At 39.4% G+C, this 115,343-nt stretch carries 104 protein-coding genes and 6 tRNA genes (2 of these 110 cut by a window edge); 43 read left to right on the top strand and 67 right to left on the bottom strand.

All coding sequences use genetic code 11. The features are described 5' to 3' along the window. From I6J03_RS16235 to I6J03_RS16225, 3 genes are all read right to left on the bottom strand, one after another. On the bottom strand, nucleotides 1-3,060 hold the 5' portion of the coding sequence (locus tag I6J03_RS16235; protein ID WP_201693815.1) for an ABC transporter permease/M1 family aminopeptidase. It extends 576 nt beyond the left edge of the window; the window shows 3,060 of its 3,636 coding nt (coding positions 1-3,060); its start codon is at nucleotides 3,058-3,060; its stop codon lies off the left edge, out of view. Next, on the bottom strand, nucleotides 3,053-3,937 hold the full coding sequence (locus I6J03_RS16230; protein WP_003004194.1) for an ABC transporter ATP-binding protein: 885 nt from the start codon (nucleotides 3,935-3,937) through the stop codon (nucleotides 3,053-3,055). Before I6J03_RS16230 ends, I6J03_RS16235 begins: the two co-directional genes overlap by 8 nt. 329 nt (nucleotides 3,938-4,266) lie before the next feature. After that, nucleotides 4,267-5,502, bottom strand: a complete 1,236-nt coding sequence (locus tag I6J03_RS16225; RefSeq protein WP_003004196.1) for an MFS transporter — start codon at nucleotides 5,500-5,502, stop codon at nucleotides 4,267-4,269. A 107-nt stretch (nucleotides 5,503-5,609) separates the two neighbouring features. On the opposite strand from I6J03_RS16225, the gene I6J03_RS16220 reads away from it, so the two are divergent. From I6J03_RS16220 to I6J03_RS16205, 4 genes are read left to right on the top strand one after another with little or no spacing between them, the layout of a single operon-like run. After that, nucleotides 5,610-6,143, top strand: coding sequence for a DUF4442 domain-containing protein (locus tag I6J03_RS16220; protein ID WP_050767767.1), 534 nt, complete (start codon nucleotides 5,610-5,612; stop codon nucleotides 6,141-6,143). A gap of 11 nt (nucleotides 6,144-6,154) precedes the next feature. Beyond that, entirely contained in the window at nucleotides 6,155-6,586 is a 432-nt protein-coding gene (locus I6J03_RS16215; RefSeq protein ID WP_232279629.1) for a transposase, read from the top strand. 6 nt (nucleotides 6,587-6,592) lie between these two features. Beyond that, complete coding sequence (locus I6J03_RS16210) at nucleotides 6,593-7,228, top strand: SCO family protein (RefSeq protein WP_003004203.1); 636 nt, start codon at nucleotides 6,593-6,595, stop codon at nucleotides 7,226-7,228. 1 nt (nucleotide 7,229) lies between these two features. Further along, on the top strand, nucleotides 7,230-7,655 hold the full coding sequence (locus I6J03_RS16205) for a c-type cytochrome (protein ID WP_003004204.1): 426 nt from the start codon (nucleotides 7,230-7,232) through the stop codon (nucleotides 7,653-7,655). An 84-nt stretch (nucleotides 7,656-7,739) separates the two neighbouring features. On the opposite strand, the gene I6J03_RS16200 is transcribed toward I6J03_RS16205, so the two are convergent. Further along, complete coding sequence (locus I6J03_RS16200; protein WP_003004206.1) at nucleotides 7,740-8,528, bottom strand: hypothetical protein; 789 nt, start codon at nucleotides 8,526-8,528, stop codon at nucleotides 7,740-7,742. 553 nt (nucleotides 8,529-9,081) lie between these two features. Between I6J03_RS16200 and I6J03_RS16195 the strand changes: the two genes are divergently transcribed. Genes I6J03_RS16195 through I6J03_RS16180 form a run of 4 tightly spaced genes read left to right on the top strand, consistent with a single transcriptional unit; the run spans nucleotide 9,082 to nucleotide 15,359 of the window. Continuing rightward, nucleotides 9,082-9,690 (top strand): TetR/AcrR family transcriptional regulator, encoded by a 609-nt coding sequence (locus I6J03_RS16195; RefSeq protein WP_003004208.1) that lies wholly within the window; start codon nucleotides 9,082-9,084, stop codon nucleotides 9,688-9,690. Then, the gene (locus I6J03_RS16190; protein ID WP_232279630.1) at nucleotides 9,677-10,990 is read left to right on the top strand and encodes a TolC family protein; all 1,314 of its coding nucleotides are present in this window, start codon (nucleotides 9,677-9,679) and stop codon (nucleotides 10,988-10,990) included. Before I6J03_RS16195 ends, I6J03_RS16190 begins: the two co-directional genes overlap by 14 nt. Nucleotides 10,991-11,013: 23 nt before the next feature. Continuing rightward, entirely contained in the window at nucleotides 11,014-12,162 is a 1,149-nt protein-coding gene (locus tag I6J03_RS16185; protein ID WP_003004213.1) for an efflux RND transporter periplasmic adaptor subunit, read from the top strand. Nucleotides 12,163-12,188: 26 nt separating this feature from the next. Further along, on the top strand, nucleotides 12,189-15,359 hold the full coding sequence (locus I6J03_RS16180) for an efflux RND transporter permease subunit (RefSeq protein ID WP_003004215.1): 3,171 nt from the start codon (nucleotides 12,189-12,191) through the stop codon (nucleotides 15,357-15,359). A gap of 295 nt (nucleotides 15,360-15,654) precedes the next feature. Here I6J03_RS16180 and I6J03_RS16175 read toward each other — a convergent pair whose 3' ends face one another. The 5 genes from I6J03_RS16175 to I6J03_RS16155 form a co-directional block, all read right to left on the bottom strand. Next, the gene (locus tag I6J03_RS16175) at nucleotides 15,655-16,137 is read right to left on the bottom strand and encodes an ecotin (RefSeq protein ID WP_003004217.1); all 483 of its coding nucleotides are present in this window, start codon (nucleotides 16,135-16,137) and stop codon (nucleotides 15,655-15,657) included. A gap of 82 nt (nucleotides 16,138-16,219) precedes the next feature. Then, the gene (locus I6J03_RS16170; protein ID WP_003004218.1) at nucleotides 16,220-17,038 is read right to left on the bottom strand and encodes a M48 family metallopeptidase; all 819 of its coding nucleotides are present in this window, start codon (nucleotides 17,036-17,038) and stop codon (nucleotides 16,220-16,222) included. A gap of 45 nt (nucleotides 17,039-17,083) precedes the next feature. Beyond that, nucleotides 17,084-17,734: a glycerol-3-phosphate 1-O-acyltransferase PlsY gene (plsY, locus tag I6J03_RS16165; protein WP_003004220.1), complete on the bottom strand. Its 651-nt coding sequence runs from the start codon at nucleotides 17,732-17,734 to the stop codon at nucleotides 17,084-17,086. Between the two features lie 31 nt (nucleotides 17,735-17,765). Continuing rightward, entirely contained in the window at nucleotides 17,766-18,623 is an 858-nt protein-coding gene (nadC, locus tag I6J03_RS16160; RefSeq protein WP_003004221.1) for a carboxylating nicotinate-nucleotide diphosphorylase, read from the bottom strand. Between the two features lie 71 nt (nucleotides 18,624-18,694). Continuing rightward, the gene (locus I6J03_RS16155; protein WP_003004223.1) at nucleotides 18,695-19,099 is read right to left on the bottom strand and encodes a DUF4783 domain-containing protein; all 405 of its coding nucleotides are present in this window, start codon (nucleotides 19,097-19,099) and stop codon (nucleotides 18,695-18,697) included. Between the two features lie 147 nt (nucleotides 19,100-19,246). On the opposite strand from I6J03_RS16155, the gene gpmI reads away from it, so the two are divergent. From gpmI to I6J03_RS16135, 4 genes are all read left to right on the top strand, one after another. Continuing rightward, a complete protein-coding gene (gene gpmI / locus I6J03_RS16150) occupies nucleotides 19,247-20,821 on the top strand; it encodes a 2,3-bisphosphoglycerate-independent phosphoglycerate mutase (protein WP_003004225.1) in 1,575 nt (524 codons plus the stop codon). A 15-nt stretch (nucleotides 20,822-20,836) separates the two neighbouring features. Beyond that, on the top strand, nucleotides 20,837-21,385 hold the full coding sequence (locus I6J03_RS16145; protein WP_003004227.1) for a hypothetical protein: 549 nt from the start codon (nucleotides 20,837-20,839) through the stop codon (nucleotides 21,383-21,385). Nucleotides 21,386-21,584: 199 nt separating this feature from the next. Then, nucleotides 21,585-22,775, top strand: a complete 1,191-nt coding sequence (locus I6J03_RS16140) for an MFS transporter (RefSeq protein WP_003004229.1) — start codon at nucleotides 21,585-21,587, stop codon at nucleotides 22,773-22,775. Nucleotides 22,776-22,778: 3 nt separating this feature from the next. Next, complete coding sequence (locus I6J03_RS16135) at nucleotides 22,779-23,657, top strand: DUF72 domain-containing protein (RefSeq protein WP_003004232.1); 879 nt, start codon at nucleotides 22,779-22,781, stop codon at nucleotides 23,655-23,657. 85 nt (nucleotides 23,658-23,742) lie between these two features. Here the strand turns inward: I6J03_RS16135 and I6J03_RS16130 are convergent, their stop codons facing one another. The 3 genes from I6J03_RS16130 to I6J03_RS16120 all read right to left on the bottom strand — a co-directional run bounded on the left by I6J03_RS16130 (nucleotide 23,743) and on the right by I6J03_RS16120 (nucleotide 26,371). Then, nucleotides 23,743-24,822, bottom strand: a complete 1,080-nt coding sequence (locus tag I6J03_RS16130; protein ID WP_003004235.1) for a tetratricopeptide repeat protein — start codon at nucleotides 24,820-24,822, stop codon at nucleotides 23,743-23,745. A 36-nt stretch (nucleotides 24,823-24,858) separates the two neighbouring features. Further along, on the bottom strand, nucleotides 24,859-25,485 hold the full coding sequence (locus tag I6J03_RS16125) for a hypothetical protein (protein WP_003004237.1): 627 nt from the start codon (nucleotides 25,483-25,485) through the stop codon (nucleotides 24,859-24,861). 112 nt (nucleotides 25,486-25,597) lie between these two features. Continuing rightward, nucleotides 25,598-26,371: a C40 family peptidase gene (locus I6J03_RS16120; RefSeq protein ID WP_003004241.1), complete on the bottom strand. Its 774-nt coding sequence runs from the start codon at nucleotides 26,369-26,371 to the stop codon at nucleotides 25,598-25,600. A gap of 159 nt (nucleotides 26,372-26,530) precedes the next feature. Between I6J03_RS16120 and I6J03_RS16115 the strand changes: the two genes are divergently transcribed. Then, nucleotides 26,531-27,004: a universal stress protein gene (locus I6J03_RS16115; protein ID WP_003001483.1), complete on the top strand. Its 474-nt coding sequence runs from the start codon at nucleotides 26,531-26,533 to the stop codon at nucleotides 27,002-27,004. A gap of 1 nt (nucleotide 27,005) precedes the next feature. Here I6J03_RS16115 and I6J03_RS16110 read toward each other — a convergent pair whose 3' ends face one another. From I6J03_RS16110 to I6J03_RS16075, 8 genes are all read right to left on the bottom strand, one after another. After that, complete coding sequence (locus tag I6J03_RS16110) at nucleotides 27,006-28,178, bottom strand: RsmB/NOP family class I SAM-dependent RNA methyltransferase (protein WP_003004244.1); 1,173 nt, start codon at nucleotides 28,176-28,178, stop codon at nucleotides 27,006-27,008. A gap of 24 nt (nucleotides 28,179-28,202) precedes the next feature. Further along, nucleotides 28,203-29,489 (bottom strand): ABC transporter substrate-binding protein, encoded by a 1,287-nt coding sequence (locus I6J03_RS16105; RefSeq protein ID WP_232279631.1) that lies wholly within the window; start codon nucleotides 29,487-29,489, stop codon nucleotides 28,203-28,205. Next, on the bottom strand, nucleotides 29,446-30,996 hold the full coding sequence (gene guaA, locus I6J03_RS16100; protein WP_003001489.1) for a glutamine-hydrolyzing GMP synthase: 1,551 nt from the start codon (nucleotides 30,994-30,996) through the stop codon (nucleotides 29,446-29,448). Before guaA ends, I6J03_RS16105 begins: the two co-directional genes overlap by 44 nt. Nucleotides 30,997-31,147: 151 nt before the next feature. Beyond that, entirely contained in the window at nucleotides 31,148-31,495 is a 348-nt protein-coding gene (locus I6J03_RS16095) for a hypothetical protein (protein WP_003004254.1), read from the bottom strand. Between the two features lie 194 nt (nucleotides 31,496-31,689). After that, on the bottom strand, nucleotides 31,690-32,097 hold the full coding sequence (locus tag I6J03_RS16090; RefSeq protein ID WP_003004257.1) for a hypothetical protein: 408 nt from the start codon (nucleotides 32,095-32,097) through the stop codon (nucleotides 31,690-31,692). Nucleotides 32,098-32,620: 523 nt separating this feature from the next. Continuing rightward, nucleotides 32,621-33,454 carry an orotidine-5'-phosphate decarboxylase gene (pyrF, locus tag I6J03_RS16085; RefSeq protein ID WP_003004260.1) on the bottom strand — a complete coding sequence of 278 codons (834 nt, stop codon included), beginning with the start codon at nucleotides 33,452-33,454 and terminating at the stop codon, nucleotides 32,621-32,623. A 42-nt stretch (nucleotides 33,455-33,496) separates the two neighbouring features. After that, nucleotides 33,497-34,096 carry a TlpA family protein disulfide reductase gene (locus tag I6J03_RS16080; protein WP_003004262.1) on the bottom strand — a complete coding sequence of 200 codons (600 nt, stop codon included), beginning with the start codon at nucleotides 34,094-34,096 and terminating at the stop codon, nucleotides 33,497-33,499. A 15-nt stretch (nucleotides 34,097-34,111) separates the two neighbouring features. Next, complete coding sequence (locus tag I6J03_RS16075; protein WP_003004265.1) at nucleotides 34,112-34,855, bottom strand: RluA family pseudouridine synthase; 744 nt, start codon at nucleotides 34,853-34,855, stop codon at nucleotides 34,112-34,114. 135 nt (nucleotides 34,856-34,990) lie between these two features. Here I6J03_RS16075 and panB point away from each other — a divergent pair, with 135 nt between their 5' ends. Next, complete coding sequence (gene panB, locus I6J03_RS16070; RefSeq protein ID WP_003001495.1) at nucleotides 34,991-35,806, top strand: 3-methyl-2-oxobutanoate hydroxymethyltransferase; 816 nt, start codon at nucleotides 34,991-34,993, stop codon at nucleotides 35,804-35,806. 19 nt (nucleotides 35,807-35,825) lie between these two features. Next, entirely contained in the window at nucleotides 35,826-36,428 is a 603-nt protein-coding gene (locus I6J03_RS16065) for a hypothetical protein (RefSeq protein WP_201693813.1), read from the top strand. An 83-nt stretch (nucleotides 36,429-36,511) separates the two neighbouring features. On the opposite strand, the gene obgE is transcribed toward I6J03_RS16065, so the two are convergent. From obgE to I6J03_RS16045, 4 genes are all read right to left on the bottom strand, one after another. Then, the gene (gene obgE, locus I6J03_RS16060) at nucleotides 36,512-37,510 is read right to left on the bottom strand and encodes a GTPase ObgE (protein WP_115169291.1); all 999 of its coding nucleotides are present in this window, start codon (nucleotides 37,508-37,510) and stop codon (nucleotides 36,512-36,514) included. Between the two features lie 47 nt (nucleotides 37,511-37,557). Continuing rightward, nucleotides 37,558-38,127 carry an adenylate kinase gene (locus I6J03_RS16055; RefSeq protein WP_201693811.1) on the bottom strand — a complete coding sequence of 190 codons (570 nt, stop codon included), beginning with the start codon at nucleotides 38,125-38,127 and terminating at the stop codon, nucleotides 37,558-37,560. Nucleotides 38,128-38,191: 64 nt separating this feature from the next. Further along, a tRNA-Arg gene (locus I6J03_RS16050) sits at nucleotides 38,192-38,265 on the bottom strand. 199 nt (nucleotides 38,266-38,464) lie between these two features. Continuing rightward, nucleotides 38,465-38,538 (bottom strand) — tRNA-Arg (locus I6J03_RS16045). A 183-nt stretch (nucleotides 38,539-38,721) separates the two neighbouring features. Here I6J03_RS16045 and I6J03_RS16040 point away from each other — a divergent pair. Beyond that, nucleotides 38,722-39,558 (top strand): alpha/beta fold hydrolase, encoded by an 837-nt coding sequence (locus tag I6J03_RS16040; RefSeq protein ID WP_003004284.1) that lies wholly within the window; start codon nucleotides 38,722-38,724, stop codon nucleotides 39,556-39,558. Here the strand turns inward: I6J03_RS16040 and I6J03_RS16035 are convergent. Continuing rightward, a complete protein-coding gene (locus I6J03_RS16035; protein ID WP_232279632.1) occupies nucleotides 39,544-40,338 on the bottom strand; it encodes a patatin-like phospholipase family protein in 795 nt (264 codons plus the stop codon). The genes I6J03_RS16040 and I6J03_RS16035 overlap by 15 nt on opposite strands. 124 nt (nucleotides 40,339-40,462) lie before the next feature. Here I6J03_RS16035 and I6J03_RS16030 point away from each other — a divergent pair, with 124 nt between their 5' ends. Then, complete coding sequence (locus tag I6J03_RS16030) at nucleotides 40,463-41,062, top strand: TetR/AcrR family transcriptional regulator (RefSeq protein ID WP_003004289.1); 600 nt, start codon at nucleotides 40,463-40,465, stop codon at nucleotides 41,060-41,062. Nucleotides 41,063-41,070: 8 nt separating this feature from the next. Further along, nucleotides 41,071-41,703 (top strand): nitroreductase family protein, encoded by a 633-nt coding sequence (locus tag I6J03_RS16025; protein ID WP_003004292.1) that lies wholly within the window; start codon nucleotides 41,071-41,073, stop codon nucleotides 41,701-41,703. Between the two features lie 97 nt (nucleotides 41,704-41,800). Here I6J03_RS16025 and I6J03_RS16020 read toward each other — a convergent pair whose 3' ends face one another. Continuing rightward, complete coding sequence (locus I6J03_RS16020) at nucleotides 41,801-43,231, bottom strand: Gfo/Idh/MocA family oxidoreductase (RefSeq protein ID WP_003004295.1); 1,431 nt, start codon at nucleotides 43,229-43,231, stop codon at nucleotides 41,801-41,803. 175 nt (nucleotides 43,232-43,406) lie between these two features. Here I6J03_RS16020 and I6J03_RS16015 point away from each other — a divergent pair, with 175 nt between their 5' ends. Continuing rightward, complete coding sequence (locus tag I6J03_RS16015) at nucleotides 43,407-44,795, top strand: 3-keto-disaccharide hydrolase (protein ID WP_003004298.1); 1,389 nt, start codon at nucleotides 43,407-43,409, stop codon at nucleotides 44,793-44,795. 54 nt (nucleotides 44,796-44,849) lie between these two features. Here the strand turns inward: I6J03_RS16015 and I6J03_RS16010 are convergent, their stop codons facing one another. The 4 genes from I6J03_RS16010 to I6J03_RS15995 all read right to left on the bottom strand — a co-directional run bounded on the left by I6J03_RS16010 (nucleotide 44,850) and on the right by I6J03_RS15995 (nucleotide 48,547). Beyond that, complete coding sequence (locus tag I6J03_RS16010; RefSeq protein ID WP_039989759.1) at nucleotides 44,850-45,773, bottom strand: PKD domain-containing protein; 924 nt, start codon at nucleotides 45,771-45,773, stop codon at nucleotides 44,850-44,852. Nucleotides 45,774-45,908: 135 nt separating this feature from the next. After that, nucleotides 45,909-46,580, bottom strand: a complete 672-nt coding sequence (locus I6J03_RS16005) for a head GIN domain-containing protein (RefSeq protein ID WP_039989761.1) — start codon at nucleotides 46,578-46,580, stop codon at nucleotides 45,909-45,911. Nucleotides 46,581-46,770: 190 nt separating this feature from the next. Then, complete coding sequence (locus I6J03_RS16000; RefSeq protein WP_003004306.1) at nucleotides 46,771-47,268, bottom strand: hypothetical protein; 498 nt, start codon at nucleotides 47,266-47,268, stop codon at nucleotides 46,771-46,773. Between the two features lie 145 nt (nucleotides 47,269-47,413). After that, the gene (locus I6J03_RS15995; protein ID WP_003004310.1) at nucleotides 47,414-48,547 is read right to left on the bottom strand and encodes a serine hydrolase domain-containing protein; all 1,134 of its coding nucleotides are present in this window, start codon (nucleotides 48,545-48,547) and stop codon (nucleotides 47,414-47,416) included. 79 nt (nucleotides 48,548-48,626) lie between these two features. On the opposite strand from I6J03_RS15995, the gene I6J03_RS15990 reads away from it, so the two are divergent. Further along, entirely contained in the window at nucleotides 48,627-49,205 is a 579-nt protein-coding gene (locus tag I6J03_RS15990; protein WP_003004313.1) for an O-methyltransferase, read from the top strand. Nucleotides 49,206-49,252: 47 nt separating this feature from the next. Here I6J03_RS15990 and I6J03_RS15985 read toward each other — a convergent pair whose 3' ends face one another. The 3 genes from I6J03_RS15985 to I6J03_RS15975 all read right to left on the bottom strand — a co-directional run bounded on the left by I6J03_RS15985 (nucleotide 49,253) and on the right by I6J03_RS15975 (nucleotide 51,540). Continuing rightward, entirely contained in the window at nucleotides 49,253-49,927 is a 675-nt protein-coding gene (locus I6J03_RS15985; protein WP_232279633.1) for a sterol desaturase family protein, read from the bottom strand. A gap of 279 nt (nucleotides 49,928-50,206) precedes the next feature. Continuing rightward, nucleotides 50,207-50,935, bottom strand: coding sequence for a DUF3307 domain-containing protein (locus tag I6J03_RS15980; protein ID WP_003004319.1), 729 nt, complete (start codon nucleotides 50,933-50,935; stop codon nucleotides 50,207-50,209). Then, entirely contained in the window at nucleotides 50,917-51,540 is a 624-nt protein-coding gene (locus tag I6J03_RS15975; protein ID WP_039989594.1) for a hypothetical protein, read from the bottom strand. The genes I6J03_RS15980 and I6J03_RS15975 overlap by 19 nt, the downstream gene beginning before the upstream one ends. Before the next feature lie 166 nt (nucleotides 51,541-51,706). On the opposite strand from I6J03_RS15975, the gene I6J03_RS15970 reads away from it, so the two are divergent. Together I6J03_RS15970 and I6J03_RS15965 are read left to right on the top strand one after the other, a co-directional pair. Beyond that, nucleotides 51,707-52,297, top strand: coding sequence for a YceI family protein (locus I6J03_RS15970; RefSeq protein ID WP_003004325.1), 591 nt, complete (start codon nucleotides 51,707-51,709; stop codon nucleotides 52,295-52,297). A 162-nt stretch (nucleotides 52,298-52,459) separates the two neighbouring features. Beyond that, nucleotides 52,460-53,344, top strand: coding sequence for a PPK2 family polyphosphate kinase (locus tag I6J03_RS15965; protein WP_236586194.1), 885 nt, complete (start codon nucleotides 52,460-52,462; stop codon nucleotides 53,342-53,344). Between the two features lie 33 nt (nucleotides 53,345-53,377). Here I6J03_RS15965 and I6J03_RS15960 read toward each other — a convergent pair whose 3' ends face one another. The 4 genes from I6J03_RS15960 to I6J03_RS15945 form a co-directional block, all read right to left on the bottom strand. After that, entirely contained in the window at nucleotides 53,378-54,166 is a 789-nt protein-coding gene (locus I6J03_RS15960; RefSeq protein ID WP_003004335.1) for an SDR family oxidoreductase, read from the bottom strand. Nucleotides 54,167-54,185: 19 nt separating this feature from the next. Next, a complete protein-coding gene (locus I6J03_RS15955) occupies nucleotides 54,186-56,060 on the bottom strand; it encodes an Nramp family divalent metal transporter (RefSeq protein ID WP_003004338.1) in 1,875 nt (624 codons plus the stop codon). 122 nt (nucleotides 56,061-56,182) lie between these two features. Continuing rightward, complete coding sequence (locus I6J03_RS15950) at nucleotides 56,183-56,569, bottom strand: hypothetical protein (protein ID WP_003004341.1); 387 nt, start codon at nucleotides 56,567-56,569, stop codon at nucleotides 56,183-56,185. 59 nt (nucleotides 56,570-56,628) lie between these two features. Continuing rightward, nucleotides 56,629-59,151, bottom strand: coding sequence for a phosphocholine-specific phospholipase C (locus I6J03_RS15945; RefSeq protein WP_003004343.1), 2,523 nt, complete (start codon nucleotides 59,149-59,151; stop codon nucleotides 56,629-56,631). Nucleotides 59,152-59,296: 145 nt separating this feature from the next. On the opposite strand from I6J03_RS15945, the gene I6J03_RS15940 reads away from it, so the two are divergent. From I6J03_RS15940 to I6J03_RS15930, 3 genes are read left to right on the top strand one after another with little or no spacing between them, the layout of a single operon-like run. Beyond that, nucleotides 59,297-59,956, top strand: a complete 660-nt coding sequence (locus I6J03_RS15940) for an HAD family hydrolase (RefSeq protein WP_003004346.1) — start codon at nucleotides 59,297-59,299, stop codon at nucleotides 59,954-59,956. A gap of 1 nt (nucleotide 59,957) precedes the next feature. Then, nucleotides 59,958-60,716, top strand: coding sequence for a sulfite exporter TauE/SafE family protein (locus I6J03_RS15935; protein WP_003004350.1), 759 nt, complete (start codon nucleotides 59,958-59,960; stop codon nucleotides 60,714-60,716). 41 nt (nucleotides 60,717-60,757) lie between these two features. After that, nucleotides 60,758-60,961 (top strand): YqaE/Pmp3 family membrane protein, encoded by a 204-nt coding sequence (locus I6J03_RS15930; protein ID WP_003004355.1) that lies wholly within the window; start codon nucleotides 60,758-60,760, stop codon nucleotides 60,959-60,961. A 143-nt stretch (nucleotides 60,962-61,104) separates the two neighbouring features. Here the strand turns inward: I6J03_RS15930 and I6J03_RS15925 are convergent, their stop codons facing one another. The 7 genes from I6J03_RS15925 to I6J03_RS15895 form a co-directional block, all read right to left on the bottom strand. Then, on the bottom strand, nucleotides 61,105-63,294 hold the full coding sequence (locus tag I6J03_RS15925) for a DUF4954 family protein (RefSeq protein ID WP_003004357.1): 2,190 nt from the start codon (nucleotides 63,292-63,294) through the stop codon (nucleotides 61,105-61,107). Between the two features lie 84 nt (nucleotides 63,295-63,378). After that, nucleotides 63,379-65,217, bottom strand: a complete 1,839-nt coding sequence (glmS, locus tag I6J03_RS15920; RefSeq protein ID WP_039989598.1) for a glutamine--fructose-6-phosphate transaminase (isomerizing) — start codon at nucleotides 65,215-65,217, stop codon at nucleotides 63,379-63,381. A gap of 240 nt (nucleotides 65,218-65,457) precedes the next feature. After that, nucleotides 65,458-68,655: an efflux RND transporter permease subunit gene (locus I6J03_RS15915; RefSeq protein WP_003004361.1), complete on the bottom strand. Its 3,198-nt coding sequence runs from the start codon at nucleotides 68,653-68,655 to the stop codon at nucleotides 65,458-65,460. Between the two features lie 23 nt (nucleotides 68,656-68,678). After that, entirely contained in the window at nucleotides 68,679-69,737 is a 1,059-nt protein-coding gene (locus I6J03_RS15910; RefSeq protein ID WP_003004364.1) for an efflux RND transporter periplasmic adaptor subunit, read from the bottom strand. Nucleotides 69,738-69,747: 10 nt separating this feature from the next. Further along, nucleotides 69,748-71,085 carry a TolC family protein gene (locus I6J03_RS15905; protein WP_039989600.1) on the bottom strand — a complete coding sequence of 446 codons (1,338 nt, stop codon included), beginning with the start codon at nucleotides 71,083-71,085 and terminating at the stop codon, nucleotides 69,748-69,750. A 35-nt stretch (nucleotides 71,086-71,120) separates the two neighbouring features. Beyond that, nucleotides 71,121-71,738: a TetR/AcrR family transcriptional regulator gene (locus tag I6J03_RS15900; RefSeq protein ID WP_003004370.1), complete on the bottom strand. Its 618-nt coding sequence runs from the start codon at nucleotides 71,736-71,738 to the stop codon at nucleotides 71,121-71,123. 138 nt (nucleotides 71,739-71,876) lie between these two features. Then, nucleotides 71,877-72,542 carry an NUDIX hydrolase gene (locus I6J03_RS15895; protein ID WP_003004373.1) on the bottom strand — a complete coding sequence of 222 codons (666 nt, stop codon included), beginning with the start codon at nucleotides 72,540-72,542 and terminating at the stop codon, nucleotides 71,877-71,879. A 175-nt stretch (nucleotides 72,543-72,717) separates the two neighbouring features. Between I6J03_RS15895 and pfkA the strand changes: the two genes are divergently transcribed. Genes pfkA through gap form a run of 3 tightly spaced genes read left to right on the top strand, consistent with a single transcriptional unit; the run spans nucleotide 72,718 to nucleotide 75,582 of the window. Continuing rightward, a complete protein-coding gene (pfkA, locus tag I6J03_RS15890) occupies nucleotides 72,718-73,701 on the top strand; it encodes a 6-phosphofructokinase (protein WP_003004375.1) in 984 nt (327 codons plus the stop codon). Between the two features lie 20 nt (nucleotides 73,702-73,721). Continuing rightward, nucleotides 73,722-74,579: a hypothetical protein gene (locus I6J03_RS15885; protein ID WP_003004377.1), complete on the top strand. Its 858-nt coding sequence runs from the start codon at nucleotides 73,722-73,724 to the stop codon at nucleotides 74,577-74,579. Between the two features lie 4 nt (nucleotides 74,580-74,583). Beyond that, nucleotides 74,584-75,582 carry a type I glyceraldehyde-3-phosphate dehydrogenase gene (gene gap, locus I6J03_RS15880; protein ID WP_003004380.1) on the top strand — a complete coding sequence of 333 codons (999 nt, stop codon included), beginning with the start codon at nucleotides 74,584-74,586 and terminating at the stop codon, nucleotides 75,580-75,582. Between the two features lie 452 nt (nucleotides 75,583-76,034). Here gap and mnmA read toward each other — a convergent pair whose 3' ends face one another. Continuing rightward, complete coding sequence (mnmA, locus tag I6J03_RS15875; protein ID WP_003004385.1) at nucleotides 76,035-77,126, bottom strand: tRNA 2-thiouridine(34) synthase MnmA; 1,092 nt, start codon at nucleotides 77,124-77,126, stop codon at nucleotides 76,035-76,037. A 186-nt stretch (nucleotides 77,127-77,312) separates the two neighbouring features. Between mnmA and I6J03_RS15870 the strand changes: the two genes are divergently transcribed. The 4 genes from I6J03_RS15870 (at nucleotide 77,313) to I6J03_RS15855 (ending at nucleotide 78,053) form a co-directional block, all read left to right on the top strand. Next, nucleotides 77,313-77,385: transfer RNA gene (locus I6J03_RS15870), tRNA-Phe, on the top strand. Nucleotides 77,386-77,430: 45 nt separating this feature from the next. Further along, nucleotides 77,431-77,503 (top strand) — tRNA-Phe (locus I6J03_RS15865). Nucleotides 77,504-77,553: 50 nt separating this feature from the next. Continuing rightward, nucleotides 77,554-77,628 (top strand) — tRNA-Val (locus I6J03_RS15860). 26 nt (nucleotides 77,629-77,654) lie between these two features. After that, the gene (locus I6J03_RS15855; protein ID WP_201693808.1) at nucleotides 77,655-78,053 is read left to right on the top strand and encodes an NUDIX hydrolase; all 399 of its coding nucleotides are present in this window, start codon (nucleotides 77,655-77,657) and stop codon (nucleotides 78,051-78,053) included. A 7-nt stretch (nucleotides 78,054-78,060) separates the two neighbouring features. Here the strand turns inward: I6J03_RS15855 and I6J03_RS15850 are convergent, their stop codons facing one another. The 7 genes from I6J03_RS15850 to I6J03_RS15820 form a co-directional block, all read right to left on the bottom strand. Continuing rightward, entirely contained in the window at nucleotides 78,061-79,008 is a 948-nt protein-coding gene (locus I6J03_RS15850) for an MBL fold metallo-hydrolase (protein WP_201693806.1), read from the bottom strand. Between the two features lie 9 nt (nucleotides 79,009-79,017). Beyond that, nucleotides 79,018-79,605 carry a dephospho-CoA kinase gene (coaE, locus tag I6J03_RS15845; RefSeq protein ID WP_003004391.1) on the bottom strand — a complete coding sequence of 196 codons (588 nt, stop codon included), beginning with the start codon at nucleotides 79,603-79,605 and terminating at the stop codon, nucleotides 79,018-79,020. Between the two features lie 51 nt (nucleotides 79,606-79,656). Continuing rightward, nucleotides 79,657-80,484, bottom strand: coding sequence for a YbbR-like domain-containing protein (locus tag I6J03_RS15840; protein ID WP_232279634.1), 828 nt, complete (start codon nucleotides 80,482-80,484; stop codon nucleotides 79,657-79,659). A 237-nt stretch (nucleotides 80,485-80,721) separates the two neighbouring features. Continuing rightward, the gene (gene yajC / locus I6J03_RS15835) at nucleotides 80,722-81,045 is read right to left on the bottom strand and encodes a preprotein translocase subunit YajC (protein WP_002998750.1); all 324 of its coding nucleotides are present in this window, start codon (nucleotides 81,043-81,045) and stop codon (nucleotides 80,722-80,724) included. 37 nt (nucleotides 81,046-81,082) lie between these two features. Next, nucleotides 81,083-81,550 carry a DUF1573 domain-containing protein gene (locus I6J03_RS15830; protein WP_003004394.1) on the bottom strand — a complete coding sequence of 156 codons (468 nt, stop codon included), beginning with the start codon at nucleotides 81,548-81,550 and terminating at the stop codon, nucleotides 81,083-81,085. A gap of 5 nt (nucleotides 81,551-81,555) precedes the next feature. Further along, nucleotides 81,556-82,503 carry a transcription antitermination factor NusB gene (gene nusB / locus I6J03_RS15825; RefSeq protein WP_201693804.1) on the bottom strand — a complete coding sequence of 316 codons (948 nt, stop codon included), beginning with the start codon at nucleotides 82,501-82,503 and terminating at the stop codon, nucleotides 81,556-81,558. Nucleotides 82,504-82,557: 54 nt separating this feature from the next. Then, nucleotides 82,558-83,631, bottom strand: coding sequence for a Glu/Leu/Phe/Val family dehydrogenase (locus I6J03_RS15820; RefSeq protein ID WP_115169363.1), 1,074 nt, complete (start codon nucleotides 83,629-83,631; stop codon nucleotides 82,558-82,560). A gap of 168 nt (nucleotides 83,632-83,799) precedes the next feature. On the opposite strand from I6J03_RS15820, the gene I6J03_RS15815 reads away from it, so the two are divergent. Further along, nucleotides 83,800-85,575 carry an ABC transporter ATP-binding protein gene (locus I6J03_RS15815; protein ID WP_003004405.1) on the top strand — a complete coding sequence of 592 codons (1,776 nt, stop codon included), beginning with the start codon at nucleotides 83,800-83,802 and terminating at the stop codon, nucleotides 85,573-85,575. 344 nt (nucleotides 85,576-85,919) lie between these two features. On the opposite strand, the gene rpmA is transcribed toward I6J03_RS15815, so the two are convergent. The 3 genes from rpmA to I6J03_RS15800 form a co-directional block, all read right to left on the bottom strand. Further along, nucleotides 85,920-86,186 carry a 50S ribosomal protein L27 gene (gene rpmA / locus I6J03_RS15810; protein WP_003004408.1) on the bottom strand — a complete coding sequence of 89 codons (267 nt, stop codon included), beginning with the start codon at nucleotides 86,184-86,186 and terminating at the stop codon, nucleotides 85,920-85,922. A 43-nt stretch (nucleotides 86,187-86,229) separates the two neighbouring features. Beyond that, nucleotides 86,230-86,541, bottom strand: coding sequence for a 50S ribosomal protein L21 (rplU, locus tag I6J03_RS15805; RefSeq protein WP_003004411.1), 312 nt, complete (start codon nucleotides 86,539-86,541; stop codon nucleotides 86,230-86,232). Nucleotides 86,542-86,629: 88 nt separating this feature from the next. Further along, a complete protein-coding gene (locus I6J03_RS15800; protein WP_003004413.1) occupies nucleotides 86,630-88,675 on the bottom strand; it encodes a M13 family metallopeptidase in 2,046 nt (681 codons plus the stop codon). 140 nt (nucleotides 88,676-88,815) lie between these two features. Here I6J03_RS15800 and I6J03_RS15795 point away from each other — a divergent pair. The 7 genes from I6J03_RS15795 (at nucleotide 88,816) to I6J03_RS15765 (ending at nucleotide 95,131) form a co-directional block, all read left to right on the top strand. Next, nucleotides 88,816-88,900: transfer RNA gene (locus tag I6J03_RS15795), tRNA-Ser, on the top strand. 274 nt (nucleotides 88,901-89,174) lie between these two features. Beyond that, on the top strand, nucleotides 89,175-89,960 hold the full coding sequence (locus tag I6J03_RS15790; protein ID WP_157600388.1) for a CPBP family intramembrane glutamic endopeptidase: 786 nt from the start codon (nucleotides 89,175-89,177) through the stop codon (nucleotides 89,958-89,960). 412 nt (nucleotides 89,961-90,372) lie between these two features. After that, entirely contained in the window at nucleotides 90,373-90,750 is a 378-nt protein-coding gene (locus I6J03_RS15785) for a hypothetical protein (protein WP_157600389.1), read from the top strand. After that, a complete protein-coding gene (locus I6J03_RS15780) occupies nucleotides 90,747-91,277 on the top strand; it encodes a hypothetical protein (protein ID WP_003004423.1) in 531 nt (176 codons plus the stop codon). Before I6J03_RS15785 ends, I6J03_RS15780 begins: the two co-directional genes overlap by 4 nt. Nucleotides 91,278-91,575: 298 nt before the next feature. Beyond that, complete coding sequence (locus I6J03_RS15775; RefSeq protein ID WP_003004426.1) at nucleotides 91,576-92,217, top strand: WG repeat-containing protein; 642 nt, start codon at nucleotides 91,576-91,578, stop codon at nucleotides 92,215-92,217. A gap of 241 nt (nucleotides 92,218-92,458) precedes the next feature. Further along, on the top strand, nucleotides 92,459-93,631 hold the full coding sequence (locus tag I6J03_RS15770) for a thiol-activated cytolysin family protein (protein WP_003004428.1): 1,173 nt from the start codon (nucleotides 92,459-92,461) through the stop codon (nucleotides 93,629-93,631). 273 nt (nucleotides 93,632-93,904) lie between these two features. Then, the gene (locus I6J03_RS15765) at nucleotides 93,905-95,131 is read left to right on the top strand and encodes a WG repeat-containing protein (RefSeq protein WP_157600390.1); all 1,227 of its coding nucleotides are present in this window, start codon (nucleotides 93,905-93,907) and stop codon (nucleotides 95,129-95,131) included. A gap of 201 nt (nucleotides 95,132-95,332) precedes the next feature. Here I6J03_RS15765 and I6J03_RS15760 read toward each other — a convergent pair whose 3' ends face one another. Both I6J03_RS15760 and I6J03_RS15755 read right to left on the bottom strand, forming a co-directional pair. Beyond that, on the bottom strand, nucleotides 95,333-95,605 hold the full coding sequence (locus I6J03_RS15760; protein WP_003004433.1) for a hypothetical protein: 273 nt from the start codon (nucleotides 95,603-95,605) through the stop codon (nucleotides 95,333-95,335). A 192-nt stretch (nucleotides 95,606-95,797) separates the two neighbouring features. Next, nucleotides 95,798-97,381: a beta-N-acetylhexosaminidase gene (locus tag I6J03_RS15755; protein WP_003004436.1), complete on the bottom strand. Its 1,584-nt coding sequence runs from the start codon at nucleotides 97,379-97,381 to the stop codon at nucleotides 95,798-95,800. A gap of 184 nt (nucleotides 97,382-97,565) precedes the next feature. Between I6J03_RS15755 and I6J03_RS15750 the strand changes: the two genes are divergently transcribed. Beyond that, nucleotides 97,566-98,138: an RNA polymerase sigma-70 factor gene (locus I6J03_RS15750; RefSeq protein WP_003004439.1), complete on the top strand. Its 573-nt coding sequence runs from the start codon at nucleotides 97,566-97,568 to the stop codon at nucleotides 98,136-98,138. Between the two features lie 133 nt (nucleotides 98,139-98,271). On the opposite strand, the gene I6J03_RS15745 is transcribed toward I6J03_RS15750, so the two are convergent. The 3 genes from I6J03_RS15745 to I6J03_RS15735 all read right to left on the bottom strand — a co-directional run bounded on the left by I6J03_RS15745 (nucleotide 98,272) and on the right by I6J03_RS15735 (nucleotide 102,406). Beyond that, the gene (locus I6J03_RS15745) at nucleotides 98,272-98,667 is read right to left on the bottom strand and encodes a LytTR family DNA-binding domain-containing protein (RefSeq protein WP_003004442.1); all 396 of its coding nucleotides are present in this window, start codon (nucleotides 98,665-98,667) and stop codon (nucleotides 98,272-98,274) included. 160 nt (nucleotides 98,668-98,827) lie between these two features. Next, nucleotides 98,828-100,903 carry a hypothetical protein gene (locus tag I6J03_RS15740; protein WP_039989609.1) on the bottom strand — a complete coding sequence of 692 codons (2,076 nt, stop codon included), beginning with the start codon at nucleotides 100,901-100,903 and terminating at the stop codon, nucleotides 98,828-98,830. 333 nt (nucleotides 100,904-101,236) lie between these two features. Continuing rightward, a complete protein-coding gene (locus I6J03_RS15735; RefSeq protein WP_003004447.1) occupies nucleotides 101,237-102,406 on the bottom strand; it encodes a FecR family protein in 1,170 nt (389 codons plus the stop codon). A gap of 515 nt (nucleotides 102,407-102,921) precedes the next feature. Between I6J03_RS15735 and I6J03_RS15730 the strand changes: the two genes are divergently transcribed. Both I6J03_RS15730 and I6J03_RS15725 read left to right on the top strand, forming a co-directional pair. Beyond that, nucleotides 102,922-103,527: an RNA polymerase sigma-70 factor gene (locus I6J03_RS15730; protein WP_003004451.1), complete on the top strand. Its 606-nt coding sequence runs from the start codon at nucleotides 102,922-102,924 to the stop codon at nucleotides 103,525-103,527. A gap of 586 nt (nucleotides 103,528-104,113) precedes the next feature. Beyond that, nucleotides 104,114-104,764 carry a response regulator transcription factor gene (locus tag I6J03_RS15725; protein WP_003004454.1) on the top strand — a complete coding sequence of 217 codons (651 nt, stop codon included), beginning with the start codon at nucleotides 104,114-104,116 and terminating at the stop codon, nucleotides 104,762-104,764. Nucleotides 104,765-104,886: 122 nt separating this feature from the next. Here the strand turns inward: I6J03_RS15725 and I6J03_RS15720 are convergent, their stop codons facing one another. The 7 genes from I6J03_RS15720 to I6J03_RS15690 form a co-directional block, all read right to left on the bottom strand. Then, entirely contained in the window at nucleotides 104,887-105,261 is a 375-nt protein-coding gene (locus I6J03_RS15720; RefSeq protein WP_003004458.1) for a hypothetical protein, read from the bottom strand. Between the two features lie 67 nt (nucleotides 105,262-105,328). Further along, nucleotides 105,329-106,459: a helix-turn-helix domain-containing protein gene (locus I6J03_RS15715; RefSeq protein WP_003004461.1), complete on the bottom strand. Its 1,131-nt coding sequence runs from the start codon at nucleotides 106,457-106,459 to the stop codon at nucleotides 105,329-105,331. Between the two features lie 777 nt (nucleotides 106,460-107,236). Next, on the bottom strand, nucleotides 107,237-108,397 hold the full coding sequence (locus tag I6J03_RS15710) for a TIGR03364 family FAD-dependent oxidoreductase (protein WP_003004463.1): 1,161 nt from the start codon (nucleotides 108,395-108,397) through the stop codon (nucleotides 107,237-107,239). Between the two features lie 14 nt (nucleotides 108,398-108,411). Beyond that, entirely contained in the window at nucleotides 108,412-109,761 is a 1,350-nt protein-coding gene (locus tag I6J03_RS15705) for a DUF5690 family protein (RefSeq protein ID WP_003004467.1), read from the bottom strand. A gap of 5 nt (nucleotides 109,762-109,766) precedes the next feature. Continuing rightward, nucleotides 109,767-110,444 (bottom strand): HAD hydrolase-like protein, encoded by a 678-nt coding sequence (locus I6J03_RS15700; RefSeq protein WP_003004470.1) that lies wholly within the window; start codon nucleotides 110,442-110,444, stop codon nucleotides 109,767-109,769. A gap of 385 nt (nucleotides 110,445-110,829) precedes the next feature. Beyond that, nucleotides 110,830-112,644, bottom strand: a complete 1,815-nt coding sequence (locus tag I6J03_RS15695) for a RagB/SusD family nutrient uptake outer membrane protein (protein ID WP_039989768.1) — start codon at nucleotides 112,642-112,644, stop codon at nucleotides 110,830-110,832. A gap of 13 nt (nucleotides 112,645-112,657) precedes the next feature. After that, a protein-coding gene (locus tag I6J03_RS15690; RefSeq protein WP_232279636.1) for a SusC/RagA family TonB-linked outer membrane protein crosses the window boundary here: on the bottom strand, nucleotides 112,658-115,343 show its 3' portion. It continues 677 nt past the right edge of the window; only the last 2,686 of its 3,363 coding nucleotides appear in the window; the start codon falls outside the window, past its right edge; its stop codon occupies nucleotides 112,658-112,660.

Raw genomic sequence — 115,343 nt, 5'->3', positions numbered from 1 at the left:
TGAACCTTTCTGATAATGAATATACTGTTGATTCTCATTATACATCAAAGGGTTTTCACCAAGCCGTTCGGCACTGCGGCCTTTGAGATAATTATCCAGTGCATCTTTCAGAAATTTGCGCATCTGTCCTTTACCGTATCGTTGTTCCAGTACTTTCAGGGAAGAATATTCCGACATACTTTCGGACATCAGAGTAGCTCCCTGTACATTAGCACCTACAACCTGATGTGCCCACCACTGGTGCGCTATCTCATGTGCAGTGACCGCATAAGGATAATCTACAGCATCATGATTCTTTTCATCTACATCAGCAATAAAACCAATAGCCTCTGAAAAAGGTATGGTATTGGCAAATGACTGCGCAAACGTACCTCCGGTATGTGGAAATTCAATAATGCGCAATTGCCTGTGCTGATACGGACTATATTCGCGGGTGTAATAATCTAATGAAGCCTTACTGGAAGCTAACATCCGGTCCAGATTGTATTCATGCCCCTGATGGTAATAAATCTCAAGATTGACATCTTTCCATTTGTCCTTTTTTACCGCATACCGAGCTGAGTTAAATGCATAAAAATTCAGCATTTCACTGTCCATTTTATACTGGTAATATTTACGGCCATCTTTCGTCCATTCTTTCACCAGATATCCCGGAGCAATAGCTAACTGATTCTCATCTGTACCTATAGTTGCTTCAAACCGGATCCAGTCTGCATCATTAGAGATATAATTTTTCTGTCTGGCACGTTGATCAGTAGGTTTTGCCATCCTTTCTTTAGCCGGCAATCCGTATTTGATACGGATATCATTATCCACCAGTTCGGATTGATCCGAATAACCTATCCTTGGAAACATCATATTATTAATAAAAGTTCCATTTCCTTTTACAGGTGAATTTTCATGGATCCAGGTATTAGGCTTGTTCATTGTTTCGAAAGTCAGCACAATAGAATCGCCCGGTAACAAAGGTTGCTGAAGTCTGTAGATATTGAAATTATACACATCATCTTCTGAAATCAGTTTGACAGGTACATTCCAGTTGAAGGTATATTCGTAATCATTATAATTTACAAATATCGTATCTATTGCCTGGGCTGTCTTATTTTTGAGAACATATGAAGCCTTTGCCTTAAATGATCTGGATGAAGGGAAAAGATCCAGATTAAACTTTACGTCCACGACACGAGGCTGAGCACGATACTGATATTTTTTATATTTCTTTTCCCACTGTACAGCTTGTTTTTCAATATCGAGCGCTTTATAATACGGATTCTTTACATTATCCTCGTAATAGATCGCAGATCCTATACTTAAAAATCCAAGCAGACATACAGCGAGTATAATACCTTTACTCATATCCAGACCGGATTTCAGCATATTCCATCTTTCCCTTGCTCCGGAAAATATTCCCCTTCTCCAAAGTAGCAATCCCAGAATCAACAATACAATAGCAAACAGGAACCAATAAAACTTGTAGGTCAGGAATGGCAGAATAAACCCAAAGCCGTCCATATCCGAATATTGCAGATTGGGACCTTGATTAAACTTAAAGATATCCTGTTCGATTCCTGCAAAGGAAAGGAATGGTAAGCCTATATAAAGAATCAGGAGTACAAAAAAACCACTCAGATAACTTTTAAATAAGGTATGGATAAATACAGCCAGAAAAAGCCAGATGATATTGCTTAACATACCAAATACCATCAAGGTCATAATATATTGTCCGATCTCAAATTTATAGTACTGGTAATAGGCCTGATAAGCCATACAGGTCAGGATCACAAGAAGCATCAGAAACAGCTGCATCTTGATAATAGCAATGACTTTGGACAAGAGCAATGTCCAGTTAGGAACAGGAGTAGAATCGATCAGACTTCCCATTCTGGAGATCTCTCCGCGGTGAAGCAACAGTCCTGAAAACAGGAAAGTCAGAATCATCATGAAAAATTTGAATGTAGAGCCTGGTATCATGACCATTTTCCAGGTCACAGGATAGGTGGATGTTCCGAATATTTCTCCGAAAGTAGAGGCCATCAGAAGCACAAATAAAATTCCGATCAGAGAAATAATCAGAAATACCGGATTTTTGACGATATACCTGAAATCATAATTAGAAAGGGACCATGTCGTTTTCAGGTAGTGCCCCATGGAAAAACGATAGTTTACTTTTGGCAGATCAACTTTGAATATACTCCCGAAATTATTCTTGGTAACCCGTTCAGACTTCTTACTCTTTACCAGAGAAAGTCTGCTCTGTGAAAAAGAAAATAGAGTATAAAAACCTCCTATAAACAATGCCGAAACCCCAAGCCAGATCAATCTGTTGTAGATAACAACTCCTTCAAAAGGAAGATTATTCACATTCTTCTCTTCGGGTGACCAATACTGCGTGTAATAAGTGATAGCAGACTCTCCGAAAGGATCAAGGAGCGCGCCCCAGTAACGATTATCTACATTGCTGCTCAGGTTGTGAATCACTCCCTGCAGCACCATCAGAATCAGAACGGCCACAAAACCCACATACACATTTCGGGTGAGCGTGACCAGTACAAGGATAATAGAACTTATAAAAATCAGATTTGGAATAATCAGTACGAGATAAGTCTGAAAATAGGCAAAAATATGATTAGGCCCCAGCAATTCCTGATTGATCCCCGGCACATACTGCGCTAAAATAATTCCTAATGTAGAAGACAGAACAACAATCAGAACCACTAGCAAGGATCCGAAAAACTTCCCCAGAAGGTAATCTGTCTTTGTAAAGGGGTAACTGAACAGTATGGTATGAACATTATACTGAAAGTCACGGTATATAGAAGCTCCTACGATAGTCGGGATCAGAAAATAAATCAGGGCAGACATGCCGTTGATCATATCACTGATCGCCAGCGGAGAGTTCATATAGGTATTGGATGAAGTCGTAGCTGTGATTCCGTCAAATATTCCCAGTGACATCAGCATAATCAGCAACGCCAGTCCAAAAAATAAGGCCATGTAAACATATATAGCAGCATTTTTGAACCATCGTTTAAATTCGAAATTAAAGATAGTACTAAACATGACGCTGATCTTTTTTAAGGGCAACAAAATAGACATCCTCTAATTGAACCTGAGCTTTTACAAAGGTTTCGTCAGGTACACTGTCACTATAGACACGAATATTAAGAGTGTTATCCTGATTGTAATTGGTCGAAATAACATTAAACTTACCAATATATTCGTCCAGCTGCTCACGGCCGATAATACGCACCCAGATCTTATCATCAAGTTGGCTTATAGTATCCTTTGGTGTGCCCTGAAGCAAAATCTTACCGCCGTTAAGGATGGCCAGTTCGTGACATAATTCACGGACATCATCCACTATATGAGTGGAGAAAATTACGGTATGATTCGTTCCGATTTCACGGAGTACATTCAGAAAACGATGACGTTCAGCCGGATCCAGACCTGCTGTCGGTTCGTCTACAATAATTAGTTTCGGATCATTGAGCAATAACTGAGCAATGCCGAAGCGCTGTTTCATACCTCCTGAATACCCGCTTACACTCTTATTACGCACATCCCACAAATTAGTAACTTCTAGCACCCGCTTGATAATTTTTTCACGGTCAGCACCTGAAGAAATTCCCTTAAGACGGGCAAAATATTGTAAGAGTTCCTGAGCTGACAGATTAGGATAAACGCCGAATTCCTGAGGAAGATATCCTAATACCTTGCGCAGTTCCATTTGATTCTCCAGCACATTAATATGATCAAACTGAATACTTCCCGAATCCGGTTTTTGTAAAGTAGCAATAGTACGCATCAGGGAGGATTTACCCGCACCATTCGGACCAAGCAGTCCAAACATTCCGGGAGTAATCTCCAGATTGACATGATCCAGCGCTTTTACGCCGTTAGAATAAGTTTTACTAAGATCTTGGATTAATAAATTCATAAAGCAGTTAACTGTTAATATTCAATTGGTATCGTAATTATACATTTTGTTACAACATACATAAAAAAAATCAGACAATACCGCCTAACTCGCTGAATTGTCATATTTTAAAATATTATTTATAACAAATCTAAACAATATTTATCTTTGCAGCATGATTGATCGAGAAAATCAAATAATGCTTGATTTATGTGCCCCGGAATTACAGATGGAGGATCTTCATAAAAGATTAAATCCGACAGCAGGATTTTCCTGCTGTGTATTCAAAAAGTGCTGCAAAAAATATAAAAGAGGCAGCAGGTGCAAGAAATGTCCCAAAAGATAATGGGTTATTCCTCAATATAATCCAGATCTCTGGAAAAGCTTTCTTTTAATTGCGTCAGTGCAAATATGGCAATTCCTGAAAGGAGAAATACCATGATCAGAGCTGCTGTAACGATGCCCCATATATCAACAAAATATCCATAGAGCAAGGTAGACGGAATAAGAGCGCCCCTGACAAAGTTCGGTGCTGTCGTGGCTACTGTAGCTCTCAGATTAGTTCCAAACTGTTCAGCCGCTATCGTAACAAAAGTTGCCCAGTAGCCTACACCTAATCCCATCAGAAAGGCTAACGCGAGAAAAGCAGGTTCAGTCAGCCCCTCACTATTCAGATACCAGCACGAACTTATAATGATAAGAATCTGACATATGAAAACCACCTTTTTACGGGATTTAAGCCACTGAGCCAATAAGCCTGCAATAAAATCGCCAAGTGATATTCCCAGATACGTAAACATAACCCCCTTTCCTGCACTCAATACGACCGGAGCACCCAGTGCCTTGCCGATTTCGGGAGACTGTGTAACCAGTACGCCTACAACAAACCAGATCGGAAGCCCGATACACATACAATACAAATACCGCTTGAAACGTGCAGCATTGTTGAACAACATCCGAAGCTGTCCTTTCTGTACATTCGCATTACTCATATTATGAAACAACCCTGATTCAAATACGCCAACACGCAACAGCAGTAATAGTAATCCCATTCCTCCCCCTACAAAATAAGCGGTACGCCAATCAAATAATTCTGCTACAAAGTAAGCCAATATAGCCCCCAGCACTCCTACTCCCGCCACGATCATGGTCCCGTATCCTCTTTTCTCTTTACTCATACTCTCACTTACCAGAGTAATACCTGCTCCCAGCTCTCCGGCTAAACCAATGCCGGCAATAAAACGAATAATTCCGTATGTCGTCACATCATGAACAAATCCATTGGTAATATTGGCAACAGAATAGAGTAAAATAGAACCGAAAAGTACTTTCAGGCGTCCGTACTTATCACCAATCACACCCCAGATCACTCCTCCGATCAACAGTCCTCCCATTTGCATGTTCAACACAAATTCGCCTTTACTTCGCATATCAGCCTCTGCAACTCCAATATCTCCAAAAGACTGTATCCGAACTATAGAAAAAATAATCAGATCATAGATATCGACAAAATACCCTAAGGCAGCAACGAAAACAATAATCCAGACACGTTTATTGGGGAGCACACTTTGCTGTAGTTCAGACATGGTTTGGTTAATTTAGAAAAGCGAATTTAATATAGTTTTCATTTTAATGCAAGATATTCCCCATAAGTTCGCCTTCCTCTCATTTTTGTGCTATTTTTGTAAATACTATGCTGACATTGCGTCCCAATATGCTCAAATGGATACTCCGTAGCTATCCGCCTTTTCTATTCCAGCGGATCTGGATACAAAAGATCCTTCCGGACTATAGCGGAGCAGATGTCAAGATATTCAGAAGCCTATTTAATATTAACGGTAACAGAACAATATTCGGAGGCACCATATTTTCAGCTACAGATCCATTACACCCCCTTCTCATCGATCAGATATTCAAGGCAAAAGGATATAAAAAGACAGTAGTATGGGTTAAATCTGCACGTATAGAATATAAAAAACCGGGAGACGGTAATCTGTATATATCCATACGTATCTCTCAGGACGATATCAGTGACGCTCTTCGTTCTATTCAGAATGAAGGTAAGATTGTCAAAATATTCACCATAGAAATCTATGACAAACACCGTAATCTATGCGCCGTTTCCAATAATGAGATATACATTCGCAATCTCCTTCATGAATCCCCGCATACTCCTTCAACGGAAGAAATAAACACTTCAGAAATAAATATTAATTCCATAAACTAAAAATAATGTATATGAAAAATTTGGCCTATTTATTATTAGCAGGATCAGCTTTTGCTATCTCATGTCAGAATTCAGGAGATCAAAAGAAAGGTGGTGACATCGAAACAATAAAAAAAGAAGCTATCGCTATACATGATGAGATCATGCCGCAGATTTCCACTTTTGATAAAAATACTGTCCGTATAGATTCTATACTGACCAATATTGCAGCATTAAAAGCTAAAAATACTGCACTTGATACCGCTGCAGCACGAACTGAATTATCGGCGCTCAAGTCAAAATTGGAACAGGCAACCGGCTCTATGGAAGACTGGATGATGGGCTATGCAGTTGATAGCGCAAGCGTGGAGTATCAGCAAAAAGAGCTGGACAAAGTAAATACAATGAAAAAACTATTTACCGATGTATCTGCAGAAAGCAAAACCATATTAGGCAAATACTAAACAACTATGAGATTACTATATATATTGACACTCGCTGCCGGTATTTTTCTTTCCTCTTGTTCAGGTAATGATACAAGGCTTCCGATCTACGGAGACAGAGAAGCTGTGGAAAAAAACGTAGATGGTAAAGTCGTTATTGATACAGCATATCATACTATTCCTGCATTCAGTTTTCTCAATCAGGACAGTGTGCTGATAACAGATAAGAATTTTGACAATAAAATATATATTGCCAACTTTTTCTTTACACATTGCCCGAGCATCTGCCCTACTATGCAGCGTAACTTATTGAAAGTATATGAAAAATATAAAGGAGATGAACGTATAGCATTTCTTTCCCACAGTATTGATTTCAAATATGATCATCCGTACATATTAAAAGCATATGCTAATAAACTGGGAGTCACAAATGATCAGTGGCAATTCGTTAACGGGTCTAAAGCAGACATATATGGGATTGCTAATGATTACCTTGTGTTTGCCAAAGAAGACAGCAATGTACCGGGAGGATATGACCATCAGGGATATCTGGTGATCGTGGATAAGGATAAACGTATCCGTGGTGCTTATGACGGTACAGATTCAGAACAGGTAGACAAATTATTAAAAGATCTGGAGATCTTATTCAAAGAATACAAGTAACATGAAATTTTTGACCATATTGAGCTGTTTAGCGGCAGTCTATCTTATCAGTCTGTTGAATGCCTGTCAACCTAATGTCAGCATTCAGACAGCTCAATATGCCGTCAATGGTCAAAAACTATATACAACGCACTGTCAGAATTGTCACGGGGCAAAAGGAGAAGGACTTGGAAAGCTGTATCCACCCCTTACAGACGCCAAATATTTCAAAGACAACCGCAACATACTGCCCTGTATTATAAAAAACGGTATCTCCGGACCAATACAGATTAACGGAGAAACATTTAATGAAAAAATGCCGGGAGTACCTGAACTCACAGAGGTTGATATAGCCTATATTCTGACCTATATCACGACAACATTTGTTCAGGAGACCGAAAAATACAGTCAGGAAGAGGTTCGGACGAACCTTCAAAACTGTAAATAGTAATATGACATGTAATGCGCTGTAATGCACAATGCAAACACCAGCATCCGCATTGATCCTATTATGAAAACTGACACAAAGTGCTTATAACAAATTGTTTATTTGTGCTAATTTATCTCCCACATAATTGGTTGTATAAATAGTTTCATTTCCACTATCACGCACGAAATCACTATATGTATAAACCTCGGCTTGTTGTTTAGTAGATTCCTTTTTGTCCAGGTAATCCTTATAAAACTTAAAGTAACTTCCTGCAGGTGATTCCTTCATTAATTCCTTATTCGAATTAGCAATGACAAAAAGCAAACAGGTGCTATGCAGTCTATTGGAAAAATCCGGACTATGCTGATCCTCCATTACCCCAAAGAAGAATATACGCTTATCTGCTTCCCAGACACGACAGCTTATTTTTTGGTCCTTGTAATAAAAATCAGTTTTACCAAAGTGTGCTGCCATAAACTCTTCCAGCGCTTTAGTTTCCTCGGTTGTATGAATATTGACCTGATATGCGCCTATATTTTTTTGAACAGGATCTTCGAAAAACTCTACATAATTGGCAAAAAAAAGGTCTTTATTGTATCTACTGATATTTCCGGATAATTTTATATTACCAAAAATTAAAACCGAATCTTTTTCAGAACTGAATTTTCTGATCTCCCCGTCCAGATGCGTATTATAATCCTTAGTCTCGACTCCCATACTATTCAGCAGCTCTTTTTTAACCGGAAAGGACACACTCAGCAAATCAAATTTATCCTCTTGTTTACAACTTACAAACAATGCTAGTAGTACTACAAGTAATAAAGCAGAACACCTGTTTTTCCCTTTCACCTTTAGCTCAGTTACATCTTTAAATAGAATCTCTCGTTTCAATTTCAGATCAGATTAAATAATACGTTTATAATAACCCTCCAAATATACCTTATAGATGAATACCATATATACATTTAATTTAATATATCCTAAAGCAATCCCCCTCTGCTTCTTAACTCAAAGCTAAATACAAAACATATAGTACCGGAATGCTGATGAAGAATAAAAAACGAAGAATAAGATGGTATGAAACGGGGGGCTAATCTCAGTCATTAAGAATAGGTTTTGGGTAAATTAAGGGCATAAAAAAAGGTTTCCAAACGGGGAGAGTGGAAACCTTTACTAACCAATTATAAACCTAAATTATGATACTGCAAAGGTACAGCTTATTTCAATTCACTCCAAATCTTTTTTTGAAATATTTTTGAGTCCCCGGTTGCTTTATGTCAAAAAGTGACAATTAACACTTACCACTATTTCAAAAACAGCCAAAACGTTACAATTGGCCTACAAATAAAGAAATTGTTAAGAAATCTTAAATTCTCTTAAAGATGTTCTTTATAACATTATTTTGACACTTTTTGAACTTAATTTTATCTACATTTGCAACCGAATGAACGTTCGGTTTAGAGATATAAATGAAAAAAAGGCTGCTATCTTCAATACGACTATAGCACTTATTGGTGAGCATGGATTCCATGGCACCTCTATGAGTATGATTGCAAAATCGGCACAGGTTGCTACAGGTACCATCTATCATTACTTTCCATCTAAGGACTGTCTGATAGAAGAGCTTCATCTGGAATGTAAAAAGTTTTTGAATGCACGCATCTTTGAAAATATTAGCGAGATTAAAGATTACAAAGAAAAATTTTTTACCATTTGGAAGCGGTTTATCCATTACGGGTTAATGCAACCAGATATGTTTGGCTTTCTTGAGCAGTTCTATTCCTCCCCTTACATGGAGAATATTAAAGAAAAATTCCGACATAGTGCTATTAGTGAAAACAATATACATGATTTCCTTGTTGAAGGAATTAAACTGAAACAGCTTAAGGATTTAGATATCAACATATTATTAACCTCATACATTGGAGTCGCTACATCTACTATCAGAATCATACTATACGCAAAAGTAAATTACACAGAGACACATTACGACCAACTGATCCAGATTGTTTGGGATGGTGTTTCAAATGAAAATAAATATGAAGTCCAATAAAATTATATTATCCATCCTAGCCACCACTGCCCTTTTCAACTGGGCGTTTGCACAGCAAGTACCTCAAAAGGCTACGCTGCAACAGCTTATAGATTATGCTTTGCAGAACAAAATTTCTATCAAACAAGCCGAAATAGATGAAGCCATCGGCGAGAAAGATATTGACATCTCTCTTTCCGGATGGTATCCTCAGTTGGCATTGACAGGTAATTATAATCATAATCTTAAGATACCTACCAATGCTTTTGGCGGGCAAACTGTTGTCATGGGACAGAAAAACTCAAGCAACCTGACACTTCAGGCTGATCAGCAATTACTGAATCCTGCCCTTATGCAAGCGTCTAAAGCAGCTGAACTGACCAGACTCTCTAATAAACAGAATACAGAGAATGTACGGATCAATACTGTAGTCGACGTCAGTAAAGCTTATTATGATATTCTGACAAGTGAAGAACAAATCAACATTGTCAGGGAAAATATCATCAGACTGGACAAACAATTGAAGGATGCACAAGTGAGATACGAAGTAGGGCTGGTGGATAAGACGGACTTCAAACGTGCACAGATTGCGTTGAGTAATGCAAGAGCGGATGAAAAAAGAACAGTGGAACTGCGTAAATATAAGTATGACTACCTGAAGCAACTTCTGGCTTTGGATATAAAAGATCCGTTGACGCTGTCATTTGACAATGCGAATATGGAAACTGAAATACTTTTAGATACAACAGGCGGACTGGATAACAGTAAGCGGATAGAATTCCAACAATTAGAAACTGCGAAAAAACTGCAACAGCTAAATACGCAATACTACAAATGGACATATCTGCCTAGTCTTAGTGCATTTATTAATTACGGACTTGATTACCGTAATGATAAATTCGGAGACCTTTACAATGACAGCTTCCCGAGATCTACTGTAGGTCTTAATCTGACTTTCCCTATTTTTCAGGGATTTAAGAGAAAAAATCAGATCAATAAATCCCAACTTCAGGAAGCAAGAATAGACTGGGATATTCAGAATCTGAACAATCAGATCAGCACTGAATATTCACTTGCTCAGGCTTCTTATAATGCAAATCTGAGTGATTGGAAAACATCAAAAGACAATGTGGATCTGTCCAAAGAAGTCTATAACACTATCAAACTTCAATATGATGAAGGGATCAAGACTTATCTGGATCTGATGACAGCAGAGACTGATTTAAAAACAAGTCAGCTAAACTATCTGAATGCCTTGTATGCATTATTGTCCAGCAAACTGGATGTTCAAAAAGCATTGGGAAATATACAAACGAATTAATCACTTAAGAAATCGACAATATCATGAATAAGAGACATTTATTAACGGCATTTTTTATTGGTTCTGCACTTGTGTGGCAATCATGTGGGAATAAGGATGCTAAACAGCAAGGCGCTGCGCAGGCACCTGCTGAACGGGTAGTTCCGGTTACTACAGCTGTTGTTAACGAAGAAATTGTAACAGGTAATATTACTTATCCGGCTTCTGTCGTCGCATTGAATGAAACAGAACTACGTGCGGAAGTTAATGGTTATATCACTAATATATATGTTGCTGATGGAGCTGTTGTTTCAAAAGGACAGAAATTATATGAAATTGACGGTATACGCTATACTGCCGCAGTAGATCAGGCAAAAGCGAATCTGAATATTGCGCAGGCCAATTATGACCGTGTACAGACTGATTTGAAGCGCTACGAAAAACTTGCTCAGCAGGATGCGATCGCTAAACAGACATTAGACTATGCAAAGACAGACCTGGCTAATCAACAAGCGCAGGTGGCTTCTGCAAAAGCTGCGTTGACAACAGCTAATACAAACCTGGCAAGATCAGTGATCAGAGCTCCTTTTGCAGGAACAGTAGGCATCTCACAGGTACGTGCAGGAGCATTGGTTTCAGCAGGAACTACATTAATGAATACAATCTCATCTAATGATCCTATCGCAGTAGAAATTCAGGTAAATGAAAAAGATATCAGCAAATTCACAGCACTCAGAAACAGCCACAAATCATCCGCTATTTCATTAACCTTGCCAGATGGAACTGAATATCCTGAACATGGAACCATTCACACAGTTGACCGTGCTATCGATCCGAATACAGGAACATTAAAAGTACGTGCTGCATTTAACAATGTCAACAGAAGCCTGGTAGCCGGTATGAACCTGACACTGAGCATCAAACAGGAATCTGCCAGCAACGAGCTTGTTGTCCCTTACAAAGCAGTAATGGAACAACTGGGAGTCTTCAATGTATACGTAGTAGGTGACAGCAGTAAAGCTGAGATTCGTCATGTCGAACTGGGAACCAAGATCGGTGACCGAATTGTAATCAAAAAAGGAATTACTCCGGGTGATAAAGTAATTGTTGAAGGAGTGATGAATCTCCAGCCCGGTGTTAAAGTAACTGAAAGTAAAGGAACAGAGAATGGTGCAGCTCCTAAAAAAGGGTAATACGATCCTCATTTAACGATTAATATATGATTTCAGAAGTTTTTATAAAAAGACCCATAACGGCAATCGTAATATCAATATTGATTACGATTCTGGGAACGATATCCGTTGCCACACTGCCGATAAGTCAATACCCTTCCATTGCTCCTCCGACAGTATCTGTTACGGCTAACTATACAGGTGCCGATGCACAGACTGTAGAACAAACGGTGACTACTCCTATTGAGAGTCAGATCAACGGTACCCCGGGGATGATCTATATGTCCTCAAACAGTACTTCCAATGGTCAGTCTCAGATCACTGTAACCTTTGAAGTAGGTACAGATATTGATATTGCTACGCTTGACGTTCAAAACCGTGTAGGTATTGCTGAACCGTCATTACCGGAAGCGGTAAGACGTCTGGGTGTGACTACACGTAAAGCAAATACAGATATCCTCATGCTCGTTTCCTTAGTTTCTCCTAAAGGAACAAGAGATGATAAGTTTCTATCCAACTATATCAACCTCTATATCAAAGATGCGATTATGCGTGTCAAAGGTGTCGGTGATGCGACAGTATTCGGACAGCCATTCTCTATGCGGGTATGGTTAGATGCAAACAAACTGTCAAACCTTGGACTTACACCTGCAGATGTATCAAATGCTATTCAGGAACAGAATATACGGATGCCGGGAGGTAGTGTGGGTGGACGTCCGCAGGAATCTTCTACTGTATTCGAATACCCTATCCTGACAGATGGAGACCTTTCCAATGTAGAAGATTTTGAAGATATTATTGTAAAAGCCAATACTGACGGATCTATCGTATTGTTGAAAGACGTGGCCCGTGTAGAGCTGGGACAATTCTCTTACAGCACTTCTACCAAGACTGACGGCATGGTATCTACAGGTATGATGATCAATCAGACTCCTGGAGGTAATGCGGTAGAAACAGCCGATGGTATCTACAAAGCACTGGAACAATTGAAAAAATCATTTCCGGATGATGTAGATTATGTTGTTGGTTATGAAACCATTTCGGTTGTAAATGCATCTATAGAATCGGTTATCCATACCCTTTTAGAAGCCTTATTACTGGTAACGGTAGTGGTGTTCTTCTTCCTGCAGAGCTGGAGAGCAACATTAATCCCTGTACTGGCTATCCCGGTTTCTATTGTAGGAACATTTATATTCTTCTTACTGTTTGGATTCTCTATCAATAACCTGACGATGCTTGCATTCGTACTCGCAATTGGTATCGTAGTGGATGATGCCATCGTCGTCGTGGAAGCTGTCCAGCATTATATAGATCATTATAAGCTTGATGCTAAAGAAGCTACCCGCCGGGCGATGAAAGACATTACAGCCCCAGTTATTGCAATTGCGCTGATTCTTTCTGCAGTATTCGTTCCTGTAGGATTTATCCCAGGCATGGTGGGTAAACTTTACCAACAGTTTGCCATTACAATTGCCGTATCTGTAATGTTATCGGCTTTTATAGCACTTACCCTTACTCCTGCCCTTTGTTCACTGATGCTGAGACCAACATCCGTTAATAAAGAAGCCAGAGGACTGAATAAGTTTTTCTTCAAATTTAACGTATGGTTTGAAAAAGTCACAAACAGATATTCCAAAGGTGTACAGCAATGTATCCGTAAGGCTCCTCTGGTACTGATTATTCTGTTATGTATTTTTGTCGGCACAGGATGGATGTTCAATGCCAAACCTACAGGATTTATTCCTTCCGAGGACGGAGGTATGTTCTTTGCCGGAGTTACATTGCCTGAAGGAGCTTCTTCTGCCCGTACAAATGAGGTCCTCGACGAACTGGAAGCGGACTTAAAGAAAGATTTCCCTGAAATCAATCACGTAACGACTATTTCGGGTATCAATATCCTTAATCGTGCATTTAAACCAAATGGAGCAACGCTCTTCGTTTCATTGAAACACTGGAATGACCGTAAGCGTACAGCAGCAGAGATTACAGGTGCTATTATGCAAAAATATATGGCTTATCAAAAAGCCCGTATTCTGGCAGTAACGCCTCCTGCTATTCCGGGTCTTGGTACATCCGGAGGTTTCTCTATGATGTTGTTAGATCAGCAGACGGTAGATATCAAAGAATTTGAAGGTGTAGTAGGTAAATTCTTGGCCGCTGCTAATCAGCGTCCTGAGATCGGTATGGCCTATACCCTGTTCAGTTCGAACTCCCCTAACTATAAACTGCACGTAAATCGTGAACAGGCAAAAAGAATGGGAGTTCCTGTTTCCAATATCTATTCGACTATAGCTGCTTATCTTGGTAGTAGTTATGTCAACGATTTTACGAAATATGGCCGTAACTTCCGTGTCGTTACACAGGCGGATACAGCATATCGTATGGGAATAGAAGATATCAACAAACTGTATGTTCGAAATGCAGCCGGATCTTCTGTACCGATGGCTACATTAGTCAGTTATGAACTGACAACCAGTCCATCGATCGTCAATCACTACAATATCTTCAGAAGTATCGAGGTATCGGGTAGTGCTGCTCCGGGCTATAGCTCGGGTGATGCGTTAAAAGCATTGGAGGAAGTAGCTGCACAGACATTGCCTAACGGTTATGACTATCAGTTCTCGGGTCTTAGTTTGCAGGAAAAACAATCGGGATCACAGACGATTATGATCTTTGCACTCTGTATACTCTTTGTATTCTTGCTTCTGGCATCCTTATACGAAAGCTGGTCAGTACCATTCTCCATCCTTCTTTCTGTACCTCTGGGGGTATTCGGAGCGATCCTGACATTGATTCTGATCCCGAGACTGGATAACAATATCTTTGCTCAGATTGGTCTCGTCACGATTATCGGTCTTGCTGCGAAAAATGCGATTCTGATCGTGGAGTTTGCCAAAGAGCGTGTAGATATCGGTATGAATCTGATCGAAGCGACATTAGATGCAGTCAAACTGCGTTTACGCCCTATCATCATGACATCACTTGCATTTATTCTGGGTATTATCCCGTTGATGCTTTCCACTGGTGCCGGTGCTGTATCACGTCAGACGATTGGATGGACAGTATTCGGAGGTATGGCTGCAGCTACATTCTTAGCTATATTTATCGTTCCTGTGTTATTTGTGGTCATCACTCGTATGGCATATGGCAAGAAAAAATTAGCCGAACTTGAAGCTAATTTTGATGAAGAAAAGGCTAAAAATCTAAGTGCCCATTAAACAATTAATAGTTCTTATAGTTTGCAGAAGCCTGGTCGTTGACGATCAGGCTTCTGTCGTTTATAGATACAAGGTTCTTTGCAAAACTTCTATCTTCAACCTCTCTTCCCTCCGGGCATCTCTCCTTCGAAAGGAGAGAATAGTTAGAACGGCATTCCTGCAGAACTAATTACCTCTCCGTTGATGGAGAACCTGTTCCGACTCGTCGGAAGGGTTAGAGTGAGGTTCTTCAAAAAAATGGGCTGTATCAAAGATTTGATACAGCCCATTAATTCTTTACCTGAAAAAGAATAGCTTATTTCACTGTTTTTCCGACAAATGTCTCATCATTTGTTGTATAAATCTTATATCTGATCTCGTATCCTTCCGGAGCATAGATTACGATTGGCAATCTTCCGTTGTAGCGTGCAAGTTTACCTTCAGAATAAACAAACTGCTGAATTTTCTTAGCATCCGGACAAGCCATCATAGTGCTGCGAACACTTCCGTTTGTAGTGAATACATAATAGTTGTAGCCCCAGCCCTGTAAATCCTTTTCTTCAAACTGACCAGCTAAACCGTAGCTGTTACATCCGTCAGTTTCCATAATTTTTCCAGCAAAAAATTCTATTTTCTTTAAATTATCCTTATCAGAATGGGGTACATCAATGATATATTGTACCTGTCCTTTCTCAGCTTTCGGAAACATACTTACAGAAGAGTTTACAGATTGCTGTGCATATACACTTGCAGTTCCTAATGAAATCAATATCATTAACACTTTAAAAAATTTTATCATAACATTTATTATTTATTATACTCTTAAAACGGTTTTCGGATAGAAAAAGCTACAAAAAAAGCCGTCAGTTGACGGCTTTTTTTTATAATTTAAGTACTCTTTGTTTCTTATAATATTTGTTTGCCTCAGGCAGCAGTTTTTGTATATCTGAAATACGTCTGGCATCGCTGGGGTGTGTACTCATAAACTCAGGAGTACCCGGTCCCTTTCCATTTGACATTCTTTCCCAAAATCCGACTGCAGTCTGCGGATCATATCCGGCCATCGCCATAAATATCAATCCCAAACGATCAGCTTCAGATTCATTACTTCTGGAATACTTCAGCATCCCCAACTGTCCGCCTACACCATACAATGTACCTACAACATTCTGTACAATCGCACTCTTACCTGAAGTAGCTGCTCCTACAACCTGTCCGCCAGTCTGCAGCAGTATCTGATTACTCATCTGTTCGCTGGAGTGTTTAGCAATTGCATGGGCAATTTCGTGTCCCATTACAGTAGCCAATCCGGCTTCATTGACAGTGATAGGCAGGATACCTGTATAAACAGCCACTTTACCACCAGGCATACACCAGGCATTGACCTCATCACTTTGAATAAGATTAAATTCCCAGTTGAAATTATACTGATTTGCTATTCCCTGAGAGGTCAGGTAGGTATTTACAGCTGCAGCAATATTGTTTCCAACTTTTTTAACCAATGCTGCATTAGCTGTTCCGGTAATTACTTTTGTAGAAGCTGAGCCTAAAAATTCTTTATAGGAAGCAGCAGCCTGCTGTTCCACCTGACTATCGCTGACAAGACTTAATTGTCTGCGTCCGGTCAAAGGTACAGTAGAGCACCCTGCAAGTGTAGCACCGACCAGCAGCATGCTTGTATATTTGTATAGATTATTCATGGCGTGTTTGTTTACAGAAATACTTCTCAATTCTTGTGCCTAAAATCAAGTCTTGTTTTTTTTCTTGAACAAATAGATTTTGGATTCATGCCCCTTGAGAAGCCGTTCAATATTTTTCTGATGGGTAATCAGAATAAGTGCGCATATGGCTATTCCATACAATAAAACAGAAGGCACTGACGTATGAAAAATAAAGGCAATACTAAAAGGAAATGTAAAGCCGGCAAGTATAGAACTCAACGATACATAGTGTGTGATCAGTAAGGTTAGAATAAATACACTCACACAACATAAAGCGGCAGGCAAATGAATAGCCAACACCATTCCGAATAAGGTGGCAACACCTTTACCGCCTCTGAAACCTGCAAAAATGGGAAATAAATGACCTAATACAGCAATTACACCTAAAGCCAGTTGAAAGTTGACAAATTGAGGTGCTTCCGGCATGCCTACAATAGTAGGATCTAATAAATGGGGCAGATTAGTCGCCGTCCAGCCTTTAAGAATATCGATAAACATAACAGCGCTACCTGCTTTCGGTCCCAATACTCGAAAGGTATTGGTCGCTCCGGCATTTCCACTCCCGTATTCCCTCACATCCACACCATAAAATGCCTGTCCCAACCACACAGCTGTAGGTATGGACCCAAACAAGTATGCCAATATTACGATACCTAACAGGTAAATTGAAATCATTACTTTCTTTTAATAGATAGTCCTAATATAATTAAATAAGTTTAGCTTTAAGACTGAGGTCAAGACTTTTCACAGAATGGGTCAAAGCTCCTACAGAAATATAATCAACTCCTGCTTCAGCATATGCACGTATGGTATCTATAGTAATTCCACCTGACGCTTCTGTAACCAGTCTTCCTTCAATAATATCTACGGCTTCTTTTACTTGCTGTGGTGTAAAATTATCTAACATTACACGATCAACAGATCCGAATGCCAATACCTCATCCAGTTCCTTAAGATTGCGTACTTCGATTTCTATTTGTATTTTTTTTCCTAATTGCTGACGATAATTTTCAGCAGAGGTAAGCGCTTTGGTAATACCTCCTGCATAGTCGACATGATTATCCTTGATCAGAATCATATCGTACAATCCGAAGCGATGATTTACACCACCTCCGATCTTCACCGCCTCTTTTTCAAGAAAACGCAGCAAAGGAGTCGTTTTACGGGTGTCCAGAACTTTCGTTTTCGTCCCTTCCAGTACCGAGACATATTCATGCGTACGGGTAGCGATACCACTCATACGCTGCATGACATTCAGCACCAGACGCTCAATTTTAAGAATACTATGTATGTCTCCTTCCAGATAGAACGCGATATCTCCTACCTTTACAGCAGTGCCGTCCGTTAATAATGTTTTGATTTTTAATGCAGGGTCTGCTATCTCAAGGAGTTTGCGGGCAACTTCCACACCGGCCAGAATTCCATCTTCCTTAACCAGTAATTTAGCTTCTCCCTGCTGTCCCGCAGGTATAGTTGATAAAGTAGTATGATCTCCATCGCCAACATCCTCCTGTAAGGATTCCCTAACAAAAACAGCTAATTTTTCGACAAATTCTTTATCCATATTATAATAACGCACGATAAGGTAGCACGAAGATGAGGAAATAAATTAAATTCTAAAAGAAATAAACAAATCTATTTTACAAGAACAGGCTCAAACCTGATCTCTGATATGTACAGAACATCGTTATTTTCGATTAATTTGGTGAAGACACGGTATTGTTCCCGTTGTGTCTTTAACGAAAATACGTAGTATGCATTTGAGGAATTGGAGTTCATTTTTTGCATGATGCGTGCAGAAGATGGTTTATTTTGTCTGAAGAACTCATTTAATATTAACTCTGCCTGAAATTTGGAATATACACCATCTTCCTGTTTCACGGCAACGCTTACTGTACTGGCAAAATTCTTGGCCAGATCCTTGGAATTACCGGCCCGGAGACTACTTAAAATGTTCTCCGCAATATCCTGCCCCCATCCTCTGGCAAAACTGCTCAGGAATGAAAGAACGACCGTCGCCATTATAATCCATTTCTTCATTACACGCTTATATTTAACAGAAAAATATTAATAATTAAGTAATTAAATATCAATTTAACCCAAAGACACTTTTCTCAGTTTGTTTTGCACCAAAAGTATGCCATTAATTTTAAGATCGCCAATATTAACATTTCAAATTCAAAAAACATGAATTACATTAAAAAAAAGACATATAATAAGTTATATTTGTATGTGAGTACAAAAAAAGTAGCGCTATTAATCCTGGACGGACTGGGATATGGCAAACAAGATGATTCAAATGCGGTAATTGCCGCTAACACCCCATATTTAGATTATTTATTAAAGACTTATCCTAATGCCAAATTAGAAGCTTCAGGAGAGGCTGTAGGACTACCGGAAGGACAGATGGGTAATTCTGAAGTAGGACACATGAACCTGGGTGCAGGACGTGTGGTTTATCAGGAACTAGGCCGTATACATAAGGCTGTTCGTGAAGGTGTGTTTAATACCCATGCTGTAATACAGGATGCATTTAAATATGCTAAAGAGAATGGTAAAAATGTACATTTTATAGGTCTATTATCTGACGGAGGAGTACATGCACACACCAAACATCTGAAAGGGTTATGTGATGCAGCTCAACACGCAGGATTGACCAGTGACCAGGTTTTTATACATGCCTTTTTAGACGGACGTGATACAGATCCTAATTCAGGAATAGGTTATGTAAAAGATCTTCAGGATTATTTAACTCATTCTGCAGGTACTCTGGCATCTGCTATAGGTCGTTATTATGCAATGGACAGAGATAACAGATGGGAACGTGTCAAAGAAACGTATGATCTGCTGGTCAACGGTACAGGTACAGCTACCCATAATATTATTGAAGCTATTCAGCAGTCCTATGACAATCAGGTAACAGATGAGTTTGTAAAACCTATCGTCATCACCAATGCTGACGGAACTCCAAAAGCTGTGATCAAGCCAGGTGATGTCGTAATCTGCTATAATTTCAGAACAGACCGTGGTCGCGAAATCACTATTGCCCTTACGCAAAAGGACTTTCCGGAATATAACATGCATGCGCTGGATCTTTACTATGTAACGATGACTTCGTATGATGATACATTCAAAAATGTTAAAGTAGTTTTCCAGAAGGATAATCTTACGGCAACATTGGGAGAGGTACTGGAGAAAAATAACAAAACACAAACACGTATTGCCGAAACAGAAAAATACCCGCACGTTACTTTCTTTTTCTCGGGAGGTCGTGAGACAGAATTTAACGGTGAACACCGCCTGTTGATTCCTTCTCCAAAGGTAGCCACCTATGATTTACAACCTGAAATGAGTGCTCAGGGAATTGCAGACGCTATTGTAAATGATATGGAAACGCAGCATCCTGATTTCATCTGTCTCAACTTTGCTAATCCGGATATGGTCGGTCACACCGGAGTATTCGAGGCTGTCGTAAAAGCCGTGGAGACTGTTGATTCCTGTACCAGACAAGTGGTGGAAAAAGGACTTACACTGGGCTATTCCTTTATTATAATAGCAGATCATGGTAATTCGGAATTTATGATCAATGAGGATGGATCTGTCAATACAGCACATACCACCAATCTGGTTCCTTGTATCCTGATTGATCAGGATTACAAACATGTAAAGGATGGCAAACTTGGAGACATCGCTCCTACGATATTGAAAATATTAGGTGTAGAGATTCCTGTAGAAATGTCAGGTGATATACTGGTTAGTTAATCGTACAGCGCAGAAATGAGTAATCTTGTCTATAAAGTACTGATGGTGATGGGATGTGGTGCTTTATGCTTAACAAGCTGCAGTCAACCTACTTCTAAAACAAATAGCGGAAGTGAACAGTACTACTTTTCATTGGATAGTTTTTTTCGCTCAGAGACCGCAAGGTTACAAAAAGAGAATCCGCTTATATCCAAAACGGTTGCTAAAGATGGTGAAGAGGAAAGTAAATCCGTAAAAATCAAGAATTGGGAAAATGAACTTTCAGCATTTACTTCTTCAGATATCAATAAGAGAGCGAATGTAGGGTTATATAAAGTCGAAAACAGAGATTGTGATATTATCTATACGGCTTTACAACCAGGTGTCTCCGTTCAGAAGATTATTATCAGAGAAAATCATCAGGGTGAAGTAAGAGCCATTCAGATCGAAAAGATAACAAACAATATCTTGTACAGCACGGAAGAAAATCTGACTTATACGGTGGATTCGGCATATGTAATCTCAAAAAAGCAACACATCAAGCTGATGGGAGAGAATACTTACCATGTATCAGGTAAATTCTAATTCCTCATCTTTCGCTTAGAAAATATATGAGAGCCTTCCTGTGTCAGGAAGGCTCTCTTTTTTATTCTTAAAACTTCAGCTATTCTTATCCTAACTTTACTTTAAATGGACATTTTAAATAGTAATTTTATGCGCTCAACCGTCAGCATCTGCTGACTTGCTATCCGGCAATAGAAAAACAGATTTGAAAAAGAAAAACATGAGTATAAATACAAAACCCCAACTTACTCCTTCCCTACTCTGGTTAATGGCTATTGGAAGTGGTCTCGTAGTTGCGAATAATTATTACAATCAACCTTTACTTGCACTAATGGCCAAAGATTTTGATGTATCGGAAGCCCGCATCAGCAATATTGCGATGCTGACGCAGATTGGTTATGCCTGCGGATTGCTATTTATTGTCCCCTTAGGTGATATGTTCAGACGTCGTAAACTTATCCTGATTGATTTTATATTTATTATCGCCTCTCTCATCGGAATGGCCACGACCCGGTCTGTTGACTGGTTGTTCCCGTTGAGTTTTATGGTAGGTTTTACGTCGGTAGTGCCCCAGATTTTTGTACCTATGGCAGCAGAAATGGCCAGCCCTGATAAAAGAAGTTCGGCTATAGGTATGGTCATGAGCGGTCTGCTGATCGGAATCTTACTATCCAGGGTGGTCAGCGGAATTATTGGCGATTATTTCGGATGGAGAGAAATGTATTGGGCTGCTGCAGGATGCATGGTCGTATTAGGCATACTGATAGCAGTTAAACTTCCGGAAAACAGTCCATCTTTTACCGGATCTTATAAAGACCTGATGAAGTCATTAGTCCGGTTGACACGTACGCAACCTGTGTTGAGATTAGCTGCATTCAGAGGAGCAATGGGATTTGCGGGGTTCAGCGCCTTCTGGACTACACTTGTTTTCCATATGGAAGGTGCTCCTTTCCACGACGGTCCGGCTGTGGTAGGTTCATTTGGCCTCGTCGGAGCCGCCGGAGCTTTGGGCGCAGCCTTTGTCGGGAGGTTTACAGGCAGGTTTACTTCTTTCCAGATTATTCTTTATGCGATCCTCATGATGGTGGTAAGCTGGATTGTGTTTTACTTTGGCGGTTATACATATATTGGATTGATCATTGGAATTATTTTGGTAGATTTAGGTCTGCAATCTATGCATATAATGAATCAGTCCAGTTACTTTGCACTCAATCTCGGAGCAAATAACAGACTGAATACAGTATACATGGTCACCTATTTTATAGGCGGATCTACAGGTACTTATCTGGCGGCACAGGCCTGGAAATATCAACAATGGACTGGTGTAGTGGCCGTTGGGATTTTCTTCACAGCATTAGCATTGGCAGCGCATCTGATATTTGATAAAAAGATTAATAACAAAACAGTATAGCATATGAAATTTGGTCAGGTTAATAATCCTCAGGATATAGATTTTTCGCTTCCTCCTACACCTCCTGAAACATTGGAAGTACTGACTAAGGGAGACAGCAGCAAACCGTTTGAAGTATATGTAGGCTGTGCAAAATGGAATAAAACAGATCTCAAAGGCTTCTACCCACGGGGTACAAAAGATGAATTGGCTTATTATTCTACTCAATTCAACAGTATTGAGCTTAATGCTACTTTTTACAATTCTCCCTCCAAAGAACAGGTGGAGACATGGAAAGAAAAAACTCCTGCAGATTTTAAATTTTTCCCGAAAATTCCACAATCCATCAGCCATTACAGCAGATTGCTAAATACCGGAGAGAAAGTAACAGCCTTTACGGATGCTGTTGCGCTCTTTGAAGAGAAACTGGGTATGGTCTTTCTGCAGATGATTGATAATTTCAAACCGAAAGACTTTCAACGTCTGGAGGATTTTGTTCGTGAATTTCCGAAGGGTATTCCTCTTGCTGTTGAGGTACGTAATGCAGAATGGTTTTCGGATCCGGAAGTACGGGAGAAGCTATATAAGACCTTACAGCAATATCATGTATCCAATGTATTAGTCGATACTGCCGGCAGAAGAGATATGCTGCATATGCGTATGACGACTCCTACCGCTTTTATCCGGTATGTAGGCGCTAATCACAGCAGTGATTACAGCAGACTGGATGAGTGGATAGAGGTTATCAAAAAGTGGCGTGAAGCCGGATTAGAGAAATTGTATTTCTTTATCCATCAGAATATTGAAGTGGAGTCTCCTCTGCTGGCAAATCATTTCATCAAAAAATTGAATGATACTTTTGGTCTGGATATCCGCAGCCCGCGAAAGAATGAATTATTTTAATATGTACTGTAATATCCATAGTCATATTGCAAAAAAAATCCTGCTTGAGAATACAAGCAGGATTTTTTTTATACTGGCAGTCCGGTTAACCTTCTTGTTCTAATTCTTCAAATTTCCTGAGGTCTATACGGGCTCCTTCTTCATCCCCCAGTTTTTCTTTCACTGATGCCCGGTACTGATAAAGATCAGAGTAGTATGGGTTGAGACGTATAGCATGATCATAATCCTGCAAGGCTCCTACCCAATCTTCCATTTTCTCTTGTAGTTCAGCCCGTAGTGTATAGGGATAAAAATCCTCTTCGGTAAGGCTGATCCAACGGTCATAATCCAGTTTAGCCAATTGAAGATTTCCAGTCTTTTCGTACAGTGTTGCACGTTCTTCAAATACAACAGCATTATTTTGCTGAAGATTTTCTGCAGACCTGAAATCTTCCAGAGCCAGTTCGCTCATTCCGATTGCAACAAATAATTTAGCCCGATATATATAGGCCTGAAAATTATCCGGTGCTAATAAAATTGCCTTGTCAAAATCAAATAAAGCATCGTCATAGCGCAAAAGCCGGGTCTGTAATGCTCCGCGGTATACATATAATTCGGCCAGCTCGGGTTGTAATGAAATAGCAAGTGTATAGTCGTCCAAAGCGCCCCAGTAAGAGAAAGAATACACTTTCTCCAGTGCTCTGTTGATCAAATGATTAACTTTTGAAGGTTCCTTTTTGACCAGTAAATTCAGCTCTGCCAGCTGATCATTATTATCGAGATGTTCGTGTTCAAATTCACGCTGTTCCAACCATTCAAAAAAGGAATAATAATTGAAATCAAGTTTTTTAGCGACCTGATAATCGTAAAAGGCGCCCTCATCATCTCCCATCAACGAATTCAATAAACTTCTGCAGGCATGAAAAAAGGGTTGCTCTCCAAACTCCTCAATCCCTTTAGTATAAGAGCCATGCGCTCCTTCCAGATCATCTTTCGTATAACAGTTGATCGCTGATACGGCCAGAGAGATCGCCGGAGAATCAATCATGCTGATGCTGTACTCTCTTTTATTTTCAGGTAGCGGAAACAGATATAAGCCCGTCAGGAGAAATGATATATTCTGATCCAGACCTAAATGTTTGAATTGTTTTTTCAATCTTAAAATTTGATCATCCAGATTATCCATACTTCAAAAATACTCAAAACTTTTGTAAGAAAGTCCTTAATTCATATAAAACGAAACACGTATTGCTGCACCTTTTTGCCCTTTATCATATAGATAAAAGCCTTCTCTGATCATATTGTCAGGCTCTGCAGATGGTTCTGTGATGTCGTAATACTGCACGGTATCCTTATTGTCATCTATTTCGGTTCTGCTCAGTTGATATTGCTTTTTATCCACTATCCGCTGATAATCTTCTCCATAACCTTTTCCAAAAAATGAAGAGGTAATCCAGACCATCTTTTGAAGCAATTCGGATGTATTTTCAAATGGAATATCCGTTTCCAGATAGGCATCATAAATAAAATGATTGCAGCCTCCAATCATCAGTTGCAGACGGTCGCCATTACGCAAATTGACTGTAAGCTGGTGAGTAGTGGTATCCCAGACTCCTTTGAGAGCAGGATCAAATTCCGACACTGCATCTTTTGTCAGTCTTTCCATGTCATTGTCAAAGATACAGTCATCCACCCCAACTGTGATGGTATCTTTTCTAGCAATAGAGTCTGCTTTTAAGGCAATAGCAGTATCCGATTGACTTATATTTTTGATATTGCTGTTCGATTGGCATCCTGCTGATAAGCAAATACCTGTAAGAAGAAAAGGCACTATAATTTTAAAATTCATTCCAGTCAAATGATATAGTTTTAGTATAACTCCCGATTATTTATTTTTTTTAATACATTATCATCAAAATCAGTGATAATTATAATTATCACTGATTTTGATGATAAAAATATCAAATATATCGTTTTACAATACGTAACCGATGTGTATATTTATTCCAGTCTTTATTAAAAATTCCTTCCGAATCCATCCTGTCTATTCTGATCTTTGCAGAGGCATGGATAATACGTTCACTATCCAACATAATACCTACATGGGTAATTCGCCCTTCTGCATTATCAAAATAAGCGAGATCTCCGGCTTTTATTTCCGGAAGAAAATCTACAGTAGTTCCCAGTTCCGCCTGTTGATACGCATCTCTGGGCAACTTTAGGTTAAAATGTCTGTAAATCAATTGAGAGAATCCTGAACAATCTATACCGGCCCGTGAACGTCCTCCCCAGAGATACGGAACAGCTTCGTAGGCACGGGATACAACAGCTATTTCTGTTTCAAATGAACCGGTGTCCGGTGCAAACACATCGCCCTCAATGTTATAGGCAACCTTGCCGACTTTCATCGTATTATCCTGGCCGGGATACACATATGTACCATGTACTAATTGTATGCGTACAAAGCCTGAAACAGCATAAGCCCCTGATGGACCTACCAACAGACGTTTTGATGAATGACAGGAGTTGTACTCCTCCGCTGTGACATATGTAAACTGCCCCAACTGCAACCATCCCTCATAATTATCGCTTTCAGTTTTAATATATGCCCAGTCTGCGGATTCTTCCAGAACCTCAAAGCATTCTCCGAACAATAATTGTGATACCATTTCACTGCGATGTGCAGCTTCTGCCCTCAAGGGTACAATAGAAAGATTACAGATTCCAAAAGCCATAATATGAATATTCTGTAGAACAGTTCTAAAAATACGGTTATCGTACTACCATATATCAATGCCTGTTCATTGCTAAAAAACAAATTATATAGATATGAAACAAAATGCTTATTTCATATGTTTTATTCCTACGAAGATAATCCTTTAAAGTGAAATATTATGACTACAGTACATCCAAAATTCCAACGTGTTCTTGTAGCGATCGACGATAGTCCTTGCTCATTAAAAGCTATTGAGTATGCTAAAGAAGTAACGAAATTATTAAAAACTTCTATTGCCTTAGTTACAGTAGTACCGCCCACGACCCCTGCAAGCTATGGTGCAGACCCGCTTCTGGGACAACAACCCATTATTGTACCTGAAGTTACAGAGATACAGGAAAAATCAGCGCAGGAATTTCTGGAAAGAATAAGCCGTGAATTTGAAGAAGCGAATGAAGTTTTTGTGTTCAACAAGGTGGGTTCTGTGAAACAGGAAATTCTTTCAGTAGCACAGGAATGGGCTGCTGACCTGATAATTATGGGCTCAAATGGTCGTACAGGATTTGATCATTTTATCTCAGGTAGTGTTTCTGAAGGCGTTATCCGCAAATCGTTATGTCCGGTAATGGTAATCCCGGGAAAAGCAGAATAGCTTATTTTTTACGTAACCGGGCCGCAAACATGGTGTCGGCCTGCTGCTCGTACCCCTTCAATGTGACCATTTCCTCGAGCTCACAGCCCAGATGTTCACTGATAAAGTTTACGACGTCCTCATTCTCTTCTTTAAAAACAGAACAGGTAATATATAGAAGCGTTTTACCTGGTTTAAGGTGACGTAATACATTCTTGGCAATCTGACGCTGCAGTACTGAGAAATTTTCGATAGCGGATTCCTTAAACTGCGATATCATCTCCGGCGTTCTTCCCCATGTACCGGAACCAGAACAGGGCGCATCCAGAATTATACCATCAAACAATTCCTTATCCAGTATTGTTAACGGATCACGTGTCAGATCAATAACTTTCTTACGGTAATTTTTGATTCCGGCGAAATCAAAACGCTCATCCAGATTACGGAGTATACTCATACGGATATCAGACACCAGTAATTTTACTGACGGATATTTATCCAGAAACAGAAGAGCCTTCCCTCCCGATGCAGCACAGGCATCCCACCAGCTTTCACCATCTTTTGCTTCTATCAGATCAATCGTCTTTTGGGAAGACAGATCCTGTACTTCATAAAGTCCGGATAATCCTTTCAACTGCTGCAGATTTGTTCCATTACGTAAGGCTAATGTATGTGGACGAATATTCTCAAATGTAACTTCTGCTTCTGTAAGGATATGTTTTACTTTAGCTTCTGATCCTCTTTTCAATCGGATAAACAGATCCGGTTGCACCAGTTGACTTTGTAGGAATAACTCTGTATCAATAGGAGCTGATAAATGTTGTTGTAATGGGAAGAGGTCTGAGCGGTTTATCAAATCCAGACCGACCAAAAAATCGATCTTATCGGAAACAGGATCCCCTAATCGTGAAGTCCAGTCAGGTTTGTAATAAGAGACGACTGTACTCTCTGTCTCACACAGAAATTCAGCAAGCACAACCCGATCAGTAACCGAAAGTTGGGTTGCAGCTGTACCTAACCTGAAAAAGTTATAGCAAAGCCTGGAAGTCATCCGTCTGTCGGATGACCCCATCTGCTTGTTATCTTTAAAAAACTGTGTTAAAAACCTTGAGAACGGTTCTTTATTCGGATATGAAGACAGCGCACGTTCAAAATTGCGAATTTGCTGCCCTATACGTCTTTCGTTGACCTCCATTAGCTTACCCAATAGTTAGGGTTATTATTTTGATTGAAATGCACCATTACGGTACACTAAGAAACCAACAGCATTATTGACATACCCCCATGCAGCATTATACTGAAATTTAAAGGAGTTAGACAACCCGTCAAATTCTTCACTTTCTACATGTGCGGCGTAATCTTTACCATATTTGGCAATCAGTCTTCCAAAGTATTGAGCTGCATCATATCCTTTAAATGAATATTCTGATGGCTCTACTCCATAAGTATCCTTATATGTGGTCTTAAATTTACGCACGGCGGATGAATACGACGAAAGTACAAATGAAGAACTGATCGTAATCGAATAGTCATCTACATTACTGAATGCCTTAAAATCAAATTTATCCCATGTCGGATGTCCGAACAGGGCAAATCTATATGGTGATTCCAGGCTTTTAGCATCCAGATTACTTAATAATGCTCTAAGCTGCACTGCACTTGTGGTACCTGTGACAATAATGTTTTTGCCTGTCTGCGTCAGCGATTGATTCAGTTGGTCTATGCTTGTCACCGAACGTACATCCAGCTTTTTCTTTGCTCCTGCTATTTCTGTATCAAATCCTGTAAGAAACTGTTTGTGATCTGCATCTCCGGTATTGTAGACAATGACAACATCTCCGGTATTGTACTCCCTGATAATCTCTTTTGCCATCTCCCGCATATGTACGCGTATCGGCGGAGTAAGTGACACAAGATTAGGATTGTTAAATTCTGTAGGCATAGTAGCTGCCAGCGGCGATACCTGCAGAATTTTCCTGTTTACAGAATTTGCACCGAAAGTTTTGATCTCTTTCGGATAAATAGGACCTACAATTAATGATGCGTACTGCACATCATCGGATTTGGCAATCGCTGTAGTACGTACCACATCATCCCGGGAATCCAGCACATTTAAGGTGAAATTAGTTCCTTGCTTTGCCAGATCATCTAATCCGGTCTGAAATCCCTGATAAAAGTCCAGTGCCAATGCTGCACGCTTGACATCATTTTCAGATAAAAGACTGGTATTGACAGAAGTCAGCTGGAAAGGAAGAATCAGGGCTATCTGATTGACCATAGCCCTTTTTGCTGCCGCCTTTTGCTCTGCCGGTGACAATTCTTTTACTGTAGTCTTATCTTTATCCTTTTTCTCTGTTGCAGCACCTGTATTTCCACCTTTATAATCAGGTGAACGCAGCACGCCGGTAGTCTTAGGAGAACATGATGTAACAGCCAGTAAAAGTGCTGCTAACAACAGTAAATTATTCCCACTCAATCGTTGCCGGCGGTTTGGAACTGATATCATATACAACTCTGTTGATTCCTTTAACATGATTAATGATTTCGTTAGAAATTTTTGCCAGAAGATCATATGGCAAGTGAATCCAGTCTGCAGTCATACCGTCCAGTGAACCTACAGCACGCAAACTTACCACATGCTCATATGTACGCTCGTCTCCCATTACACCTACAGATTTCACCGGAAGGAATATTGTTCCTGCCTGCCATACTTTATCGTACCATCCGGATTCTTTCAGATTGCGGATGTAGATATCGTCTGCCTCCTGTAAGATACGTACACGATCCGGAGTAATATCTCCCAGAATGCGTATTGCCAGTCCCGGTCCCGGAAAAGGATGCCTTCCCAGAATAGCCGGATCTACATTTAATGTTTTTCCTACTTTACGTACCTCATCCTTGAAAAGTGTTTTCAATGGTTCTACAACCTTTAACTTCATAAAGTCAGGAAGACCACCCACATTATGATGTGATTTGATCGTCGCTGAAGGGCCTTTTACCGATATAGATTCAATGATATCCGGATAGATTGTACCTTGTCCCAACCATTTAGCCTCTACGCCTTCAGGCAATTCTTTTTGAATCTCTTTTGCCGCTTCATCAAAAACATCTATAAATGAAGCACCAATGATCTTTCTCTTTTGTTCAGGTTCTGAAATACCAGCCAATCTGCCATAGAACAAGTCTTTAGCATTGATTCCCTTGATATTCAGCCCCATATTTTTATACGAATCCAACACCTGCTCGTATTCGTCTTTACGCAACAAGCCGTGATCTACAAATATACAATGAAGATTTTTACCGATTGCCTGATGCAATAACACACCTGCTACGGTAGAATCTACACCTCCTGAAAGTGCCAGGATCACATGGTCATTACCCAATTGTTTTTTAAGATCTGCAACTGTAGTTTCTACAAAAGCATCTGCAGTCCAGTCCTGTTCGCATCCGCAAATGTCAACAACAAAGTTTTTCAGCAATACCTGACCATCAGTGCTGTGCGTTACTTCGGGGTGAAACTGTATCCCGAAAGTCTGTGTACCTTCTACCTGATAGGCTGCTACTCTTACTTTATCCGTACTGGCAATAATTTTAAAGTTTGCCGGAACATCTTTGATCGTATCTCCATGTGACATCCAGACCTGGGACTGGGTCGGTACTCCTACCAATAATGGATTAGCGTCATCTACAAATTGTAAATTAGCACGTCCGTACTCTCTGATTTCCGAAGGCAACACCTCTCCTCCGGATTGCTGTGCGATATATTGTGCTCCGTAACACACTCCTAATAACGGGAAACGGTCCTGAATAGATTTGAAATCTATTTGTGGTGCATCTTCCTGGCGTACCGAGTACGGACTTCCGGAGAAAATAACACCTTTTACTGTTTCATCAAATTCTGGAAGATGATTAAAAGGATGGATTTCGCAATACACACTTAGTTCACGCACACGTCTGGCAATCAACTGTGTATACTGTGAACCAAAATCAAGAATAATAATTTTTTCTGGCATGGGCCAAAGTTACGGATTTGTACTGAAATATGATTCTATAAAAACAATATAACGGTAAAAGTAGTTTGAAATTATCTGTTTACCGCTGAGATGTTTATCAGCAGCATATTCAGAAAGCAGAATCGGTTTATTTTTCCAGGTATTAAGGTGTCTAAACTGTATCATTAGTATAATACCAAAAGTCTTCTGCAGAAAAACTCATCTTGTTGAATCCGAACTCAAAATCAATCAGATGAAACTCCTCCTCTACTTTGAAAATATTTTGGTTTAAATCCGAAGCAGAAATTAATATCAAATTATTTTGATCAGTGATTACATCTTTTACCATTGTAATAAATTTTTCATCTACAAATATCAATGGATATTTATGCCAAATGTATGCAATGACATTACTTTCATTAGAGAGAGTCATCCAATTCTCTTCGTCCTTCCAATAAGAAACAGAAAGTTGGCTTTTATTAAACAATTCAACACATTCAAAAAAAATCGGAATGACCATTCGCTGTTAATTTTTATCGCATGCTTCAAGTTATCTGTAATATCTATCTTAAAGTTATCCATATTTAATCCTCCGAACTTTTAAAGCTTCTTACTTTAGTAAAATTTATCCTCAATCGTAGCTATTGCTTCTAAACTTAATATTTTCAAATAGAGTTCAAATACTTTGACAAACTAATATTGAAAAATATAACATTAATCTTCTAACATGAATATAACTTCCTTTTTATCTATTACAGAATTATCTAAAAAATCCATTAAAACTTTAATTGAGTAAGCCAGTTGACCAATTTCTGACGTTCTATAATTTAATATGTATACCTTCTCACAAAAAGTAATCTTTTCGTACCGGGTGGGATATTTTTGTAAATGCATCTGATTAGGCTCTTCATATCCGGCTTCTAATAATTGATCCAATAATTTTTTTAATCCTGTAATCAAAGATGATGTTTGCGAAGAGTTAAAAAAAATTTCATTTCTTTTATTTGGCATCATTCGGTTTTCGAGTAAAAACAAGTTAAAATATGAAAATGAAAACATCTTTATTTGTTCACTAAAAACATATATATCCCTTCCGACTTTAATACCTTTTATTTTTTTCATTTTAGTTTAATATATCCAATTATATTCTCAAATATGGAAAGATAAAATTCAAAAAATCTATCAAAAATAAGTGAAACTTGCTACGATTTATATTACTTCCTTTTATGGGTGCATCCTCGGATATAATCCCTCGGCTTGATCTCTACATCGAGTCATAACAATCCAAAAAAATGTCATGTTTATTTCTATTCTGACAATCAAATAAATTTTCCAGTAGAACAGCGAGAATATTTAAATTATCTCTGTTTATTTTTAATCCTTTACATTATTCAGAACCAGAGCTTTTTACAAAATTTTGCTCCAACAACTCCTTAAAGGTAGTTTAGGTTTAACCAATTAGAGAGATAATTATAATTCGAATAATTCTATTTTGTAATTTTCAAACTTAAATATAAAAAAATAACCAGACTCAAAGCCAGCACTATCTAACGGCATTATACAATATTAGTTAAAGTGTAAATTATAATAACAAAAAAAAGCTGCTTTAGATTTTAAAGCAGCTTCCTGTATTCTCTTTTATAACTTAAATAATGCCATGTAGTACTAATTGCTGCTCCATCTCTTTCTGAAGAATCAATGCCTCTTCTCTGGCTCGTTCGGCAAAGTCTTTTCCATTTGAAGCATAGATGATACCACGGGTACTGTTAACCAGCAATCCACAGTCTTTATTCATACCGTATTTACAGACATCTTCCAGACTACCTCCCTGTGCACCTACACCCGGCACAAGCAGAAAATGATCAGGAGCATGTTCACGTATCTTGATAAATCCTTCGCCACGGGTTGCTCCTACCACGTACATAATCTGTTCGTCCGATCCCCAGGTATTTACCTTATCCAGTACTTCTTCAAACAACTGTTTGCCGGAGGAATTGGTAAAATTCTGAAAATCCAGACTTCCCGGATTAGAGGTAAGCGCCAGTACTATAGCCCACTTACCTTCAAAATCTAAAAATGGTGTGACCGAATCTTTACCCATATAAGGAGCAATAGTAATCGAGTCAAAGCTCATACCCGAGTTTTGCTGATCAAAAAATGCACTGGCATACATTTTAGAGGTATTACCTATATCACCGCGCTTGGCATCCGCTATACTAAAACAATCCTGAGGCAAAGCTTCCCAGGTCTTACGAAGAGATTCCCAGCCCTTTACACCATAGCTTTCGTAGAAAGCGATATTAGGTTTATAGGCCACACAAAGATCCTCTGTCGCTTCTATAATGGCTTTATTAAACGTAAAGATAGGATCTTCATTATCCAGTAAATGTTCAGGGATCTTAGTGAGATCTGTATCCAGACCTACACAGAGAAATGAACGCTTTGTTTTGATTTGTTGAATGAGCGCTGCTCTGGTCATATTAAAAATTCAAAAGTAAAAATTGAAAAGTAAGGAAGGATCTTATTTATTAATCAGTTCCTCTATAAAATCCACAACCTCTTTACGGCTGTAATCCGCCATTCCTTCATGTCTGGTGACTATTGCTCCTGTTTTATCCAGTATCAATGTTGTTGGAATAGATCCTCCTAACCAGGTTTTCGGAATCTCCCCTGCAGGAAAATGTACAGGCATTGTAAGTTTTTCTCCCTGCATAAACTGCAGTGCTTTTTCTGTATCGTTTTCTATTTCTACAATCAGGAAAGCTACTTTATCGTTGTTTTTAAACTTGTCATACAGCTTCTGAATAGACGGCATTTCTGCTTTACACGGAGGACACCATGTTGCCCAAAAATTAACAAACACCACTTTTCCTTTGAGATCATGCGTCTGAATAGTTTTACCGGAAGCATCTGCAAAAGCAACGTTAGGCTCTCCTGATTGAACAGCATTAGCTCCTTCAGGTATAGCATCTGGTGTCTTCGGCACTTCAAGTTTAGGCTTGAACAGACCTATCTTCATAAGTCCCTGCTGAAAATAGGCACGACTCGTTGGCCATACCATCAATGCGATCAGCACAACGAAAACTACATTAATTACAATTTTTTTAGTTTTTGGATTCATCACAAAATAAATGGGTTAAGCATCAAATTTTTCTAACTGTTTGAGTAAGATAGCGAAATCCTTCGGATATTCAGCCTCAAATTCATAAGACTTATCAGCAACTTTAAATCTTACCTTTTTGGAATGTAATGCAAAGCGTTTCATGATCGGTTGCTCTTCTTCATCCTTTGATAATGTAAAACCCCGCTTTTTGATCTGCGAAAGATATACCGGCTTTCCTCTGTACATACTGTCACCTACGATGGCTGCATGTTGTGTCGCCAAATGAATACGTATCTGGTGCATACGTCCCGTAATCGGCTTGCACTCTACTAATGTAAAGTGCTTAAAATATTGTATAGAATTAAAGATAGTCTCGGCAGGTTTACCGTTATAACGGTCTATGGTCACATTCTTATTCCCCTGATTAAGTATCGGCAGATCTATTTTGAGATCCTGAAAAATATGAGTTCCTTCTATAATAGCATGATAGGTTTTATCTACCCGTCTCTTTTCAAATTCTATGGAGATCAAACGGTAGGTTTCCGGATTTTTAGCGATAAGAAGTATGCCTGAAGTTTCTTTATCCAGTCGGTGACAGATCTGTGCATCGGCGTAGTATTTCTTAGCCAGACGCAGTATATTGACCTCTCCGCCTTCACGCTCGTCAAGCGAGGCGATAAAAGGGGGTTTGTTGATTACAATTATATTTTCATCTTCGTGAATGATCAGATCAGTGAACTTCGGAAATTTAAAGAGTTTAGCTTCGCTTTGCTTCATCCTGCAAATTTACAAAATACCTTTGAGATAGCTGCGATTTACCTTTACGGATAAGGCCAACAAGCATTTATTAGGGTTTTAAAACATAGTTTTGCTTAAAATTTCTATACTTTTGTTTCTTCAACAAACGAAGACATGTCTGTAAACAAAGAAATTACACGAATCACGACTTCTACCATTCAGGAATTGAAGAATCGTAAAGAAAAAATTGCGATGCTGACCGGCTATGATTATTCTATAGCACGCGCACTGGATGAGGGAGGAGTTGAAATCATTTTAGTCGGCGACTCTGCCGCTAATGTATTTGCCGGTTACGAAACGACCTTGCCGATGACACTGGACAACATGATTTATCATGCTTCAGCGGTAGTAAGAGGTACCAAACGTGCGATGGTGGTCGTAGATCTTCCTTTCGGAGCTTATCAGGGCGATATCAACGATGCTTATAAAGCTGCTGTTCGCGTCATGAAAGAATCCGGAGCACATGCACTCAAACTGGAAGGTGGTGTAGAGATCATCGAAAACATCCGTAAGATAGTTGAGACAGGAATCCCGGTTTGCGGGCACCTGGGGCTTACGCCACAGTCCATTTACAAATTCGGAAACTTTGGTGTAAGAGCTAAAGAGGAAGCGGAAGCGGAAAAATTAAAAACAGATGCATTAGCCCTTCAGGAAGCAGGTTGTTTTGCTGTGGTACTTGAGAAAATTCCGGCTAAACTGGCAGCTGAAGTATCTGCTTCTTTGCATATCCCTACTATAGGAATCGGAGCAGGAAACGGATGTGACGGTCAGGTATTGGTCGTAAATGATATGTTGGGGTTGACGAAAGGTTTTAAACCTAAGTTTTTGCGTCAGTATCTTAATCTGTACGAGGAAATGACCAAAGCATTTGGCCAGTATGTAGCTGATGTCAAAGCTGTAAATTACCCGAATGAAAACGAACAATATTAATTATACTACTTAAGCAAAGATGTTCAAATTTCTGATTATACTCGGATTGATAGGACTGGTGATCTACTTTGTATCACGTAAGCTATCGGGTCTTACAGGTTCTCCTTCCGGAGCAATCAGAAAGGGACAGTTTCTGCTTATGCATACACCTACTGCTTTGATTACAAAGGTTTCAAAGAAAACATTTGTCAATGTAGGTATCGGCATCATTCTGTTACTTATAGTGGTATTACTTGCTGTGAAGATCAAGATCCTGCTGTTTCTGCTGCCTATCAGTTTTTATATGATCGGACAGCTTTTTGTGTTGACCAACCATGTGAAAGCTACCCGAAATCAACAAATCTGGTTTGATCCGCAACAAGAAGAAGTTATTGTTGAAAGTCTGAATAAACAGACTATACGATTCAAGCTGCAGACAGATGTAAAAGCAGTGCAGCAAATAGAAGCGGTACAGCATACCAACGGAGTTGTATTTGGGTATTACCGGATGAAAACGACAGCAGGTATTGTAGAAATCCCATATCTGGTTATGAAAAACGATGCGGTTTATCAATGCTTTACTAATGCAGTACATAAACACTTCTCTCCTTCTCTGCAGAAAAGATTATTCCCGATTATATAAACGTTACTGGAAGAAGGCAAAAAAATAAGGATTCATTTTTAATTAAAAATGAATCCTTATTTTTTTATGCAGATGAATGGCAATCAGGAATTGATTGCCTTCCAGATCATATCTTTTAATTGAAGAATATTTTTACCGGATATGGAAGAGATAAAAATATAAGGAATATCATCAGGCACCTGAGCCTTCATTTCATTTTCCAGTTCTTCATCCAGCATATCAGATTTAGTAATCGCCAGTAATTTGGGCTTATCCATCAATTCTGGATTATAAGCCGTCAATTCTTTCAAAAGAATATGATATTCTTCCGCGATTGTACGATCTGTGTCTGCCGGAACCATAAAGAGTAAAACTGAGTTTCGTTCAATATGACGCAAAAACCGGTATCCTAATCCTTTACCTTCAGAAGCTCCTTCGATAATACCCGGAATATCGGCCATTACAAAAGATTTATTATCTCTGTAGCTTACAATCCCCAGATTGGGTACCAATGTAGTAAAAGGGTAATTTGCGATTTCAGGTTTTGCAGCTGACACTACTGACAGCAGTGTTGATTTACCTGCATTCGGGAATCCTACCAGTCCAACATCGGCTAGTACTTTGAGTTCCAGAATTACCCATTGCTCTATTCCGGGTCTTCCCGGTTGAGAAAATCGTGGAGTCTGCTGCGTTGCAGACTTAAAGTGCCAGTTACCCAGTCCGCCGATACCACCTGCTGTCAAAATTTTTGTTTCGCCATCTTCTGTAATATCAAACAGGACTTCTCCCGTCTCGGCATCACGTGCGATAGTACCCAGCGGTACTTCCAGTATTTCATCTTTACCGTTAGCTCCGGAGCGCAACGCACTACCTCCCGGATCTCCGTTGGATGCAATGATATGTTTTCTGTATTTCAGGTGGAGCAGTGTCCACAACTGACTTGTTCCTTTGAGTATAATATGTCCTCCCCGGCCGCCATCACCTCCATCAGGACCACCTTTGGCAGTATGCTTATCCCGATGCAAATGCGCTGAACCAGCACCACCATGACCTGATCGGCAACACACTTTCACATAATCTACAAAATTTGATCCCTGAGCCATTTATTATACTTCGTTAAGCTAAAAAAGAAAAAAATACTAATAAACTATTAGTATTGGTCAATAATCTGGGTCAGTTCCCCAAAAATAGAGTCAATATCTCCGATTCCGTTTACCTTAGAAAGCTTATCCTGAGCTTCATAATATGGTAATACAAGAATAGTTTTTTCGAAATACTCTTCTATGCGTTTCGTCAGTTTATCCGCTGCATCATCTGCGCGGCCTGAAATCTCTTGTCTCTTAGCGATACGAGCTTTCAATTCGTCTTCGTTGACATCCAGCGCAATTACTCCTGTGATAGAAGAATTGTTAGACTCAAGGAAGTGATCCAAAGCCTCAGCCTGAGCTACAGTGCGCGGGAATCCATCAAAAATAAATCCTTTTGCATTTGGATTTTTTTTAATTTCTTCCTCCAGCATTGCTATCGTTACGGAGTCAGGCACCAGGTTGCCATCCGCAATGATCTGACTAACCTGTTGGCCTAATGTTGTCTGGTCTTTGATGTGAGCACGGAAAAGATCACCTGTTGAGATATGCACCAATTGGTATTTATCAATAAGCTTTTGTGATTGAGTGCCTTTGCCCGCACCTGGAGGACCGAATAAAACAAGGTTTAGCATAGTTGTAATTCCGTAAAAAATAAAAGCCTAATCTTGTTTTTGATTAGGCTTGGAGTTTAACAAGTGCGCTCAAAGGGAGTCGAACCCCTAACCTCCTGATCCGTAGTCAGGTGCTCTATCCAATTAAGCTATGAGCGCGGCAACCAACACTTCCCGACTTTATGCCTGTTCTGTTTTGGTGATGCAAATATAGGGAAATTCCATCTTCACACAAATTTTTTTTCATTTTAAAGCAGAACACTGCATCAATCGATAAGAATTACCCGAATAATCCAATTGTTACATATCTGACAAAAAGTGAAGGAATGAATGTGTGTGTAATGAGAGAGAAAATGTGTGCGCTCAAAGGGAGTCGAACCCCTAACCTCCTGATCCGTAGTCAGGTGCTCTATCCAATTAAGCTATGAGCGCAGTTCCTGTGTGTCCCGGAGATAACCCCGTTTTGTTTTGGTGATGCAAATATCGTTACTTTTATCTTATTTCCAAATAAAAATATTCATTTTTAGTATCTGCAGGAATATAATTCTAATTATCTTATTGATTTTATTATATTTATGTTGAAATATTTTTTTTCATAATATACATTCCCCATACATGACAGAGCGTAACTTTAAGAGCAGCAAGATCCGAATTGGTGATATCAGTATCTCATACTATATCAAACCAGCACTTACTTCCGAACCAACCGAAACTATCATTTTTATCCATGGATTTCCTTTTAATAAGAAAACCTGGAAGCCACAGCTTGAGAGTTTGGCAGACAATGTGACCGGAATCGCAATAGATGTTCGCGGGCATGGCAATACAACTGCAGGGCATGGTTTTTTCAGTGTGGATGTTTTTGCCAAAGACCTTGTTGTATTTATCAAGAAGTTAGATCTCGAACAGGTTACCTTATGTGGTATATCCATGGGAGGATATATTGCACTTAGAGCATATCAGTTGATTCCAAACCGCATAAAAGGTCTGATCCTGTGTGATACCCATGCAAGAGCTGATGATAACAAAGGCAAACAAAAAAGATTTGATTCTATTCAGGCCATTTTACAATATGGAAGAAGACCGTTTGCCATAGGTTTTGTTGAAAACGTCTTTCATAAGGATACAATCAGCAACAATCCTGAAGCTGTAGAATTAATCAAAAGCAGTATCCGTCGCAACAGCATAAGCAGTATCTGTGCTACACAACTTGCATTAGCCAGTCGTACCGACACGCGCGATATGCTGGGAGCTATCCCTGTTCCCACACTGCTCATCAGAGGTGCAAATGATGCCATTACGCCCAAAGAGCTTATGGAAGAACTTGAAGCAGCTATTCCGCAGGCTTCCTATATAGAAATTGAAAATGCCGGACATCTTCCAAATCTGGAACAGCCTGAACGATTCAACAGTCTGCTCCATGAGTTTTTGAGAAACTTACAGATCAGATAAGGCATTTTCGGTCAGCAAAGCTCCTTTTTCTATCAGGTATTCTGAGCGGTCGTAGTCCCATAATCCAGAAATATTATGCGGAATCGTGACTACACAATCGGGCTTATACAAGGCTATGCTTTGTGCAGCCAGCTGACGTCTCATCGCATAATAAGCATGCGTCAATACACCTATTGAATTTACTTTTACAGGTTTATTCTTTGTCTGTACCAGTTCCGGATCAGGCAGACCGTCCAGGTTGACTGCGACTACAAGATTATGCTTATGCTGCACATGATTGATGGGTAAAGGATTGAGTACACCTCCATCAACCAGAAACTGCTCATCAATACTAACGGCTGTAAATACGGCCGGTATTGCTATGGAAGCACGTATAGCATCATACATACTACCTGTACGAAACACGACATCCTGTTCTTTTTTCAGATCAGTAGCCACAGCTGTATACCGTATCGGCAAATCTTCAATATTTATATCCGGCACGATTTGTTTGATCACCTCAAAGATGCGTATACCTTTCATGACGCCCGATCCAAAATAGGTAAAATCCATAAGCCTGAAAATTTCACGTTTGCTCAGTGTCTTCAGCCAATCCTGAAAATCCGAAAGTTTCTGCTGTGCATATACCCCTCCTACTAAGGAGCCTATAGAACAACCAACTATCTCATCTATTGTATATCCTTTGGATTCCAGAGCACGAATTACTCCTATCTCTGCAATCCCTCTGGCACCTCCGCTTCCCAGAACCAATGAAACATGTTTTTTCCTTGCTGCATTCATAACGCTAAAATTACAATATTTAAGGAGAAAGAGATTGTCATTAAAAAGTCTAAAAAACATAAAGTGTTTAAACATTTAAAAATCATTGTTACTTTTGCTAACACTGTTAACTAAATGTTTAGACATGGGAATATCGGAACGAAGATTTCGGGAGCAAGAGCAATTAAAACAACTTATCGTAGCGCAGTCATGGAGTATTGTGGCGGAGGAAGGATGGGCTGCACTCTCTCTGCGTAAGATTGCGGATGCGATTGAATACAGCGTACCGGTGATCTATAAGCACTTTAGCAGCAAAGATGACCTGATCGAATATTTTACGAAAGAGGGATTTCGTTTACTGGCCGAACAACTTGCCTATGCTATCAGTCAGGATGACTCTGCTGAAGTAAAAATCCTTCATATCGCTGAAGCTTACTGGTCCTTTGCCTTCACCCATCAGAAGCATTATGAGATCATGTTTGGTCTGGGCATACCGACCTGCGAAGCGATACAGACTGTACAGGAGAAAAGAAAGACTTCAGAAATTTTACTGACAGTCATTGAAGAGGCTATTTTGCAAAGCAACCGGACAGACACTGATAAGTACTTAAAAATGAAAACTTTTTGGTCTATCATGCACGGTCTTGTTGCTATTGAATTATTATCTGTTAATCAAAAATCAATCGAACCATCCGCTATACTTAAAGATGCCGTGGATGGGTATATCAAATCACTAATTAATTAAATAAAAAGATGAGTTTATTAGAACATTTAAACTGGAGATACGCTACAAAAAAAATGAACGGACAACAGGTAGCACAGGAGAAAGTAGATTACATTATCGAAGCAGCTCGCCTCGCTCCTACTTCTTCGGGCTTGCAACCGTACAAAATCATTGCAATCTCTGATCCGGAGCTGAAAGCAAAGATCCAGCCCATTGCCTATAATCAATCTCAGATTGTAGATGCTTCACATTTATTGATATTCGCTGCTTATGATGAGTATACAAAGCAACGTGTCGATGAGGTATTCACACAACAGGAAGTAGAGCGCGGATTACCTGCAGGATTTGCAGATGACTATAAAAATCAATTGTTCAGTTCACTTTCAGCACGTGAACAACAGCAACAATTTGAGCATGCTGCACGTCAGGCTTATATCGGATTTGGTCTTGCCATTGCCGCTGCAGCTGAACAAAAGGTAGATGCGACTCCGATGGAAGGATTTGTCAATGAGCAACTGGATGATTTATTAGAACTGAAAAAATATGGTCTTAAATCCGTTACGATCTTAGCATTGGGATACCGTGATACTGAAAATGACTGGTTGGTAAATATGAAAAAAGTAAGAAAAGAAGTTAAGGACTTTGTAATCAATCTGGACTAATACTTACTTAAAATGACAGCATAAAGCCGTTCTTTGTTAAAAGAACGGCTTTACTATTATATAAATTTCAGGAACTAAAATAGTTTGGCCTGATCTTTTAGATTTTATAATATTGCTCCCAGCCTTTTCTCGGAGGAGGTCCCGCTAGTAAGCTGTTAGCAAACTTATTATTTGTGATTTTTTTGCTTTTACGGTCAAATTCAAGTTTTGTCCCTAATTTCTGGGCCAATACCCCTAAACAGAAGACCTGACTTAAAGGACCTGCAATGTCGAAGGAAGATCTTGTCTTTTCTTCTCCTTTACAACTGCGAATAAAATTAAGGAAATGATTGGACGGACTCTGCGGTACTTCCGGAAGTTTTCCGGCCATGGCCAAAGCCTGTTCTTCCGGTATAATGGACAGTGTACTACCATGTGATCCACCTTTGAAAGTCAGATTCTTACTGTAGATAATCTTACCCGGATTAAGTTTTGCAGGTTCGATCTTACCGGTTGTCGGAGGCGGAATATTCGGATCTAATCCGGATACGCCATATCCTTCCGGTATTGGTGGCAGATTGTTGATACCATCGTACCAGGTAATATCCAGAGCCGGCATATCTCCCCGCTTAGGAAAGCGGAATGCCAGCGTAGTAGACATCGGAAAGAAAAAGTCATTATGACCGTCCAGATTAACAGGATTCACCTCATAAGGTAATCCCAGATCCAGAAACTCATGTGCCGTATCCAATATATGTGCACCCCAGTCTCCCAAAGCGCCCATTCCAAAATCAAACCAGCATCTCCATTGCCCGTTGACAAAATCTTTATTAAAGTCATGCCCCTGAGTAGCCATCTGCCACAATTCCCAATCTAATGTCGAAGGTGTTGGCTCTTTAGGCGGAAATGACTTGATATTCGTATCCCAGGTATGCCAGCGTCTGGGAGCATTCATATGTGCGGTAATTGCCGTTACATCTTTAATAATTCCGGCTTCCTTCCAGGCTTTAAATTGAAAGTAATTCGCTTCCGAGTGTCCCTGATTACCCATTTGTGTCACCACTTTATTGAACTTAGCAGCCTTTTTCATCATTAATTCTACTTCCTGAAAAGTTCTGGCCATTGGCTTCTCTACATACACATGCTTTCCAAGATCTATGGCCATCATGGTTATCGGAAAATGAGAAAAATCCGGAACTCCTATAGAGACTGCATCGATCTGATTACTCATCTTATCAAACAATTGCCTGAAATCCTGAAACCGGGGTACATCCGGAAATTGCTGAAGGATCGGAAGCGTATGAGGTGCGCCCATATCAACATCACACAGTGCCACAATATTGACCAGTCCTGTCTTGTAAAGATCCTGAATAATATCTGCACCTCTGTTTCCGATGCCAATACAGGCCAAATTAATCCGTTCATTAGGTCGTGCTAATTTTACCGGTGCTGAAGCAGCTAAGAAAGACGGTAAAGCGATAGTAGCACCCGACAGCAACAGACTATTGCGCAAAAATGTCCGTCTCGAAAAAGAGGTTGTATTTTTCATGATTTGAGATTACAAGTTTATAATTAAGAGTTTGTCCGGGATTACAGAGACAAAAATTAAATTTACCCCTCTAATTTAATTATTTTTTATTAATTCTATATAAAAATCCAAATAAAATTAACAATTTTATAACTCCAAAATAAACTTTTAAAAGGCTTTACAACCCTAAACTATTATGACACACACAAAATTAAGTTCTATTTCAAAAATTCTGCTCGCTACCGGATGCCTGCTTGCATCCACCACATTTACAACACAGGCTCAGCAAACTAAAGCTACTATTTTTGACGGCAAAACACTGGCTGGCTGGAAAACCGTAGGCGGTAAAGCTCCATATGTTGTAGAGAATGGAGTTATAGTAGGTACTATGACGAAGAAAACACCTAATTCATTTTTAGTTACTGAAAAAGAGTATGGTGATTTCATACTGGAGCTTGAAGTCAAACTTGAAGGCGACAATACCAATTCGGGTATACAGATCAGAAGCCATATTGACCCGCAGGCTAATGATGGCCGCGGCCGGATGTATGGCAAACAGGTGGAAGTGGATCCGACAGCAAGAGCCTGGACCGGAGGTATCTATGATGAAGCACGAAGAGGCTGGCTATATCCCTTAGATCTCAATCAAAATGCTAAAAAAGCATTCCGTAAGAATGAGTATAATGCTATTCGTATTGAAGCTATTGGTGATGAAGTGAGAACTTGGGTCAACGGAATTCCTACAGCAGCTGTCATCGACACTATAGATCAGACTGGTTATATCGGTCTGCAGGTACATAATATCGCAGATGCGGATGACGGTAAGAAAGTATATTTTAAAAATGTCCGCATTCAAACGGAAAATCTTAAAGCTAAGGCATTTCCAAAAGATATTTATATCACAAACCTGCACCTCAACCAGCTTTCAAAGGCAGAACAGCAAAACGGGTATAAGTTATTATTTGACGGGAAGAGTACAGCCGGATGGCATAGTGCAAGGGGTAAAGAATTTCCTTCAAAAGGCTGGGAGATCAAAAATGGTACTATCTCCGTACTGCCATCTACTGGTGGGGAGTCTACAAATGGAGGTGACATTGTTACTGATGCACAATATAAAGCCTTTGATCTGACTTTTCAGTTTAAGCTTTCTCCTGGAGCCAACAGCGGAGTTAAATATTTTGTCACTCTTAACGAACAGACTTCGGGCTCGGCTATAGGCTTGGAATATCAGGTTTTGGATGATAAAGAACATCCGGATGCGAAACTGGGAAAAGACGGAAACCGTACACTTGCCTCACTTTACGATCTGATCACTTCCAAAAAGAATGCAAGAGCAGTAAAACCAATCGGAGAATGGAATACGGGACGCATCGTCGTTTATCCTGACAACCGGGTTGAACATTACCTCAACGGTGAACTTATGCTATCTTATGTGAGGGGCTCTAAAGAGTATCTGGATCTGGTGGCTGGCAGTAAATACAAAGACTGGAAAAACTTTGGTCAGGCACCGCAGGGACATATCCTTTTGCAGGACCATGGTGACAATGTCTCTTTCCGCTCTATCAAAATCAAAGAGCTGAAGTAAAATATACATGCATTCAATCCCCCTTGAGGTTAAGTTCAGGGGGATTGAATATTCTTATTTATGTTGTGTCACAATAAGTGACTGATAGCAGCTGGAATTGGGCACTCTCATCAGAAGTATGTTATCGATCTTCACTCCGCCCCCAAAGGTGAGTCCTATACAATAACTGTATATATCCTGTTGTTTGATTGCTCCACCACTTTTGATCGTTACACCTGTACGTTCATTTTTACAAAAAAACTTATTTAAAATGTAGCTGTATCTCACATTGAAATCTCCGCCGTCTGCAATAGCCTGTAGCTGCGCTTTCAGATCATCTATTGCAACCTTCTGTACCTGATTTTCAGCGGCCAGACTATCCAGACTGTCTGTTTTTGCTCCGTCTATCACAAGTGTGTGGTAGGTATAAGACAGGGTTTTATCGGATTTAACTTTCACACGGTACCTTCCGGGTTTGGAATAGGTATACAAAGCGACTTTGCCGATAACATCTACCTTACCGCTTTCTCCAAACTGCCACTGATAGATCTCTCCGGGACCGTCGACCTCCATTCTGACCTCTTTGAGAATAGTTCCGGCTGAAGGGCCCGATATCTGCAGCGTGCTGTCTACGACTTTGGCGACAGAATCTTTTACTGTTACAAAAAACTGTTCATGGAGATTGTCATTGACGACCAGCCTTACGACATACGTTCCGGCTGACTTATATCTGTATTTACCATCCTGCTGGGTAGACACATCTCCATTTCCAAAGTCCCAGTGCCATTTTTGTGCACCCGCCGTATTATCGATATAGATCAGATCCTGATTGAGTGTCATATCCTGATTGAAGACCTTGGCTCTGATTTTTTTCTCAGGTTCCATAAAAATCTTCATTACAAATATCGTAAGCGACACCAATAGCACAGCGCCTACTGCGCTAATGATCAGGTAGCTCTTAATATTAAATTTGTCATCAGAAGATTCTTCTCTTGTCACTATCTTGCCTCCATCAAAGGTTATAATAAGCAATTATACAGCTTATCTGCGAATATTACAGGATCAAATCCGGGATTGCTGATTTTAGCTTTATATTTAAATTAAATGAATAGCTATCCGGACTGAATCCCGGCATTACTTGTATTCTATGGTTCCTCCCGCCAGTTTTTTCTCATTACGCTGAGCCGGATTACCGTATACGTGGATAATACCTCCGGCTCTGACTTGTGAATCAATAGTTTGCTTGACGTTTACTTCACATCTTCCTCCTCCATTGACAGTAACTTTTGCATTTTCTGACACCAGGGATCGGCCGTCATAATTGCCTCCGAATGTCAGCTGAACTTCCTGACGAGGTGTCTTTCCGCTCGCCTGTACTGTACCACCTTTACTTGCACTCACTTTGATTTCCTGACCTGACACTTTCAGACTTAATAAACCTCCTTCTGAAGCAGACAGATTAAGAATATTGCTGCTTAAGATCTCCTCCTCATTTGCCTTCACAATTGCGCCCTTCTTTGCGGTCAATTCACTGATATTATTTCCATATACTTTGATATGTATTCCCTCTCCGTTCATCATATTCAGCGTGTTCATTTTGAGACGTAATGTCCCGTTCTTCTGGATGACATCTACTTCATTAGACGGATTTCCTGAAATAACGACCTTATATGTACTGCTGTTGATCAGCTCAACATTGATTTTATCTGTAACTTCTACTTTGGCAAAAGGACCCACTTCTCTGGTTTGCGCCATACCAACTTTGGCCAACATAAACAAAAAGCCGATTGCGATTATTTTTTTCATCTGTCTGTAATTTAATTTTTGTAGAATAATGATATAAGTGAATACTATTTTGATATTATCCCCATACTTTACCGTACAGATAATACCTGCATATAATTTCATCTAATACGTCTGAATATATCAAATAGCACTCCAAAAAGCTTGTTTTGAGACAATTTTACGATAGGTAAACAGAAAAACAGGATTACTATTATCTCCCCAGAAGAGCCAGCTCTTCATTAGTATACATATTGGCTCCTTTTAAATAATTAAAGATCAACAACTTTACATCGTTATCTTTCATTTTATAGAGATTATTCATGACAAAATCTTTGTCTGTCTCTATATTATCATGATAGTTGAGAAACTTAGGGATATAAAACTGAATACATAGACGAATAAAACGTAGTTCTATATTCTGCGGATTTTTCTTGATTACATCTTCCAACACCTTTCTTCCTCCTTTGAAATAGCTCATTTTTTTGAAAGGATTGCCGGTATGATTGGCCATAAACATATGATATGCGGCATAGTAACCCAACTCTTCAGGAGATTTCGCATTTTTCTTCAATACCTCCAGGTGGTTCTTACAGAGTTCTTCATTTTTAACGCCTTTATTAAAATCTTTTCTCACCTGATCCAAATCCATTTTTTGGGCATATGCCGACTTTGCAACGATCAATAAAGCTATTAAAATGAGTTTGTGCATAATAGTTAGAGTTTACGTTATTAAATATGATATCATTTTCTGTGTAACGAATAATTTCATCAATATTAAGATATAGATATTTTCTAAAAGTTACGCCAGTGTAAATGTTAAATTCAAATTTCGCGCCAATCAGGCTATAAAATCTTTATTTAATATAATCCTGATATAAGAGATTCACAATTTCCTGTAACATCAGATTATATCCGGAGGTTTCGGACAGCCTGCATCCATTTGTAATAACGACAAAACCATATTTATGTTTCGGATCAAAAAACATAGTACTGTATAATCCGTATGCAGAACCTGTATGTCCCGTAAGATTTACATGAGGAATAAGTTTATCTGTACTCCAAAGCGCCAGACCGTAATTTTCATTATCACTTCGTTTGGTCTGCATCGCTATCGCACTTTTTTTGCTAATTATTTTTTTGCCGTTACCCCGACCGTAATTCATATGCATGATCATATACCGGGCAAGATCTCCTGCTGAAATTTTCATGCCACCTGTCGGTGAAAATACAGGAGCAGAATGTCCTAATGTATAGTTACGTATTTCTTCACTACGCGGATTATAGGCCGCAGGCTGTGCCACAAAACTGCCATTCTCGTAAGCGTATAAGGTGGCAAATCTGGAACGATCCAAAGAATCCACACAATAGCCACCATACAGCTGCAGCGGACGTAAAACATGCTCTTCCACATACTGATCAAAGCGCTGACCTGTGACTCTTTCTATAATAGCGCCGATCATGTTAAAATTAAGATTGCAGTATTGGTAACCTTTCCCCGGCGCATAGTCGTTGTAACTATCTGACCAGTTTTTATTCTTTTGCGGATTGATTACATCCAGATCAAAATAACCGTTTTTATCATTGATACCTGATGTGTGTGACAGTAACATTTCCAATGTTATGACCTGCTCAGGAAATTTTGGATTACGAACGGGGAAACCGATCAATTGACTGCAATCATCTTTCAGTGATAACCGGCCGGTTTCAATCAGTTGCATAACGGAAGTAGCGGAGAACGATTTTGAGATAGAAGCGATTCTAAACAATGTGGAGTCATTGAGTAACTTCCGCGTGTCCTGATCCTGATAACCGTAATTGCTGGTAAATACAATCTTACTGTCTTTCACCACGACTGCAGCTACCCCTACTGCCTGATATTTTTCAGCAATCTGCTGAATGGACTTTGCCGTTCCGGAATGCTGGGCGTAAATACCTGTTGAAGAAAAGATAAAAAGCAGGGAAAATATAATTTTTTGGATATCGGACATGGTGTTAGGATTATAATCTCATCTAATTTACATATTTTTATATATCTGATCCATTTTATGCTAACCATAGGCTGAAAATATGTTAAACTCTGATACCTACTCCTATCCGGATAAATTCACGGATATCCTTCTTAAAACACGTAATTCCGGCTTTAACATGGCCAGTGATATCCATACAGGCTCCTTACTGAAAACGCTTGCTGCCTCCAAGCCGCATGCCCGTTTTTTAGAATTGGGTACGGGTACAGGTCTTTCGACTTCCTGGCTGTTGTCGGGCATGGATGATAGCTCTACATTACTGTCTGTGGATCATGATCCGGCTTTTCTGACTATTGCGAAGGAATATCTGTCTTCAGATCCTCGTCTTACACTGGTGCAGCAGGACGCAGGAGAATGGCTGCTTGAGAATAAGGAGTTAAAATTTGATTTTATTTTTGCAGACACCTGGCATGGTAAGTTTCTGGAACTGGAAACATGTCTGGATATGCTCGACAGAGGGGGTATATATTTTATAGATGATCTTTTACCGCAGCCCAACTGGCCGGAAGGACACGATCAAAAGGTACGTCATCTTATTCGTGATCTGGACGGCCGGAATGATCTCTGCCTTACGCGCCTGCACTGGTCTACAGGTGTGATCGTTGCTGTCAAAAGATAAAAAAGAACGGTAATGTTTTTTGCATTACCGTTCCTGTTTTTTTGATTTTACGAAAGTTGTTCTTTTTCTGTTTGCTGCTTTTCGGTTTCCTTCTCTTTTTTCTCTTCAAAACCAGAGTCAAACACGACATCCCATACAGCTGAACTTACTCCGAATCCTTTTTCAGGATCCTGATAATGGTGCAACATATGATGTTGTTTGATACGCTTCATTATACCACTTTTAAAATTGGCATGGTGCATAGCATAATGAGATTCGTCATAGATAAGGTAACCAATCATAAAACCTGCAAAAAATGCAGCCAGTATAAATTCGTTACTAAAAAACAGACTGAACATAAAATATACCAGTGTAGCCAGTGGAATACTCGCTGACAGCGGCATTACCAGACGAAGACGATCCTTAGGATAATCGTGGTGAATACCATGAAAAATCCAGTGGACACGCTTTAAAAGCTTTCCTTTCGGATGATAATGAAAGACCCAGCGATGCAGGGCATACTCAAAAATAGTCCAGAAAGCCAGACCGAAAACAAAATACCCGATATACATCCATACACTCATTTCACCCGGACCCATAGCCTTCCATGAAAAATATATGATTACCGGAAGATAAAATATAATCGGTACAGAATAGTGAACCTTAGTCAATGATTCTAAAAAATCATTTTTAAACATTCGTGTGGATTCCGTAGAATTTGATACGTAATTTCTCTTTGCCATTTCCTTTTGATAAGAATCTAACCACTAAAACTTGAACAACAAAGCTACAATTCTGACTTTATAATGAAAATCATCAAAAAGTCAGATTGTCTACTTAATCTGCAAATATAAAGATTTATTTAAAACAAATCGGTGAAGTATCCCTTATTTCGCAATTATATAATAGAAAAGTGAAATTAAATAACTTCCCAAAAGTGCAAGTCTGATAAGCTAAGGAATACGGTACTGATGGCATGTAATCAGGTTTTAAACGGGCTGTCTATGGAACGAATCATCAAGCTACGATATCTGCAGCAGCCATTTGATCAGGAAACCAATTGCTATTGCCATCACAAAACTGGCCAATGTACCAACAAGTACATACTCGGTAAATTTTTTATCTTTTGCATTGGCTAAATCCCCAAATCTAAAAATAGACTTGGCGGCTAATAAGAACCCTATTCCTTCTAAAAAATTGATATTTACAAAAAACACGATCAGAAGACGTTCCAACACTCCAATGATCCAGCCTGCATCAATCAATGAATCCTGTCGCTGGGCATTGACCTCTGCAGATTGATTCCACTTGCTAAAAAAGACACGAAGTACGATAGGAGAAACAAATGCGGTCAACAAAAATCCAATCAGAAGTATCTGTGCCTGCACAGACCATATCGCAGATATAAAACTCTCCGGAATACCGTAGTGAGAACCAATTACTGCTGCAAGTACTGTCAAATGGAGTAGCTGATCAATACTGAACAGTAATAATGGGTTGCTGTTCATTTTACGTTCCAGAGAAACTTTAAGACTGTCAATGGCCAAATGAGACAAAACAATCACGGCTATTGCGGGCCACCAATTTGGCAAATCTCTTGCGAAAAACAGGCATAACAATGCGGCATGAACACCTACATGATAAAAAATAAAACGGATATGACGCGCTCTTTCTTCCACCCATTTTTTTGGTTGGAAGACAAAATCACCCAATATGTGAGCGATCAGTAAGATCAGTCCTGTATATAACATTTTTTTACGATTTGTTCCGTACAATAATCAATGACTCGTCTTATTTTAGAATATCCGGCTTTGTTGAGCTCTGTACTTACCTGACTTTGATATTTGCGATTCAACACTGCTGCCAGCTCATGCTGATTAATATCCGGATGCTGAAGACTTACAGCAACTGTCTCAGCCATATTTTCAGTCCATCGTCCTGCAATTTCCATGCTCAGTTGCAACATCAGCTCTACCCCTTTATCCAGATCGGGCCAGGGACTCCTGATGGCTACCGTTTCTTTCTTTAGCGCATCAAATCGTTCACCTGCGTGTAAGAATGCCTCCCCTGCTGATGTCCTCACATGTGCATCCTGATAGTCGATCGTTCCGATACCTATAGTCATCCGGACATCCAGATTTTTCAGACTCTTTATCTTTGCTTTAATATAAAAAAGATGATGTATAGCCTGTTCTAATTCTACTTCTGACTGAAAGCTATCTCCTCTGTAAATATCATACCGGCTGCTAATCTGCTTTAAAGTTTCATCCAATACAGGCATCCACACGGCTGCATCCACTTTTCTTGAATCTATCAAATCTCCCGTTATTACCGCTATTAACTTCTTGTTTTTCATAATATTACAAACACTATCAACAAATATAGTGATAATTATAAATATCATTATATATAATGATTATTTTATTTTCAAAACAAATCATTAGGAAATTTGATTTTAATTAAAGACATTTGCATACTTTGAAAAAATACATGTTATAACACTTATTTAAATATCAATTATCATGAAAAAACTATTTCCTCTTATCATTGCTTTATTTGTGGCAATGAATGTTACAGTCGCTCAGGTAAAATGGGCTGTAGATCCTGCACACACTAATGTACGTTTTACCGTTGAACATTTAGGTATCAGCTTTATTGACGGAGAATTTAATTCTTTTGAAGGTTCGGTCGACGCACCTACAAAAACTGGATTTGAGAATGCAAAGGTCGATTTCAAAATCAATGTAAACAGTATCGATACACGTATTGAAGCCAGAGACAAACATTTGAAATCTGATGATTTCTTCAATGCAGAGAAGTATCCTGCAATTACATTGAAATCTGTATCCTTAAAGAAAGACAAAGCCGGCAAGTTAAAATTAGAAGCTGATCTTACGATTCGTGATGTGACTAAACGCGTTATTTTTGATGTAAAACAAAACGGCCAGAACATTACAGATCCATGGGGTAAGACACGCGCAGGTTTTACGGCTACTACAAAAATAAACCGTCTGGATTACGGTATCAAATACAATGACAAGCTTCCTTCAGGAGTGGCTGCTGTAGGTTCGGATGTAACGATCACAGTCAATACCGAACTGGTACAACAATAATCCTTTCTGCTCCTTATTATAAAAAGTCTTTACTCCTGAGGGGTAAAGACTTTTTTGTTTACCAAAACTTATAGAAAAACTATCTTAACGATTTAAACTATTTGCTACAACCCTCAATGTTTATGAACAAAATTTAATATTTTTATAGGAAACGTCGATATTATGAGCCCGAAAACGAATTACTCCAAAAGGCTTCAGGCCTCTAAAAATTTCAAGATCAGTGATCATGCTACTGATATTTCAGAAGATATAAGTGTAGATGAGGCGACAGCCCGATTAAAGGATGTGCGCAAAAAGCTCAGCAAATTACAGGATGTCATGTATGCGCATGATAAATATAATGTATTGGTATGTCTGCAGGGTATGGATACTGCCGGTAAAGACAGTCTGATAAGAGAAGTCTTTGCTAAATTCAATGTAAGAGGTGTGGATGTACAGAGTTTCAAAACTCCTTCGGAAAAAGAACATCAGCATGATTACCTGTGGAGACATTATATCGCATTACCCGAAAAAGGGAAATTCGGAGTATTTAACCGGACACATTATGAAAATGTACTGGTGACGCGTGTGCACCCCTCCTATTTGTTGAGTGAGAATCTTCCTGACATCCGGGAAGAAAAAGATGTAACGAATGAGCTGTGGGAAAAACGTTATGAGCAAATCACTAACTTTGAAAATCATCTTATTGAGAATGGGACTATCCTTTTCAAATTTTTTCTGAATCTGAGCAAGGATGAGCAGAAAAACCGACTTTTGAGGAGACTGGAGAAAGAAAAACATCAGTGGAAATTTTCACCCGGTGATCTTTCAGAACGTCAGCTCTGGGACAAGTACATGGAATACTATGAAGAGGCAATACAACATACTTCCAAAAAGAAAACACCCTGGTATATTATTCCGTCCGATTGCAAAGAGACAGCGCGTTATCTGGTTGCACAGATTATGCTGGAAGTATTAGAGCAATATACTGATATCAAATACCCGGAATTAAGTGAAGAAATCCAGGGCCATATAAAGAAATACAAGAATCAACTCGAAAACGAGTAAATATAGAGAAAGACAAATGACAGGAGCTGTTGACTACAACATTCCTGTCATTAATCCTCCGTCCAGCTGAATGGCTGTACCTGTCAGATAGGCGGCATGATCTGACGCTAAAAAAGTGACCAGTGAGGCATATTCTTCGGGCTTACCCAGACGTTTCATTGGAATAGCATCTATTCTTTTGGCTTTCACTTCTTCAAAACTTAACTGCATCTTCCCAGCCTGCATCTCCATAAGACTATTTAACCTATCTGTATCAAAATAACCGGTCAAAACCGTATTCACTGTAATTTGATGAGCAGCAACTGCTCTCGAAAGTGATTTACTCCAGCTGACAAGTGCTGTACGCATAGTATTGGAAAGTACAAGTGTATCCTGCGGCTCCTTCACAGTCATGGAAGACACATTGATAATACGTCCAAACTGGTTTGCTTCCATATGAGGTAACGCCTGAAGTGTGGTATACACTGCATACTGAAATAGCAACTCAAAAGCCTGCTGATAATCTTCGGCTGCTTTTTCCTTAATTCCACCTGCTGAAGGGCCATTTGTATTGTTGACCAGAATATCTACCTTTCTACCTGAAAAGAAGGCGGCAATCCTTTCTTTCGCCTGATCAAATAAACTGAAATCCACAACAAGGTGATCATGCTGTTGCCCATGTGTCGTATCCAGTATATCCTGTACCGCTTTTAATTTTTCTTCATTTCGGGCGACAAGAATGACATGAGCACCGCAATCTGCCAATGCGATCGCAATTGCTTTACCAATACCGGAGGTGCTTCCCCCTACCATAGCCGTTTTTCCAATCAGTGATATTTTCATAGTGATTCTTTTCTAAATATTATTGTGCAATAAAAACAGGAATTTTGACAGCATGCCGCAGCTTATTTACGGTCTCTCCGAATACAAAATCCTTTACTCCCGTATGTCCGTGACTTCCTACAATGAGCAGATCGCTATCGTGTGCCAGGCAAATATCTGCAATAGCTTTCACCCGATTATTATATCCCAGTTCATATTCCACAGCATATCCTTTCTCTTTAAAGAACCCGACGTATTTCATCAGACGTTCCAGATCTTTCCGCGATTCATAGTCTCCGGATTCTCCTCCCGTATATTTCACAGATGCACTTTCAACAATATGCACCAATACAAAACGGGTATTTTTATCGGACAGCTGCAGAGCATATTCCACTACTTTGGTATCTGAAAAAGAGAAATCCAGAGCAACCACAATATGATGAAAAGGATTAACGTCTCTAAACACGAGTTCCTCAAACGGAGGATGTACTTCTACTGTGGTAGGTCTGCGTTTATGCCATATCGGATAAAAGAACGTCATCAGTAATAATACGGCTAATCCTATACTTCCGGAGATAAGGGCAATGGTCCACCAGATATTATCCAGTTCTTCAATCCATCCTCTTACTTCTTCATAGACCAGTTGAAAATTGAGAACAGCAATTACTATTGCAATAGTCCAGGCCATTATCCGCACATAGGGCTTGATTACAAATTCGCCCATCTTTTTCCGGTCACTCACAAAATGAATCAGCGGTACGACTGCAAACGCCAGCTGCATACTTAATAATACCTGACTAAAGATCAGCAACGAGCCGACCTGTCCTTCTCCTGCGATGAGAATAACCAGCACGGCCGGCACAATAGCCAGTAATCTCGTGATAACACGTCTGAGTACCGGACTGATCCGCAGCCGTAGATACCCTTCCATTACAATCTGCCCCGCGAGTGTACCGGTCACGGTAGAACTCTGCCCTGCCAGAATAAGTGCAACTGCAAATAATTTGGACGCCCACTCTGTCCCTAATGTTGTTCCCAGAAGGTGATAGGCATCTTCCAGATCCGCAACCTGATGCATCCCATTTTTATGGAATACAGCAGCGGCCAGAATCAGTATTGCGGCATTAACGAAGAAAGCCAGATTAAGTGCAATAGCACTATCGAAAAAATTATACTTTAATGCTTTCTTTATTGACAGGCTGTCCCTCGGTATCTTACGCGTCTGTACAAGTGCCGAATGCAGATAGAGATTATGAGGCATTACTGTGGCTCCGATAATACCTATACTGATATATAGTGCTGCGCTATTGGGAATACTGGGAATAAATCCTTTGGCGACTTCCGTAAAATCCGGTTTGGCAAAGAACATTTCGACCATAAAACACATCCCGATCATGGATATCAGGCCGATAATAAAGAGCTCCATCTTGCGCATCCCCAGTTTCTGAAGGTACAGCAGCAGAAAGGTATCCGCAAAACTGATCAATACTCCCCATAACAGATCGATACCAAAAAGCAAATTTAGCCCTATTGCCATCCCCAGCACTTCCGCCAGATCACATGCTGCAATCGCAATTTCGGCCAGTACGTAAAGAGCAAAATTCATTCTTTTGGGATAAGTCTCCCGATTACACTGTGCGAGATCCTTTCCACGCACGATCCCGAGTCTTGCACAGAGACTCTGCAGCAATAAGGCCATGATATTGCTCATCAGTAAGACCCAGATGAGTGTATATCCAAACTGGCTTCCTCCGGCCAGATCTGTAGCCCAGTTGCCGGGATCCATATATCCGACGCTGATCAGATAAGCCGGACCGAAAAAACTAAGAACTCGTTTCCACTTGGTTTTGCCTTTTGTCACGTCCACACTTTCGTGGATATCGGCTAAAGATTTATGTTGCGGATCATCATGCATATTGTCACCAGACTGCCTTATTGAAGGTTATGTTGTAAATATAAAAATTTAACAATACAACTTATAACAGAAGATAACAAAATGAACAGGCTCTTATTTTGAAATAAGAGCCTGTCATTTATTTAATCATTTTTTGGATATCCTTCTTCATCGAGATCATATCTCAGGTCTTCGGCTGTACGGGAGAGCTCCTGATCTTTGCGGGATACTTTGAGATGTTCCGCATCAGTTTCATGCATACCTTCCTTTTCCCAATCGTCTGCTTCCAGATCATCTTCATCTGCATATTCATCCCCTACAAAAGGATTCGAATCGTCATAGGTAGAATCATCATCTTCCGCCCCTTCTGCCAGTGTATCGTAGTCTGCAGGATGATCATAATCCGGATCGTCATCATCAACATCCAGCTCATAACTGTGCTTTTCTGTATTATAACTCAGGTTATCGGCCAGATTATCTTTTTCTTCGTCTGTTTTACCTTGCTTATTGTTGTCCTCATTATTGATCATAGTCTTATCTCCTTTCGTATAAAAAGATAACAAAATGATGAGCCAAATGGTTTTCCAGATCAGGATAATAATGGATCCGTTACTGTTTCTTTCCCGGATTCAATACGTCCGGCCATATGACGTTCAAAGTTTTTATAATCAGGCAACGTGAGTTTCAGATCGTACCAGCTTCCGGATGAGGAAAGATCCAGAGCAATCTGAACTTCGGTCTTACCTTTGATCTCTCTGTCTATATTTACATCCTTATAATTTTTGGATAGCAGATGTACACGTAAAGGACTATCCCCCAGGTTTTCAATCAGTACTACAGCATTGCCTGTCGCTGATTTTGTCATACTTTTCTGCTCTGGAACGATCTTTACCAGCAATTGTGGATCAGAGTGTTCACCGGAAAATGATCTGTAAAAGCCATTTGGTCCGTGTACACGTAGTGCATATTTATTGTCTTCGAATGAAGCCACAGGCCATTGATAATCCAGACGGTCGCTGGCTTTAACAGCAAAGTTCCAGTTTCTGCAGATTTCAGGCTCCTCTCCTTTGCGCTGTATATATTTTCCGGGCGCATATACGGTAAGCGGTACACCTGCTGTACGTGGACCGAAAATAGCTGTAGAAACTTCCATATGCATCGTAAACTGCCCGTCGGCGACTTTCCCGAATACGTCAAACTGATAGGGAAGAGCCGCAGATTTTCGCTGTCCTTTCTCCTGAAGACGGTTAAATTTACTTATGGTATGTTTTTGCTGAACTGCTTTGATTTCGGCTTTTGTCAATTCCTCAAACCCTGAAGGATCCTCTTTAAACTGTGCATTGTAGATATTTTCAATGTATTGGTTTCTGTTTAGAAACGGAAGCTGATCTTTTGATGATTCAAAAGGCGTAAACGCAGATGTCAGGTCACCACATATGGTTCTTCTCCATGCACTGATATTATCCAGGTGGATGGACTTATTGTATTTGGCGTTAATGAATTTTTCAAGGAACTGCAGTGAAGAGGTATGATCAAATACCTGCGAGCAGACCTTACCTCCCCGGCTCCAGGGAGAGACAATATACATCGGCACTCTAAATCCTAATCCTACAGGAGCTTCTCTGGCTTGTTTTTTAGGAATTCCCTGTTTCAGTTCATTTTCCAGACGTACATGTTCAATTTCTGTATCTATTCCGGCAGAGCATTTACCGGTTTCAGGTTTATTGTTATCCGGAATTGAAAAAGGCGGAATATGATCGTAATATCCGTCGTTCTCATCGTAGGTGATAATAAAAATAGTTTTCTTCCAGACTTCTGGATTTTGGGTCAGAATATCCAGCACTTCGGACACATACCAGGCTCCGTACCAGGGTGCACTCGGATGATCAGAAAAATTCTGCGGCCCTGCCAGCCAGGAGACTGCCGGCAGTTTACCGGCTGTAACATCTGCCCTGAACTGATGCAGGATATCTCCTTTTGGCACTTCTACCTCCCGTAATTTTCCATTTTCATTAAAGGTCAGCTTTTCTAATGAACGAAAGTCTGCATCTTCCTTATTTGTGACAAATGCACGCTGATTCAGGGATTTTTCAAATGCGCTTAGCTTGTTATACTGCTCAGCACTATACATTTTTAACTCTTCTTCAGCTTTATTTAAAGCCTCCTGCTTGTTCTTCAGACTTTCTCTTATCCGTGCAGATTCTTCCGAAGAAGAAGGACTGGCCTCTTCCAGTTTACCTATTTCGCCCGGTAACTTTTCCACCTGCTTCCTTAAATTATCAAGATAAGAATCCTTAAATTTGACTCGGTATGCTTCAAAAAATTCTAAAAGGTTACAACCAAAATTAGATAACCACGAGCGTTCTTTTCCTACAAAACCTCCCCCACAACTTGTTTCGTTCTGATAAAATTTCCATGCTACTTTATTTTCTTCCAATAGCTCCGGAAATGTTTTCCATGTATGCTTGCCGTAAGCATAATCATCATTGCGGATATTTACTTTTTGCATACCATCAAGCTCCTGTGTAATCTTTCCGGTCCAGAAAAAAGAACGGTTTGGAGTGGTACTGGTCATGCCTGAACAGAAATTCTGATCACAGACTGTAAATGCATCGGCTAGTGAATAATGAAAAGGAAGGTCTTCGCGGGAATAATACCCCAGTGTCAACGGCATATCCGCATACTTCTTATTTCCGGATCTTTTTGATGTCAGCCACTGGTCATACTTACCACCGTTAAAGGCATCTACCTGACTGGCTCTGGAATGTGGTAGGGAACCTATCCAGGTCACTTTGCTACCCATAAGATTCAACCGAAACGGTGCATAGGTCTTTCCTAAGTGATCTGTCTGAAACCAGACCGGATTCTGATCAGGAAGTGTTACCACCCGCGGATCATTGAACCCGCGAACACCTGAAAGACTTCCAAGTGTATGATCAAAAGACCGGTTTTCCTGCATGAGAATAACTACATGTTCCGCATCCAGATATGTGCTGCCGGGATCCGGATCAATTGCAAGTGCTCTTTGAATAGATGCGGGCATAACGGTTGCAAGACCTGCTGCTCCCGAGAAAAGGATGGACTTTCGGATAAATTCTCTTCTGCTTTCCATAGAAGGTAATAAGTTGATGTATTAAAAGGCAGCATAAATCTACATATATTTTAAAAGAACATAAGGCAGGACTTTGTAATAGTTGTGTGACTGATTTTGACGTTTTTATCACAATGTGCTCTTCTAAAAATTCTATCTTTGCCACATGAGTCAATATGCCGTAATTTTTGATATGGATGGTGTCATTTGTCACACAAATCCCTATCATGCTAAAGCCTTCGAGGCATTTTTTAACAAATATAATATCGAAAGCAGCGAACAGGAATTTCAGGATCATATGTATGGCAAACATAACAGCTATATTATGAGCTATTTTTTCAAAAGACCTGTAGAAGGAGAAGAACTTCTGCGTCTTGAATTTGAAAAAGAAGATATGTTCAGACAGATTTATAAGTCTGAGATTACACCGATCGCACGATTTCCTGAATTTCTGAATGAACTGAAACAGGAAGGTTTCAAAACTGCTGTAGCCACTTCGGCTCCTAAAGCCAATATGGATCTTATCGTGGAAGGATTGCAATTCGCCCCAAAAATGGAATCTATGCTTTCCAGTGAAAATGTAACTAAACACAAGCCCGATCCGCAGGTGTATCTGTTAACTGCCGAGAGATTAGGTGTAGATCCTTCGCAATGTCTGGTGTTTGAAGATTCCTATTCCGGTATTTCTGCAGCTTTGAATGCAGGCATGAAAGTAGTCGGCGTATTGAGTTCACATACGCGCGAGCAGTTGCCTCCTTGTGATGCATACATCTCTGATTATACCGAAATAACAGCTCAGAAAGTAAAAGAGCTGATCAACAGCTGATATGCAGGAAGCTTTTGACCTGCTGCACGCTCCATATCATTGGGTATTGTACTTCTTTTGTGCGATGCTCATCGGAATGTCCAAGACAGGTGTACAGAATATAGGTACACTTGCTGTACCCCTGTTTGCTTTTCTGTTCGGAGCCCGCTATTCTACGGGAATTGTACTCATATTACTTTGTATGGCCGATCTGATTGCAGTGATCTATTACAGAAAGCAATTCCGCTGGTCTGAGATCAAAGGAATGTTGCCTGCTGCTTTTGTAGGGTTATTGGGTGGTTTGTTTCTGGCCAATAATATGGATGACCAGTTATTCCGCATATTAATGGGAATCTGTATTCTGAGCGGTGTAGGTATTATGATCTGGATGGAAAAGAGTAAATCGGTCTCTAATGTGGCAGAAAAGAGCTGGTACGCCCCGCTATTTGGATTTATTGCGGGATTTTCAACCATGATCGGAAATGCTGCAGGACCAGCCTTATCGGTATATCTGCTGTCACGAAAATTACCTAAATACGCATTTGTCGCTACCGGCGCCTGGTTTATTATGATATTAAACTATACCAAGATTCCCTTACAATTATTTGTGTGGCACAATCTTTCCTGGGCAGGGATTATTCTGAACGTGCTCGCTATTCCTTTTATTCTGTTAGGCGGCTATCTGGGTATCCGTATTATAAAAGTAATTCCGGAAAAACAATTCCGGATACTGGTCATGGCTTTAGTAGCTGTTTCTGCCCTGCTGCTGATCATATTGTAAATTATACTTATATTTACCTATAATTAAAAAAACCTAATATCATGATTTTAATAGCCGTATTGTTGCCCTGGCTTTCTTTTTTTCTGAGAGGGAAGATCTTTTCAGGTATATTATGCCTGATCCTGCAATGTACATTGATCGGTTGGCTACCCGCAGCAATCTGGGCAGTAGCTTCGCGTGTAGATGGTAAAAATGAGGCGCGAATCCGCTCTATGCAACGTAATTTTAACAGAACCAATCGCTGATAGCTTTGATTTTGGAGCAGCAGTGGAACGCTATCCGGGTTTGACCATATATGCAGCAGCAAACCCGGATAGTGAATCTGAAATAAATATTTTTCGTTGAGCCAGCCTAGAGTTTTGGTTGCTTCAAAGCTCCTTTATGCGTATCAGGATTTTAGCTGTGCTATCTTATCTGCAATGCGCTGATGGTAATACTTAAACTCTTCTTTCTGTTGCCTGATAAAACTATTGTTTTCCAAAGCTCCCACTACTTTGTCCATTTCCTCTCTGGACTCATAAACCATCATCCGGAATGAATTCTCATAATCCTTAGCCCTTGTCTGATAAATCTCCTCCGTGATCCATTGTTTGATTTCCAACGCTTCTTCAAATAAAACAATCAAATGTTCCTTTGTGATTTCAGAAACTTTCAGATTATTCAGTTCGGCCAATGCTGACACTGCATGTATGATTTTATCCTGCTGATACTGGTCGCTTTGTGCAAAGTAATAGGCATGGACTTCATCCCAGGAATTGAGCTGATCAGTTTTGAGCTGATGGATCAGTTCCTTATATCTGGATGCCGGAATCAATTGTCCCCCGATATTTACCCAGTCTTCTCTTTCCCATGATACTTCCTGCTGAAGCAGCTGAAGTGTATATTCCATCTGATCACTGTATGCTGCTAATGCTGAGGCTCCGTAATAGCGGATCAGTTTTTTGAACAGCTTATACCCCTGTCTTACTTTCATAAGCTGAACCTTGCGTTTGGAATTTTCAAAATGGTCCAGCAGAATATCCAGATGACTGATATCTGCGTCTGACTCTAAGATTTCTGCTCCCCGCAGTATCGCTTCCTGATCAGCTAATATTTCAGTAGAATAATACGCTTTTGCTACAGCTGTTTTCATGATCTGCAATGACTCAAAAAGTTCATTGACGGTGTCAGGTGCCAGAATGTCGTATTCATAATATTGTTTCTTTTCTGATCGCTTATCTCTGGCTTCATATTTACTCGGATTGCGTGCTAAAGCATACATGTTATGTAAAAACCAGTATCCGGGTACAATAATAAGACGATCTTCTGTGGTATGGTTACTCACCAGTGAGAATGGGATACGGATATCCATCTCATACAGAAAGTCTCCCTTTACAATAAGGGTATAAGATGCAAAACGGGAATTGTGTTTAAGACTCACGCACAGTCCGGGCCAGAATCCTCTTCCGGCAACAATCTCTCCGTCCGGTGAACGGGAATTGTGATTGGAACCTACTGTGGCGCCTGCCGCCATATTACTTTGTCCCATAATCAGGGATGCGCAGAGGAATGAATTGTTATGATGTTGCTCATGTGCCGGAAAGATCAGGGAATTCAACACTTCACAACAGGAAATTGTGGAATTTTCACCTAAAAATGAATTGATGAGCCTGGCACCGTATTTTAACTGGGAATGTGCCGCCAGAATAAACCGCACTGCTTTGACACCATAGAAGATCCTGCAGCCCTCTCCGATAATTCCGTTGACCAGCTCACAGCCCTCTCCGATCTGTGTAGGTGCGGTCTCTGAAGAATGAATAGTAACATTTTTTAATTTATTGACTCCTTTGATGTACGCCTGCCCGCCAATTCTGACGTCTTTAATAACCTGACAGTTTTTGATAACTGTACCGGTATCAATTGTACTGTATGTACCCCTTTTGGAAGTATGGCGTGCATTGGTCATTTGCTCCAGTTTGGACTGAAAGATTTCATCATCCCTGTGACGTGTCCATAAATAGGCATCACTTAACAACATTCCGTCAAACGGCCATACTTTACGCCCGCCGTTTTCATTGCGAAGTTCTAATGCGACGCGTACATCAGGAGACTCCCCGGCACGCAGAATACCATTCCCAAACTTTGCTTTTGAACTGGTTTGCATTTCATCGATATTGGAAAGGATGACCTCATCTGCAATAATAAAATAAGACATATAGGACACTTCATGAATGGCTACATGATTACCAATATCACAACTGACTATGGTAGAATGATAGATCCCTGTGGGCAGACGCAATTCCCGATAATCCAGATAAATCGGTTCCATATCTCCGATACGATTCAATCCGTAGAATCTGCATCCGCGAATCTGTTCCGGAATAAAATGATTTGTAACCAGAATATTGGACCAGTTATCAGCGGTATTACCATTGCTGCGCAGGGTTTCGATCTGCTCTTGCGTCAGATGACGAAACCGGTCACTGCGTGGTAATTGTTCATAACGTAGTTCATATTCGTCCTGTCCGGGTGCCAGATATTCGGCTTTTATAAATTGTTGTCCCAGGTTGGAAAGCTGACCTTTTTGTATTTTAGTCATATAGAAGGAAAAATAAAATCAACAAAAGCGTCCGGAATACCCATCCGCACACTTTCGCTTCTATTCACAGGGTAGTTATAGTCGTTATTCTACTGTTACTGATTTGGCAAGATTACGTGGTTTATCTACATCGAGACCTTTTAGCACTCCCAGATAGTAGGAAAGTAACTGCAATGGGATTACGGAGAGTATAGGTGCAATAATCTCATCTGCCTCCGGCACGATCATGACCTCTTCAGATAATGCTGGTGAGATCACATCTCCCTCGGTAATGACAGAAAATACTCTTCCTTTACGTGCACGTATTTCCTGCATATTACTCACGATCTTTTCATGATAAGCATCTTTAGTAGCCACAAATACGACAGGAAGGTGTTCATCTACCAATGCGATCGGCCCATGCTTCATTTCTGCTGCAGGATACCCTTCAGCATGCAGATAGGTGATTTCTTTGAGTTTTAATGCTCCTTCGAGTGCTATAGGAAAATTGTATCCGCGTCCCAGGTACAAAAAGCCCTTAGCCGAAGTAAGTTTTTCGGCAAGACGCTCTATGTCGGTATGGTTCTTCAGCACATCACTGACTTTCTGCGGTACAGCATTCAGTTCTATAAGCAGTTTCGCAAACCGCTCATCAGTGATTGTCCCTTTTATTTTAGCAATCTTGAGTGCCATCATAGTGAGCACAGTAAGCTGAGCTGTAAAAGCTTTTGTACTGGCTACACCGATCTCCGGACCGGCGTGTGTATACGCTCCTGCGTGTGATACTCTTGCGATCGATGATCCTACTACATTGACTACACCCAGAATAATCGCTCCTTTGGATTTAGCGGTCTCTATAGCGACCAGCGTATCGGCGGTCTCACCGCTTTGGGAAATAGCAATAATAACATCCCCCGGATTAATAATGGGATTACGGTATCTGAATTCTGAAGCATATTCGACTTCAACATTTATCCGGCAGAGTTCTTCAATAATATATTCAGCAACCAGTCCGGCGTGCCAGCTGGTACCGCAGGCTAATATAATAATACGGGGAGCCCGGATCAGTGCCTCTGCCTGCTCCTCGATCCCTTTCATATGAATATCCATCTGTACCAGATCCAGACGGCCTCTCAGGCAGTCATAGATCGTTTGCGGCTGTTCAAATATTTCTTTGATCATGAAATGTTCAAATCCACCTTTTTCAATAGCCGAAAGTTCCAGATCAAGTTTTTGAACATAGGGAGTGATCCGCTCGTTGCCCAGATTTTTGAGGATCAGCTCGTCTGGTCTTACAATAGCAAGCTCATAGTCGTTGATATAAACCACTTCTTTGGTGTATTCCAACATCGGAGAAGCATCTGAAGCCAGATAATGTGCGCCTTTGCCAATACCAATAACCAAAGGACTTCCCTTGCGGGCAGCAATAATCGTATTGGGGTCATCCTCATCGATGACGAGAATCACATATGCACCTACTACTCTTTTCAGCGCAATACGGATAGCTTCTTCCAGAGAACATTCGTTATTGATCCGGATATCTTCGATAAAGTTGAGCAACACTTCTGAATCGGTATCACTATGAAATTCATAGCCTTTTTTGATCAGTTCAGATTTGATCTGCGCATAATTCTCGATAATCCCGTTATGCACCAAAGCCAGTTTTCCTGAAGAGGACACATGGGGATGCGAATTGCGGTCTGACGGCTCACCGTGGGTTGCCCAACGGGTATGCCCTATTCCGATCGTGCCGCTGATATCTTTACCAAGTGCCTCTTCTTCGAGTTCGGCTACTTTTCCTTTTTTCTTATACACCCCCAGCTTTGTTTGCTGGTGCAGTGCAATTCCTGCGCTGTCATACCCTCGGTATTCCAGTCGCTTCAGCCCTTTAATAATAATGGGGTAGGCATGCTGATCGCCTACGTATCCTACAATTCCACACATAAATTGATTAATATTCTCATAAAGTCTGCCCAAAAATATAAAATTCACGCAATCGATTGCTTAATATTAACAACTTTAATAATCTTTTAACGGATTGCTTTAAATTAAGCCGGTTTTTTGTGACGGGAATGTGTAACAAGGGAGGGTAAAAACAGATGAGGAGTCGTGTCTTACCAAATAAAAAAAGCCATTCCGGAATCCGGAATGGCTGATATAAACAAATTGTAAAATAAAGGTATTCTAGTGTTTGACAGACATCTCGTCTACATAATCCTTATTCGGCTCGTAGTCGGCTTTCATCAATGCTTCATAATCAAGCTTCTCATGTTGACCAAAGCGTTTCTGCAAGCTGTCGAAGATCGAATAGACAACCGGTACGATGACCAGTGTCAGGAATAAGGAGGAAAGTAATCCTCCGATAATCACGATCGCCAGACCTCTGTTCATATCCGCACCTTCACCTGTAGCTATCGCAATCGGCACCATACCGAATACCATCGCAATAGTAGTCATCAGGATCGGACGAAGACGGGCATGGTTGGCCGCGACTAATGCATCATGTGTATTGTCACCGGCGTCTTTACGCATATTGGCAAAATCGACCAACAGAATCGCATTTTTACATACCAGACCAATCAACATGATAATCCCAAGGATCGTAAAGATATTCAGAGACGTATCCGTAAGAGCCATTAACAGTAATGCTCCGATAAAAGACAACGGTACAGAGAAGATGACGATAAATGGTGTGACAAAACTGTCATACAGAGACACCATCACCAGGTAAACAAGGATTATAGATGCTAACAATGCAAATCCTAATGTACCGAAACCTTCCTGCTGGTTTTCCATATCACCACCCCACATATAACTCACTCCCGGTTTACGCGGCAATTCTTTGAATTGAGTTTCCCACTCTGCCGCAATTGTTCCGGACGGACGTCCGATAACCTGCGCTTGTATAGATACAGAAGGTGATTTGTCACGACGTTCCAATAAGGTCGGACCTGAACTGTAACTGATGGTTGCAAATTGTTCCAGACGTATTTTCTGTCCCATATTATTGATAAACAACAGATTTCTCACGTCTTCGATATTCTTACGGTCTTCTTCACCAAAGCGGATATTGATATCATATTCATACTCACCGGCACGGAATTTACCATCCGTGTTACCACTGAAGGCTGTTTGCATGGCCATACCTACTGTAGAAAGTCCCAGGCCAAGAGAATTCATCTTATCGCGATCCACCTGCACATTGATCTCCGGGTTACCGTCTTCAGATGTCAGCTTGACTTCTGTAGCTCCTTCGATCTTACGCAACTGATCCGCCGCTTTATTCGCAAATTCAAGGGCATCTTTCATATCCGAACCGATTACAGTCATCGTGATAGGTGCCTGTTCAGCTCCCATCATACCAACGGTTACTGTTTTCACTTTAGAACCGACAAGTTCTTTTTCAAGTCCCCTCTTCAGTTTGGCACCAAATACTTTAGTACTCTCGGTTCGTTCCTTCTGGTCTATCAGAATGACATGGATCTCTGCCTTATATTTCGTACCGGTAGTACCTCCCATACCATCACTGGATTGTCCGACAGTAGTAATCGTACGTTTTACTTCCTTAAATTTAGAGATATAAGCTTCGGCACGTTGCGTCATAAAGTTGGAAGATTCGATAGAAGCATCCTTGTTCAGTTCCAACTGCACCAAAAACTCCCCTTTATCTGAAGACGGGAAAAACTCCCCACCGATATAGCCGGCACCCACCAGACCTAAGGATGCCACAAAGACAATCAGTACGATAAACAGGGTGATCACTTTATTTTTACGGGAATCAATACACCATTTCAACAGATCCGAAATACTGTGTGTGAAAGCGGTCAGTCCTGCTTCAAAACCATGTATAATCTTACCAAAGAAAGTATGCGGATTGATGTGTTCTAATTTACCGAAACGGGAGTATAACCATGGCACTACGGTGAATGATACCAACAGAGATAATCCTGTCGCAATAATAACCGTCACACAGAACTGAGCCAGGATATTAGCGACCAGACCACTTGCCATCGCAATAGGAAGGAATACCACCACGATTACCATAGTAATCGCTGTTACTGTAAATCCGATCTCCGCCGCTCCGTCATATGCAGCTCTGATCTTGCTCTTACCCATCTCCATATGCCGGTGAATATTCTCCACAACTACGATCGCATCATCCACAAGAATACCGACCACAAGACTGAGTCCCAGAAGACTCATCAGGTTGAGCGTATACCCCATCAGATAGATACCGATAAATGTAGCAATCAGTGACAATGGAATCGCCACCATGACGACTGCCGCATCCCGTAAACTGTGCAGGAAGAATAACATGATCACACCTACCAGTACAATCGCTAGGAAAAGGTCAAACAAAACGTTATTAGCTGCTTTCAGGGTATATTCGGAAGTATCATTCGCCACCAGAATCTTGATATCCTGATCTTTATAATCCTTTTGAACTGTCTCAATATTCGCTTTTACGAGTTTACTAACCTCCACTGCGTTAGCATCAGACTGCTTTTTAACCTGCATCAGGATAGTATTTTTCTGATCCAGACGAGCAATCTTTTCAACCTCTTTCTGACCGTCTTCGATATCAGCGATATCACCCAAGCGGATCGGAATATCCAGAGATTGTCCTCCGCTACCGGCTGCTTTAGCCGTAATAGGCAGATTACGCATATCTTCAATAGATCTGTATTTACCTGACAACCTGATCAAAATCTGACTGCTTCTGGTCTTTACGTTACCGGTAGGGAAATCCAGATTGGAAGATAAAATATCCTGCTGAACCTGAGCAATACTCAATCCGTAACCTTCCATTTTCTTAGGATCTAACGTTACTTTGATTTCACGCTCCTGTCCGCCGATCATATCCACTTGCGCAACCCCGTTGATGCGGGAGAAGATAGGTTGTATTTTCTTATCCAGCAGATCGTAAAGCTCTTTCTCAGACAACTTACTGGTCACGGAAAGATTCATGATCGGCATATCATCCAGTGAAAATTTAACCAGTGACGGAGGATCCACATCATCCGGTAAATCTTTCAGGATAGCATTTATCTTACGTTGTGCATCATTCAATGCATAGTTGGCATCTGCATTATCATTAAGGGTAATCATGACTAATGATAAACTCTCATATGACTTTGTCTCTACACGTTTTACGTTCTCCAGAGAAGATATCGCATCCTCAATTTTCTTGGATACGGTATTTTCTACCTCAGAGGGCGAGGCTCCCGGATATACGGTCTGTACTGTAATAACATTGATTTCAAATTTGGGAATCAACTCATAGCTTAACAGCTTATAACTAAATAAACCACCCAGCGTAAGTATAATAAACAGTACGATGATTATACTGGGGCGCTTTATGGAGATTTCTGAAATTTTCATGAAATATCTTTTGTTTCAAACAATTATTTAATAATGCTGATCGGCGTATTGTTCAGCAAGTTGATTTGTCCACTTGTAATCACGATCTGACCTGCAGAAAGTCCGTCCAGCACTTCTACATAGTCACCGAAATTGCGTCCGGAAGTGATTGTCTTAAGGACTGCTTTATTGTTTTCATTGACAAATATCTGATTGGAACTTACACTACCTACAAATGCTGTTCTAGGGACAGTGAGTACCGGTATTAACTGATCTGCACCAAATACTGCAGTACCGTACATACCTGCACGAAGTTCATTATTAGGATTGTTTTTTACCTCGATCTCTACAGGAAAATTAAGACTTCCGTCCGCCTTAGGAGCAATGAAGGTAATCTTTCCTTCGAAAGATTTGTCCGGATATACACTTGCAGTGATTTTGATATTCTGACCAACTTTAAGCTTTACAACATTCTTCTCGTCAACATTCACTCTTAGTTTCAACGTACCGACATTCACCAGTGAAAACATTTCTGTACCAGGAGATACATAAGTACCCGGTTCGATTTTACGTTCGTTGATCGTTCCGCTGATCCCTGCTCTTACCGTTGCATCAGAAGCATTCAGCTGCGCACTTTTCAGGTTATTCAGATCACTTTCCATTTTTAATTTGGCCTGATCCAATTGTTGCTGTGTCACACCTCCTGTCTGAAAAGCATTTTTGTATCTTTCGTAATCTGCTTTAGAAGTATTATACGAGGCCTGTGCATTCTGTGTATTCACATTCAGCTTGTCTCCTACTACAGTTGCAAGTACTTGTCCTGCGGTCACAAAATCACCTTCATCAACAAGTACAGTTTTTACTCTACCCGGTGTTTCGGCAGATAATCTCATCTCTTTAAATGGCATAAATGTACCATTAGAAATATACTGGGCATTCATTTCGCGAACAGCAACAGTATCAATACGCACAGCTACTGCTGCATTCTGTTGTGCTACGATTTCAGTTTCCGCTTTATTCTTTTCTTTATTCTTATTCAAAATAAACATAATACCAGCCAGTGCTGCTACTATAATTACGATGGTTATGATTGTCCGTTTCATCTGTGGTTAATTATTCGTTGATAAGTGATTTTAAATTCCCGTTTGATTTAATAATTTGTATTTCAGCAACTTTGTAATTCAACAAAGCTGTAGAATGATTGTTTTGAGCTTCAGCATATGCTTTTTCTGCATCTAAAAGATCTGTTAATGTAGCCAAACCATTTTTATAGTTATTCTCAACATTAGACAGCACTTCTTTCGCAAGTTCCATATTTGCCTGTTGCATATTGATATTCAGAAGGCTGTTTTTCAATTGCTTCTGTGCATTATTCGCGTCGGTCATGAGACTTAGTTTTTTATCCGAAATATCCACATCCAGCTTATCGATATCGATCTGTGCCTGTCTTACTTTAGAGCGTGTCGAGAATCCGTTGAATATCGGGAAGGAAAGATTCACACCGATGGAAGCAAAATTCGCCCATACCCCATTGTTGTTAACCAATGGAAATTTCTGTCCGAAACCGGCATATCCATAGCTTGCCTGTAGAGATAAAGTTGGATAATACTGAGCTTCAATTGATTTTTTATTGAATACATTCAGTTCTCTTTGTGTAGCCAGCAATTTTATCTCCGTTCTGTTGTCCAGTTGAGCTGTATCCAGATTAGCGATTTTAAGATCTATATTAAATGTACTTTTCGGCATCTGAATATCTTTATTGACATCCATACCAATTACAAATTTCAGTGCATTCTCTTTCAGCTGGATTTCATTCATCTTTTGCAATTTGGATGATTCCAGATTGTTGACAGCTACATCTGTACGATCCAGATCTATTTTTTTAGCCAGTCCGTTTGAATATGAACCAAAGATGACATCACGTGTTTTCCGGGTACTTTTGAGATTGCTCTCTATGGTTTCCAGTTGCATTTTTGCCTGATATACATCGTAGTAACTGTTTGCTACACGTTCGATCAACTGCTCTTCCGTCATTTCATGATTAACCTGATAGAAAGCTCTTGTAGTATTTGCTGCTTTCAGACCCGTAAATACCGATTGATTAAAGATCTGCTGAGTCAGTGAAACAGTTGGAGTCGCCTGCCATTTCTGTCCCATCTCGACTAATGTCGTTCCGCCTGTCTGTCCTGTAAAATCCGGAAGAGCAATTTTCTGTATAATCGGATTGTAGGTCAAACCTGCACTCAGGTTAATTTGAGGTAAAGCATTGGAGCGCACTTCGCTGATCTTATTTTCTGCATTGATTACATCCAGTTTTGATTTTTTAGCATCAGCTTTATTCTGAAGCGCATACTGTATGGCCTCTTTGAGTGTCAGTTCTTCCTGAGCATGTGCAGAACCTAAGATTCCAATGCTCAGCAGGACCATTAACAATTTGCTTATTCTATTCATATTTATATTTAGTATGTACATTGTGATTGTCTTCTCTATTTTTTGCGCATGCCGTAGAACATAATCTCAGTGACCTCTTTCTGTCTTTCCAGGATATCATCCAGATTATCAATACTCGGATATCCCTGTATAATATTGGTCACATTTCCCATCAATCCGAGTCCTCGCATAGTATCGCTGTAATTTTTGGCCAGATAACGTGGATCCAGATCAGCTAATTCGCCCTGCTCCCTGGCCTTTTCGAAGATTTGACAATATTGATCTTCATCCTGCTGAATAAGAGAATCTATCTCTAATGAAATACTCGGATCTTTGATCCAGTCTACATTTTCAAATATGTAGAACATGTAATATTTCTTTACGAAGAAGGCCCGTATATCCAGTAATCTGTTCAACAGTACCAGTACTCCTCCTTTTTCGGTATTCATGGCATCCCGTTCCACCACATCCATTTCAGCCACTATAGCCAGAATAGCCAGAATAGAATCTTTGATCAGGGAAATTTTATCAGGAAAATAGTAATAAAGATTAGCTTTTGTCAAATGCACATCATCTGCTATCTCACTCATGGTGGTTTTCGGAATACCGAAGTGAGCAAAGCGTTTGAGAGCGGCTTTAACAATCTGGTTTTTCTTCTTTTGTGTATTATCCATTTTTTTATTTTTGACTTTTTACAAATCAGGGTCAAAAGTAAAAAAAGAGCAATAGAAATCAAATTCCAGAGATATAATCTTGAAAAAAGTAGCGAAAAAAGACTTTAAGATGACAATTATCCCTTGTGAAAGAAATAATTAATCTTCATGCGAAAATGCTTTGTGGAATTTGCGTTTATCCAGTTTATATAATCGGGCCGCCCGATACGAGACACCTTTCTGAAATTCAGCGAGTTCTTTCAGGAAGCCGTAATTGAGCATTTTTTTTCTAAAATTACGTTTATCCAGCTTTTTGCCGAGAATAGCTTCATAGACCAGTTGTAATTGTGTAAGGGTAAATTTTTCAGGTAATAATTCAAATGCCACCGGACTATATCCGATTTTACGTTTCAATTTTTCGAGACTAAGCTCTATAATTTGTTTATGGTCAAAAGCCAGATCCGGAAGTTCATGCACAGAAAACCAATTGGCCTGTCGCATATACGATGTCACAGGTTTTACTTTGATCTTTGCATGATCCAGTTGCATAAGAGCAAAATAGGCTACGGTCAGAATTCGTCCCTGCGGGTGTCGCTTCAATCCGGCTAACGCAGCCAGCTGTTCCATATAAATATCTTTCAGTCCTGTATTTTCGTACAGAATCCGTTTGACGGCATCTTCCATCTCCTCGTCGTTGTTTACGAAAAAACCAGGAAGAGCCCACCAATCCTTGAAAGGATATTCATTTCTTTCTGTCAGTAAAACTTTTAAATAACCGTCATGGAAGCCAAATATGACGCAGTCAATGGTAAAATTTGTAAACAATGCTCAATAATTTATTAGTTTAAGACTTCTAAACGATAGACCTGTACGAATTTACACATGCCTTCTACACAAGTATCCGTTAAATATAGCAAAGTAACAAAAAAAATAATCAAAAAATTTAATAGTGTAAAAAATACACTGTATATTCGTGAAACCTGATTAAAGAAATAAACACGTGAATACAATATCAAATATAGGAGTTTTTACATCCGGAGGAGACGCACCGGGAATGAATGCCTGCATTCGGGCAGTCGTCCGTACAGCGGTCTACGAAGGCAAGAAAGTGACGGGCATATATCACGGGTACCAGGGTATGCTGGATGGTACATTTGTCGAAATGAACAGTCGCTCGGTGAGCAATATTATCCAAAAAGGGGGAACTATTCTCAAAACCGCAAGATGTATGGAGTTCAGAACTCCGGAAGGAAGAGCCAAAGCTTATGAAAACCTGAAAGCACAGGGCATAGACGGTTTAGTCGCTATCGGTGGCGACGGTACGTTCACAGGAGCAGATTTTTTCTCCAGAGAATACGACATCCCGGTAATGTGTATACCAGGCACGATTGACAATGATCTGTATGGATCAGACTATACATTAGGATACGACACCGCTACCAATACAGTTATTGATGCCATTGATAAAATTCGTGACACAGCAGCTTCACACGGTCGTCTCTTTTTCATCGAAGTGATGGGACGTGATTCGGGCTGTATTGCGCTTAATGCCGGTATTGCCGGAGGAGCAGAAGCCATTATGCTTCCTGAGAAGGAAACAGCTATAGACGAGCTGATTGATCTGTTGGAGCGTGCTGCTTTTAAACAAAAAACATCTACTATCGTTATCGTAGCAGAAGGAGATAAAAACGGTGGTGCGTACAATGTCGCCAAGCGGGTCAAAGAAAAATTTGATTATTATGACACAAAAGTTAGTATATTAGGGCATTTACAAAGAGGGGGGTCTCCAAGTAGTTTTGACCGCGTACTGGCGAGTAGAATGGGATATGCAGCTGTAAAGCACCTCCTTCAGGGAAAAACCAGAATGACGGTAGGTCTTCGAGGAAATGAGATCATCCTGACTCCTCTGGAAGAAGCCCTCAATAACAAGGAATTTAAATTAAGTAACGATATGTTAGAGATTTCCCAGATCATGGCGATCTAGACATATTATCTATAAGCAATATGATTGCAGTCGTTTTTAGTGGATCAAGGTATGCGGATTGGCGATTGGCCGATAAGAGCCGTGTTGTCAGTGGTTTCAGAACCACAGGAATCAATTCTTACATTCAGGATGAAAGATTTATAACGCAGTTACTGAATAAGAATACGAACCTGATTAATTATGCTGAAAAAATAAAACGTATCTATTTTTTCGGTGCTGGCGCATCGTCTCTGGAAAGACAAACCAAAATCAAAAAAGTATTTGAATCTTTTTTCAAAAATGCAAAGGTAAAAGTCAATCATGATGTACTGGCCTCTGCTATCTCTACTTTCGGAGATGAAAAAGGCATCATCGGTATACTGGGATCCGGATCTAATGCAGCATATTATAACGGCAGAAAAATACTTAAGAACAATTTCGGAATGGGCTATATTCTGGCAGATGAAGGCTCTACAAACTGGATAGGCAGACAGCTTTTAAAAGATTTTCTAAGCGGCACCATGCCGGTAGATATACGCGAAAAGTTGTTGTCCCGATACAATCTGGATCGTAAGATCATCCTCGAAAAAGTCTATAACCATCCCAACCCCAATATCTTCCTGACCTCGTTTGCTGATTTTGTACAGGAGAACAAAGATGAACCTTATTTGTCTACTATTATAAAAGAAGGTCTGTTCTTGTATTGCGATACGTATCTCGTACCGCTGAGCGAGCGTTATCCGGATCACAAGATCAACTTTACAGGATCTGTAGCGACGCATTATGCAGATTGGCTGAGAGATATCGGTGAAAATGAATTTGGTCTGGAAATCGGAACTATCATTAAGGAACCCATTCACAACTTAGTAAAATATTATTTAAATCTCAATAAAAATTAAAAAGATGAAAATTGGAATCAACGGATTTGGTCGTATTGGCCGCTTAGCATTCAGAGCTGCGATCAATCGCCAAGATGTAGAAGTAGTAGGTATCAATGACCTCGTAGAGCCAGACTATATGGCATATATGTTGAAATACGATTCAACTCATGGTAAATTTGACGGAACTGTTGAAGTAAAAGACGGTAATCTTGTTGTAAACGGAAAAACGATCCGTGTCACTGCAGAAAAAGATCCGGCTAACCTGAAATGGAATGAAGTAGGCGCTGAAGTGATCATCGAATCTACAGGTCTTTTCCTTACTCAGGAATCGGCACAGAAACACATCGATGCAGGTGCTAAAAAAGTGGTTATGTCTGCTCCGGCAAAAGACGACACTCCTACTTTCGTAATGGGTGTAAACCACAAAGAACTGAAAGCTGATCAACATATCGTTTCTAATGCATCATGTACAACTAACTGTTTAGCTCCTGTGGCAAAAGTATTGCATGACAATTTTGGAATTCTGGAAGGTCTGATGACTACTGTTCACGCGGTTACAGCAACTCAAAAAACGGTAGACGGTCCTTCAGCAAAAGACTGGAGAGGCGGACGCGGTGCATACCAGAACATTATCCCTTCTTCAACTGGTGCTGCTAAAGCTGTAGGTCTTGTATTGCCTTCTCTGAAAGGTAAATTGACAGGTATGTCTCTTCGTGTTCCTACTGCTGATGTATCTGTAGTAGACTTAACAGTACGCCTGGAAAAAGGTGCTTCTTATGAAGAGATCAAAAAAGCAATGAAAGATGCTTCAGAAGGTGAATTGAAAGGTATTCTAGGTTATACGGAAGATGAAGTAGTTTCTACTGACTTCTTAGGTGACGCACGTACTTCTATCTTCGATGCAAAAGCAGGTATCTCTCTTAACGACAACTTTGTAAAAGTTGTAGCATGGTACGATAACGAGTGGGGTTACTCTAACAAAATCGTAGATCTTGTACAAGAAGTAGGTAAATTATCGTAGTCTTCGATAGGTCTACACCTTATATAACAGAAAAGGTCATGGTATTGCACCATGACCTTTTTTAATTAAAGAAGGAATAATAGATGATGAAGAACAACATCACCACAATTAACCCGAATAACTTGATTTCCTTCGACTTCCTCATCATCTGTACTATAGATGCAGTAAGAATAAGAATTCCATAATACGCAGATACAGCTGACAGGATCGCTGACTACTATATGAGTAGAATATAAGCAGAAGTAAGGTTTTACTTTGAAACAGATAACCGTCCCTGTCAGCAGCGGCAAACTTCTGCACCGGTGGACTGTATTGTTCTGTTGTTTGGGCAGTTGCTAAGGCGGCAACTGAAGATAAGAAACGAGGTCGCCAAACTTCTGTTCAGCAACATTCCGGTTTCGCCGGAACAGGATGCTGTATCAGGTGCAGACAACCTCTTTTCCTGTAAACTGTTATTTCATTAAAAATCCACCCCCGATCAGGTCGTTTCCTTCGTAGAATACGGCTGATTGTCCGGGGGCTATTCCCTTTACATAATGTTCAAAATCTACTTTCATAATATCGCCTTGTTGCGTAATAGTAGACAATGCACCGGAATCCTTGTAACGTATTTTTGTCACAGCTTCCATCGGCTCTGAAAGACTGGCATACTTCACCAGATTGATATTACGTACATAGGCTTGTGCTCTTTCCAGTTCATGTTCTTCTCCCAGCATTACAGAATTACTTTCAGGCAGAATCTCGATCACGAACATAGGTTTTCCTAATGCGATCCCCAAACCTTTACGTTGTCCGATTGTAAAATACGGATAACCGATATGCTGCCCTACTACGGTACCGTCAGAAAGGATAAAATTCCCCGGACCTACCTTTTCATCCAGATCGGGCATTTTATGTCTTAGAAACGCTCTGTAGTCATTATCCGGCACAAAACAGATCTCATAGCTCTCCGACTTATTCGCCAGCTCCATTTGTCCCATATCAGCAGCCATCTGACGGATTTCTTTTTTTGTAAAACTTCCCAATGGAAACTGGGTACGTGCGAGATTCTCCTGCGTCACTCCCCACAATACATAGGACTGGTCCTTATTCTCGTCTCTTCCTTTAGATATAACATGACGTCCGTTTTCATGCAAACGGATATTAGCATAATGTCCTGTAGCGATAAATTCACAGTCCAGTTTATTTGCACGTTTGATCAGTGCTTCCCACTTGATGTGTGTATTGCACAATACACAAGGGTTTGGCGTACGACCTGCAATATATTCATCTACAAAATTATCGATTACGTAATCTCCGAATTCATCCCGGATATCTAATATAAAATGCGGAAATCCATAGTTTACAGCCAGTGCACGTGCATCATTGATGCTATCCAGACTGCAGCAACCTGTCTCCTTGGATGAACCGCCTGAGGATGCATAATCCCAGGTCTTCATCGTGATCCCTATCACTTCATATCCTTGTTCGTGGAGCATTACGGCTGCGACCGAACTATCCACTCCACCACTCATTGCTACTAGTACTCTTCCTCTTTTACTCATTTTAACGTATTGAAGTGCAAAGATAAGGCTTATTTCAATTGCAGCGTGTTTATTTGGTGTAATTTTATCTTAATCAAAATCAATGCTTTGTCGATTATATGTAAAATAATTGAACCAAAAAGTTTCGGAATTCAAAAAAAGAACATACATTTGCAACGCAAAGAAAAATTATTCTCTGCTGCAAAAGGTGCCATAGCTCAGTTGGTAGAGCAAAGGACTGAAAATCCTTGTGTCGCTGGTTCGAATCCAGCTGGCACCACCTCAAAATCTGACAAGAAACAGATTCAAATAAAAATCTTGGTAAGGTGCCATAGCTCAGTTGGTAGAGCAAAGGACTGAAAATCCTTGTGTCGCTGGTTCGAATCCAGCTGGCACCACACCTGAAAAGCTTCGGATTCATCCGAAGCTTTTTTAAAATGTTCCAATTGGGAAATTAGCTCAGCTGGTTTAGAGCACTACCTCGACAAGGTAGGGGTCACTGGTTCGAACCCAGTATTTCCCACATTCTTTTCTTAACTTCACCCTTACATGACAGAAATAGATAAAGTTGCCCTGATATATATTCAGGATCGCAGGATTCTGACCGCACGTTCAAAAGGGAAAGACAAATATTATATTCCCGGCGGTAAACGTGAAGCCGGAGAGAATGACACGGCCACACTTATCCGGGAAATAAAGGAAGAACTGAATGTGGATGTGATCCCTTCCTCTATTCAGTTTTGCGGTATTTTCAGAGCACAGGCAGACAGCCATCCTGAAGGAAAAATAGTCAGGATGACTTGTTATTCAGCGCTGTTTGAAGGAGAATTGACTCCTATGAGTGAAATAGAAGAATTGTCTTTTATGTCTTCTGCAGATGCAAAAAGATGCTCTGCTGTAGATGAGATCATCTTCAAACATCTGCTGGATGAAGGATTGATTGACTAATCTCTGCTTAAAGAATATCCCTTACTTCGAGATTGGCTCCGTAATATTCTTTAAGTAGTCTGCCGTCTCCGTGTATGGTCCATATCTGACGGGGCTGCACCTGATCTACATAATCCAGAATATCCTGCCAGTCGACATGATCCGATATATACAGTTCTATATCATTGTGCTGTTGCAAACGCTTCCAACCTGAAGCAAATGCGCGCTGTACCTTTGTAGCTCTGAAATAACTGTTAAACGTCATCGGAGGTACTAAATAGACTTTATCAGGCTCCCCTTGTTTCATGATCTGCCTGTTATATGGCTCATACTTCATAGGGAAATTACCCAGCTGATCATAAATACGATGGAAAGGCAGTATATTATGGTGAACGAGTACCTTTCGCTCAGGACAATGCTGATTTAAGAGTGCTGTGATCCGCTGTGCCTTTCCTAAAGCATAACAACCCAATAAAATATTAAAAGGACGATCTTTGAGCTTCAGGATCTCTGTCACTGCATCCGGATGACTCACTTCAGGATTTGCAAATGTACTTTCGGTAATCAGTACATCCGCCTTAACAATATGTATAGGTTCACAGGTAGGATCCGTATCCACTTTATAATCTCCCGTATATAAATAACGTACTCCCTTATACTCCATTAATATCTGTGAAGAGCCCAGAATATGCCCCGCAGGAATAAAGGTCAGTATGACTTCAGCAATGTTAAACGGCTCTTCAAATCTTTTGACAAGGAAGGTATGCAAAGGCTGCTTACTGTACCTGTACTGCATAAAAGCTGCCGTAGCTTCAGTAGCTATAATCTGTGCATGTCCTTTGGTCGCATGATCAGCATGCGCATGTGATACTACATCTATACGCACAGGCTCTAAGGCGTCAATATAAAAATCTCCGTAACGGCAATAATATCCTTCTGGTCTCCGAACTAAAAAATCGGCCAGTATATCGGGCATAATATGAATTTAAAATGTTAAAAATTGTTGATGCAGATGCAGTACCTGTGGCAAAAGGGGTTGTATACCATCATTGATAACAATAAAATCTGCCAATTCAGATTTTTCCTTATCACTCATCTGTTTACTTATTCTGTCCCTTACTTTTGCCTCATCGGTATGATCGCGGGCAACGACACGGGCTATACGGATATCTTCGGGAGCTGTAACCAGTATGGTATAATCAAGCTGGCGGTAAGAACCTGTTTCAAAAAGCAGGGCCGCTTCTTTTAAAGAGTATGCAGCAGTCTGTTTTTGTGACCACTCCTCCCCTGCACGGATTACGGCAGGATGTACAATACCATTCAGCAGCTTCAACTGGGCGTCATCTCCAAATACTTTTGAAGAAAGAAAGGCTCTGTTTAAAGAACCGTCTTCAAAATAGGTTTCCTTTCCAAAGGTCTGCATCAATGCAGTCCTTACTTCTTCACTTTTGATCATAATATCCTTAGCTTCCTGGTCGGCATTGTATACCGGTATTCCCAATACCTTAAAGATATTACAGATAATACTCTTACCGGCTCCGATTCCTCCTGTAATCCCTATTTTCAATCCCATATAGCTGATCTGATTGTTTATTTTGTTTTATCCGGTCCGCGACCTGACTATTTATTTACGAATGAAAAAGTCTACATTCTGAGGCTCTACACTCACGATCTTGCAATACGGTGGTATCTTAGTCAGAATGACAGGAAGGTTAGGAACTCTGTTCTCTTCCCAGTCTTCTATATCCACCACGGCTTCAAAGTCCCGCTGTGTCCATTTATTATAGTCTTTAAGCGACACAAGGATGATTACTTTAACCTTGGTGGGCAATGTTCTTACAGAAGTATACTTTTCTGCATTTTCGACCTTGATCGGTAGTTCCATGACTTTCTCCGTCAGCTCTCCTACCGGGATGGTCACTTCTGCATAAGCGGGATAAACATTGATATTAGCCTTTTGATTACGATCCAGATACGCCATTGTTCGGATATCCGCATTGATTCCTGTACCCCGGATAGTGTCGGTCTCCCAGGATTCAATATTAGCCACATCCTCCAGAGGGCCTGTTATCGTGACATACTCCGGTAAACTCCTGGTATCGCCGATAATACCGTACTGCTTTGCAAAATCCACACTATATACCGCTTTAATCGGGACCTTGCGCTGTGTCTGTTTAGAAAAATCAAAATATAAAGTATCCGGACTTACAGATACGACATGTTTATCATTCGGAAATTGCCTGTTGATAAAACCAATCTGATTGGAAAACACGATCCAGTTGCGGTTTTTCAGTCCGCTCAGGTCTACCTGAATATTAGCCGTATCCTGTCTGAAGCGTGAAAGCAACAGTTTCCACCCACTCATCTCTACTTTGAGACTGACCGTATCGGACTGTAGCGGATGAAAGGCTTTATTGTCCGGAAGATTCACGTACTGAATTCCGGCCTTCATAGAGTAAACGTATTTATTGGAAATGGCAAATAAAGTCCACGCAATAAAAGAAATCAGAATACATCTTAAGAAGATGGAAATTTTTCTTTTCTGGGATTTATTAAAACGTCTTAAAGCCATATGTCACAAACTTAAGCATTTTTCACCTTTGATCAGAAGATGAACAGTATTCTTCATAAAAAAGCCGCCAAATCAATATTTAGCGGCTTCATTATTAAAGAACACTTCCGTGACTTCTTATTTTTCTTTATTCGCATCATTAGCTGCTTTGGAAGCATCCAGTGCAATTGCTGATTTATCAAAACGGATCTTAACTCCTGAACCTACATCAACAAGAAAAGTAGTTTCGCTTACTTCCACGATACGACCGTGAATACCTGCAGTAGTTACAATTTTAGTATTGACACCTAACTCTTCAATATATTTCTTGTGATCTTTTTGTTTCTTCATCTGTGGTCTGATCATAAAGAAATAGAAAACCACGATGATTAAGATCATTGGAAGGAATGTCATAAAACCACCGCCTGATCCACCGGCTTGTAAGAATATTGTACTTATCATTTTTGTGTGTTATTTATTTTTATTTCTGTTCTAAAAATTAATTAGCTTTTTGCACTTCACCTCTTAATTGTACGGTAGAGATGCCGTTGGTTGCATTAGACATGACCGTCACGATCTTCTGCTGTTTACCTACCTGCCCTTTACTGTCAAAGGCAACTTTTACTTCACCTTTCTTACCCGGCAATACAGGTGATTTGGAGTAATGCGGTGTAGTACAGCCACAGGATGCATTTACCTCAGAAAGAATAACCGGAGCTTCACCTACATTGGTAAATGTAAATGTATGCTGAACAACTTCACCTTCTTTTACCTGGCCGAAGTCGAATGCGGTTTCTTCAAATTCAATTTTACCTAATGTTTCCTGTCCTTTTTGCTGTGTTGTATCTCCGGAAACACTGTCTCCCTGAGCTGCTTTAGCAACGTTTGTTTTGTTACTGTTGCCGCAAGCGCTTACCAGACAAGCCATTGACAATATACCTGCAAAAGCTAATTTGTTAATTTTCATTTGTATTAATCTTTTAATCCACGACCTTGTTTGCGGATCCGACCCTGTTGGTTCAAATCAGCCAATATTTTGTCTAAGATACCATTAATAAATGTATTACTTTTCAGTGTACTGAAAACTTTTGACAATTCTATGTATTCATTGATGGTTACTTTCACCGGAATAGACGAAAAATTGATCAGCTCACAGATGGCCATACGCATGAGAATAGTATCTAATAAGGCTATACGATCTGCTTCCCAGTTTTTGGTTTTAGCAGCGATCAGACTTTGATACTCTTCTCCGTAACGGATTGTATTTGCCAACAGGTCCAGCACAAATTCTCTGTCATCAAGCCAGTTTTGTGTCAACTCTGCAAGCTTATTTTGTTGCGGAATCTCACTGCTGAAATTTTTAAAAGTCTTGGCGATCAATGCCTGAAGTACTTCTTTATCAACCGGCCAGTTGATAAATTTATCCTCAAAAGTCTGCTCAATATTAGGTGACTTCAGAATAATTTTCTTAAAGATATGTTTGATAATATCTTTTTCAGTAGCGATAGAGCGGTCTTCTGACTGCAGATATTCCAGATAGATATCCGATTCCTTGAGCTGAGCAAAGATAGAGCGTACAATCTCAGGGTCAAAACTCCAGTCCACTTTATACTTCTTGACACCTTCCAGATAATCTCTGTTTTGTCTTAATGATTCGATGAACGTATTGTTGTTCAATCGTGTAGTCAGCGACAAATCCTTTTCTGTAGGCAGAAACTTATTCGCACGGCCTTCGGCATCGATAAGTACATACTCGGAAACCTCATCCAGAAGATTCAGCGTCCAGATGTACATCTCATACACCTCATCCACACTTCTCAAAAGTGCCTTTTCATAATTTTTGACCTGCTTGTCCGATGACAAACTGTATGCATACAATGTCTGCATCACTTTCACCCGTAGGTGTCTTCTATTTAACATAATTTATAAAGAACGATTTTTAATATAAGAACGATTGTAAATTTTCAGAAAACACTAACGCTTGATTTTCTTTACATCAGCGATACGTTGCTCGGCAATCTGATTTGCAGCGACCAGCGTAGTAATACTTTCTTCTCTTGATTTTTGAATCACCTCTCTGGTGATGGTATATATATTACGGATCAATGATTCTGTACGCTCTGAACCATATCCCTCTAACTCTGAATAACAACTGATCAAAGCTCCTGAATTGATCAGAAAATCCGGTACATACAAGATATCATGCTCTTTCAGCATACGTGTAGTTTCCTGTTCGTTTTTCAGCTGATTGTTGGCAGATCCTGCAATTATTTTACAACGCATGCGCGGAACAGTCTCTGTATTTACAGTACCTCCTAATGCACATGGAGCATAGACATCCACATCCATCTCAAAACTTGTGGAATCGGTGATAGGCTCTGCTTTATACTTGGCTGCAATTTTCATTTTGCGCTCTTCAGTCATATCGCTGACATATACACGTGCATTTTCATTTCTCAGCATAGCCACCAGGTGCTCACCTACGCTACCTACTCCCTGCACAGCGACCTTACGTCCTGCCAGACTATCGTCTCCGTAAAGTTCTTTGATAGCGGCTTTGATTCCGTAAAAAACACCTCTTGCAGCAAAAATTGTAGTATCTCCTCCCCCGTTCAGTGACTCAGGAAGACCTGCTACATAGTTTGTTTCGGTGTGAATATATTCCAGATCTTTTTGGGTGGTACCGACATCGATAGATGCGATAAAGTTACCATTCAGTCCTTCGACAAACTGACCCAGTCTTCTCAACAGGATTTCGGTCTTGTCTGTACGGTGATTACCTATGATAATGGCACTTCCTCCGCCGAGGTTCAGGCCAGCTACAGCAGCTTTGTAAGTGATCGCTTTTGACAAACGAAGCGCATCTTCTATGGCTTCTTCAGTCGTATTGTAAGGAAGCATTCTAACCCCGCCTATCGCAGGCCCAAGGGTAGTATCATGGATGGCCACGATAGCTTTCAGACCTACGGCCTCATCATTACAGAACAATAAATTTTGATGGCCAAACTGACCCATCATTTCAAATAGCGACGCATTACTATTTTGCATAACAGATAACTCTTAAATATAGTTAAAATCAACTTTTACAAAAGTAGAAAAATATTTACACTCCACTGGATAAAAAAGCCAAATAAATGCGTTCTGCCAATTAATGACAGTAATAAAACTATAGGGTCACCAAGTTTATTGAATAATACTGTATTTTTGTTCTGAACTATGAAGGAGCTCGCTTACCTCAATAAATATTTTTACAAATATCGCTGGAAACTTATTCCGGGAACTTTGTTTGTTATTATTTCGAATTACTTTGGCATTCTGCCGGCAAAAGTGATCCGTGTAGCCTTTGATCTTGTCAAAGAAAACATTGATCTGTTTCGCCTTTATGAAGGTTTTGACAGACAGGAGATCGTCTATCAGGTATTTGGCAGCAGTCTTTTGTTTTTCGGCTGTATTGTACTGATTCTGGCTATACTTAGAGGTATCTTTCTATTTATGATGCGACAAACGCTGATCCTGACTTCCAGACACATCGAGTACGACCTTAAAAATGAAATCTATCAACATTATCAAAAGCTTGATTTTGCATTTTTCAGAAGAAACAATACCGGAGACCTTATGAACAGGGCTACGGAGGATGTCAATCAGGTACGAAATTACCTCGGTCCGGGTATTATGTATGCCATCAATACCGTAGTACTCTCTATAATGATTATCTATGCGATGTATGATGTCAATCCTACATTGGCTACTTACTCCTTATTGCCAATACCTATTTTATCTGTTATTATCCTTGTAATTAACAAAGTAATCAATCGGCGAAGTGAGCGCATACAAAGACAATTGTCGCAGCTGTCATCTTTTGTACAGGAAACTTTTTCGGGGATCAGAGTAATTAAGACCTATAATCGAGAGCGCGATAAAATGAAATCTTTTGCGAAAGAAAGTAATGTGTACAGAGACACTTCTCTGGCTTTGGTAAGGATTCAGGCGATCTTCTTTCCTTTGATTGTATTCCTGATCGGATTAAGCACGATTATTACCGTGTATATAGGAGGACTGGAAGTAAACAAAGGCACCATCACTGCCGGTAATATTGCAGAATTTATTATTTACGTCAATCAACTCACCTTTCCTGCCATGTCACTGGCCTGGGTAACGTCACTGGTGCAGCGCGCGGCAGCTTCTCAGAAACGGATCAATGAATTTCTGAAGACTGAATCCGTTATCAAACAAGGTACTACAGAAAAAATATTGGCAGGAGATATAACCGTTAAAAATATCAGTTTTACTTTTCCGGAGACAGGTATCAAAGCTATAGACAATATTTCTTTCACGCTCTCCGCCGGAAAAACACTTGCCATCATCGGTAAGACCGGCTCCGGCAAATCGACACTGGCAAATCTTCTGATGCGCATGTTTGATACGGATACGGGAACTATTACTTACGACGGAACTGATATCAGGGCGTTCAACTTTGAAAATCTGCGTTCACAGATCGGCTATGTGCCGCAGGAAGTGTTCTTGTTTTCGGATACCATTGCTAATAATATCGCTTTCGGTCTCGATACTTTTACTACGGAGCAGGTCGAACAGGCAGCCAAAGACGCTGCAGTATATGACAATATCATTGCTTTTGAAGAGGGATTCGAAACATCTATAGGTGAACGTGGCATTACCCTGTCCGGAGGCCAGAAACAGCGGGTCTCCATCGCAAGAGCGCTGGTCAAAGAACCGAAGATACTGATTTTTGACGACTGTCTTTCAGCGGTTGACACCAAGACGGAGGAGCAGATACTGAACAACCTGAGCCGCATTATGAAGGGAAAATCTTCCATCTTTATCGCACACCGTGTCTCCACCATCAAAAATGCAGATCATATCCTTGTCCTGGATCAGGGACGCATCGTTGAACAAGGCTCACATCAGGAGCTGATGACATTGGGTGGAGAATACTACGAACTGCATGAGAAGCAACTTCTGGAAGCCATATAACTATACTATTTAACCTTATAAATAACAATTGCTGAAAAGATTAAGAAGCAATAGTGTAATAACACTATTGCTTTTTTTATATAATCCTTTAAACACACAGCCTTCAGCTTTGAAAACGTTGTATATCGCGATGTTCTCTAAAGGCCATACGTTGACGTTGTCCTTGTAAAAATAATCCAGCTTATCAACATGATGATGGAATAAGGTATTTCAGCACGCTTTGAGTCAAAATATCAGTTATAAGTACTTTGCAGATAACCGGTAGTCTATTCCAATAGTTGGGAAAGCACAAAAAAAGCCTTCCGGAAATCCCGAAAGGCTTTATAATGATTTTAGGCGAAGCCTTATGCTTTCTCTTCTGCAGGAATTACAGAAACATAAGATTTGTTATTTGCTTTTTTACGGAAAACTACTTTTCCATCAACTAAAGCAAACAATGTATGGTCTCTACCAATACCTACGTTCAAATCAGGGTTGTGTTGAGTACCGCGTTGGCGAACGATAATGTTACCAGCGATAGCAGCCTGACCACCAAAAATTTTGATACCTAAACGTTTACTATGTGACTCACGGCCGTTCTTCGAACTACCCGCACCTTTTTTATGTGCCATTTCTTTATCTTAATTTAAGACTAATGTCTGATTAAAAATTCAATTATAATGTAATATCTGTGATCAAGATCTTAGTGAACTGCTGACGGTGTCCGTTTTTCTTTTTGTAACCTTTACGGCGTTTTTTCTTGAAAACGATCACTTTTTCACCTTTCAAATGAGACAAAATTTTAGCTGAAACTTTAGCTCCTTCTACACTTGGCGTACCAATTGAGAATTTACCTGCATTTTCTGCTAACAATACATTGTCAAATTCAATACTAGCGCCTTCATCTCCTTGTAAACGGTGCACAAAAAGATATTGGTCTTTTACAACCTTGAATTGCTGTCCTGCTATATTTACTATTGCGTACATTGTTAATAAATTATTTATGTTTCTATTTAATGAAGGGCAAAAGTATAAACTTTTTTCCAATATTCAAACATCTTTTATTAAAATTTCTCTACCACACTCCTACTCTGTTTGCAGGCAACACATAGCTTTTGGCATTTGGCTGTATATCAAAGGCTTTATAAAAAGCTTCCATATTGTACAGCGGACCATTAACTCTGAATTCTTCAGGGCTATGGGGATCCATTTTCAGACGGAGACGCATAGTCTCATCACGTGTCTTAATGCGCCACACCTGTGCAAATGCCAGAAAGAAGCGCTGATCTGGTGTAAAACCATCTATTTTATCAGTGGCTTGTCCTTGTTTGGTCAATTTGAAAGCATCAAACGCAATACTCAGACCACCGATGTCAGCAAGATTTTCACCCAGGGTCAGTTCACCGTTTACATGTTGCTTGTCAAGTAGTGTAAATCCACTGTACAGATCAGCGACTTTTTTGGCTTTTACGTTGAACTGATCTGCATCGGCTTTGGTCCACCAGTCATTCAGATTACCGTCTTTATCGTACTGCCTTCCCTGATCATCAAATCCATGTGTCATTTCATGACCTATAACTGCACCGATGGCTCCGTAATTGATGGCATCATCTGCATTGAAATCAAAGAACGGAAATTGCAGAATTCCGGCCGGGAACACGATTTCATTGTAAGGCGGATTGTAATAGGCATTAACCGTAGGCGGAGTCATCAACCATTCTGTCTTGTCTACAGGCTTACCCATCTTATTTACCATTTCCTTGTAGGCATGGCGTTCTGCAGACTGCAGATTAGCATAGTATGTATCTTTGTTTATCTCGACGTCACTGTAATCTTTCCATTTATCCGGATACCCAATCTTTTTTGTAAAGGCTTCCAGCTTTTCTATAGCTTTCTTTTTGGTTTCCGGTGTCATCCAATCCAGCTTTTCAATCCGTGTACGGTAGACTTTCTGAAGATTATCGACAAGCGTCATCATACGTTCTTTGGCTTCTTTTTTGAAATACTTTTCCGCATAGAGTTTACCAACGATTTCACCCAGACTTTCATCTGCCGCACTTACCATCAGTTTCCAGCGTTCCTTCTGCTCTTTCTGCCCGTTGAGTACTTTACCGTAGAAATCAAATTTGGCATCTCTGAAGCTTTTCGGTAAAGCTGTAGCCGCATCGTTAAGTGCGTCTAATTTTAACTTTTGCTTCCAGACATCCAAAGGTTCGGACTTCAACAACGTATTGATTGCTATGTAATACTTAGGCTGCTGAACTAACAATGTGTCTGTTTTGATCAACAGACGGGACAAAATATCCTGCCAGTTGAGGTTTGGAGTCTGTTTTTGAAAAACAGCTACAGCAAATTTGTTATAGTTCTTTACCGGATCTCTCAGCTCTACAGGGGTAAGATGAGACTTAGCAATAGCTGTCTCAAGCTTAATGATATTATCCGCATACTGCTGAGCTGATTTCTCTTCGCCACTTAATGTGAATAATTTCACAATATAGGCTCTATAGGATTCCAGTATTTTTTTTGACTTCTCATCGTTATCCAGATAATAGCTCGCCTGCGGAAGATTTAATCCGCCCTGTACGAAAGTCGCAGCATTTTTATTGGAAATCCTGTCATCCGAAGCTACATAAAAGTGAAAGAGATCACCGTTCCCTTCTTTAAAACCATCTGCACTGAATGCAATCAGTTCATTCATATCTTTCAGCGCATTGATCTTGCTGATCAGAGGTTCTACAGGTTTAGTTCCCAACTTCTCTATAGCCACGGTATCCATTCCGCTGGCGTAAAAGTCTCCGGCTTTTTGTGTATCTGAGCCTTTAGCGCTATTTGCTTTAGCGGCTTCTTCGAGGATAAGATGCAGTTTTGCCGTATTCTCATCCTGCAGGACATAAAAAGAGCCCCAACCGGTTTCTGACGCAGGAATTTCGGTTTTCTTAAGCCACCCTCCATTGGCATACAGAAAGAAATTGTCCCCCGGACTAATCGTTGTGTCCATACCGCTGACATCAAAAAAATTGGTTCTTACTTCTTCAGATGTAGACGTACTGTTGTTGGATTGGCATGAGCCAAGCACAGCCAGTGCCGGCAATACTGCCCATAATTTGTTTTTGGTAATCATATGATGTGATTTAACAAAAATAAAGGTAGTGATAATTAACAAGTTGCCACAAATGTTATCTTTTCTTTTACATTTTTATCCGTATTATGCAGAAATGTTTTGGTTTATTGCCGGAAGATATTAATTTTGTGGCTCCTAACGGAGAGGTGTCAGAGTGGTCGATCGAGCACGCTTGGAAAGCGTGTGTACCGCAAGGTACCGCGGGTTCGAATCCCGCCCTCTCCGCACAACAGTAAAAAGAGTCCAATGCAAATTGGACTCTTTTTTTGTATACACGATTCTTATGTCTTGCAGGAATATTACGTAGCATGCAACAATCAAGGGATGAGAATCCGAGATCAAAAGGAAGGTTTGGGCATTGTGTTGGAGCCAGGTGAGACTAAATCAATCCCGCCCTCTCCGCAAAACCTTCATCTTTCGAGAAAGGTTATTTTTCTGCATTGCACCCACTATTTTCAGTAAGTAATTCACTAACTTCATGCAAAATAACCAATTAGAAATGAAGAAAGTATCCGGCTACCTGAAGGTAATTATTTTTTATCTCTTCACATTGCTCATCTTTATCGGCTCCTCCGCCCTTACAAAGCAAAGTTTCTTACCGGATTTATTGTCTTTAATCACTGCATCCATATTTACTTTTATTTTGATTTACTGGTTTGTACGAAGTGATAAAAGTGTACTTTCCAAAAACGGGTTAGGATTTGATAAAAAGAGTGTAGTACGGTTTGTATCCGGATTTGGAACAGGCCTTATTATGGTACTGCTGATGACTGTAATTACCATCACTTTCAGCAATGTTGCTTTTACCCGATCTCAAACATTTAATCCTAATATTCTTGTCCTACATATCCCCCTCTTTCTTTTTGTTGCTTTTCGTGAAGAACTTGCCTTCAGAACGTATATGCTTTGGAAATTAAAGACAATTACCGGACCTGTAGTTGCCATGATTATTGTCACAGTTATTTTTAGTATTGAACATCTTTTTGGTGGATATTCTGTTGTAAATGCCTTCGTTGGATCTGGATTGGGCGCAATCCTGTTTGGATTTTCGACGTTGAGAACAGGAAACATTGCACTCTCCATCGGAATTCATTTTGCATGGAACTTAACACATTGGCTATTGGGATTCAAGGGTAACACCGGATTTTTAATCGAAACAGTACAAAAAGGAACCGAACAACAGACTGAAACAATTGCATTTATCGGCTATATAGCAGCAATGATAATGGGGTTATGTGTGATTTATCTATTCTTTAAACCACAAAAGAACAGAGAGTATAACTAAGAGGTAAGATATTGACAGGTTAGATACCCGCTATCCTTTTTATAATGAAGTGTAAGAATATTGGTTCTTAACCTCTCTCCCGATAAACGGGATATCTCCTTAAAAAGAAGAGAATTAATCTGGTTTAACCCTTTTCAATTCTATGGAATACATTAATACAACATTATTATACCTCGCTTTCGGATTTGTCCCTCATAAAGTTTGTACCACAGCATGATCTGAATTCACAACCTTTTTGTATCTTCATATATAAGTATTTAGCAGAACAAGCATATTAAAGATGTAAGAGAAAACAACCTGCTTATAACAATTTGTTATTATTTTTTCAGTAAATCATAAATTTACATGAAAGAAATACGGGTTATGCTGAACAAAAGTTATTCATCATTAATAAATGAACACAAGGGTTGAAATGAAAAAGCAAAATATTCAGGATTCAAATTACCCGAAAAGAGAAAGCAATTTTCTTACTACCATTACTTCAGAAGACACTTTTCAGGTAATTATTGGTAATGACGGGAGTAGCACACTTCTATTGTGGCAGGACGAGTATTATATGGAAGCCTACCTGAGCCATTGCGAGTTACCAATAACATTAAGCAAAGTGGATTCGGTGATTTTTCTAAAATGGATAAAAGACAACCCTCAGGAGCTGAATTTCTTTATTCATCCTGTATTCGGACAAGAATCCCCTAAGTTGGGTTTCAAAGAACTCATGGGAAAAATCATCGAAAAAATGGAAAGTGACGGCGATTTTTATGATACACTAAGAGAAAACAATTTATTATGAGAACCACAGGAGATAATCCGATAACGTCTAAGTTGTTTCGCACGGATATAAGAAATAAAGATTTCAATAAAGAATTTGAAAAAGTATTTCAAACCAAAATTAACGATTTTTTGTCTGAATATGAATATGATGAAATTGATGAATTCCCTATTGAGATGGAAGACAGCGGTATTATGATTGGTTTTATTGCTGAGACAAATAAAGCACCTGCCCAAATAGCGTACATCGATTTAGATGTGCATAATTATCCGCAGCACACCGACTTTTTAGTTAAACAAATTCCTCTTGATTCGGATTTTGGAAAGGCTGCATATATAGAACAACATTTAGCTCCTTTTACTAATCTTCGTATTTATTATTCGCTATATGATCAGAATAAAGTAGATAGAATAATCTTTCAATTTGAAGATTTGCGGTATGAACTATCATTAAATAAAGAGACCGTTGTCTCCAGAATAAGAGTCTGCTTTGCTGAAAATGAATCAAATATCAACATGAGTACTTATTATCTTTTTGATAATGCTTAATACCCCGGCTTGAACGAAGAGATTGTGAAGAAAACTGTATCTCAAAATTAGTGTCAATCTAAAAATGGCCTTCTGTTTTCCTAAAAAAATATTAAAAGAGATATCAAGTTTTCGTGCTTAATCTTAGTCAGAATGTAATTTCACATATAGTGGATTCTTTGCCCGGAATTGAAGCAATACTATATTTCCAGCCAGCAAAGATACTCCTTTAGACGTATTGCAAAGTAACACACCTGCCTATAACTTTGTCATAAAGAGATGTCAGTCTGTGAGCCATCTCCATGTTAACCATTAACTTATGAAAAAGCTAACAACAACCCTGATCTTTGGTCTCCTGTGTGTGTCAGTATTTGCACAGGATTTGACCCCATTAAAAGACGAGAATGATAAAATTGCATTCTTCGATGATGATGAAAACGCTGTCACCCCATTTAAATATGACGGGGTAGGATATACCGGAGATGGCTACTATGGTGTAAAAGCTAATAGAAAATGGGGATTTATCAATGAAAAAGGAAAGGAAGTAATACCGCTTATCTATGATGATATCATGGGTTTTAGTGATGGAGCGGCACCTGTAGAACGTAATGGAAAATGGGGATCGATAGATAAGAAAGGTAAAGAAATCATTCCGCTAAAATATGATAATATACCTCGTTTTTACGATGGTCTTGCCAAAGTTGAATTAAATGATAAGACTGGTTTTGCAGATAAAACAGGAAAGGAAGTTATTCCTTTGAAGTATGATCTGGCATCTGATTTTCAAAATGGCTATGCCCGTGTGAGTCTGAATGATAAGTGGGGACTGATTAACAAAAACGGGAAAGAAATCATTCCTTTAAAATACGAAGATGTATCAGGCTTCGAAAATGGTAAAGCGGAAGTTGTCGAAAATGGAAGAAAGTTCTATTTAGACAAATCAGGAAAAGAAGTAAAATAGAGGTCTATCCGCAAAAAACATATTGCTAACTATACCTGTTGACGGTATAATTAAACAAAAGGTAGCAGCTTACAATGCAGTGTCCTGTTCAGACACTGCATTTTTATTTTCAGGGCTTTGTTACAATATAAACAACCTTATACCTTATTTAATAATTATTAATCAAAAAACATAACAAATATTCCTTAAATGTAATTTATTTATTCTATTTTTATAATAAATACATATTATAATCTGTACTATGATGAAATTACACGCCTATCTACTTTTGTCTTTGACTGTCTGCGCTATGGTATCTTGTAAAAAAGATATTATTGAAGACAAAAAACCAACAATAATTGAACAGAAGGTACGTTCAAAAAAACAGATTGTAGATTCGCTGAAAAATGATCTTATAAAAAAAGGGTACTCCGTATCAACTCCGGTGGTGAATCAGGACAGTTCAAAAGTAAGCTTTCAGGTTTCAAGGTCAAATAGTATAAAGGAATTTGGTGTTTTTGAACCAGGTGGTGGCCCAGACCTAAAAACATATCCCGACCTGTATACAGGCAGTGTATTTAATGGAAACGTATTTATCAAAGAAGGGGTATTCTCTTCCGGATTACCACTTACAGGCAACACTCTACCTCTGAGACAGGATGTTATTATTGTCGGAAAGAATAATGTAAAGATCGCAGAAGGAAAACAGATGGAACTGCGAAATTCTGATCTCAAACAGTTTCAGTCCGGCACATTGAGAGACATCGGAGAACCAGCCATTGATCAGCATGTAGGAGATGTATCCCTTAAAACCGGATTCTTCTCCAGCTTTAGTGATGTCAAAGATTCTGTGTTTTTTAACCGATCTAACATGTATTGGGATAGCTTTAAGCCGGGTGTAGGCTTACTGGAATTCGGCACTGATAATGCCGTTGTCCCGGGAAAAGGTACTTTTGCTTTCTTCAGACAAGATTATTACAGCATAAAAATAGATACAACAAAATCGGGCTGGAAATTCTTAGAAGGAGAACTTAGTAGTGCTTTACAAGCGGAACGCATGCCTATTTTTATAAATTCCATTACTTATGGCCGATATGGATTCGTAACTATTGAAGGCAACCAGTCACAGGAAATATTGGCAATGCTGAATAAGGCTATAGCTGATTTTGATAGTTTATCCGAATTTGAACGCAATATTTTAAGCAAATCTACCATAAGATGCTTCTTTTTTGGAACACCTGAAGACTGGAGATTCAGCCAACTGCTCCAATCTTCATTAGGAAGATTGCAATTGTTTACCGAAATTGTGAAACAAAAGACGTACAAATTCAGACCGTTCGGAGACGCTCCGACCTTTTATACCTTTTCTTCCGTAAAGGATAATTCCGCATTTATGGGATCCACTTTAGAAAGAAAAGTTGAATTTGATTTGTAGTATTCATTTTTGGTTTCGCATTCAGCATACTAATACCTGAACATAAATTGAAAAAGTAAGTCCGGGGTCTGTATTTTAGATAAATATAGCCCCTGGATTATTATTAGAAAAACCGGCTATTTAGTTCAACATTCTGCGATTAGTCCTATATGTGCTTGCCAGAGGAGATAAAAGAGGCCAATCGTTATAAAGTTTTAATGCCTACCTGAAAAATAAGTCGTTTTGCAGTGGTAAATAATATTTTTAAATTAGATCATGACTAGAAACAGCTATTTGTTATTATTTATATGTTGCCAATTCTTTAATTACGGTTGTTCACAAGAAAAAAAGAACGACATTGGACAAATAAAAGCGGGGCTTGAAGAGTACATCGAGAATTCTGAAAACATGATCGATTTAGCGCAGCTGGAGTTTAGTATTAAACCCGTACAAGCTAATTCGAATAAAGCTTTTGATGAGAATGACGAGTATAATTTTACTGATCAGCAAACAAAATATCTTTCGACAAATGATTTCCTGGCGGCAGTAAATAAAGATTTTTTCCTGACTACGGAAGTCGGAAAGCCGAAGAGTTTTGTTTCCATTTCACTTAACTTATTAGACGCAAATGAATTACTAGGATTTGGAGATAATGCAGAGGAAGGTTATTCGGTGGCGCCTCAGTTTAAACCGGGTATATTGCATTTCTGGGATGGAACTTCAGCAGATGCCAACTATAAAGAGGATAAAAATGCAGAAGAACTGGCATATAACCATTTTCTGATAGATGCTTCCAAGCCTATACGCTCTGTTGATTTTGATGTTGAGTTCAGGCATTACACTTCGACTTCTTATCGCTTGGATAGTTCACATCCTAAAGTAAAAATCGGAGAAGATTGGATAGAAATGAAAAGCAATGCTGATGGCGAGGTTAAACTGAGCTATCCAAAATCTTTATCGGAAAAGCTGAGCGATGTACAGGGTTATTACAAAAACGACAGGGCCTTTAGAAGATCAGGAAGTAGCTCGTACAGTATTTCATCTGCAGAAACCATAGCATGGTTAAAAAAAACACTGCCTGTTTATAAACAAGCAATTGCATTAATTGATCAGCAAAAAATAAAAACAGATCAGGAAGTTGACAGCTTTTTAAAAAGTAAATTACCTCAAAAACCTGCTGAAGACGCTCAAATAGAGTACGCAAAATATTATTTTGCAGGGCCTGTAAATTATATATTGGTGTATGTAAAAAATGACAAACCGCAAAATATCACAAAAAAGGTTAACGTTAAATTGCTAAAGGAAATAGAAGCAATTGGCAAGGAGGGTTATTTTACAGCAGTTGATGAAGCTGAACAATTAAAAGGTATAGTTGATGTAAAAGGCAATTGGATTATCAATCCTGTTTACGACGACATTAAAGCGATGGGTGAAGAGAAATTCAGCGTAAGGGAAGGCCGGATTGGCAAACCGAAAAAATTAGATGCCAAGAACAAGAAATTTATTGATTTACTGCCTTAAAAAACAGAATGTCTTCTATTGCCCATTGCGCTTGTCAAAGCCTTAGGAATATTTTGACAAGCTCAATGGGTCAACTTAAATCTGTTTTCTGCGAAAGTGGCAATAGCTTTAGTATACAATCTAATCAAAAAACAGAGCCCTTATATTTTAGATAAATAATACCCAGGGACTATTCTTAGAAAAAACTGTCAGTTTACCTTGCTATTTCTCGTAGAGTTCTATATCAGCGTTCTCTTCATTTATAAGAATAACATTTCCGGTAAATTTATTGTCCTCCCATACTTCAGCCAGATATTTATTATCCAGATAGGCAGGAACATCAGCACCATCTTCCGTATTGCTGTGAACATACACCAGCTTAGCGGTATCTACACGCTTCAATTTAGCCAGAAAATTAAGGTGTTCACTTTTTAGGGTAATGTTCACTAATTTCTTAGTGTCAAAAGCCTGATCTTTAAATATTACAATACTCATAATCTTATCTATTTAGTAAATTTCACTTTGAACCACTCTATATTATCTTCGATCTCCCCGACACATGAATATTGAAAAGTTATATTTTCAGGAGCATGATGTTACAATATAACAATTTGCGACTGGTTTGTTTTTATAAATCGAATAATTATTTTGAATATTTCCCTTATTAAATTCTTTGGACTCAGAATATTATTTATTAAAGTCTATCTCCTTTTTACTCCACCTGTTGTAGAAATAGGGTAAAGCTTGCTCAAATTTTGCATAATTCTTGTTTTCCACTTTAGTCCATCCTACCTCTGCATAGGCGGCAATGCGGGGAAATGTCTGTCTGTACATATCCTTCACTTCAGATATCCATTCGCCCCACATCTGACAGCCCAGTCCTAATATTTTAGAATGGTACTGTTTATCCAGACCATCAGGAACAGGATTAAAGCTGTAGGCTTTTTCAAGAGAAATATTACTGTAATCCAGATAGGTGGCCTCATGATAGGAATTAACAATATCATATCCGTTGCGTGCAGCTTCTTTCATCAGATCGACATTACCTTTCCAAAACTGAATAATGGCAGATTTGGAAAGAGTACCCGTTACCGGTGCTGCATCCTGGTTATAGTCATGTAATTTAGCACCCATTATGTCATTCCAACCCATCATCCGCTTATTATTTTTTTCCAAAAAATTAGAAATGCCATTTGTGAATGAGATCTGAAGATCGGCTGGAGAAGCTAATGTATGTTTTTTCATGTAAGCCTGAACTTCCGGAGAATTGTTCCATTGATCGTATTTTACCTCATCACCTCCGATATGAATTACATCTGAGGGAAACATAGTTATCACTTCACTCAATACATCTTGAAGAAATCCAGTTACCTTTGGATCTGTCACATCAAACACATCATATTTCACACCAAAACTTGTAGGTACACTTATAGGAAGTTTGGTAACGCCAAGCCACGGGTAGGAAGCTATTGCAGCACTGGCATGTCCCGGCATTTCAATTTCCGGTACAATATTTATATGAAGCGCTTTGGCATAGGCTACAATTTCTTTTATGTCAGCACGTGTATAGTACCCTTCTATTGGTTTTCCATCATACAACTTACTGTTCCATCCACCTATTTGTGTTGAATCCCGCCGCCCTCCTATTTTGGTCAGGTTGGGATATTTTTCAATCGCCAGCCGCCAGCCCTGATCTTCTGTCAGATGCCAGTGAAATACATTCATTTTCAGAGTTGCCATTTCCTCTAGCAGTCTTTTTACCACAGCCTTGCCTTTGTAAGCCCTTCCCTCATCCAACATATAACTACGCCATGAAAATCGTGGAGAATCACTGATGCTTATACATGCGAGTGTTGCAAAGCCTGTTCCTTTTTTTATTAATTGCCTTAACGTTTGAATACCATAAAAAACACCGGTAGAAGTCGGTGCTTCAATCAGAATACCTTCTCCATCAGCTTCCAAACGATATCCCTCTGTTCCGAGCTCTTGCTGTAATGTTTTTCTGATTAATAAACGAATGCCGGCTTGCTTGGAAGATGTTACTTTTGAGGATTTCAAACCTTGCTCATCTTTTAAAATTTCTACAATGAAAGCGATCTCATTATTCAAGTTATCATTCGAATAGATGCCGATATTATTTTTAATTAAGTATTCGCCTTGTCTCTCTGAAACAGAAGCGGGCCGGGGAATCACATCAATAGCCTTTGCTTTTAATGAAAATGAAAAATGTAAGATGCATATAAGACATATTACTTTACAAACTTTATTCATACAGTTACTATTTAAATTTTAATACCACTTAACGTTTAGGTTTATACAACATTTTTATCATTATTTGCAAAACACAAACACACTTCTTAACTTAGGCGACAATAACACTAGCAAATAAAGTCTTTCAACACAACAATTAACCTAAATAACGTCAAATAAAACAATTGATGCAATTATATTGATCATGAAATCGTATCATACTCTTTCAGATGACGAACTGATTGTATTGACAAAAGCAGATGATCAGGATGCCTTCTCTATGTTCTATAACCGACATAAATTGGCACTATATACCCATGCCTATCAAAAGACAGGGAATCTGGAACAAGCTAAAGATCTTGTTCAGGAATTGTTTACTAATTTATGGGATAGACGCTATACCTTACCACATATTCTAAATATTCAGGCCTATCTCCACACTACACTTCGCAACCGTATACTGGACTATATTGCACATCATAAAGTGGAAAGCAAATATCTTGATTCCCTGCAGGAATTTATAAGTAAAGGGCATTGTATGACAGATCAACATATTATTGAAGCAGAGCTTGCTGCATATATCGAACAAACTGTCAATGCATTACCACCCAAAATGCGGGAAGTATATACGATGAGCCGATATACGCCTAAAAGCCACCGAGAAATAGCAGATGAATTGGGAATTTCAGAATTTACAGTAAAAAATCACATCAAAGCAGCATTAAAGATCATTCGGGAAAAACTAAATCGTATCTTGACATTTCTGCTCTTTATCTGATTTGTGAAACTTATGCATAACACTGAAATCTTAACCGGTCTATCATACAGATCAGAAATTCATATCAAAGAACAGATTAAAAAACAATAATACAAAATATATTATTGTTTCTTACCAACATTCTATTTTACCGTTATTCATTTGAATTATTGCGATCCATTACATATAACGGATAAGACTTTAAGCTATTTTTAAATATATGTTCCACTTCCTGAGTTAACTTAAAAGCTGCAATACTAAACTCCAGACGGATACCACTTTCCAGTTCTAATTGTTTCTCTCTGTTATGAATACACTTTAAATATTTAATATTGACCACAAGCGATCTGCTCACTCTCATAAAGTAAGGATGAGACAACTCTTCAAGGACAGTCTTAATATTTTTCTTTATAACGTACCCCTTTTGATTCGTTCTGACTACTTCAGTATACGCCCCCATAGAAACACAGTGCGTAATATCAGAAGCCGAGATAATAAGTGTTATATCCCTTTCTTTAATAAGGTATTTTAAAGATTCTATATTACTCATATACGTTGAATCTATTCATTAATCTTTCTCCTTTCAGAAAAGCCATTTGTTCTATAGACGGTATGTCCAATCTATAATTGATCTATAAACCCCATTGAAGAGCATTTTAAAACTACCATTTACTGAACATATGCATGTAAATCCACTTCAGGATCATAGTCTATAATTCTAAATTCACCAAATAATAAAACCCTAATGCCCAATCCTGATCATTTGCATATGGGTCATAAAATCCGGCCTTTTTCCCGTTCACTCGTTGAGGATATAAATAAGCACAGTAACCACGTCCTTCTTCTGAAAATAGACTTAGGTTATTTCGCACGATATTTTCAGCACGCTGCTGGTAACTTTTATCTTGTGTACACTGATAATAATAATGATATGCAGCCGCCGTGATTGCGCTCCAATAGTGCGGAAAGGTATCACCCCAAAACTCATATTTACCAAACCAATATCCATCCCAATGCCGGATACCTATTTCGTTCATATGATAGCTGGGCTGAAAACCCGCAAAAGCTTCTAAAACAGGCATTTGTCTCTTTGCTTCAACTAAATATTTCTGAACACCTGTTTCCAGATAGAGTTCGCATAGAAGCTGTATAGATGGTGCGACTATACTCTGTTCATAATTTACCTCTGAAATAGGATAAAACAATCCATTAGCGATGTATGTATCTCCTATTTTCAAATAATCAGCTAACAGGCTTTTATATTCGTCGTGCATTCCGGCATCTTTCAACACATTCAATCCCAAACGTACAGGTGTACCGATAGAATAGAAGCCATGTCCGAAATTACTATACATCGATTTCATTGTTTTAAAACCATCTGTTGCGTATTGCGGATCACCACTCACCTTATACATAAGAAAATAGAATTCTGCTACCCAGGTATAATTGTATGCTCTGTTTCTCGAATCTCTTTTTACGGAAGACCATGTTGTATAATCTTTATCCTGTAATTTGCTTCGTACAAATTTTACATATTTCATTAAGGATTCTCTGATCTTTTGATCTTTAGTTACCAGATATTGCTTTGCTAAAAAGGCTCCCATCCCCAGACGTTCAGCACCTTCATTACGGTCTGCAGGACTTACACTCCCGGTAGTATTCATAAAAATCTTATCCGTTTCATTATCGTAAACCATATATGCACCGTCACGAGGATCCGAAGAATTATTTAATTGTTGATGATCGATAATGAAATTTGCACGTTTGGCAATCAAACTCTCATAATTACTAAAGACCATACAGTCTATATGCGTACGCTTACCTTTCCCGTAATTAATCTCAAACTGAACCTTACCAGGTTCATCCATAGTTGTTTCTACAACCCACCTTTCCCCCAACTTACTTACCGGAACGGGTTTACCATTTTTAGTAACAGTACAATTCTTCAGCAAGTTTTCATTTCCTTGTATTTCCACATATGCCTTTTCTCCCTTTTGAAAAGTATACTGATTGCACTGGGCAATTATATTTCCCATTTCCAGTATTTTATTATGAAAATCAGCCCAACCTGAATGAGTGAATATACGCCACTTAACAGATGTCTTTTCTCCGGATTTCAGCGTCATTTCCGGCATCATCATAGCGATTATTCCACGTGTATTTGACATGCTTTTTTGCATATCACGGTCCCAGATTTCATAGTGATCTATCGCTCCTTCCAATAGTATAAGGCCCAGATGCGGAGCATTTGCTCCCATCTGCGTGGCATTAATATAGGCTGCATTTCCTCCATCCCATATATGTGCATGAGTACGCGAAGTAATACATGTTTCTGCATTTGGATAATTATCATTGAAAGGAGTATATATGCCCAGATCCGAAACAGAAACTGTGCGTTTTCCCCGATTAGTAAATATATATTCTTCTATCAGGTCATTCCCTGTCAAACTTCTCCTGACATCTACCTGTAAATCGCCTGTTCTGTATGAAAGCTGCTTGCCGCAGTTCTTATTTAATACAGGAATTTCCCATGATCTGGAAGTTCGAATACCATTTACTGTTTCTGTAAAATATCCCAACCCCCAACCGTACTTACGGGTCACAGAACTATATTGTGTACCATCTGTCGCTACCAGCCAATTCATTGATCGACCATCTTTAGCAATTTTTAAGCTACTTATTGCCCCTGTTTCCGGATTGGTACTAAAAATTATCTGTTGGGCATAAAGTTGATGCGTAGATGTAATTAACAGAGCAAAAATAGCAAGTATTAGTTGTTTGTTCATTTTTTCAAAAAAAACATTTATAAAATATTTAATATACACAAAAAAAAGACTTAATCAAAAATTAAAATCAGATTACTGATCTTTATTTTTTAATTTTCCGCAAAAGAGAGAATACATTGCTTTTTATTCTCTCTTTTATTTTATTCGTAAGAAGAGAATTAATAACCTGTATTTTGTTTTATTTTCCCTTTAGATTCCAACAAATAGGAATTTGGAATATGAAAAAGAACTTTATAATCTGCGCTCTGGCTGTTAGCCACACGTCTGTTGAATTCAACAATTTGATCATATAAGCTAATATTCCCGAGAGTGCTGTCAACGCTCTCGGTTTTTTTATGGATTTAGGGGTTCTATACAGTCCATAACGTATATCCTCCTTTCTACAATCTTAAATTTCACAGTCTCTGTAAGAGCCATCACATCCAGGAGATCTTGCACATTGCTTGACCGTGACAACGTCCCTGAAAAAAATTTCCCTTTCATATCTCCCTGGTACACAATTTCTACGTCGTACCAACGGGAAATTTTGCGCATTACACTTTCAATATGCTCCGCATTAAAATTAAAATATCCCCTTTGCCAGGCTAATACTTCATCAGGATCAAAACTTCTTGTTCTTACTTTTTCAGTGGCTTTATTATAAACCGAACTCAACCCTGGCTTAAGCATCAACTGATGATCTTTAGTGTTCAACTGAACTTTACCCTCTATCAGTGAAGTCTGTACAAACGGCTCTTCAGGGTATGCAAAAACATTAAACCGCGTACCTAATACTGTAATTTCCTGATCATCAGTCTTCACCACAAAGTGTTTTCCATTTTTCTTTTTAACATCAAAATACACCTCTCCGCTGATCTCTACTCTACGCTCTGCACCAACAAAGGCAGTCGGATATTTAATTGAAGAGGACGCGTTGAGCCAGGCTATAGTACCATCAGGCAATCTAAGTTGAAACTGTCCTCCTTTAGGGGTTTGTAAAATATGATAACCCACATCAGAAACAGTCTTTACATCCTCATCCTTATATGCTAATTGTCCTCCTTTGATCTTTTCAGCTATATATTTACCATTGTTATGTATCGCACCGGATTTTATCTTTTCGAGATCTAACTGGCTTCCATCTTCTAAAATAAGTATAGCTTTATCACTTCCCGGTTTTATGAGATTCCCGATTATGGATTGTTCTGGTGGTTCTACCACTTGATTACGCTTAATTATCCATACTAATCCCATAAAAACCATTAGTGTGGCTGCTACTGCCCCCCATTTAAGCCAACTATAACTACGCTGTTTACTAATAGGACTTTCATTGATCTTGTAAAACAACTTGTCATAGATACGCTTTCGCACTTCATCAGATTCGCCCATGGAATCTCTATCCCATGGAGTCTCTACACATTGAAAGTCATCTTTGTAGGCTTCCAATTGTTGCAACTCCTCTTTACTGCAATTACCATTTGTATATTTTTCATATAATTGTATGTATTGGTCTTTGGTTAACATTGTTTTTCAAGTAAGGTTCTTATGTATAGAGACCGTTTAGCGTTTCTACACACATAACTATTTTATTTATTTTCATTTTTATTATTCATATAGCATTTTTAGCACACTGATCAGCAAAAGAATACATCGTCTGTAAGATATTATTTAGTATAAATAATAAAAGTACGTATTGACAATAAAATGAAAGAGATCAGATATGGTAATCTGAAAATTACAAAACAATAAAGAAAGCCCGTTGTGTACAACGGGCTGAAGTCCTAAGGACATACATTAACAGTTAGTGTTAGAGATCTTTATTTATATGATTAAAATTTACTTTCTACTACTTAATTAAAACATTTAAAGTGTCTAATTATTTATATAGAGACAATTTTAGGATCACACACACATAAATATTTAATTTATTTTGCCAGTACTCATAATTCTATATTCATAATTCTATATTTTAGGGTATCTTTATAATATTAATTGTAATGGTTCATAATATACGATTTTAACCTTTTTCAGCCACAAATATGCAATTAAACAAAAAGCCATCGGTCAATGACAAGAATAAAACTGACCAGGAATTGTGGTTAGCAACCCAGACTCAGGATTGCCAGTCATCTTTTGCCATGCTTTTTGATAAATACTGGTCTTTACTATTTCGGACAGCTTTTAAGTATCTTAAAGACAAAGAACAAAGTGAAGAAATAACACATGATATTTTTTTTAATATCTGGAACAAACGTCATCATCTGCAGATTACAACGTTCCCGGCCTATCTGCATGCCGCAACCCGGTATCATGTATACAAATATCTGAGAGTTAAAGAGAAATCTCTATTAAACTTTACAGATGACCTGTCTACAGTCAGCAAGGCCTCCAATTCAAATACAGCAATTGATAAACTGGAATCTGAAGAACTGGATAATACATTGCGCAATATTTTGTCAAAACTTCCAAAGCGCTGTCAGGAGATATTTATTATGAGCCGATTTGAAAATCTGAAAAATGAAGAGATTGCGTCAAGATTACAAATCTCTCAAAGGACTGTAGAGAATCAGATCACAATAGCTTTGCGTCATATCAGACAACATTTAGATAAAACTATAGTAATATTGATTTTACTGCTCTATTAACATATAGATCAAAAATAAATGTTGGCCCTAAAAACATACTGCAATACGTTATCTCAGTAAGAAATATAACCACATCTAAGGATATCTAATATATTCTTCTATTCTTTAAGTTGGAATCAACATCTCTAAGAAAATCCTTATGTCAGGTCATAAAAATAAAATTCCATTAGTGTACTGATGATAGTAAAGAGATTGGAATTAAAAAACTCAGATCAATTAAAGTGATTCTACTTAATAAAATCAAAAATTCTATAAAAAATACCGAAAATTCTATACATAACAATTCTTGCTTTTATTCAATAAATTCTGTAACGTTGCAAAAGTATCTCTCACACACACTAACAGAGAAACATATTCTTGATATTAGACAATAAAAACACTAAAGATTAACAATTCGGTAAGTTGTTATGTTCCCTTATTTTGCAATGAATTAGCAAAAATGTACTGATGCTTCTCAGAACTGACAGACAGAGAAAAAAAGACATCGCTATGCTAAGAGAATTTAATTGACTGGAATATTCTAATCGTTAGCAACTTTATTTTTAATGTTAAGAATAGAAGAAACCCGATTAAAATAGTTAAAAGAATGTCAACAAGGAATATATTAGTTGCAGATAGTCATCCGGTCGCAAGATTAGGTGTTTCTACATTGTTGGAACAATTTTTAACGGATATTGATATTTATATTGCAAGTAGTTTTGAGGAATTGCAATCTATGCTTTTCGTCGTTAAATATGACCTTCTTATTATGGAAATTGAGTTACCTAACGGGAACTGGGTTGCCATAATAGATCAGATTCTTAGTGTTCAGAAAGATCTAAAAATCATTATTCTCAGTAAACAAGATAATAAATTCCTTGCCTCTGCCAGCTTTATGAAAAAAACATTTGCATATGTATCCAAGGATCAATCTATAGAATATATTCGAAATGTAATACAGACCGTGTTATCAGGTTCCAAACACTTTCGTAAAGAAAAGACAAGTCAACAGTTTACATTAAAAGAATTGAATAACGAAACCCAAACCATTAGTGTTATACTTTCTCCACGGGAGATGGAAGTTTCATTTTTACTTTTAAAAGGATCAAGTATAAAAGATATAGCAAAAGTGCTAAATCTGAGTAAAACTGCTGTCAGCACTTATAAAATCAGGTTGTTTAAAAAACTTGGTGTCAAGAATATTGCGGAGCTTTATAATTTACTCAATCACAAACAATTGCCAAGTTTTAATATGTAAATACTTATAATAACAAAAAGCCCCGTCACCGGGGAGATGCAGGGCTTTTTAACCAATTATTAACCTAAATTATGAGTTATATATTATTCAATATGCGTGCCAAAATTACTGACCGCCTGCAATTATTCTGTTACAATGCTTCGTTTCCCGGCTTCCAGTAACGGAATATTCGCTTCTGTTGGCACATAAATAATCTGACTGATAGTTCCGGCTTTCAAAGCTTCTCCAAATGCACCTATAAATTCCTGCTTGCGGTATTCGGGATATTTTTGAGCAGCTTCCCCCATGATTTTGATAGCTTCCGCCTGTAAAACAGCAGCTTCCTTTTCCGCTCTTGCCTGTTCGATCAGGATCTGACGGGATTGCGTGGCCTCTGCCAGACGAGCTTTACCTGCCATTTCCTGCTGCCATACAGAATATCTTGGTAACCCAAACATTAAACCGACAATTACTACAATAGCTACTACTGCCAGTAATACTAAACCTTGTATTTTCATATGTATAGAATTTTATTGATTTTTCAGTTCATAACCTGATGAACAAAAATAAGGACACAGATCGGAATTAGCTATCTATTTTTAGTTCAATCTTTCCTATATATCTATCTTTTGACTCCGAATCAGACTGATAGGCGATTCTGGATTGACGATATTCCAAAGGTGTACAGCCTTTTAGCAGATTAAAGTTCCGGTAAAAAGAAGCTTTTGACTTGAAACCACATTTTTCAACCAGATTATCCACATTTTCTGCAAAATCCTGTTGCTCAAGAATCCGGCATGCATAATCGATTCGGAGCATATTAATGTGTTTAGTAAAATTACATTTAAAATATCGGGTAAAAACCTGGGAAAGGTGATGTTTTGGAATACGGGTGTGCCTGGACAGTATATCCAGACTCAGTGTAATATCAAGATATTTTTCTGTATTCAGATATTTCGTGATCTTCATCGCATAGGCCTCCATCTGTGTAATGTTCAGGGAGGAACTTTTGTAACTCAGATATTCCTCATCTACAGGATTTTTATCTTTAACAGAGGCCTTCAGGAAAAGCAATTTGAAATAATACAGATACAGAAAACTTACGGTGATAAGAACAGGACCAAACATCACCAGATTAGATAGATTTGTAAGCAACATTTTAGATTCGTCATCTACGTTGAATACATCTATCACCAACACTGTCAATGCTGACAATCCTCCTGCAGTAGCAATCCAGTACAATCCCTTTGAACGATATTGCTTGCTGTCCTGATACAGTGCCATATACACCCATATTGCAATCGAATAGATAAGCCACGAACAGGCTACCATATAATCATGCAGATCGTAAAATATATTCAGGAATGTTTTTTGAGCTGAAAATAAAATTATAAAGTAACAAAGACAGGCCAATCCGAACGGTACAAAATGAAAAAGGTGCCAGTAGGATAATCTTTTTGTATCCGAAATGATGCATAGCAGATATAACAGCGGCCCGTACAAGAATTCAAAAGGAGCTATTTTAAACATAAGTACATGATCCACATATGTACTTCTGAACAGGGAATTATGTATTACATGGATTCCTGCGACCACCAAAAAGCCCGCTCCTACCCAATCAAATGCTCTGCGTTCTCTCAACGAGTAGATGAGATGCAGGGAGAGCAGGCACAGTGCCATCAGTATGGTATACACAATATAAATCATGATGCCCATATCAGGAATTGAGTATGTATAAGCAGACTAAAAATCCGGAATTGCAACTTACACTTTAGAAACGGTCTGCCTGTATCAGGCACCATATTTTCTACAGCAGCGTATTGATACGCAGGCCGGCAAACATTAGAATTCTGCAGTCTAAATTTAGAAGTTAATATTTCCATCAGGTCGATACTCCGTCAAATGATTACATTATCATTCTTTCGGATTATTGCTTAACAAAATGTCGTTAAAACGAATAACAAATATACCTTACCTGCCAGGATTAGGGGAATTAAAATAGCGGAAGTATGCAGTAAATCAAAAAGTTGTAGCTTTTCAGCTACAAAACTGCGACAGGAACTGCATTTGCTGTAAACACAAAGAAGGTGTCTCAAAGGTCCAGTCAAACCCTTTGAGAATTGTATATCTGAAATGATGCTGTAAGGGAGGTACGTATAAAATCGTAGAAAAATGGTTTATTCAATCTTTTTAGACGGCTCAATTCTATTGTAGTGACCGTGTTATAACTTTTCTCTCTTTCTAAAGGAGAGATGCCCTAAGGGCAGAGAGGTTAATTGTAAAAGTGCAAAACCTCTCCCTAACCCTCTCCTTAAAAATGAGAGGGTTAGGGTCTGTCGAATAACGAAAAGAGGATGCAAAAAAAAGTCAAGTCAACGCCTTGTAGAATTGCCTATCTTTAAATAGGTACTTATAGAATCGCATAAAAATGGGGCTATCCAGCCTTTTTGGACAGCCCCTTTACAAGTACAATATTTACCTGATCATACGGTATTAAATATGATAAATATCAGCAATGCTGGCTTCAGCATATCCTGCACTTGCTGTCATGCCTTTACCTCCTATACAAGTACGTATATGAATACGTTCATCAATATTGTATTCCAGAATACCGTCTGCATGCTGAGCATAAAAACCTGCCCAGCTGCTGGCCAGTTGTCTGACATCAAAATCTACTATGCGCTCTGCTTCGTTTAGCATTAACTCATTAATATAAGAATCTAAAGAAAATCCCAGATCATCAAATCTCGAACCGTTGGCATACTCATGTGAATCGCCAATAATAATACTTCCATCAGGAGCCATCTTGAAGAGGATATGTATTCCATACTTCTTTAGCTCATCATAATGTGAGGGTGTAGGTATTTTACCAAAAGACGGACAATTATCTGCGAAACTTTCATATCTTCTTATTGTAAGGCCTGTCAGAATATTTCCCTTTAGGCCGATATCTTTTAAGGGTTTAGTACGCATCATTTGCAATTTACTGATGATCTGCCCGCTGCTCTCAAATAATTCTTTAAAGAGGAGCTTAAATTCATATCCGCAGCACAGAATCACTTTATCTGCCCGCAGTTTATCCCCGTTCGTTAACACGACTTCCGCAGTTGCGCCCTTCACCGCACAATCAATAACGGGTGCGTCAAATTGCAGTGTATAATTTTTGAATTTCACCTGAAGGTATTCCTGTAATCTGCGGATCATTACCAATGGTTCTACACTCACCTCCTGTGCAAAAAACAATGCTTCTTTTGCATACGAATCTTTTATAGCGGGATATTTACTAACTATCTCTTGCTTACTTAATAATTGCTGTGTATACCCCAGTGTATCGTAGTAATTTTTGAGTTCATGCAACAGGGTCTGCTCATCATCATCAGAGGCAATATATACACTTCCGTTACAGCGTACAGAAAGATCGAATTCCTGCTGAATTTCCTGATAAATATCCAATCCTCTCACTCCGTACTGAAACCATTTACCAGACATTCCTGAAGGAACTACCTGACCAAAATTGCGTACGGTGGAGCCTACCGGAAAATTGTCTTTTTCCAATTGGAGTACTTTTTTTCCAAGTTTCAAGGCATGATAAGCATGAAAAGTACCTAAGACTCCCCCACCAATAACAATTAAATCATAAGATTGCTGTTCCATTATTCTTTTGTTTATTAAAATTTAGTAGACACGACACTTCGGTTAAAGTGTTCATTCACGTTTAAATCCTGAGTTTGTATAAATATATTCTTTTTTGACTTTGTTTTATTGACGAAATACATCCATGAAGCTACGGTACAACAGGCGCCGATAATGGCCATCACGTATACCAACTGACTAAAATACATGGCCCAGCTAATTTCGACAGGACTGAATTCTTTGATGACAAGGATAGACAGACTGCCAAGATAACCTATAGAATCTGCCAGGTACATTATAAATCCGATATTTCCTTTAACATGAAAATTGGCTATCATACGCTCAAAGAAAATAGCGTTATACGGGATATATGCCATATACAATCCCAGACCTACTGCACTCATCCAGGCTACGCCACCGATATACTGTCTGTCAAAAAGATATGTTGACAATCCGGCAATCACAAACCCGCATACAATCAGCAGATGGATCAGTTGAAAAGCTTTGAGATTATCTCTTACCAATATCAGCAGACTGATTAATATCAGCACAGCCAGAGAAATCAATCCATCGACTTTAGCATAGATATGATTGTCCTGAACATGGATCATCTGCCAGATTTCAACTTCAAAATTATCCCGGATATCCCGCAAAGCTGTCAGCATCACATAGATTACAATTGTGATAATGATACCCGGCAGAAACACCATAAGAAATTTTCTCCGTTGTTGTGCATTCATAGGCTCTCTTCTGGTTCTCAACCGCTCATCTTCAGCTGTAGGTACAGGAATCATTTCCAGACAAAACACACTGATCAGAAAAGGTAACAGAAACACCAACCCTGTACAGAATGGCATCCAGAACTCATTGATCGAAAATAACTCCATCAATGTCCGTCCTACAGTCTTGACAAATCCCGAAGCAAAGATCAGACTTACCGACATGACAGCCCCCATAAATTCTGTACTTTTACGCCCTTCCAGATAGCTGAAAACTAATCCCCAGATCATGCCAAGCGGAAAACCATTTATAGCCAGACAGACGATATTATACGGTGCAGGCATAAGTGCAAATCCTAACAGTCCCAACCAGGAGATACCGATCAAAGTCAAGAGATACTTTGCTCTGTTTTTACCTTTAGATTCAGAAATAAACCGTATACCATAAAACTTACTGCACATATAGCCCAGCATCTGTACGACAACGAGCCAGACTTTGTAGTCCAGTCCCAGAAATTCAGCTTCGTGAAATGTGGCTGCTGCAAAAGATTTCCGGAAAGCGTACATACTGGTATAACAGCTAAAAGCTGCCAGAGCTGCAAAAACAGATACTGTAATATAATTCCAGTTTGCTGCCTTGGTTCGGAAGAGCGTGAGCAGTTTCATAATTATTACCGGATAATAGGTAAGATATCTGAGATATGATCGATGATATGTGTAGGTCCGTACGGTTCCAGTTCACTTCGTGAGAAGGAGCCAGTGGTGATACCGACTACATATTTACAACCCGCCTGCAGTCCTTCATGAATATCGACTTCAGTATCTCCTACTTTGGCCACTTCTTCCGCAGAATGAATCCCAAATTTGTCCATCATTCTGTAGATCATATAAGGATAGGGACGTCCGGCTTCTACCTCATCGCTGGCTACCATGACATCTATTTTATCACTCCAATCCAACCGGTCGATGATAACCTGTGCTATATCTTTTGAAAAGCCGGTATCCAGTCCGATATGAATACCGGAAGAGCGTAGCTGCTCAAATGTTTCTTCAACACCCGGCAAAGGTTGGATATCAGGCGATGTGTGATAAAAATCTAACATCAGTGCCACAAAATCTTCATGAATAGTATCAATCAATGTATCTGTAATCTTAGCACCATCCTGCTCATATTTTTCCAGCATCATACGTATGGCTACAGGTTTCTTATAACCCATGATCGGGTTTACATCTTCTACACTTACATTATACCCCTGCTTACGCATGGCCTCTGTAAATGATTTTCCTACATAATTTTTGTCTCTGACCGTAGTTCCGGCCATATCGAATACAACGAGTTTAATTGCCATTCTTTGTTTTTATTAATATTTGTTTTAGATCTATGCAGCCAACGTTTCTTTAAAAAGCGTTTAGCGTCATTTCAAAAGTAAAATTCAAATATTACTTAAAAACCAAACTTTTGTTAAGTATTTGTAAACAATTAGAATCAACAAAAGCGCTTCTAAAAGACTTAAAATATCATAAATGAAATTTTAAGATTTTACAAAAACCCAAATGTTTACTTAAATTAAACATACATCAAATAAAAAATGCATACTCATAACAGAACTGTTATAAGTATGCATCAACTAAACAGGTCATCACACCCTTGCCGTAGAAAATTAAAATATTACTAAAAGAGACAGAAATTGATTCGAAACTCATCCGGGATCAATTCCTGACCTGAATGAACATCTACCAACCCAGCGTCTGTACCAGATTACTTCCCTGTAACACCAACTGACTATTCGCCACCGGGTAGTAATAATACTTCGGTTTAATAAACTCTTTCTTTTTATCTCTTCCTATGGTAAACATGATATGGCCACTGTTTCCGTTTTCCAGATATATAGTGGTATTATTACCATTAGCATCTTTGAGATAGTACAAAGTGATATTCTTTAATTCAGCCTCAGTAAGATGACTTATAGGACCTGTGCTGGTGGCTGATTCCAGTATAGCAATATCTACTTTACCATCTCCTGTAACATCCATTGGTCCCAATGCTTTTACATACATACCCTGCTGCAGATCTGCAAAGCGCTCACCTACTTCCCATCTGAATACATCTCTGTATCGCTGACCTTCACAGGCCAGTTCCACACGTCTTTCCCTGCGAATCTCTAATATCAGACCTATATCACCCTCATTTACATTGCTGTAATAAGCCTGTTGTTTGGGATCTATAGAAGCACTCACCTGACTTAGAATCATATTCGGCATACCTACACGGGCGCGGAGCTGATTGACAGACTTATCCAGATCAGCCTGATTATTTAAAATACCCAATTCCGCCTTGGCTTCAGCAAAAATCAACAGGACTTCTGCATATCTGAATACAAATGCATCTGTATATGCAGCTTCCCAACTTATCATATCTGCTACCTCCGGATAGAATTTTATTTGATTGTACCCGCCTAATGTCGGCTTGAGACGATGAGGAGCAGTGGCATTTACTGCCTGAAATCCGGGTTTCATAAAAGTTTGTTCCAGACGTGGATCTCTGTTTACAAATACTTCATCAATGTTTTTAGTTTTATAATTAAGCTGGTCTGTAAAGCGGCTCCCGTCCTTCATCAGATAGCTTTCCATGAGTGTCTGACTCAAAGCCCATTCGTAGTCCAGCACCGTGTGTGCATTACGTCGGCGTCCCAGATCTTTATCATAATCGATAAACAGAATTGTCTCCGGATTGGCCTGCAAATTCTGACTGATAAAAAGATCACGGTAGGCACGGTTTACTCCTCCGGTTTTACTGATCTGAAATCCTCCTTCATTTATTATCTTTTCAGATGCAGACACTGCTCTCTCCAGGAATTTCTTATAGCTATCTTTCAAACCCAGATAGGCATGGTACTTCCGGTATGTTCCTTCCTGCAAAGCAAACTGAGCCAACTGAGCCAATGCTCCCCATCTGGTAACAGTCGATTTATGTCCGTCAGGTTTGATATTTGCTGCTGCAAACTCCAGATCGGCCATAATAGAATCTACAACCAGTGCCCTGCTATCCTGCTTTTTATTGAGCAGTTCGGTATCGCCGGTACCCATAGTATTTCCATACCAGGGCACATCATTATACGTATTGACTTTATCAATGTAAAAACGCGCTCTGAAAAATTTGGCTACACCAACATAATGATTGACATCTTCTGCTTTTGCATTTTTGACACGTCCGTAGTTTTCCAGAAAGAAGTTGATATTCCGAAGTCTGCTCCAGCTCCAGACAGCTGCATTTTGAGGGGTAACTCCACCTCTCATTATCTCGTCAATTGTGCTTCCCGAATTATAGTGTGCTACGTTGTCAGTACCCAGATCCGCAATAGGCGCATCCAGATATCCGTAAAACCCATCTGTATATGTCTTTAAATCTGTAATACTGGTAAAAAACACTTCAGGTGTAATAGATGTAGTCGGATACCTCTCCATAAAATCATCATTACAGCCAATCATCAGAGACAGTATTCCCAACAAACTGCCTCCGGCTATTATCTTTCTTATTATATTTTGCATGATCATACTCCTTTTAGAAAATAAAGTTTAGGCCTAAAGAATAAGTTCGCTGAAATGGATAAACAGTTCTGTCTCCTACAATTTCCGGATCCAGATAATCCATTAGTTTGGTAAATTCAAACAGATTTTCACCACTTCCGAATATGCGTACACGCTCTACACCCCATTTATCTGTAAGATATTTGGGCAATGTATACCCTACTGTGATGTTTTTAACACGCAGATATCCTGCATTCTGCAAGTATTTGGTCTGCGTTGCTGCCAGTTCGATTCCACTTTGCTCAGCAACATAAGATTTTGGTCTGGGCAGGTAAGCATTGGGATTTTCCGGGGTCCAGTGATCCATATTAAATTTTGTCAGATTCGCCCACGGTTGAGCATAGATACCCCAGAAGTAATGATCTCCACCGGAAGGATAATAATTTCTTTTGCCTACTCCTTGAAGGAATACACGGAGGTCAATTCCATTCCAGGCCGAGCTCAAATCCAAACCATAGGTATACCGTTGTCTGGAATTACCAATGATCTTATAATCGCCGGGGTTTGCAAGCGTCCAGTCTCCACGGTTTACTTTACCATCGCCGTTGATATCGGCAAATTTCAGATCGCCGGGCTCCAGTCCGCGCGTGCCGGGATAAGAAGTTACATCATACTGATTAGCATGGGCGGCGATCTCTTCTTTAGACTGAAAAAATCCTAAAGTGGTCAATCCCCACATTTCACCTATCTCCTGTCCTACGTAGTAATCATTCAGATTATTCTTAGGATTATTGTATTTTTCGATAAATGCTCTGCTATCAGCCAGATTAAATCGTGCTGAGAAAGAAAGGGGCTTATGTCCGACCATAAATTCTTTATTATAGCCCAACGTCAGCTCCCAGCCTTTGGTCATCAGATCTGCCGCATTCTCAACAGGCACACCTACTCCAAGTACGATAGGTAAAACACGGCCTGCTGTAAGCATATCTTTTGTATACCGGCGATACATATCAAAGGATCCGAAAAACTGATTATTGAACAGACCGATATCTACACCAAAATTGGATTGTGTAATCGTCTCCCAGGTAAGTGTAGAGGATACCAGACCAGGACTGTTTACAATAGGAGGACGTTTGCCATCCAGGATTACACCTGTTCCTTTTGGCATTTCAGCGATATACGGATAATAATTATCTCGTAGATCCTGATTGGCCAAGGATCCGTACGAAGCCCTCAGCTTGAAGTTATCAACCGTTTTTTTAAGGGGTTCAAAGAATTTTTCCTGAGAAACGACCCATGCTCCGGAAACGGATGGGTTAAATGCAAAACGGTTCTTTTTAGGGAATCTGGATGTTCCGTCATATCGCAGATTGGACTCCAGAATATACTTATCCTTATAGGAATAGTTTAATCTGGCGAATGCTCCTCTTACTGCCCAGGCATAATCGTAGGCTCCTACATTGGGTCTTTCACCTGTAGCCAGTCCAATACTAGGAAGTGAATTGGAAATTAACTGATCTCTTGATGCAGAAAAAGATTCATAGATACGCTCTTCCTGATTAAAGCCAAGCATGACCGAAAAGTAATGGTCCTTAATTGTCTGCTGGTATTGCGAATAGATGTTATATACATTATAACGTGTCTCTTCGCTGCCATTGGAAGCAATGCTGTTAAAATTCTGACGATTGACAATACCAGGACCTGTACTGAATTGCAGGGGTAACATATAGAAATTACTTTTACCGGATACTCTTCTGAATGTAGCATCTGCATTCAGGCTCCAGACACCTTTGATAAAATCTATCTTTGCACCAAAGCTGCTCTGAAAATCATTTATACGCTTGATACTTCTCCCCCCTTCAGCAACCGCTCCTATGATATTGACTCCCGTCTGTGTATACGTTCCGTCAGGATTATAGACCATATCCAGAGATGGCTGACGATTTACGTTATGCCAGTACAGATAGCCCTGATCTACTGCAGACGGCTGATCGTACTTAGTATTTGTATAAGTCGTATTATTAGATAATGTAAACCAATCCGTTATTTTATAATCTCCCTTGGCTCTGAAATTGTAACGGTCATAGGTATCAGGACTTATCCTGAGCATTCCGTTCTGTCTGAAATATTCGCCGGATATATAATAGGACGAACGTTCATTTTTCTGCGATATACTAATGTTATTGGTATAAGAAGGCTGAGCATCTTTATACACTTCCTTAAACCAGTCTGTAGAACCCAGATAGATATAGGCATTCGGATTCTGCGGATCTGTGATCACACGAGGTAAGGAAGGATCTTCACTTACCTGTTTCCCGTACGCCAGCATTTTCTCATCATATAGATTATACCAGGGTGCAGACATCAGATTCCGGTATTTCATTACCTCATAGGGATTATCTTCAACCTCTATCGAACGGGTGATTGCTTTTGCCGCAAAAATCGAGTTTGCCGCAATCTTGATATCTGTACTTGTTCCATTCTTGGTAGTGACCAATACGACTCCAAATGCAGCCCGGCTACCATAAATCGCTGCAGATGCCGCATCTTTGAGTACGGTTACACTAGCGATATCCATTGGATTCATCCGGTTCAGTTCGTCATTGGTAGTAGGTATCCCATCAATCACAATCAGCGGACCTCCTCCTGAAAGCGAAGTATATCCTCTCACATTGATCTGCGGGGAACTGTTTGCACTCCCGCTTGTAGGGGTAATATTC

This window comes from Sphingobacterium spiritivorum, from assembly GCF_016724845.1.
GTDB classification, from domain to species: Bacteria; Bacteroidota; Bacteroidia; order Sphingobacteriales; family Sphingobacteriaceae; genus Sphingobacterium; species Sphingobacterium spiritivorum_A.
The sequence above is the reverse complement of the archived record's forward strand: the minus strand, read 5'-3'. Positions and strand labels throughout refer to the sequence as shown.

Bases quoted from the DNA above. Each gene is read 5' to 3' on its own strand.
- I6J03_RS16230 (WP_003004194.1), bottom strand. From the start codon at position 3,937: ATGAATTTATTAATCCAAGATCTTAGTAAAACTTATTCTAACGGCGTA.
- I6J03_RS16225 (WP_003004196.1), bottom strand. From the start codon at position 5,502: ATGTCTGAACTACAGCAAAGTGTGCTCCCCAATAAACGTGTCTGGATT.
- I6J03_RS16220 (WP_050767767.1), top strand. From the start codon at position 5,610: ATGCTGACATTGCGTCCCAATATGCTCAAATGGATACTCCGTAGCTAT.
- I6J03_RS16215 (WP_232279629.1), top strand. From the start codon at position 6,155: ATGAAAAATTTGGCCTATTTATTATTAGCAGGATCAGCTTTTGCTATC.
- I6J03_RS16210 (WP_003004203.1), top strand. From the start codon at position 6,593: ATGAGATTACTATATATATTGACACTCGCTGCCGGTATTTTTCTTTCC.
- I6J03_RS16205 (WP_003004204.1), top strand. From the start codon at position 7,230: ATGAAATTTTTGACCATATTGAGCTGTTTAGCGGCAGTCTATCTTATC.
- I6J03_RS16195 (WP_003004208.1), top strand. From the start codon at position 9,082: ATGAACGTTCGGTTTAGAGATATAAATGAAAAAAAGGCTGCTATCTTC.
- I6J03_RS16190 (WP_232279630.1), top strand. From the start codon at position 9,677: ATGAAGTCCAATAAAATTATATTATCCATCCTAGCCACCACTGCCCTT.
- I6J03_RS16185 (WP_003004213.1), top strand. From the start codon at position 11,014: ATGAATAAGAGACATTTATTAACGGCATTTTTTATTGGTTCTGCACTT.
- I6J03_RS16180 (WP_003004215.1), top strand. From the start codon at position 12,189: ATGATTTCAGAAGTTTTTATAAAAAGACCCATAACGGCAATCGTAATA.
- I6J03_RS16175 (WP_003004217.1), bottom strand. From the start codon at position 16,137: ATGATAAAATTTTTTAAAGTGTTAATGATATTGATTTCATTAGGAACT.
- I6J03_RS16170 (WP_003004218.1), bottom strand. From the start codon at position 17,038: ATGAATAATCTATACAAATATACAAGCATGCTGCTGGTCGGTGCTACA.
- plsY (WP_003004220.1), bottom strand. From the start codon at position 17,734: ATGATTTCAATTTACCTGTTAGGTATCGTAATATTGGCATACTTGTTT.
- nadC (WP_003004221.1), bottom strand. From the start codon at position 18,623: ATGGATAAAGAATTTGTCGAAAAATTAGCTGTTTTTGTTAGGGAATCC.
- I6J03_RS16155 (WP_003004223.1), bottom strand. From the start codon at position 19,099: ATGAAGAAATGGATTATAATGGCGACGGTCGTTCTTTCATTCCTGAGC.
- gpmI (WP_003004225.1), top strand. From the start codon at position 19,247: ATGAATTACATTAAAAAAAAGACATATAATAAGTTATATTTGTATGTG.
- I6J03_RS16145 (WP_003004227.1), top strand. From the start codon at position 20,837: ATGAGTAATCTTGTCTATAAAGTACTGATGGTGATGGGATGTGGTGCT.
- I6J03_RS16140 (WP_003004229.1), top strand. From the start codon at position 21,585: ATGAGTATAAATACAAAACCCCAACTTACTCCTTCCCTACTCTGGTTA.
- I6J03_RS16135 (WP_003004232.1), top strand. From the start codon at position 22,779: ATGAAATTTGGTCAGGTTAATAATCCTCAGGATATAGATTTTTCGCTT.
- I6J03_RS16130 (WP_003004235.1), bottom strand. From the start codon at position 24,822: ATGGATAATCTGGATGATCAAATTTTAAGATTGAAAAAACAATTCAAA.
- I6J03_RS16125 (WP_003004237.1), bottom strand. From the start codon at position 25,485: ATGAATTTTAAAATTATAGTGCCTTTTCTTCTTACAGGTATTTGCTTA.
- I6J03_RS16120 (WP_003004241.1), bottom strand. From the start codon at position 26,371: ATGGCTTTTGGAATCTGTAATCTTTCTATTGTACCCTTGAGGGCAGAA.
- I6J03_RS16115 (WP_003001483.1), top strand. From the start codon at position 26,531: ATGACTACAGTACATCCAAAATTCCAACGTGTTCTTGTAGCGATCGAC.
- I6J03_RS16110 (WP_003004244.1), bottom strand. From the start codon at position 28,178: ATGGAGGTCAACGAAAGACGTATAGGGCAGCAAATTCGCAATTTTGAA.
- I6J03_RS16105 (WP_232279631.1), bottom strand. From the start codon at position 29,489: ATGATATCAGTTCCAAACCGCCGGCAACGATTGAGTGGGAATAATTTA.
- guaA (WP_003001489.1), bottom strand. From the start codon at position 30,996: ATGCCAGAAAAAATTATTATTCTTGATTTTGGTTCACAGTATACACAG.
- I6J03_RS16095 (WP_003004254.1), bottom strand. From the start codon at position 31,495: ATGGTCATTCCGATTTTTTTTGAATGTGTTGAATTGTTTAATAAAAGC.
- I6J03_RS16090 (WP_003004257.1), bottom strand. From the start codon at position 32,097: ATGAAAAAAATAAAAGGTATTAAAGTCGGAAGGGATATATATGTTTTT.
- pyrF (WP_003004260.1), bottom strand. From the start codon at position 33,454: ATGACCAGAGCAGCGCTCATTCAACAAATCAAAACAAAGCGTTCATTT.
- I6J03_RS16080 (WP_003004262.1), bottom strand. From the start codon at position 34,096: ATGAATCCAAAAACTAAAAAAATTGTAATTAATGTAGTTTTCGTTGTG.
- I6J03_RS16075 (WP_003004265.1), bottom strand. From the start codon at position 34,855: ATGAAGCAAAGCGAAGCTAAACTCTTTAAATTTCCGAAGTTCACTGAT.
- panB (WP_003001495.1), top strand. From the start codon at position 34,991: ATGTCTGTAAACAAAGAAATTACACGAATCACGACTTCTACCATTCAG.
- I6J03_RS16065 (WP_201693813.1), top strand. From the start codon at position 35,826: ATGTTCAAATTTCTGATTATACTCGGATTGATAGGACTGGTGATCTAC.
- obgE (WP_115169291.1), bottom strand. From the start codon at position 37,510: ATGGCTCAGGGATCAAATTTTGTAGATTATGTGAAAGTGTGTTGCCGA.
- I6J03_RS16055 (WP_201693811.1), bottom strand. From the start codon at position 38,127: ATGCTAAACCTTGTTTTATTCGGTCCTCCAGGTGCGGGCAAAGGCACT.
- I6J03_RS16040 (WP_003004284.1), top strand. From the start codon at position 38,722: ATGACAGAGCGTAACTTTAAGAGCAGCAAGATCCGAATTGGTGATATC.
- I6J03_RS16035 (WP_232279632.1), bottom strand. From the start codon at position 40,338: ATGAATGCAGCAAGGAAAAAACATGTTTCATTGGTTCTGGGAAGCGGA.
- I6J03_RS16030 (WP_003004289.1), top strand. From the start codon at position 40,463: ATGGGAATATCGGAACGAAGATTTCGGGAGCAAGAGCAATTAAAACAA.
- I6J03_RS16025 (WP_003004292.1), top strand. From the start codon at position 41,071: ATGAGTTTATTAGAACATTTAAACTGGAGATACGCTACAAAAAAAATG.
- I6J03_RS16020 (WP_003004295.1), bottom strand. From the start codon at position 43,231: ATGAAAAATACAACCTCTTTTTCGAGACGGACATTTTTGCGCAATAGT.
- I6J03_RS16015 (WP_003004298.1), top strand. From the start codon at position 43,407: ATGACACACACAAAATTAAGTTCTATTTCAAAAATTCTGCTCGCTACC.
- I6J03_RS16005 (WP_039989761.1), bottom strand. From the start codon at position 46,580: ATGAAAAAAATAATCGCAATCGGCTTTTTGTTTATGTTGGCCAAAGTT.
- I6J03_RS16000 (WP_003004306.1), bottom strand. From the start codon at position 47,268: ATGCACAAACTCATTTTAATAGCTTTATTGATCGTTGCAAAGTCGGCA.
- I6J03_RS15995 (WP_003004310.1), bottom strand. From the start codon at position 48,547: ATGTCCGATATCCAAAAAATTATATTTTCCCTGCTTTTTATCTTTTCT.
- I6J03_RS15990 (WP_003004313.1), top strand. From the start codon at position 48,627: ATGTTAAACTCTGATACCTACTCCTATCCGGATAAATTCACGGATATC.
- I6J03_RS15985 (WP_232279633.1), bottom strand. From the start codon at position 49,927: ATGGCAAAGAGAAATTACGTATCAAATTCTACGGAATCCACACGAATG.
- I6J03_RS15980 (WP_003004319.1), bottom strand. From the start codon at position 50,935: ATGTTATATACAGGACTGATCTTACTGATCGCTCACATATTGGGTGAT.
- I6J03_RS15975 (WP_039989594.1), bottom strand. From the start codon at position 51,540: ATGAAAAACAAGAAGTTAATAGCGGTAATAACGGGAGATTTGATAGAT.
- I6J03_RS15970 (WP_003004325.1), top strand. From the start codon at position 51,707: ATGAAAAAACTATTTCCTCTTATCATTGCTTTATTTGTGGCAATGAAT.
- I6J03_RS15965 (WP_236586194.1), top strand. From the start codon at position 52,460: ATGAGCCCGAAAACGAATTACTCCAAAAGGCTTCAGGCCTCTAAAAAT.
- I6J03_RS15960 (WP_003004335.1), bottom strand. From the start codon at position 54,166: ATGAAAATATCACTGATTGGAAAAACGGCTATGGTAGGGGGAAGCACC.
- I6J03_RS15955 (WP_003004338.1), bottom strand. From the start codon at position 56,060: ATGCATGATGATCCGCAACATAAATCTTTAGCCGATATCCACGAAAGT.
- I6J03_RS15950 (WP_003004341.1), bottom strand. From the start codon at position 56,569: ATGATCAATAATGAGGACAACAATAAGCAAGGTAAAACAGACGAAGAA.
- I6J03_RS15945 (WP_003004343.1), bottom strand. From the start codon at position 59,151: ATGGAAAGCAGAAGAGAATTTATCCGAAAGTCCATCCTTTTCTCGGGA.
- I6J03_RS15940 (WP_003004346.1), top strand. From the start codon at position 59,297: ATGAGTCAATATGCCGTAATTTTTGATATGGATGGTGTCATTTGTCAC.
- I6J03_RS15935 (WP_003004350.1), top strand. From the start codon at position 59,958: ATGCAGGAAGCTTTTGACCTGCTGCACGCTCCATATCATTGGGTATTG.
- I6J03_RS15930 (WP_003004355.1), top strand. From the start codon at position 60,758: ATGATTTTAATAGCCGTATTGTTGCCCTGGCTTTCTTTTTTTCTGAGA.
- I6J03_RS15925 (WP_003004357.1), bottom strand. From the start codon at position 63,294: ATGACTAAAATACAAAAAGGTCAGCTTTCCAACCTGGGACAACAATTT.
- glmS (WP_039989598.1), bottom strand. From the start codon at position 65,217: ATGTGTGGAATTGTAGGATACGTAGGCGATCAGCATGCCTACCCCATT.
- I6J03_RS15915 (WP_003004361.1), bottom strand. From the start codon at position 68,655: ATGAAAATTTCAGAAATCTCCATAAAGCGCCCCAGTATAATCATCGTA.
- I6J03_RS15910 (WP_003004364.1), bottom strand. From the start codon at position 69,737: ATGAAACGGACAATCATAACCATCGTAATTATAGTAGCAGCACTGGCT.
- I6J03_RS15905 (WP_039989600.1), bottom strand. From the start codon at position 71,085: ATGAATAGAATAAGCAAATTGTTAATGGTCCTGCTGAGCATTGGAATC.
- I6J03_RS15900 (WP_003004370.1), bottom strand. From the start codon at position 71,738: ATGGATAATACACAAAAGAAGAAAAACCAGATTGTTAAAGCCGCTCTC.
- I6J03_RS15885 (WP_003004377.1), top strand. From the start codon at position 73,722: ATGATTGCAGTCGTTTTTAGTGGATCAAGGTATGCGGATTGGCGATTG.
- gap (WP_003004380.1), top strand. From the start codon at position 74,584: ATGAAAATTGGAATCAACGGATTTGGTCGTATTGGCCGCTTAGCATTC.
- mnmA (WP_003004385.1), bottom strand. From the start codon at position 77,126: ATGAGTAAAAGAGGAAGAGTACTAGTAGCAATGAGTGGTGGAGTGGAT.
- I6J03_RS15855 (WP_201693808.1), top strand. From the start codon at position 77,655: ATGACAGAAATAGATAAAGTTGCCCTGATATATATTCAGGATCGCAGG.
- I6J03_RS15850 (WP_201693806.1), bottom strand. From the start codon at position 79,008: ATGCCCGATATACTGGCCGATTTTTTAGTTCGGAGACCAGAAGGATAT.
- coaE (WP_003004391.1), bottom strand. From the start codon at position 79,605: ATGGGATTGAAAATAGGGATTACAGGAGGAATCGGAGCCGGTAAGAGT.
- I6J03_RS15840 (WP_232279634.1), bottom strand. From the start codon at position 80,484: ATGAAGGCCGGAATTCAGTACGTGAATCTTCCGGACAATAAAGCCTTT.
- yajC (WP_002998750.1), bottom strand. From the start codon at position 81,045: ATGATAAGTACAATATTCTTACAAGCCGGTGGATCAGGCGGTGGTTTT.
- I6J03_RS15830 (WP_003004394.1), bottom strand. From the start codon at position 81,550: ATGAAAATTAACAAATTAGCTTTTGCAGGTATATTGTCAATGGCTTGT.
- nusB (WP_201693804.1), bottom strand. From the start codon at position 82,503: ATGTTAAATAGAAGACACCTACGGGTGAAAGTGATGCAGACATTGTAT.
- I6J03_RS15820 (WP_115169363.1), bottom strand. From the start codon at position 83,631: ATGCAAAATAGTAATGCGTCGCTATTTGAAATGATGGGTCAGTTTGGC.
- I6J03_RS15815 (WP_003004405.1), top strand. From the start codon at position 83,800: ATGAAGGAGCTCGCTTACCTCAATAAATATTTTTACAAATATCGCTGG.
- rpmA (WP_003004408.1), bottom strand. From the start codon at position 86,186: ATGGCACATAAAAAAGGTGCGGGTAGTTCGAAGAACGGCCGTGAGTCA.
- rplU (WP_003004411.1), bottom strand. From the start codon at position 86,541: ATGTACGCAATAGTAAATATAGCAGGACAGCAATTCAAGGTTGTAAAA.
- I6J03_RS15800 (WP_003004413.1), bottom strand. From the start codon at position 88,675: ATGATTACCAAAAACAAATTATGGGCAGTATTGCCGGCACTGGCTGTG.
- I6J03_RS15790 (WP_157600388.1), top strand. From the start codon at position 89,175: ATGAAGAAAGTATCCGGCTACCTGAAGGTAATTATTTTTTATCTCTTC.
- I6J03_RS15785 (WP_157600389.1), top strand. From the start codon at position 90,373: ATGAAAAAGCAAAATATTCAGGATTCAAATTACCCGAAAAGAGAAAGC.
- I6J03_RS15780 (WP_003004423.1), top strand. From the start codon at position 90,747: ATGAGAACCACAGGAGATAATCCGATAACGTCTAAGTTGTTTCGCACG.
- I6J03_RS15775 (WP_003004426.1), top strand. From the start codon at position 91,576: ATGAAAAAGCTAACAACAACCCTGATCTTTGGTCTCCTGTGTGTGTCA.
- I6J03_RS15770 (WP_003004428.1), top strand. From the start codon at position 92,459: ATGATGAAATTACACGCCTATCTACTTTTGTCTTTGACTGTCTGCGCT.
- I6J03_RS15760 (WP_003004433.1), bottom strand. From the start codon at position 95,605: ATGAGTATTGTAATATTTAAAGATCAGGCTTTTGACACTAAGAAATTA.
- I6J03_RS15755 (WP_003004436.1), bottom strand. From the start codon at position 97,381: ATGAATAAAGTTTGTAAAGTAATATGTCTTATATGCATCTTACATTTT.
- I6J03_RS15750 (WP_003004439.1), top strand. From the start codon at position 97,566: ATGAAATCGTATCATACTCTTTCAGATGACGAACTGATTGTATTGACA.
- I6J03_RS15745 (WP_003004442.1), bottom strand. From the start codon at position 98,667: ATGAGTAATATAGAATCTTTAAAATACCTTATTAAAGAAAGGGATATA.
- I6J03_RS15740 (WP_039989609.1), bottom strand. From the start codon at position 100,903: ATGAACAAACAACTAATACTTGCTATTTTTGCTCTGTTAATTACATCT.
- I6J03_RS15735 (WP_003004447.1), bottom strand. From the start codon at position 102,406: ATGTTAACCAAAGACCAATACATACAATTATATGAAAAATATACAAAT.
- I6J03_RS15730 (WP_003004451.1), top strand. From the start codon at position 102,922: ATGCAATTAAACAAAAAGCCATCGGTCAATGACAAGAATAAAACTGAC.
- I6J03_RS15725 (WP_003004454.1), top strand. From the start codon at position 104,114: ATGTCAACAAGGAATATATTAGTTGCAGATAGTCATCCGGTCGCAAGA.
- I6J03_RS15720 (WP_003004458.1), bottom strand. From the start codon at position 105,261: ATGAAAATACAAGGTTTAGTATTACTGGCAGTAGTAGCTATTGTAGTA.
- I6J03_RS15715 (WP_003004461.1), bottom strand. From the start codon at position 106,459: ATGGGCATCATGATTTATATTGTGTATACCATACTGATGGCACTGTGC.
- I6J03_RS15710 (WP_003004463.1), bottom strand. From the start codon at position 108,397: ATGGAACAGCAATCTTATGATTTAATTGTTATTGGTGGGGGAGTCTTA.
- I6J03_RS15705 (WP_003004467.1), bottom strand. From the start codon at position 109,761: ATGAAACTGCTCACGCTCTTCCGAACCAAGGCAGCAAACTGGAATTAT.
- I6J03_RS15700 (WP_003004470.1), bottom strand. From the start codon at position 110,444: ATGGCAATTAAACTCGTTGTATTCGATATGGCCGGAACTACGGTCAGA.
- I6J03_RS15695 (WP_039989768.1), bottom strand. From the start codon at position 112,644: ATGCAAAATATAATAAGAAAGATAATAGCCGGAGGCAGTTTGTTGGGA.